This is a genomic window from Nocardia puris, assembly GCF_036051655.1.
Lineage (GTDB): Bacteria > Actinomycetota > Actinomycetes > Mycobacteriales > Mycobacteriaceae > Nocardia > Nocardia puris.
In genome coordinates this window covers 3,773,400-3,888,742 of the sequence record NZ_CP107943.1, presented here as the reverse complement: position 1 = coordinate 3,888,742, position 115,343 = coordinate 3,773,400, and the positions used below count along the sequence as shown (strand labels likewise).

Annotated in this window: 103 protein-coding genes, 1 other RNA gene and 1 pseudogene (1 of these 105 only partly in view); 42 read left to right on the top strand and 63 right to left on the bottom strand. The window is 69.8% G+C overall.

What is annotated here, in order from left to right:
• Window positions 1-1,352 carry the 3' portion of an arginine--tRNA ligase gene (argS, locus tag OHB21_RS17765; RefSeq protein ID WP_324196561.1) on the top strand. Its footprint begins 454 nt before the window's first position, so the window shows 1,352 of its 1,806 coding nt (coding positions 455-1,806); its start codon lies beyond the left edge, outside the window; its stop codon occupies window positions 1,350-1,352.
• 516 nt (window positions 1,353-1,868) lie between these two features.
• Complete coding sequence (locus tag OHB21_RS17760; RefSeq protein ID WP_170160832.1) at window positions 1,869-2,243, top strand: hypothetical protein; 375 nt, start codon at window positions 1,869-1,871, stop codon at window positions 2,241-2,243.
• A 50-nt stretch (window positions 2,244-2,293) separates the two neighbouring features.
• On the opposite strand, the pseudogene OHB21_RS17755 reads toward OHB21_RS17760, so the two are convergent.
• From OHB21_RS17755 to OHB21_RS17735, 5 genes and pseudogenes are all read right to left on the bottom strand, one after another.
• Window positions 2,294-3,071 (bottom strand): annotated as a pseudogene (locus tag OHB21_RS17755) (phosphotransferase).
• A 480-nt stretch (window positions 3,072-3,551) separates the two neighbouring features.
• A complete protein-coding gene (locus OHB21_RS17750) occupies window positions 3,552-4,088 on the bottom strand; it encodes a TetR/AcrR family transcriptional regulator (RefSeq protein ID WP_067510839.1) in 537 nt (178 codons plus the stop codon).
• Window positions 4,085-5,086 carry an alpha/beta fold hydrolase gene (locus tag OHB21_RS17745; protein ID WP_328439633.1) on the bottom strand — a complete coding sequence of 334 codons (1,002 nt, stop codon included), beginning with the start codon at window positions 5,084-5,086 and terminating at the stop codon, window positions 4,085-4,087. The genes OHB21_RS17750 and OHB21_RS17745 overlap by 4 nt, the downstream gene beginning before the upstream one ends.
• A 107-nt stretch (window positions 5,087-5,193) precedes the next feature.
• Window positions 5,194-5,628 (bottom strand): DoxX family protein, encoded by a 435-nt coding sequence (locus OHB21_RS17740; protein WP_195125971.1) that lies wholly within the window; start codon window positions 5,626-5,628, stop codon window positions 5,194-5,196.
• A gap of 107 nt (window positions 5,629-5,735) precedes the next feature.
• Window positions 5,736-6,764 (bottom strand): IS630 family transposase, encoded by a 1,029-nt coding sequence (locus OHB21_RS17735; RefSeq protein ID WP_228791546.1) that lies wholly within the window; start codon window positions 6,762-6,764, stop codon window positions 5,736-5,738.
• A 331-nt stretch (window positions 6,765-7,095) separates the two neighbouring features.
• Between OHB21_RS17735 and OHB21_RS17730 the strand changes: the two genes are divergently transcribed.
• The 8 genes from OHB21_RS17730 to OHB21_RS17695 all read left to right on the top strand — a co-directional run bounded on the left by OHB21_RS17730 (window position 7,096) and on the right by OHB21_RS17695 (window position 18,409).
• Window positions 7,096-10,824, top strand: coding sequence for a non-ribosomal peptide synthetase (locus tag OHB21_RS17730; RefSeq protein WP_067510843.1), 3,729 nt, complete (start codon window positions 7,096-7,098; stop codon window positions 10,822-10,824).
• Window positions 10,821-12,473: a fatty acyl-AMP ligase gene (locus OHB21_RS17725; protein WP_067510844.1), complete on the top strand. Its 1,653-nt coding sequence runs from the start codon at window positions 10,821-10,823 to the stop codon at window positions 12,471-12,473. The genes OHB21_RS17730 and OHB21_RS17725 overlap by 4 nt, the downstream gene beginning before the upstream one ends.
• Window positions 12,470-13,489 carry a flavin-containing monooxygenase gene (locus OHB21_RS17720; RefSeq protein ID WP_195125973.1) on the top strand — a complete coding sequence of 340 codons (1,020 nt, stop codon included), beginning with the start codon at window positions 12,470-12,472 and terminating at the stop codon, window positions 13,487-13,489. The genes OHB21_RS17725 and OHB21_RS17720 overlap by 4 nt, the downstream gene beginning before the upstream one ends.
• Complete coding sequence (locus tag OHB21_RS17715) at window positions 13,486-15,033, top strand: acyl-CoA dehydrogenase family protein (RefSeq protein WP_195125974.1); 1,548 nt, start codon at window positions 13,486-13,488, stop codon at window positions 15,031-15,033. The genes OHB21_RS17720 and OHB21_RS17715 overlap by 4 nt, the downstream gene beginning before the upstream one ends.
• The gene (locus tag OHB21_RS17710; RefSeq protein ID WP_195125975.1) at window positions 15,030-16,217 is read left to right on the top strand and encodes an acyl-CoA dehydrogenase family protein; all 1,188 of its coding nucleotides are present in this window, start codon (window positions 15,030-15,032) and stop codon (window positions 16,215-16,217) included. Before OHB21_RS17715 ends, OHB21_RS17710 begins: the two co-directional genes overlap by 4 nt.
• Entirely contained in the window at window positions 16,217-16,477 is a 261-nt protein-coding gene (locus OHB21_RS17705; RefSeq protein WP_067510848.1) for an acyl carrier protein, read from the top strand. Before OHB21_RS17710 ends, OHB21_RS17705 begins: the two co-directional genes overlap by 1 nt.
• A gap of 449 nt (window positions 16,478-16,926) precedes the next feature.
• The gene (locus OHB21_RS37745) at window positions 16,927-17,541 is read left to right on the top strand and encodes an alpha/beta hydrolase (protein WP_267465316.1); all 615 of its coding nucleotides are present in this window, start codon (window positions 16,927-16,929) and stop codon (window positions 17,539-17,541) included.
• Between the two features lie 235 nt (window positions 17,542-17,776).
• The gene (locus OHB21_RS17695; RefSeq protein ID WP_067510849.1) at window positions 17,777-18,409 is read left to right on the top strand and encodes a DUF2461 domain-containing protein; all 633 of its coding nucleotides are present in this window, start codon (window positions 17,777-17,779) and stop codon (window positions 18,407-18,409) included.
• 13 nt (window positions 18,410-18,422) lie between these two features.
• Here OHB21_RS17695 and OHB21_RS17690 read toward each other — a convergent pair whose 3' ends face one another.
• The 4 genes from OHB21_RS17690 to OHB21_RS17675 form a co-directional block, all read right to left on the bottom strand.
• Window positions 18,423-18,860, bottom strand: coding sequence for a PaaI family thioesterase (locus OHB21_RS17690; RefSeq protein WP_067510850.1), 438 nt, complete (start codon window positions 18,858-18,860; stop codon window positions 18,423-18,425).
• On the bottom strand, window positions 18,857-19,237 hold the full coding sequence (locus OHB21_RS17685) for a MerR family transcriptional regulator (RefSeq protein ID WP_067510851.1): 381 nt from the start codon (window positions 19,235-19,237) through the stop codon (window positions 18,857-18,859). Before OHB21_RS17685 ends, OHB21_RS17690 begins: the two co-directional genes overlap by 4 nt.
• A gap of 82 nt (window positions 19,238-19,319) precedes the next feature.
• The gene (locus OHB21_RS17680; protein ID WP_195125976.1) at window positions 19,320-19,952 is read right to left on the bottom strand and encodes a hypothetical protein; all 633 of its coding nucleotides are present in this window, start codon (window positions 19,950-19,952) and stop codon (window positions 19,320-19,322) included.
• A 416-nt stretch (window positions 19,953-20,368) separates the two neighbouring features.
• Window positions 20,369-20,752, bottom strand: a complete 384-nt coding sequence (locus tag OHB21_RS17675) for a hypothetical protein (protein WP_067510853.1) — start codon at window positions 20,750-20,752, stop codon at window positions 20,369-20,371.
• Between the two features lie 34 nt (window positions 20,753-20,786).
• Here OHB21_RS17675 and OHB21_RS17670 point away from each other — a divergent pair, with 34 nt between their 5' ends.
• The gene (locus OHB21_RS17670) at window positions 20,787-21,593 is read left to right on the top strand and encodes an AraC family transcriptional regulator (RefSeq protein ID WP_067510854.1); all 807 of its coding nucleotides are present in this window, start codon (window positions 20,787-20,789) and stop codon (window positions 21,591-21,593) included.
• 165 nt (window positions 21,594-21,758) lie between these two features.
• On the opposite strand, the gene gdhA is transcribed toward OHB21_RS17670, so the two are convergent.
• The 6 genes from gdhA to pgm form a co-directional block, all read right to left on the bottom strand.
• A complete protein-coding gene (gdhA, locus tag OHB21_RS17665; protein ID WP_195125977.1) occupies window positions 21,759-23,108 on the bottom strand; it encodes an NADP-specific glutamate dehydrogenase in 1,350 nt (449 codons plus the stop codon).
• 284 nt (window positions 23,109-23,392) lie between these two features.
• Window positions 23,393-23,974 (bottom strand): DUF4262 domain-containing protein, encoded by a 582-nt coding sequence (locus OHB21_RS17660; RefSeq protein ID WP_147266001.1) that lies wholly within the window; start codon window positions 23,972-23,974, stop codon window positions 23,393-23,395.
• Window positions 23,975-24,061: 87 nt separating this feature from the next.
• Window positions 24,062-24,799 carry a DsbA family protein gene (locus tag OHB21_RS17655; protein ID WP_324192270.1) on the bottom strand — a complete coding sequence of 246 codons (738 nt, stop codon included), beginning with the start codon at window positions 24,797-24,799 and terminating at the stop codon, window positions 24,062-24,064.
• A gap of 58 nt (window positions 24,800-24,857) precedes the next feature.
• Window positions 24,858-25,505: a DUF6636 domain-containing protein gene (locus tag OHB21_RS17650; protein ID WP_195125978.1), complete on the bottom strand. Its 648-nt coding sequence runs from the start codon at window positions 25,503-25,505 to the stop codon at window positions 24,858-24,860.
• Between the two features lie 451 nt (window positions 25,506-25,956).
• Window positions 25,957-27,333 carry an MFS transporter gene (locus OHB21_RS17645; RefSeq protein WP_407675223.1) on the bottom strand — a complete coding sequence of 459 codons (1,377 nt, stop codon included), beginning with the start codon at window positions 27,331-27,333 and terminating at the stop codon, window positions 25,957-25,959.
• Window positions 27,323-28,966: a phosphoglucomutase (alpha-D-glucose-1,6-bisphosphate-dependent) gene (gene pgm / locus OHB21_RS17640; RefSeq protein WP_195125979.1), complete on the bottom strand. Its 1,644-nt coding sequence runs from the start codon at window positions 28,964-28,966 to the stop codon at window positions 27,323-27,325. Before pgm ends, OHB21_RS17645 begins: the two co-directional genes overlap by 11 nt.
• 729 nt (window positions 28,967-29,695) lie before the next feature.
• Here pgm and OHB21_RS17635 point away from each other — a divergent pair.
• Window positions 29,696-30,949, top strand: coding sequence for a lipase family protein (locus OHB21_RS17635; protein WP_084537832.1), 1,254 nt, complete (start codon window positions 29,696-29,698; stop codon window positions 30,947-30,949).
• Between the two features lie 63 nt (window positions 30,950-31,012).
• Here OHB21_RS17635 and OHB21_RS17630 read toward each other — a convergent pair whose 3' ends face one another.
• Window positions 31,013-32,509, bottom strand: a complete 1,497-nt coding sequence (locus OHB21_RS17630) for an MFS transporter (protein ID WP_067510857.1) — start codon at window positions 32,507-32,509, stop codon at window positions 31,013-31,015.
• 122 nt (window positions 32,510-32,631) lie between these two features.
• Here OHB21_RS17630 and OHB21_RS17625 point away from each other — a divergent pair, with 122 nt between their 5' ends.
• Both OHB21_RS17625 and OHB21_RS17620 read left to right on the top strand, forming a co-directional pair.
• Complete coding sequence (locus OHB21_RS17625) at window positions 32,632-33,309, top strand: TetR/AcrR family transcriptional regulator (RefSeq protein ID WP_067510858.1); 678 nt, start codon at window positions 32,632-32,634, stop codon at window positions 33,307-33,309.
• A gap of 54 nt (window positions 33,310-33,363) precedes the next feature.
• Complete coding sequence (locus OHB21_RS17620) at window positions 33,364-34,659, top strand: D-arabinono-1,4-lactone oxidase (protein WP_195125980.1); 1,296 nt, start codon at window positions 33,364-33,366, stop codon at window positions 34,657-34,659.
• On the opposite strand, the gene OHB21_RS17615 is transcribed toward OHB21_RS17620, so the two are convergent.
• Window positions 34,626-35,309: a hypothetical protein gene (locus OHB21_RS17615; RefSeq protein ID WP_195125981.1), complete on the bottom strand. Its 684-nt coding sequence runs from the start codon at window positions 35,307-35,309 to the stop codon at window positions 34,626-34,628. The genes OHB21_RS17620 and OHB21_RS17615 overlap by 34 nt on opposite strands.
• A 125-nt stretch (window positions 35,310-35,434) precedes the next feature.
• Here OHB21_RS17615 and OHB21_RS17610 point away from each other — a divergent pair, with 125 nt between their 5' ends.
• The gene (locus tag OHB21_RS17610) at window positions 35,435-36,109 is read left to right on the top strand and encodes a helix-turn-helix domain-containing protein (RefSeq protein ID WP_328439615.1); all 675 of its coding nucleotides are present in this window, start codon (window positions 35,435-35,437) and stop codon (window positions 36,107-36,109) included.
• 57 nt (window positions 36,110-36,166) lie between these two features.
• Window positions 36,167-37,006 carry a hypothetical protein gene (locus tag OHB21_RS17605; RefSeq protein WP_195125983.1) on the top strand — a complete coding sequence of 280 codons (840 nt, stop codon included), beginning with the start codon at window positions 36,167-36,169 and terminating at the stop codon, window positions 37,004-37,006.
• Window positions 37,007-37,042: 36 nt separating this feature from the next.
• On the opposite strand, the gene OHB21_RS17600 is transcribed toward OHB21_RS17605, so the two are convergent.
• Window positions 37,043-37,789: an SIR2 family NAD-dependent protein deacylase gene (locus tag OHB21_RS17600; protein ID WP_195125984.1), complete on the bottom strand. Its 747-nt coding sequence runs from the start codon at window positions 37,787-37,789 to the stop codon at window positions 37,043-37,045.
• 111 nt (window positions 37,790-37,900) lie between these two features.
• Here OHB21_RS17600 and OHB21_RS17595 point away from each other — a divergent pair, with 111 nt between their 5' ends.
• The 3 genes from OHB21_RS17595 to OHB21_RS17585 all read left to right on the top strand — a co-directional run bounded on the left by OHB21_RS17595 (window position 37,901) and on the right by OHB21_RS17585 (window position 39,948).
• Window positions 37,901-38,809: an oxygenase MpaB family protein gene (locus OHB21_RS17595; protein WP_195125985.1), complete on the top strand. Its 909-nt coding sequence runs from the start codon at window positions 37,901-37,903 to the stop codon at window positions 38,807-38,809.
• A gap of 285 nt (window positions 38,810-39,094) precedes the next feature.
• The gene (locus tag OHB21_RS17590) at window positions 39,095-39,508 is read left to right on the top strand and encodes an arsenate reductase ArsC (RefSeq protein ID WP_195125986.1); all 414 of its coding nucleotides are present in this window, start codon (window positions 39,095-39,097) and stop codon (window positions 39,506-39,508) included.
• Window positions 39,509-39,555: 47 nt separating this feature from the next.
• A complete protein-coding gene (locus OHB21_RS17585; protein WP_195125987.1) occupies window positions 39,556-39,948 on the top strand; it encodes a VOC family protein in 393 nt (130 codons plus the stop codon).
• Here the strand turns inward: OHB21_RS17585 and OHB21_RS17580 are convergent.
• Complete coding sequence (locus tag OHB21_RS17580; RefSeq protein WP_324192268.1) at window positions 39,930-40,637, bottom strand: helix-turn-helix domain-containing protein; 708 nt, start codon at window positions 40,635-40,637, stop codon at window positions 39,930-39,932. The two genes, OHB21_RS17585 and OHB21_RS17580, sit on opposite strands and share 19 nt — an antisense overlap.
• Before the next feature lie 155 nt (window positions 40,638-40,792).
• On the opposite strand from OHB21_RS17580, the gene OHB21_RS17575 reads away from it, so the two are divergent.
• Complete coding sequence (locus OHB21_RS17575; RefSeq protein ID WP_067510864.1) at window positions 40,793-41,266, top strand: YiiD C-terminal domain-containing protein; 474 nt, start codon at window positions 40,793-40,795, stop codon at window positions 41,264-41,266.
• Between the two features lie 4 nt (window positions 41,267-41,270).
• Here the strand turns inward: OHB21_RS17575 and OHB21_RS17570 are convergent, their stop codons facing one another.
• A complete protein-coding gene (locus OHB21_RS17570) occupies window positions 41,271-41,756 on the bottom strand; it encodes a hypothetical protein (protein ID WP_195125988.1) in 486 nt (161 codons plus the stop codon).
• Between the two features lie 193 nt (window positions 41,757-41,949).
• Between OHB21_RS17570 and OHB21_RS17565 the strand changes: the two genes are divergently transcribed.
• Window positions 41,950-42,717 (top strand): dienelactone hydrolase family protein, encoded by a 768-nt coding sequence (locus OHB21_RS17565; RefSeq protein ID WP_067510866.1) that lies wholly within the window; start codon window positions 41,950-41,952, stop codon window positions 42,715-42,717.
• A 92-nt stretch (window positions 42,718-42,809) separates the two neighbouring features.
• Window positions 42,810-43,355: a thioredoxin family protein gene (locus tag OHB21_RS17560; RefSeq protein ID WP_067510867.1), complete on the top strand. Its 546-nt coding sequence runs from the start codon at window positions 42,810-42,812 to the stop codon at window positions 43,353-43,355.
• Window positions 43,356-43,358: 3 nt separating this feature from the next.
• Here the strand turns inward: OHB21_RS17560 and OHB21_RS17555 are convergent, their stop codons facing one another.
• Window positions 43,359-43,625 carry a hypothetical protein gene (locus tag OHB21_RS17555; RefSeq protein WP_195125989.1) on the bottom strand — a complete coding sequence of 89 codons (267 nt, stop codon included), beginning with the start codon at window positions 43,623-43,625 and terminating at the stop codon, window positions 43,359-43,361.
• Window positions 43,626-43,848: 223 nt separating this feature from the next.
• Window positions 43,849-44,991, bottom strand: coding sequence for a hypothetical protein (locus OHB21_RS17550; RefSeq protein ID WP_195125990.1), 1,143 nt, complete (start codon window positions 44,989-44,991; stop codon window positions 43,849-43,851).
• A 115-nt stretch (window positions 44,992-45,106) separates the two neighbouring features.
• Here OHB21_RS17550 and OHB21_RS17545 point away from each other — a divergent pair, with 115 nt between their 5' ends.
• The gene (locus tag OHB21_RS17545; protein ID WP_067510870.1) at window positions 45,107-46,531 is read left to right on the top strand and encodes an amidase; all 1,425 of its coding nucleotides are present in this window, start codon (window positions 45,107-45,109) and stop codon (window positions 46,529-46,531) included.
• A 123-nt stretch (window positions 46,532-46,654) separates the two neighbouring features.
• Here the strand turns inward: OHB21_RS17545 and OHB21_RS17540 are convergent, their stop codons facing one another.
• Both OHB21_RS17540 and OHB21_RS17535 read right to left on the bottom strand, forming a co-directional pair.
• A complete protein-coding gene (locus tag OHB21_RS17540) occupies window positions 46,655-47,926 on the bottom strand; it encodes a glycosyltransferase 87 family protein (protein WP_067510871.1) in 1,272 nt (423 codons plus the stop codon).
• A gap of 84 nt (window positions 47,927-48,010) precedes the next feature.
• A complete protein-coding gene (locus OHB21_RS17535; RefSeq protein ID WP_195125991.1) occupies window positions 48,011-48,892 on the bottom strand; it encodes an ADP-ribosylglycohydrolase family protein in 882 nt (293 codons plus the stop codon).
• Between the two features lie 124 nt (window positions 48,893-49,016).
• Here OHB21_RS17535 and OHB21_RS17530 point away from each other — a divergent pair, with 124 nt between their 5' ends.
• The gene (locus tag OHB21_RS17530) at window positions 49,017-49,826 is read left to right on the top strand and encodes a cyclase family protein (protein ID WP_195125992.1); all 810 of its coding nucleotides are present in this window, start codon (window positions 49,017-49,019) and stop codon (window positions 49,824-49,826) included.
• Window positions 49,827-49,903: 77 nt separating this feature from the next.
• Here OHB21_RS17530 and OHB21_RS17525 read toward each other — a convergent pair whose 3' ends face one another.
• The 7 genes from OHB21_RS17525 to ssrA all read right to left on the bottom strand — a co-directional run bounded on the left by OHB21_RS17525 (window position 49,904) and on the right by ssrA (window position 56,197).
• A complete protein-coding gene (locus OHB21_RS17525; RefSeq protein ID WP_195125993.1) occupies window positions 49,904-51,466 on the bottom strand; it encodes an FAD-binding oxidoreductase in 1,563 nt (520 codons plus the stop codon).
• 75 nt (window positions 51,467-51,541) lie between these two features.
• Complete coding sequence (locus OHB21_RS17520) at window positions 51,542-51,862, bottom strand: hypothetical protein (protein WP_067510875.1); 321 nt, start codon at window positions 51,860-51,862, stop codon at window positions 51,542-51,544.
• A gap of 144 nt (window positions 51,863-52,006) precedes the next feature.
• Window positions 52,007-52,459, bottom strand: coding sequence for an ArsR/SmtB family transcription factor (locus OHB21_RS17515; protein WP_067510876.1), 453 nt, complete (start codon window positions 52,457-52,459; stop codon window positions 52,007-52,009).
• Entirely contained in the window at window positions 52,456-53,478 is a 1,023-nt protein-coding gene (locus OHB21_RS17510) for a serine hydrolase (RefSeq protein WP_195125994.1), read from the bottom strand. Before OHB21_RS17510 ends, OHB21_RS17515 begins: the two co-directional genes overlap by 4 nt.
• 384 nt (window positions 53,479-53,862) lie before the next feature.
• Entirely contained in the window at window positions 53,863-54,930 is a 1,068-nt protein-coding gene (locus OHB21_RS17505) for an alpha/beta hydrolase (protein ID WP_198161773.1), read from the bottom strand.
• A gap of 83 nt (window positions 54,931-55,013) precedes the next feature.
• Window positions 55,014-55,145 (bottom strand): hypothetical protein, encoded by a 132-nt coding sequence (locus tag OHB21_RS17500; RefSeq protein ID WP_267465315.1) that lies wholly within the window; start codon window positions 55,143-55,145, stop codon window positions 55,014-55,016.
• A gap of 683 nt (window positions 55,146-55,828) precedes the next feature.
• Window positions 55,829-56,197: a transfer-messenger RNA gene (gene ssrA, locus OHB21_RS17495) on the bottom strand.
• Between the two features lie 574 nt (window positions 56,198-56,771).
• Between ssrA and OHB21_RS17490 the strand changes: the two genes are divergently transcribed.
• Entirely contained in the window at window positions 56,772-58,073 is a 1,302-nt protein-coding gene (locus OHB21_RS17490; RefSeq protein ID WP_195126239.1) for an ABC transporter substrate-binding protein, read from the top strand.
• Between the two features lie 38 nt (window positions 58,074-58,111).
• Window positions 58,112-59,404, top strand: a complete 1,293-nt coding sequence (locus tag OHB21_RS17485; protein WP_195126238.1) for an ABC transporter substrate-binding protein — start codon at window positions 58,112-58,114, stop codon at window positions 59,402-59,404.
• 43 nt (window positions 59,405-59,447) lie between these two features.
• Here the strand turns inward: OHB21_RS17485 and smpB are convergent, their stop codons facing one another.
• The 9 genes from smpB to OHB21_RS17440 form a co-directional block, all read right to left on the bottom strand.
• A complete protein-coding gene (gene smpB / locus OHB21_RS17480) occupies window positions 59,448-59,921 on the bottom strand; it encodes an SsrA-binding protein SmpB (protein ID WP_067510881.1) in 474 nt (157 codons plus the stop codon).
• Between the two features lie 58 nt (window positions 59,922-59,979).
• Window positions 59,980-60,210 carry a hypothetical protein gene (locus OHB21_RS17475; RefSeq protein ID WP_147266002.1) on the bottom strand — a complete coding sequence of 77 codons (231 nt, stop codon included), beginning with the start codon at window positions 60,208-60,210 and terminating at the stop codon, window positions 59,980-59,982.
• 74 nt (window positions 60,211-60,284) lie between these two features.
• Complete coding sequence (locus OHB21_RS17470) at window positions 60,285-61,358, bottom strand: metallophosphoesterase (protein WP_067510911.1); 1,074 nt, start codon at window positions 61,356-61,358, stop codon at window positions 60,285-60,287.
• A gap of 119 nt (window positions 61,359-61,477) precedes the next feature.
• Window positions 61,478-63,343 (bottom strand): DNA helicase RecQ, encoded by a 1,866-nt coding sequence (gene recQ, locus OHB21_RS17465; RefSeq protein ID WP_232331791.1) that lies wholly within the window; start codon window positions 63,341-63,343, stop codon window positions 61,478-61,480.
• 150 nt (window positions 63,344-63,493) lie between these two features.
• The gene (ftsX, locus tag OHB21_RS17460; protein ID WP_067510883.1) at window positions 63,494-64,396 is read right to left on the bottom strand and encodes a permease-like cell division protein FtsX; all 903 of its coding nucleotides are present in this window, start codon (window positions 64,394-64,396) and stop codon (window positions 63,494-63,496) included.
• Window positions 64,396-65,076 carry a cell division ATP-binding protein FtsE gene (ftsE, locus tag OHB21_RS17455; protein ID WP_228791748.1) on the bottom strand — a complete coding sequence of 227 codons (681 nt, stop codon included), beginning with the start codon at window positions 65,074-65,076 and terminating at the stop codon, window positions 64,396-64,398. The genes ftsX and ftsE overlap by 1 nt, the downstream gene beginning before the upstream one ends.
• Before the next feature lie 250 nt (window positions 65,077-65,326).
• Window positions 65,327-66,172 carry a mechanosensitive ion channel family protein gene (locus OHB21_RS17450; protein ID WP_067510886.1) on the bottom strand — a complete coding sequence of 282 codons (846 nt, stop codon included), beginning with the start codon at window positions 66,170-66,172 and terminating at the stop codon, window positions 65,327-65,329.
• Between the two features lie 48 nt (window positions 66,173-66,220).
• Complete coding sequence (prfB, locus tag OHB21_RS17445; RefSeq protein WP_067510913.1) at window positions 66,221-67,348, bottom strand: peptide chain release factor 2; 1,128 nt, start codon at window positions 67,346-67,348, stop codon at window positions 66,221-66,223.
• A 50-nt stretch (window positions 67,349-67,398) separates the two neighbouring features.
• Complete coding sequence (locus OHB21_RS17440) at window positions 67,399-68,253, bottom strand: helix-turn-helix transcriptional regulator (protein WP_067510887.1); 855 nt, start codon at window positions 68,251-68,253, stop codon at window positions 67,399-67,401.
• A 142-nt stretch (window positions 68,254-68,395) separates the two neighbouring features.
• Between OHB21_RS17440 and OHB21_RS17435 the strand changes: the two genes are divergently transcribed.
• Together OHB21_RS17435 and hisN are read left to right on the top strand one after the other, a co-directional pair.
• On the top strand, window positions 68,396-68,986 hold the full coding sequence (locus OHB21_RS17435; protein ID WP_067510888.1) for an NADPH-dependent FMN reductase: 591 nt from the start codon (window positions 68,396-68,398) through the stop codon (window positions 68,984-68,986).
• 50 nt (window positions 68,987-69,036) lie between these two features.
• Entirely contained in the window at window positions 69,037-69,825 is a 789-nt protein-coding gene (hisN, locus tag OHB21_RS17430; RefSeq protein WP_067510889.1) for a histidinol-phosphatase, read from the top strand.
• Window positions 69,826-70,108: 283 nt separating this feature from the next.
• Here the strand turns inward: hisN and OHB21_RS17425 are convergent, their stop codons facing one another.
• From OHB21_RS17425 to OHB21_RS17400, 6 genes are all read right to left on the bottom strand, one after another.
• A complete protein-coding gene (locus OHB21_RS17425) occupies window positions 70,109-71,071 on the bottom strand; it encodes an SMP-30/gluconolactonase/LRE family protein (RefSeq protein WP_195126237.1) in 963 nt (320 codons plus the stop codon).
• A gap of 243 nt (window positions 71,072-71,314) precedes the next feature.
• Window positions 71,315-71,437 carry a hypothetical protein gene (locus OHB21_RS17420; RefSeq protein WP_267466148.1) on the bottom strand — a complete coding sequence of 41 codons (123 nt, stop codon included), beginning with the start codon at window positions 71,435-71,437 and terminating at the stop codon, window positions 71,315-71,317.
• Between the two features lie 5 nt (window positions 71,438-71,442).
• Window positions 71,443-71,691, bottom strand: coding sequence for a MerR family transcriptional regulator (locus OHB21_RS17415; RefSeq protein ID WP_067510891.1), 249 nt, complete (start codon window positions 71,689-71,691; stop codon window positions 71,443-71,445).
• A 140-nt stretch (window positions 71,692-71,831) separates the two neighbouring features.
• Window positions 71,832-72,023, bottom strand: coding sequence for a hypothetical protein (locus OHB21_RS17410; RefSeq protein ID WP_157115849.1), 192 nt, complete (start codon window positions 72,021-72,023; stop codon window positions 71,832-71,834).
• Between the two features lie 248 nt (window positions 72,024-72,271).
• Window positions 72,272-73,705 (bottom strand): glycosyltransferase family 39 protein, encoded by a 1,434-nt coding sequence (locus OHB21_RS17405; protein ID WP_067510893.1) that lies wholly within the window; start codon window positions 73,703-73,705, stop codon window positions 72,272-72,274.
• A gap of 87 nt (window positions 73,706-73,792) precedes the next feature.
• Entirely contained in the window at window positions 73,793-74,074 is a 282-nt protein-coding gene (locus OHB21_RS17400) for a hypothetical protein (RefSeq protein ID WP_147266003.1), read from the bottom strand.
• Between the two features lie 292 nt (window positions 74,075-74,366).
• Between OHB21_RS17400 and OHB21_RS17395 the strand changes: the two genes are divergently transcribed.
• From OHB21_RS17395 to OHB21_RS17385, 3 genes are all read left to right on the top strand, one after another.
• Entirely contained in the window at window positions 74,367-75,758 is a 1,392-nt protein-coding gene (locus tag OHB21_RS17395) for an acyl-CoA dehydrogenase family protein (RefSeq protein ID WP_067510895.1), read from the top strand.
• Between the two features lie 34 nt (window positions 75,759-75,792).
• Window positions 75,793-77,025: an acyl-CoA dehydrogenase family protein gene (locus tag OHB21_RS17390; protein WP_195126236.1), complete on the top strand. Its 1,233-nt coding sequence runs from the start codon at window positions 75,793-75,795 to the stop codon at window positions 77,023-77,025.
• Window positions 77,026-77,395: 370 nt separating this feature from the next.
• Window positions 77,396-77,554: a hypothetical protein gene (locus OHB21_RS17385; protein WP_170160834.1), complete on the top strand. Its 159-nt coding sequence runs from the start codon at window positions 77,396-77,398 to the stop codon at window positions 77,552-77,554.
• Between the two features lie 10 nt (window positions 77,555-77,564).
• Here OHB21_RS17385 and OHB21_RS17380 read toward each other — a convergent pair whose 3' ends face one another.
• Window positions 77,565-78,842, bottom strand: coding sequence for a zinc-dependent alcohol dehydrogenase (locus OHB21_RS17380; protein WP_084537835.1), 1,278 nt, complete (start codon window positions 78,840-78,842; stop codon window positions 77,565-77,567).
• A 227-nt stretch (window positions 78,843-79,069) separates the two neighbouring features.
• Between OHB21_RS17380 and OHB21_RS17375 the strand changes: the two genes are divergently transcribed.
• From OHB21_RS17375 to OHB21_RS17340, 8 genes are all read left to right on the top strand, one after another.
• Window positions 79,070-79,705, top strand: coding sequence for a hypothetical protein (locus OHB21_RS17375; RefSeq protein WP_067510897.1), 636 nt, complete (start codon window positions 79,070-79,072; stop codon window positions 79,703-79,705).
• 280 nt (window positions 79,706-79,985) lie between these two features.
• Complete coding sequence (locus OHB21_RS17370) at window positions 79,986-81,605, top strand: acyl-CoA synthetase (protein ID WP_067510898.1); 1,620 nt, start codon at window positions 79,986-79,988, stop codon at window positions 81,603-81,605.
• A gap of 230 nt (window positions 81,606-81,835) precedes the next feature.
• Window positions 81,836-83,491 carry an acyl-CoA synthetase gene (locus OHB21_RS17365; protein WP_195126235.1) on the top strand — a complete coding sequence of 552 codons (1,656 nt, stop codon included), beginning with the start codon at window positions 81,836-81,838 and terminating at the stop codon, window positions 83,489-83,491.
• 100 nt (window positions 83,492-83,591) lie between these two features.
• Window positions 83,592-85,157 (top strand): TerD family protein, encoded by a 1,566-nt coding sequence (locus OHB21_RS17360; RefSeq protein WP_195126234.1) that lies wholly within the window; start codon window positions 83,592-83,594, stop codon window positions 85,155-85,157.
• A 52-nt stretch (window positions 85,158-85,209) separates the two neighbouring features.
• Window positions 85,210-85,773, top strand: a complete 564-nt coding sequence (locus OHB21_RS17355; RefSeq protein ID WP_233444465.1) for a hypothetical protein — start codon at window positions 85,210-85,212, stop codon at window positions 85,771-85,773.
• 361 nt (window positions 85,774-86,134) lie between these two features.
• On the top strand, window positions 86,135-87,604 hold the full coding sequence (locus OHB21_RS17350; RefSeq protein ID WP_067514864.1) for a PepSY-associated TM helix domain-containing protein: 1,470 nt from the start codon (window positions 86,135-86,137) through the stop codon (window positions 87,602-87,604).
• A gap of 101 nt (window positions 87,605-87,705) precedes the next feature.
• A complete protein-coding gene (locus OHB21_RS17345; protein WP_195126232.1) occupies window positions 87,706-88,407 on the top strand; it encodes a hypothetical protein in 702 nt (233 codons plus the stop codon).
• A gap of 142 nt (window positions 88,408-88,549) precedes the next feature.
• Entirely contained in the window at window positions 88,550-89,290 is a 741-nt protein-coding gene (locus OHB21_RS17340; RefSeq protein WP_195126231.1) for an MBL fold metallo-hydrolase, read from the top strand.
• 57 nt (window positions 89,291-89,347) lie between these two features.
• Here the strand turns inward: OHB21_RS17340 and OHB21_RS17335 are convergent, their stop codons facing one another.
• The 16 genes from OHB21_RS17335 to galK form a co-directional block, all read right to left on the bottom strand.
• The gene (locus OHB21_RS17335; RefSeq protein WP_228791722.1) at window positions 89,348-90,169 is read right to left on the bottom strand and encodes a methyltransferase domain-containing protein; all 822 of its coding nucleotides are present in this window, start codon (window positions 90,167-90,169) and stop codon (window positions 89,348-89,350) included.
• Between the two features lie 102 nt (window positions 90,170-90,271).
• The gene (locus tag OHB21_RS17330; protein ID WP_067514036.1) at window positions 90,272-91,051 is read right to left on the bottom strand and encodes an SDR family NAD(P)-dependent oxidoreductase; all 780 of its coding nucleotides are present in this window, start codon (window positions 91,049-91,051) and stop codon (window positions 90,272-90,274) included.
• A complete protein-coding gene (locus OHB21_RS17325; RefSeq protein WP_067514037.1) occupies window positions 91,048-91,992 on the bottom strand; it encodes a diacylglycerol/lipid kinase family protein in 945 nt (314 codons plus the stop codon). Before OHB21_RS17325 ends, OHB21_RS17330 begins: the two co-directional genes overlap by 4 nt.
• Entirely contained in the window at window positions 91,977-92,720 is a 744-nt protein-coding gene (locus OHB21_RS17320; protein WP_084538179.1) for an HAD family hydrolase, read from the bottom strand. The genes OHB21_RS17325 and OHB21_RS17320 overlap by 16 nt, the downstream gene beginning before the upstream one ends.
• A complete protein-coding gene (locus OHB21_RS17315; RefSeq protein WP_195126229.1) occupies window positions 92,717-94,120 on the bottom strand; it encodes a nucleotidyltransferase domain-containing protein in 1,404 nt (467 codons plus the stop codon). The genes OHB21_RS17320 and OHB21_RS17315 overlap by 4 nt, the downstream gene beginning before the upstream one ends.
• On the bottom strand, window positions 94,121-95,431 hold the full coding sequence (locus OHB21_RS17310; RefSeq protein WP_084538180.1) for an aminotransferase class I/II-fold pyridoxal phosphate-dependent enzyme: 1,311 nt from the start codon (window positions 95,429-95,431) through the stop codon (window positions 94,121-94,123). It lies immediately after the preceding gene.
• Window positions 95,428-98,166: a PEP/pyruvate-binding domain-containing protein gene (locus OHB21_RS17305; RefSeq protein WP_195126228.1), complete on the bottom strand. Its 2,739-nt coding sequence runs from the start codon at window positions 98,164-98,166 to the stop codon at window positions 95,428-95,430. Before OHB21_RS17305 ends, OHB21_RS17310 begins: the two co-directional genes overlap by 4 nt.
• Window positions 98,163-99,557, bottom strand: a complete 1,395-nt coding sequence (locus OHB21_RS17300; protein WP_195126227.1) for a cytochrome P450 — start codon at window positions 99,555-99,557, stop codon at window positions 98,163-98,165. Before OHB21_RS17300 ends, OHB21_RS17305 begins: the two co-directional genes overlap by 4 nt.
• A complete protein-coding gene (locus OHB21_RS17295) occupies window positions 99,554-101,275 on the bottom strand; it encodes a fatty acyl-AMP ligase (RefSeq protein WP_195126226.1) in 1,722 nt (573 codons plus the stop codon). The genes OHB21_RS17300 and OHB21_RS17295 overlap by 4 nt, the downstream gene beginning before the upstream one ends.
• The gene (locus tag OHB21_RS17290) at window positions 101,272-101,511 is read right to left on the bottom strand and encodes an acyl carrier protein (RefSeq protein WP_067514043.1); all 240 of its coding nucleotides are present in this window, start codon (window positions 101,509-101,511) and stop codon (window positions 101,272-101,274) included. Before OHB21_RS17290 ends, OHB21_RS17295 begins: the two co-directional genes overlap by 4 nt.
• Window positions 101,508-102,380 (bottom strand): hypothetical protein, encoded by an 873-nt coding sequence (locus tag OHB21_RS17285; RefSeq protein WP_195126225.1) that lies wholly within the window; start codon window positions 102,378-102,380, stop codon window positions 101,508-101,510. The genes OHB21_RS17290 and OHB21_RS17285 overlap by 4 nt, the downstream gene beginning before the upstream one ends.
• Window positions 102,377-108,400 (bottom strand): aminotransferase class III-fold pyridoxal phosphate-dependent enzyme, encoded by a 6,024-nt coding sequence (locus tag OHB21_RS17280; RefSeq protein ID WP_195126224.1) that lies wholly within the window; start codon window positions 108,398-108,400, stop codon window positions 102,377-102,379. The genes OHB21_RS17285 and OHB21_RS17280 overlap by 4 nt, the downstream gene beginning before the upstream one ends.
• 3 nt (window positions 108,401-108,403) lie before the next feature.
• Entirely contained in the window at window positions 108,404-108,652 is a 249-nt protein-coding gene (locus tag OHB21_RS17275) for an acyl carrier protein (protein WP_170160848.1), read from the bottom strand.
• 557 nt (window positions 108,653-109,209) lie between these two features.
• Window positions 109,210-109,473, bottom strand: coding sequence for a hypothetical protein (locus OHB21_RS17270; protein ID WP_195126223.1), 264 nt, complete (start codon window positions 109,471-109,473; stop codon window positions 109,210-109,212).
• A gap of 12 nt (window positions 109,474-109,485) precedes the next feature.
• Window positions 109,486-111,159: a sodium:solute symporter family protein gene (locus OHB21_RS17265; protein ID WP_113975405.1), complete on the bottom strand. Its 1,674-nt coding sequence runs from the start codon at window positions 111,157-111,159 to the stop codon at window positions 109,486-109,488.
• A gap of 214 nt (window positions 111,160-111,373) precedes the next feature.
• Window positions 111,374-112,519, bottom strand: a complete 1,146-nt coding sequence (galK, locus tag OHB21_RS17260; RefSeq protein ID WP_228791721.1) for a galactokinase — start codon at window positions 112,517-112,519, stop codon at window positions 111,374-111,376.
• A 137-nt stretch (window positions 112,520-112,656) separates the two neighbouring features.
• On the opposite strand from galK, the gene OHB21_RS17255 reads away from it, so the two are divergent.
• The 3 genes from OHB21_RS17255 to OHB21_RS17245 are packed head-to-tail and all read left to right on the top strand — an operon-like array spanning window position 112,657 to window position 115,339.
• Window positions 112,657-113,247, top strand: coding sequence for a pyruvoyl-dependent arginine decarboxylase (locus tag OHB21_RS17255; RefSeq protein WP_195126222.1), 591 nt, complete (start codon window positions 112,657-112,659; stop codon window positions 113,245-113,247).
• Complete coding sequence (locus OHB21_RS17250) at window positions 113,244-113,813, top strand: hypothetical protein (RefSeq protein ID WP_067514048.1); 570 nt, start codon at window positions 113,244-113,246, stop codon at window positions 113,811-113,813. Before OHB21_RS17255 ends, OHB21_RS17250 begins: the two co-directional genes overlap by 4 nt.
• A complete protein-coding gene (locus OHB21_RS17245; RefSeq protein WP_195126221.1) occupies window positions 113,813-115,339 on the top strand; it encodes a GGDEF domain-containing protein in 1,527 nt (508 codons plus the stop codon). The genes OHB21_RS17250 and OHB21_RS17245 overlap by 1 nt, the downstream gene beginning before the upstream one ends.
• Window positions 115,340-115,343: the final 4 nt, after the last annotated feature.

Here is a 115,343-nt window from a genome sequence, read left to right as displayed (position 1 = left end):
GGACCACGATCATCGGTGACAGCCTCGCCCGCGTTCTCGCCTTCCTCGGCGCGGAAGTGATTCGCGCGAATCACTTGGGTGATTGGGGAACTCAGTTCGGGATGCTCATCCAATACATCGACGAGCACCCCGAAACATCATGGCGTCAAGACGAACTCAGTGATAGCGGGACCAGCGCGGTGTCGGCTCTGGACGCGCTGTACAAGGCCGCGCGGGCGCGGTTCGACACCGACCTGGACTTCGCCGACCGTGCCCGGCGCCGCGTGGTCGCTCTGCAGTCCGGGGACGAGCGGACGGTGGCCCTGTGGAAGGAGATCGTGGCCGAATCGGAGAAAGCGTTCGCCGCGATCTACGACCGCCTCGGTGTGCTGCTCACCCCGGACGATTACGCCGGCGAGTCGTTCTACAACCCGATGCTCGCCGACACCGTCACCGAACTCCTCGACAAAGGCGTCGCCGTCGACAGTGATGGCGCGATCGTGGTTGCCTCGCAGGAAGTTACCGGCACTGGTGACACCCCCGCGGTGTTGATGGTCCGCAAGCGCGACGGTGGCTACGGCTACGACAGCACCGACCTGGCCACCATTCGCTACCGCATCACCACCCTGCACGCCGACCGGCTGCTGTACGTCACCGATTCCCGCCAAGCCCTGCACTTTCGGCTGATCTTCGAGGCGGCCCGCCGCGCAGGATGGCTCACCGACGCTGTCACCGTCGACCACGTCGCCTACGGCACCGTTCTCGGGCCCGAAGGCCGGCCCTTCAAAACCCGTGCCGGCGGCACCGTTCGACTGATGGACCTGCTCGACGACGCCGTCTCCGCTGCCCGCACCGTGGTCGCCGAGAAGAACCCCAACCTGCCCGCGGACGAACTCGACCGCATCGCCGAGCAGGCCGGTATCGGTGCGGTGAAGTACGCCGACCTGTCCACCAGCCGGATCAAGGACTACGCTTTCGACCCCGCCCGCATGACCGCCTTCATCGGCAACACCGGTGTCTACCTGCAATACGCGCACGCCCGCATCTGCTCGATCCTGCGCAAAGCCGAAGATCTCCACGGTATTTCGATCGACACGCAGATCCCACTCGACCCGGGCGAACGCGAACTCGCACTCACCCTGGACGGGTACGGAACGGTCATCGCCGAGGTATCCGCCACCCTCGAACCACACCGCTTGGCCGGCTACCTCTACGACCTCGCCCGCGCCTTCTCCGCCTTCTACGACACCTGCCCCGTCCTCACCGCCACCGAACCCATCCGCGGCAACCGCCTCGCCCTCGCTCAGTTGACCGCCCGAACCCTCGCCCACGGCCTCGAACTGCTGGGAATCGCCGCACCGGAACGGCTCTGAAACAGGAAGTACCGCAGACGAAGAGGGCGCACCACACGCTCCGACTGTCCCGGGTACATGGTGTTCACCAGCACAATCAGCCAGGTCCTGTCCGGAAAGGCGAGCATGGGTGACGATCAGCTTCCCGGTTGCTGTCGCTTTTGGGTCGTCGTTCCGAGATCGCGCGCTGACCGGTGACGCCCGAACTCACACGCTCAGAACGTCGTTCCTGGTTGCTGCACCAGCGGTTGTCGAGCCACCTGACCAGATCCAGCTTCGAGTCCTGGCGGCCTTGTATCGAGCGCAACCTCCGGCGGCTTCGCGAGGGAGTTTCCGGAGAGCCTCATCGGCGGCACCTGGAGCGTTGGGCGTCGCTGGTCAATCGGGGTGACGTGCCCGGTATTCATCGAGCACTCACCGGACTGGATCGCGAATCCATTGAGATGCGCGAGGTTTCGCCGATGGGTGGACTGCTCCCGCAATTGGAGCGCGCCGAGGTCCTGCGGGGAGCTGATGCGCCGCCACTGTGACGCCGAAGTGGACAACAACGACGAAATAGACGCCTGGGCTCACGGCACGGATACCGGTTCGGCTTCAGTCATCCAGACGATCCGCTCCGAAGGCACAGTCGATCGCAGTGCGCTCTGTCGCCCCATCCGCAGTACCACCGAAACGGGCAAGGCGCGCTTTGAGATCCGCGGTGGACACGTCCCGCGCCTGCCGGATCGGGCGGAGCTCCCCCACCGGATGCCCGTCGCGGGTGATGATGAAGTCCTGCCCCGCTTCGAGCGCGTCAATCACTCGATCGCAACTGTTCCGCAGCTCAGCCTGACTGATTGTCCTGGTCACAGAAGCCATGATGACGGCAATGCTTTCTGTCGACGCATCGACCGCGCGGAGATTCGAAAGTGAGATCGTTGATCTTCCACTAGACAAGCGATCGACGGTCCGAAGCTGCAGGGTCAAACACCTTCGATGACGCGTTCGAGCGCCGCCCGCCCTATCGGCCCCCAGTGCGGCTTACCACCGGGCAGGCCTCGATCTCCGTTGTGCCCCATGTGGATCAGGAAGAAGCTCTTCAGGGCGGCCAGGCCGCGGGCGCGGCGGATCGTCGCTTCGTCCGCTCGCGCGTAGCTGTCGAAGAAGTGGGCGGCGGTGCCCGCGGGGAGCAGCACCCAGGCGGCGGCGAGATCCTGAGCTGGGTCGCCGGCGAACATGTCGCCGAAATCGACTATGCCCGAGAGGGTTCCGTTGGAGACGACAACGTTGGCTGGATGGGGGTAGCCGTGCGGCCACAGAGGTGGGCCGGCCCACGCGGGTGCCCGACGGCGTCGTTCCAGATTGATCGGAGGGCGGCGGCGATGTCTTCGGGCGCGAAGGTCTGGACGTAGTTCTCGAAGGTGACCGTGTAGTGCCCGGGGTGGTCTCCGCGGTCCGTGGCGACCGGCGCGTCTGCGGGTGCTTCCACGTGGAGCGCTCGGAGGAATTCCGCCAGCGTCTCGGCCGCATGGCGGCCTCGGTGAATCATGCTGTGGTCGAGCGGCTCCCCGGGAATCCAGGTCATGACGGTCCAGTGCTTGGGGAAGCGATCGGAGGGTTCGCCGACTCGCACGGGGTGGGTACAGGCAGCGGCAGGCGCGGAGCCAGTACGGGGAGCCACCGCCGTTCGTGGAGCTGATGTTTCGGCGTGGAGTCCATGCGCTGCCTGCGCACGACAAGCTCGTCGCCGAGGCGCCACATCTGGTTGCCCCAGCCGCCCGCCACCTCGCGGATGGTCAGGCCCGCGAGATCCGGATGCTGGTCCGCCAAGAGGGCGCGGACGAGGCTCGCGGTGATCTGGATGTCGGTCATCCGAAGTCACTGTACCGACGCGGCAGTCCGAGTCGCGGATCAGAGACTTCTCGACGGCACGGGCTGGCGGCCGAAGTGGAACAGCGTAGGACGTTTCCGGATGGCGCTCGGACCACTGCGCTTTCGGAAGCGGACCGCGCGGAGCGACGGCGACGGCGACGGCGACGGCGACGGCGACGGCGCACCTTCCGGCATAGCGGCAGCATTCCGAATCACATTCGGCCCGAATCGATTCCGCCAGTGATCGTTCGGTCGACGGTGGTGGCCGCTAGCGCAGTTCCCTCGGAACCGACGGGCGGTGAGCGCCCCCATCAGCTCCCCCGCCCAGCCCCAAGGTGTCCGATCGCCCAGCCGGGCGCAGCCCTCCTGTCACCTCCGCGCCAACCGCAGCAAACCTGCACGCAGGTCGGCACGAGGAGCCGAAACATCCAACTCCAACAGCGCGGTCTCGGCGATCGCGGCGACCAGCAGCACGGCGACCGGCACGGGATCGGCCCAGCCGAGGGCTTCGAGGTCGGCACGCAACAACTCGGCGGCAGCGGCGTTGCGGGCGGCCACCGCGGTGTGCAGCCCGGCGTCGGTGCGGGCCTGGACGAGCAGGCCCTTGGTCGCGGGTTCGGCCAGACAGCCGTCGAGGTAGGTGGTGATGATCGCGGTCAGGCGGGCTTCGCCGGGCTCCAGACCGGCGATGGCGGTCGTCACCTGGTCGGCGAGGTCGTCGTGGAAAGCGCCGTGCAGCGCGAGCAGGTAGGCCTCGCGGCTCGGCCAGTGCTGGTAGAAGCTGCCCTTGGCCATGCCCGCCTCGGCGGTGATCGCGTTGACCGACAGTTTGCCGAGGTTCTCGGTGGCCAGCAGGTGGCGGCCCGCGCCCAGCAGTGCGCGGCGGCCGGGCTCGGCGGACCTCATGAACTCGCCTCGGCACGAGCGGCGAGGAATTCGCTGACCGCGCCGAGGAATTCGGCCGGACGCTCGGCGAATGGTTCATGCCGAGCGTCGAGCAGGGCGATCTCGGCGTGCGGGAGGGCGCGGGCGAGGCCGCGCCGGTTCAGCAGCCACGGGTTCATGGGGTCGCGGCGGCCCCAGACCGCCAGGATCGGCAGCTCGGGCAGCAGCGGACCGTCCGCGGGTAGGTCGAGCCGAGGGTCGTCGAGGCTGCGCCACAGTCGGCGATAGACCGCGAGCCGCACCGGATCACCCGGAATCCCTTTCGCCCGTTCGAGAATGGGCCGCACGCCCTCGTGACGCGCGGAACCCAAGTACATCCTGGCGCAGGGAACCACGGCCCAGCGCGCCACAGCCGGGTGCGCCATCACGCGAAACAGCGCTCTGGTCAACAGGTTCAGCGGCACGAACCCGGCCGACTGCACCAACACCAACCCCCGGATCCGGTCCCCGGCACGCTGCGCCAACCGCACGGCGGCATAGGCCCCGACACTGTTCCCGAGCACGGTGAACGATCGAAATCCGCTGTCGGACAAGGACTCCACAACCTCATACGCGACATCGGCGAGCGCATCGACGGTCAACCCATCGGCAGCCGACGACCCGCCATAACCCGGCCAATCGACAGCCGCGATCGACCAGGCCTCCCCCAACGTCGCGGCGATCGGGTCGAAATCACGGTGATCACCCGGATTCGCATGCAGCAGTAGCAATCCCGACGCATCGCCCGGCGATCTACCGCTCAGGTGCACGACCACTTCCCCGTAAGCCGTCGACACGGTGCGGGTGTCCCCAGCGATCTCCATGAGCCGACCGTACCGATGACCGACCGGTCGGTCAAGGCTCGATGCGCTGCGACTGACCCTCCCACTCAACGTTCGAGCGGGCACAACGACGCTGCCCCCGAGCCGTGACCGTCCCGGGACAGATTCACCACCGAACAAGGTGGCCGCCGACACCACACCGCAGAACATCGACCGCCGCCAACCCCGACAGCCGATCGATCCGCACACGCACGATCGGCGATCGGTGGACTGTCCACCGATCGCCGATCGTGCTTAGGAAATTCTCACCGCGAGAGCGCGTTGCGCAGGTCGGTGATCGAGGCGCGGCGCTCGTAGGCGATCCAGGCGAAGATCGCGGCGAGCACGAGGGGGAAGATCGCCATCTCGGGCAGGTCGGCGATGAATGCCTGGGAGCCGGCGGCGAGGATGGTGAGGACGGTCAGGCCGGCGGCGGCGAGGGCGCTGAGCTTGGGGACCATGAGGCCGATGCCGCCCGCGACCTCGACGACGCCGATGAAGACGAGCAGCGCCAGCGGGATGGTCATGTTCTGCGGCGGGTTCTCCATCAGCACGTGCGGGATCACGAGCTTCGGGCCGCCGGAGGCGAGGATGAAGAACAGGCCGAGCACGATCTGCAGGGTCCACAGGACGCGGTTGCGGATCTTGCCGGGGCGGGCGGTGACGTCGGTGGCGAACGGGGCGGCGGCGGTGGTGGTCATGGCTGGTCCTTCTGGTCGGGTGCGCCGGGTTGGTAGCGCGTTCAAGGGATAGGACGGGCCGCCTGCCGAGGATTCATCGCTGTGCCCGAAAGTTTTTTCCCGGCCCCCTACCGCAGGCTCGCGCAGTGCTTCCGCTCCGCGGTCGAGAACCGTTGCAGATACCCGGCGAGGGAACCGATCGCTTCGCCCGCGGCCTTCTTCCAGCCGATCGGCAGGGGATCGGATTTCCAGCGTTCGACCCACGCGCGCACGTCGCGCTCCACCGTCTCCCCGCTGCCGTGCGAGACGCAGTGCACGAGTTGGTCGGCGAGCAGGGCCATCCAGCGCTCCGCGCGGTCGAGCCAGGAGATTCCCGCCGGGGTGAAGTGCGGGCGGAAGCGCGGGTGAGCTGCCAGCCACTCCTGAACGATGGAGGTCCGGTTGGTCGCGTAGTTGTTGCACACCACGTGGACGTCGAGTTCGGCGGGCACCCGCGCGTCAACGCTGGCAAGGAATTTCGTGAACTCGACCGCTCGGCGCGTGCGGCGTGATTCGGCGAGGCGCTCGCGGTGCCCGGTGCCGAAGACGGCGACGAGGCCTGCGGTGCGACGCGGACGCTCACGGGTGCGAGGTTCCGACGACCGAGCACCGGCGAACATCCGCCCGCCCGACTCCCGGTCCGTGCACAGCACCACCGCCTTCTCCGACGCGTTGCGGTAGAGCCCGACGATATCCACGACATTGTCCAAAAATGGCGGTGCCACAGGAATCTTGAACCACCCGGCCAGATGCGGCGCGAAGCCGAAACGCCGCCAGATCCGGCCGATCGTCGATTTCGACAATCCGGTGCGCGCGGCCATCGACGCCCGGGTCCAGCGCCTCGAATCGGCCGGGACCTGCTCCAATGTCAGCGTCACCACCTGCCGAATTCGGTCCGGCGGGATGGATTTCGGGCGGCCGGAGCGCGGCTGGTCGTCGAGTCCGGCGAGTCCGCGCTCGATGAACCTTTCCCGCCATTTCGCCACCGTCGGGGCGGAAACGCCGAGCCGGGCCGCGACATGACTGTTGCGGGCGCCGGGTTCGGCACACGCGAGCACGATCCGGCACCGCAGCGCGTAGGCCTGCGTCGATGTCGCCGCCCGCGCACGGTGCAGCAAAGCGCGACGCTCGGTAGCCGTTACTGTAAGTTCGCCATTCTTCGGCCGTCCGATATGCACCATCCGCCCGAATCTTACCAATACTCAACGAACTTCGGGCGCGATCCTTTGGAACACTACCCAGTGAAGCCGGGATTTCTCTGGGCTGTTGCCCAAAACAGCGCGGTCATACAGTCGACCGCACCGCCGACCGGCCTGGTTGACCACGAGGTCCCTGAACAAAAGTCGAATTGTTTTCTGAACAAAAAGGTTTCGAGCTTTGCCCATCGCTTTACACCGTCATGCGATCAGCACCGACGCATCCTCCCTGCTCCCCTTCCCGATATCCGACATGCAGAAGCTCCTCATGGTCGGGGCCAGCGACGGCATGCAGAATTCCGTGCGGCCCCACCTGTATCTGGAGCGCGAACGGGCCGGGCTCGATGTCCGCCGCTACGAGCGCGCCGTCAACGCGACGCTGGCCCGCCACCTGGACGTATTGGTCACCGTCACAACAGATCTGGAACTCCGCCCGATCGAGGAGTTCGTGCCGCTCACCGTGGGTTACACCGACCTGACGGGAGTGGAACCCGCTGCCGCCCAACGGGAACTCGACCGTCTCCGCGACGAGATGTCGACGCGTCCGCTGCCCTTCGACCGCTGGCCGTGGCTCGAGTTCCACGCCACCCGGTACGGCGACGACCGGGTGCGCCTGCACATCAACTTCAGCAACTTCTTCCTCGATCTCTACAGCGGAGCGAGTCTGCTGCACGAGATCGACCGCCTGTACGACGATCCGGCCGCACCGCCGGCCGAGACCGGGCCCACCTTGCGCGAGGCGACGCTGGCGCTCGCGGCGGTCGAGGCCGGCCCCTTGGGCAAGCGGGCCCGCGGCTACTGGATGGACCGGCTGGACTCCCTCCCGGAACCACCGCCACTGCCGTTGGTGCACAACGACGGTCGTCACGGCGGCCTGCGCCGCAGGCAGCTGGAGCTCGGCGCGCCGGAATGGTCGACCGTCAAGACGATCGCCGGCGAACTCGGCCTCACGCCGTCGGCCGTGCTGCTCGCCGTGTACGCCGAGGTCATCGCGCAGTTCAGCGGCTCGCGGCACTTCCTGCTCACCAATCTGATGACCCGCAGGCTGATCCCGGCCACAGCACGGGTGTTCGGCAACTTCTCCTCGGTCTACCCGCTCGAGGTCGATTGGCGTGGGGAGCTCACCTTCCTGGAGCGATGTCGCGTCCTGCAACGGCAACTGCTCCGCGACTTCGCCCGCACCCACACGGGCGGTCTCGACGTATTGGAGGCGTTGAGCCGGGCCCGGTCCGCGCCGGGCAGCGCGGTCTGCCCGTTCGTCGTGGCCGCCGGACTGACGGCCGGACCGCAGGAGCGCGTCGGGTTCAGCCGGCTGGAAACCCCGCAGGCCCTGGTCGATCATCAGTTCTGGGAGCTCGACGGCGGCAGCCTGTGGGTGGTGTGGGACGTGCTCGAATCCGCCTTCCCGCCCGGGTTCCTCGACGAAATGTGCTCCGCCTACGAGAGATTGCTCCGCCGCTTCGCCTCAGAGCCCGATGCGTGGCAGGAGCCGGTCGGCACGCTGGTCGAGCCCCGCGTCCTCGATCTGCGCGACGCCGCCACACCGGTCCACCCCGCGCCGAGCGAGCTGCTCACCGACCTGCTGCCCACCTACGCGGCAGAACGTCCCGGCCACACCGCTGCGATCGGCCTCGAAAGATCCCTCACCCGTACCGAGCTACACAGTGCCGCAAAAGCATTGGCCGCACGCCTACAAAGTTCCGGTGTCGTCCCCGGCGACCTGGTGGCCGTGATCCTGCCCAAGAGTATCGAGCAGATCGTCGCCGTGCACGCGGTGCTGCTGGCGGGCGGAGCCTACGTGCCGATCGACCCGGCCTGGCCGCGCGAACGGCGCGACGCGCTGCTGTCGATCGCCGAAATCAGCTCCGCGATCACCGAATTCGAGCTACCGGGTATCCGATGTCTCTCCCCGCAGGGCGACGACACGGGAGAACCCGCGCCCGTGTCGGTCGCACAGTCCGACCTCGCCTACGTCATCTACACCTCCGGCTCGACCGGAACCCCCAAGGGCGTGGCCTTGAACCATCTGGGTCCGCTCAACACCATCGTGGATATCAAGCGGCGCTTCGGGATAACCGATGACGACATCGTCTTCGCCGTCTCGGCACTGCATTTCGATCTCTCCGTCTTCGACGTGTTCTGCGGCGCCACCCTCGTCCTGCCCGACCCCGACGACCCGACCCCGGGGAGCTGGCTGCGTCTGCTGCGCACCCACCACGTCACCGTGTGGAATTCCGCCCCGGGCCTGATGCAGCTGCTGGTCGAGGCCGCCGACGGCGTCACCCTGCCCGCCCTGCGCCTGGTCCTGCTCAGCGGTGATTGGATTCCGGTCACCCTGCCCGACCGCATCCGCCGGATCGCGCCCAACGCCGAGGTGATCAGCCTCGGCGGGGCGACCGAAGCGTCCATCTGGTCGATCTACCATCGCATCGGCGCCGTGGACCCGTCGTGGACCTCCATCCCGTACGGCCGGCCCCTGGCCAATCAACCGTGGTACATCCTCGACGAACTGGGCCTGCCCGCGCCGACCTGGACGACCGGTGAACTCCACATCGGCGGAATCGGCTTGGCGACGGGATATCTCGGCGATCCGGACAAGACCGACGCGGCCTTCGTGCGGCATCGCGAGACCGGTGAAAGGATCTACCGCACCGGCGATCTCGGCCGCTACCTGCCGGGCGGCGAGATCGAATTGATCGGGCGCGCCGACCAGCAGGTGAAGATCCAGGGCTGGCGGATCGAGCCGGGCGAGATCGAACACGCGCTGCTCGCCGAGGCAGGCGTCCGCGACGCCGCGGTGCTCGCCTGCGACAGCCCCACCGGCAAGCGCCTGATCGGGTATGTGACACCGGACGACCTGGACGTCACCGCCCTCCGCACCGCGCTGGCCGAACGGCTGCCCGCGCCCCTGGTGCCCGCGGACCTGATCGCCTTGGACCGGCTCCCGGTGACGGGCAACGGCAAACTGGATCGGCGCGCTCTGCTCGCGCTGCGCCCGGACCCCGCGGTCACCACCCGAGAGCCCGTTGCCCCGCGTACTCCGAGGGAAGCCGCGCTGTTCGCGATCTGGGCCTCGGTGCTCGGGATCGACGCGTTCGGCGTCGAGGACGACTTCTTCGACCTCGGCGGTCATTCGTTCGCGGCGCTCCAGGTCGTCACCCGAATCAGGCAGCAGCTCGGCGTCGACGCGGCGCTGGGCACGTTGCTGACCGCCCGCACCATCGCGGCGCTCGCCGAGGGGCTGGCCCGGCCCGATTCCGCACTGGTCACCCTCGATAGCCACGGGACGCGGACGCCGTGCTTCTTCGTCCACCCCGCCGGCGGCACCGTCTTCGCCTACCGCGACCTGGCGGCCCGGCTGGATCGGCCGTGCCACGCCTTCCAGGTGGTGGCACCGCTGCCCGCGACGGTGGCGGAATTCGCCGCGCGCTATCGCGCCGAACTGCGGCGGGTCCAGCCGCACGGCCCGTACGTCGTCGGGGGCTGGTCGTCCGGCGCCGCGATCGCGCTGGAACTCGCGGCCGAGCTGGAACGCGAGGGCGAGCACGTCGAACAGCTCGTCATCTTCGATGCGCCCGCACCGGCGACGATGCCCGCTCCCGACCACGCCACCCTGCGGGCCTGGTTCGCCGAGGACCTCGGCGGCACCGATCCCGGCGGCGATCTCGACCACCTGTTTGCGGTGTTCTCGCGGGTGGTCCTCGCCGCGCGCACCTACCCGGGCCGGCCGGTGCGGGCCCCGATCCGGCTGCTGCGCGCCGTCGACGGCCGGGTGAGCGAGTTCGACGGCTACCCGGACGTCGAGGGCTCCTGGGGCTGGGATCGCTTCGCCCGCAACGGAGTCGAGGTTATCGCGGCGCGCGGCACGCACCTGACGATGTTCGATCACGGCGCCGCGCTCGCCGCGATTCTCGACGAGGAAGCGCCGGAACCGATGCACCAGCGAAACCGAAACGCCCACACGGAAAGTCACCTCGGATGATCAGCGACCTTCGCGCACTCGCCCGCACCCACGGTGACCGCGAGGCCGTCCTCGTCCTGCCCGACCGCGGCGACGAACTCGACCGAATCACCTACGGCGCACTGGATCTGGACGCCCGCCGGATCGCCGCGGCGTTGCAGCGGCGACTGGAACCAGGCGCAAGGGTCGTGCTCGCCTACCCCACCGGAATCGAATTCGTGCGCGCGTTTCTCGGCTGCCTGTACGCCGGGGTGGTGCCGGTCCCCGCGCCGTTGCCGCTCTCGCCGCGCAGCGGCAAGCAGCTGACGCGGTTGCGGGGGATCATCGCTTCCTGCCGGGCCGCGCTGATTCTCGCTCCCGACGGCTACACCGAATTGCTCAGTGAGACAGGCATTCCGGCGTCGACAGCTCCGCGCGGACGGGCCGAGGACTGGACGCCGCGTGCGGAACGCCCGGAGGAGATCGCCTTTCTCCAGTTCACCTCGGGCTCGGTCGGTGACCCGCGCGGCGTCGTCGTCACCTACGGTGCGCTCGCGGCCAATACCGATCTGATCCATCGGCACTACGCGTTGCCGGATGGTTTCCACGTCGGCAGCTGGCTGCCCCTGTATCACGATATGGGCCTGATCGGCGCGGTGCTACTGCCCCTGCGTTTCGGTGGACGGGCGACCCTCCTGTCCCCCACCGCCTTCCTGCTCGACCCGTATCGCTGGCTGCACATGATCGACGTGCACGACGTATTCATCAGTCCGGCACCGAATTTCGCGTACGACCTGTGCGTCCGGCGGATCCCGGCGAGCAAGGCGGCCGGACTGGATCTCTCCCGGTGGCGGGCCGCGCTGAACGGCGCCGAACCGGTGCGCGCCGCGACGCTGGCGGCGTTCGCCGACTGCTTCGCCGCGGCGGGGTTCCGGCCCGAGTCGTTCAGCCCCTGCTACGGCATGGCGGAGGTGGGCCTGTTCGTCACCGGCACGCCGAACGACGAGCCCCCGGTGGTGTCGCGCATCAGCGCCGAAGCGCTCGAGCAAGGTGCGTTCGTCCCGGATGCCGCCGGGGTGCCGATGGTCAGCTCCGGCCCGGTGCCCGACCACTACCGGCTGACGATCGCCGATCCCGGCACCGGCGAGCCGGTGGACGAGGGGCGCGTCGGCGAGATCCGGCTGTCCGGTCCCAGTGTGGCACCGGGCTACTGGGGGCAACCGGTCTTCGGACCGGAACTGCGCACCGGTGATCTCGGCACCGTCCACGACGGTCAGCTGTATCTGACCGGCAGGCTCAAGGAACTCATCATCATCCGCGGGCGAAACTTCTACCCGCAGGATCTGGAATACCTGCTGGGCCAAGTGGATTCGAGCTTCGAGGGCGGACTGGCCGCCGCGTTCTCGGTACCGGCCCAGGACGAGGAGCACATTGTCGTGGTGCAGGAGGTCCGGACCGATCACGGCGATCTCGACGGACTGGCGCTGAAGGCCAAGGCGGCGCTCGCCGAGCTGGCGACGGTGACGATCGCCGGGGTCTGCCTGGTCCCGCCCGGCGCGATCCGGCGCAGCACCAGCGGCAAGATCCGGCGACTGCACATGCGCAAGCTGTTCCGTGACAACACCTTGAATGCCACGCACGAGGAGCTGGACCCGGTGCTGCGCCGTACCTACCGAAAGGCCCCGTCGTGAACGACTTACCGAAGACCGTCGACACCGTGATCGTCGGCGCGGGGAAAGCGGGGCTGGCGACCGCCTACCACTTGCAAAGGGCGGGAGCGGATTTCGTCGTACTGGACGCGGCGGATCAGCTCGGCGAGCCCTGGCGGACCCGGTGGGACTCGATGACGTTGTTCACCTCGGCGCGCTTCTCCGCCCTGCCGGGGGCCGCCTTTCCGGGCGACCCGCACCGCTACCCGCACAAAGACGAGGTCGCCGATTATCTGGAGCAGTACGCGGATCGCTTCCGGCTGCCGGTGCTGCTCGGCCGGCGCGTGGATTCCCTGCGGAAGGTGGACGGCGAGTTCCTGCTGTCCCTCGGCGGGGAGACGTGCGCGGCCCGCAAAGTCGTCGTGGCCACCGGTGCGTTCCAGCAGCCCTGGGTGCCGCCGGTCGCGGCCGAACTCGACCACGGGATCGTCGCGCTGCACTCGCACGAGTACCGCAATCCCGGACAGGTCCGGCCGGGAACGGTGCTGGTGGTCGGCGGCGGCAACTCCGGCACCCAGATCGCCGACGAACTGTCGGCCACCCATCGGGTCGTGCTCAGTCGCGGCGCGCCCCTGCCTTCGATACCGCAGCAGGTTCTGGGCCGGGACGTGTGGACCTTTCTCCGGCCGCTGCTGCGCTTGCCGGTCGTCGGTCCCCTGCGCAAACCGGATCCGGTGATCGGGGCGCCGGACGATCTGCTGTCGCGGGTGCAGCCCGTCGGCCGGATCGAGTCGGTGGACGGCGCCGCGCTCGTGACCGCCGACGGCACCCGCATCGAACCGGACACGGTCATCTGGGCGACCGGCTATCGCGACGATTGGAGCTGGTTCGACCGGTCGCTGCTGGGCGAGGACGGCAAGCCCGCGCACGTCGCCGGGATCGGCGCGGTGCCGGGCCTGTATTTCGTCGGGTTGTACCGGTTGCGCAGCCGCGGGTCGGCGCTGCTCGGATTCGGCGGGCGCGACGCGGCCCGCATCGCCGAGGCGGTGCTGCGGTGATCGCGGAACTGGAGAAACGGCTCACCGATCCCGAGGGTCCGTTCGCGCCCGAGCGCGTGTTGCGAGGGGATCGCGACGAGTTGCTACCCCGCGAGGCGTGCCGGGCGCTGTACGACGCGGGCCTGCATCTCGCGTGCGTGCCGCGCCGGTACGGCGGCACGCTGGACGACTATTTCCGGACGGTGCAGGGCATCCGGCTGGTCGCGCGGCGCGATCTCAGCGTCGCGGTGGCGCACGGGCAGATCATGCTCGGCACCGCCCCGATCTGGGTGGCGGGCACCGACGACCAGGCCACACGGGTGGCCGCCGAGATCGCGGCGGGCGCGGTGATCTCGTTCGGCCTCACCGAGCGCGAGCACGGCAGCGACGTCCTCGCCAACGACGCCCACGCCGTCCGCGCCGACGGCGGCTGGCGACTGTCCGGGGAGAAGTGGCCGATCAACTACGCCACGCACGGCGACCTGATCTGCGTCTTCGCCCGCACCGAAAGCGAACCCGGCCCGCGCGCGTTCAGCCTGTTCCTGGTGGACAAGCGCGAACTGCCGCACTCCCAGATTCGGTACTTGCCCAAGACACACACCTTCGGGCTGCGAGGCGCCGACATCAGCGGCGTCGAGTTCACCGAAGCGCTTCTCCCCGAGCACGCCCTGGTCGGCCGTCCGGGCGACGGTGCCGCCATCGCGTTGAAGTCGCTGCAAATGACCCGGGTCGGCTGCGCGGGGCTGTCGCTCGGCGCGGCCGATCACGCCGTCCGGCTCGCGGTCGCCGCCACGGGCACCGCCGACCACGAACGGCGGCTGCTCGGCAGGGCCGTCGCCGGCGTGCTCACGGCCGAGGCGGTGGCCGCGCTCGGGGCCCGCTGCTTCCACACACTGCCCGGCGAGATGAGCGTGGTGTCGGCGGTCGTGAAGAGTTTCGTGCCCGGTGTGGCCGACGAGGTGGTGCGCCTGGCCGGCGCGCTGCTCGGCTCGGACGCCGTGCGCGACGCGAGCAGCGCCTACGCCAAACTCGAACGCGATCACCGCATCGTGGAGATCTTCGACGGCAGCACCTACGTCAACCGCACCGTGCTGATCAACCACTTCCCGATGCTGTCGCGCGCGTGGCGGCGCGGCACCGGCGACGAATCCGCGGTGCGGCTCGCGGCCCGGCTCGACGCCCCGGTGCCACCGTTCGATGCCCGGCGGCTCGGGCTGCTGGCTACGGCGGGCGCGAGCGTCGTGACGACGGTGCGCGAGCACCCTGTGCTGTCGCAGCTGGCCGAGGAACTGCACCGCGACCTCGCCTCGTGGCGCCCGGCGATGCGGGATGTGCCGCCCGAAGGATTCGAGCTGGCGCGGCGCTACGAACAGCTCTTCGCGGCGGCGGCGTGCGTGCATGTCCACCGCGCCAACGGTTTATCCGATGGGTGGCTGGAGGCGACGATGGCCTATCTGTTCGCCCCCGCCGACGCGGACGCGGTGTATCTGCGGCTCGCCGACGAAGTGCTCGCCGGTGCCGTACCCGGACCCGATTCGATCGATCCGACGGGGTGGGGACTGTGACGCCCGGTTTCGCCGCGACGTACGAGCGGCGCGTCGGCGACCCGTGGACGGGTCCGCTGAGCTATCCCCATACGGTCTCGAAAGATGAACAGGCTGAAGGCTTTCGGCACGGCACCGACATTCTGCGCGAGCTGTCGCTCGCGGCGGAGTTCGTGCCGAGATCGCTCGGCGGGCGAGGCGACGACCTCACCGCCGCCATGTCGGCGTTGCGGGCGGTCGCCCGGCACGAACCCGGCTTGGCGTTCGGCTACGGCGCGACTCGACTGGCGGCGGCCCGCACGGTGCTGCGCGCGGACGGGGAACACCACCGGCAGTCCGTTGTCGAGCGTCTGCTGGCGGACGGGCGGGTGGGGTATGCGGGCCCGGGAGCGGTGCTGCGCGTCGATGACTGGCCGGGACTTCCTGACGTGGTGCGTGATCGGGATCTCTTACGAGTCAACGGGATTCGCCGAGCGCTCGCCGCCGAGGACACCGATCTGGTCATCACCTCGGTGATGGTGCGCGAGCCCGACGGAACCGTGACGCCGCGCCAGATCGTGACCACCACGCCCACCGTACGGGCCGCGCGGCCGATGGTCGGGCTACGCACTTCTGCCCCTTGCGATCTCGTCTTCGAGGACCAGATCGGGTCCGGCGAGGAACTACTGGACATCGACCCACCCGGCAACGGCGCGATCCCGCTCGCCGACGAGGTGGGGATCGTCCTGGCCGGCGCGGCGGTCGGCATCCTCGACACCGGGTTGCGGGTGACGCTGCGCCACGTGTCCCAGCGACGCCTGTACGGCGCGACGGCGGCCGACATCCCCACCGTCCGTGCGATTCTCGCCGACGCCTACGCCGATCTCCTGTGGTGCGACGAGTACGTCCACACCGCGCTGCGGGCGCCGGATCGCCACGCCGCGGCGGCCTGCCGCCACGTCCCCGCCGTGCTGACGCGAGCCATGCACCGGCTCTCGACCGTCCTCGGGTCGGCGTTCTACATCCGGGAGGGCGAGAGCGCGGTGTTCCAGAAACTCCTGCGCGACCTGCGCACCGCGTTCGCCACCCGCGCCGCACCTGAGACGGAACCCGTTGCCGTGGAACGGAATTCCGGCATGTCGCGCGACGATCTGTTCGACGACCTGCGCACCCACCACGCCGAGGACCGCACCCTGGACCTCGAGCACCGACCGAGAGGCACCTGATGGACGACACCCTGTTCACCGAACGACGCGACTGGCTCCGCGCGAAAGTCGCCTACTACGTCGAACGCGAGCCCGAGGAGATCGGCTTCGACACCCCGCTCACCGCGTACGGATTGAACTCCGTCTTCGCCCTGACCATCGCCGCCGACATCGAGGACGAACTCGGCATCACCGTCGAACCGGAGGTGATGTGGGAGCACCCGACCATCAACGCCCTCACCCCCGCGCTGCTCGCCGGACAGAAGACGCCGACGACCTGAGCGTTAGGGGCCTGCGCCGGTCCGTGCTCTTCGGTATGTCGCGAAGAGACCTGACGGGAGGCATGTGGGGTGACCGGGGTGGCACGATCGAGCAACGCACGGAGTATCAAGGGGCATCTGCGGCAGGTGATCACGGGGTAGTGACCGTGCTGGTAGCCCTGTCGGCGAGCCTGGCGGCAGCCTCGGCCGCACCGCCGCGCGCACCGGTATTGCCTGCTCCGGCAGGTGGATTCGAGGAGGTGTTCGTACCGTCGAGCATGGCGCCGATCAAGGTCCAGGTGCAGTGGGCGGCGCGGGGGCGGCAACGCGGCGCTGTACGTGCTGGACTGGCTGCGGGCGCCGCACGACCACAGCCAGTGGACCAGCGAGACCGACGCTCTGCGCCAGTTCGCGGGTGAGGACGTCACGCTGGTGTTCCCGGTCGGCGGCCGTTCCAGCTTCTACGCCGATTGGTACCGGCCCGGCCACACCAACGGTCAGCGGTCACCTACGAATGGGAGACCTTCCGGACCAGGGAGCTGCCCGAATTCCTCGCCGGCCATGGCGTTTCGCGCACCCGCAACGCCATCGTCGGCGCCTCGATGGGCGGCAATGCCGCGCTGGTGCTGACCGCCCGCCACCGCGATCAGTTCGTGTTCGCCGGATCGTTCTCCGGTTTCGTCAACCCGACGTTCCCGCTGTGGAGCGAAGCGATGCGGGCCACCATGTGGGACGAAGGGCAGTTCACCCCCGACGATATGTGGGGACCGCCCGGCGACCCGGCGTGGAGGCGCAACGACGCCACCGTCCAGCTCGAACGCCTGCGCGGGCTGCCGATCTACGTCAGCAGCGGCAACGGCGTCCCCGGGCCGCCCGATCTGCCCCAGGGCGTGGGCCACACGATCAACGGCAAGGGGCTGGAGGTTGTCACGATGATCGCGGCGCAGATCTTCCGCGACCGCGCCGCGGCGCTCGGCGGCCCCGCCCGCGTCGACATCGTGAACGGCACCCACACCTGGCCGTACCGGCAGCGCGCGCTGGCCGCGGCGCGTCCGATGATCCTGGACGCGCTCGGCGTCGGCTGAGCTACTGGCGGTCGGTGGTTCCGGCGGACGATCCCGGAACATGCGTGCCGGGCGTCCCCGGCGTTCGCGATTCCCGCCGCGCCGACGGCGAGAACGGCGGCGGCGAGCATGGTGAAGACGAGGCGTGCTGCCATGGCGATCCTCCGATCGTGGCCTCCAGCGTGCGGCGCGGGAAGCGACGTGTCATGACCGGACAAGCCACGGGTGTGCCGGGGACGCGTCCTATCGTCTACCCATGGTTCGATTCGGAGGCTTCCCGTTCGCCGGCCTGGATTTCTACGAGGATCTGGAGGCGGACAACTCCAAGACGTTCTGGGCCGCGCACAAGCAGACCTACGAGGAGTCGGTGCGGGCGCCGATGGCGGCGCTGGCCGAGGAGCTGGAGGGCGATTTCGGGAGCGCGAAGCTGTTCCGACCCTACCGGGACGTGCGCTTCTCGAAGGACAAGTCCCCGTACAAGACCCATCAGGGCGCCGTGGCCGGTGTCGCGCCGGGTGTCGGCTGGTACGTGCAGGTCAGCGCCGCGGGGTTGTTCGTGGCCGGCGGGTTCTACAGCGGGTCGCCGGAGCAGCTGGCCCGGCTGCGCACCACCATCGACGACGAGGTGCGCGGAGCGCAACTGGCCGCGATCCTCGACGGACTCACCGCGCGGGGGTACGAGATCGGCGGGGACCGGTTGAAGACCAAGCCGAAGGGCTTCGCCGCCGACCACCCGCGTATCGATCTGCTCCGCCACAAGACCCTGCACGCGCACCGCGACTTCGGAGCGCCCGACTGGTTGGCGACGCCGCGCGCCGCCACCGAGATCCGCGCGTCCTGGGAGGCGCTGCGGCCGCTGGTCGAATGGTTCGGGGCGGTGGTGGGGTGAGGTTCGGCGGCGTTCACCTGCCGACCCGGGCGGTCAGGTCAATATTGCGGGCGGTCCCCAGCCAGGTGGCGCACAGGCGCTCACCCTCCTCCCCCACCGCGTACGCGTCGGCCGCGCAGACGGTGAGGGTGCGGCCCGCGTCGACCACCCGGCCCGCCACGCGCAGGTGGGTGCCCTCCGCGGGCGCCACGAGTTTGATGGTGCCGTCGACGGTCGCGTTGATCCATCCGGGCGGCAACAGCGTGCCCGCCGCGCCGACGGCGGCGAAGTCGGCCGCCGCGAACACCGCCGCCGCTTGCAGCCGTCCGGGGCTGAAGGTGAGCGCTTCGGCGATCGGGACGCGCAGCTCCACGCGGCCGCGTTCGACGACGTCGAATTCGACGCCGAGCGTGCGGGCCATGGGCATCGCCAGGACGGCGTCGCGGACGAGAGTGAGTTCGGGGTCGATCACGGTTGCTCCTCGGTGCGGTGGGCACGCGGCCTGCGATCCTCGAACCAGGCGATGTGCTCGATCAAGCGGTCACGCAGCGCGCGCTGTTCGGCGAGCTGGGCTTCGACGTCGGCGAGACGGGCGTGCAGGTGCGCGACCATCTCGTCGATCGTGACCGTGCCCGCCCGGTAGCGGGGCATGAGCGCGGCGATGGTGTCGAGGTCGAAGCCCATATCGCGCGCCATCGACACGAAAATCGTTTCCCGTACCGAGGATTCGTCGAACTCGCGGACCTCGCCGCGCCCGGTGCGGTGGGAGCGGATGAGTCCGGCCGACTCCCACCGGCGCAGCCGATGCACGGAGACGCCCGTGCGGTGGGCGAGCTGCGAAACGCGCATGGCCAGCAGGCTAGCGACCTTCGCACTGTGCGAGGCAAGACCCGGGGGACGGATTCTCCCGCCGGAGTTCAGTGTCGACCGGTCAGCAGATCAGGTCGACGATCGCGTTCGGGGCGAAGGACACGTGGACGTGGTCGTAGTGATTGGCGGTGGCACTGCCGCGGTCCTCCATGTAGGACCAGCCGTTGCCGTCGTTGTAGCGCTGCTGCCAGATCACGTAGGTCACGCCGAAGCGTTCCTTGTTGGCGAGCACGAACTCGGCGATGGCGTTGCCCTGGGCGGTGTCGGAGGTCATGAAGTCCAGTGCCAGCCCGGCGCCGTGGTCGTCGTTGCCCCGGCCGACAGCTCCGCCGATATCGGACACGGCGAATGTCTTCCCGATGAAGTGCCCCACCTGCGCGACGTGGGGCCGGGTGGCGGCCAGCACCGTCGAGCACGGGGTGTGCTGCTTGGCGACCTTCTCCACCAACTGCGACTGATCTACCGCGGCCACCGGCACGGGGCCGGGCGGCGGAGCGGCCTGTGGCTCGGTGGTCGGGGACGGGGCCGCGTCGGCGGCGACCGCGGGTGCCGCACCGACCGCGGCGGTGTTCTGCGGATCCTCGGCGGGTCTCATCATCATCACGAGGAGGGCGAGAACCGTCGCCGCGATCGTGCCCACGGCGAACAGAGCGACCCTCGGCGTCGAGGACTGCTTACGATGTTGACCAGGCATTTTCGGCAACCACCGGCTTACTGTCGGGAGTGATAACAGCAAGATTACGAAACGGTCGCGCGAATGTCACGTCGAACGTGATCCCGGGCGCGCCGCCCGGAGGCTGCCGGGCGGCCGCTCCGGACCCGCGCCCATGTGCCCATACCGCTCGCGACGCGCGGCACACCCGCGCCGGACATAGCGAGATCGGCCCGACGACTTCCCGACGAGTCGGCCGTGCGGCGAGCTCGGCATAATCCGGCCGAGACGGCAGGCCGGTCGCCGCCGAGCGGTGACACCCTCGGCGCGCTCGAGCGGCGACAATGACGACCGGCGGGGTCGGCCACACGTGTGGTCGGCATCGACGAGGGTTCGCGCGGCCTCTCGCGTCGAGTGGCGGCACCCGGTCGAAGACGCGTGCTCATACGGCGAACCATTCACCTGCCGAGAACCAGCAGGCAGCCCGCGCCCACAAGCGCCGCGAGCGCACCCACGTCGACCCGCGCCACGCGACGGGTCTTCGCGTTCAGTGCGGCGGTGCCGATCACGGCGGTCAGGGCGAGAAAGGAGCTGACGCTGACGACTCCGGCGGTGAGCGCGGCGACCCGGACCGGTGGGACGAGCGCGCCCGTGATCAGGGCGGCGCCGGTCGAGGCGAGCAGGACGGCACGGTGGCGCAACAGGAGCTCGAGATCCGGATTCGCGACGTCCGTGCCGTAGACGGAGGCCGCCCGGCCGGGCGCGAACGCGACCACACCGGGCGCCACATGCACCAGGCCGACCCCCAGCATCAGCGTTGCGGCGGCGACTTCCGCGACCATGCGATTCCTCCCTCATCTCGGCTGTGGTGCAAGCATGGCGAGTATGGGTGGACCGCCGCTTCCGGAAACATGTCACGCCCCGGCGACGGTGTGGCTGGGGGCCGGGCACGCCGCGTATCGCGGGCCGTCGCTGCGGCTCGGCACGCACTCCGGGTCGGTGCTGTGTCTCGCCGTCGGCATCGACGGCGAGTTCACCGTGCGGGCGGAAGCGATCGGCGAACGCGCCGTGCGCAGTCTGCTCGTCCCGCCGCGCACACCGCATCGCCTCGTCGCGGACACCCGAATGCTGTTCTGCTATCTCGATCCCGGCTCACCGCGAGCCGCCTCGATCCGCACTCGGATGCGCACGCGCACAGGGGAATTCGGCATCTACCACGTCCACGAAGACGCGATACTCGACCTCGCGAACGACGCCGAGTTCGATCCGGCCGCATTGCTCGACCTCGCGTGCGGCGCGAGCGGCCGGATGGACCCGCGCATCGCCACCGCGACGGCGATCCTGTGCGCGAACCCGGCGCTCGCCCTGTCCGCCGACCAGCTGGCCGCCGCCGTCCACCTCTCGAAATCCCGCTTCTTGCACCTGTTCTCCGCGCAGGCGGGCACGACGTTCCGGCGCTATCGACTGTGGGCGCGAATGCTCGCGGCGGGCCGCGCCATCGCGGCGGGCACCGACCTCACCACGGCCGCCACCCAGGCCGGGTTCGCCAGCCCGTCCCACTTCAGCGACACGTTCCGCGCCATGTTCGGCTTGACCGCGACGGATCTGCTCGCCGTCGCCCCGCGGATCATCTGCGAGGAAGAACCGGGGGAAAACTGCTCTCCGGCAGTCACTTCCACATAGGGCTGGTTCGCGCTGCTCACCGAACTCTGCGAATGATCTTGTGACGCCGGCGCCGAAGAAGCACCACCGCGACGCCGAAGGCGGGGTTGGTGGTGGGGATCGTCCACGGTCGTACCGCGCTCGGCCGAGGTCGTCACCGCACGTCCCCGAAGCGGTGAGAGCGATTCAGATGAGCCCGAGGGCGAGCATGGCGTCGGCGACTTTGGTGAAGCCGGCGATGTTCGCGCCCGCGACGTAGTCGCCCGGGGTGCCGTATTCTTCGGCGGTTTCCAGGCAGCGGTCGTGGATGGAGCGCATGATTTCGGCGAGGCGTTCTTCGGTGTGTTCGAAGGACCAGGAGTCGCGGGAGGCGTTCTGTTGCATTTCCAGCGCGCTGGTGGCGACGCCGCCGGCGTTGACGGCTTTACCGGGGGCGAAACGGACGCCCGCGCCGCGCAGGACGCGGATCGCGTCGGGGGTGGTGGGCATGTTGGCGCCTTCGGCGACGATCGAACAACCGTTGGCGACAAGGCGTTTCGCGGAGTCGACGTCGAGTTCGTTCTGCGTCGCGCAGGGTAGGGCGATCTCGCCCCGCACCTGCCAGACCGCGCCATCGGAGACGAATCGCGCTGTGGCGCCGCGCCGTTCGGCGTAATCGGAGACGCGCCCACGGTGCCCGTTCTTGACTTCCTTCAGGAGGTCGAGGTCGATGCCCGTGCTGTCGACGACATATCCGCTGGAGTCCGAGCAGGTGATCACGCGCCCGCCGAGCTGGTGCACTTTCTCGATCGCATATAGCGCGACATTGCCCGAACCGGAGACCAGCACCTGCTTGCCCTCGAAGGAATCCCCTGCGGCGCACAGCATTTCGTCCACGAAGAACACCGTGCCGTAGCCGGTGGCCTCGGTGCGCACCTGAGATCCGCCCCAGGTCAAGCCCTTTCCGGTGACCACGCCGGACTCGTACCGGTTGGTGATCCGCTTGTACTGGCCGAACAGGTAGCCGATCTCCCGCTGCCCCACCCCCGTGTCACCGGCGGGCACGTCGGTGTGTTCGCCCAAATGCCGGAACAATTCGGTCATGAAGGACTGACAGAACCGCATCACCTCCGCCTCCGACCGCCCCTTGGGATCGAAGTCGGAGCCGCCCTTCCCGCCGCCGATCGGCAGGCCCGACAGCGAGTTCTTGAAGATCTGTTCGAAGCCGAGGAATTTCACGATCCCGAGGTACACCGACGGATGGAAGCGCAGCCCACCCTTGTAAGGACCGAGAGCGGAGTTGAATTCGACCCGGAATCCGCGATTGAGCTGGACGCGGCCTGCGTCGTCGGTCCACGGCACCCGGAAGATGATCTGGCGTTCCGGCTCGCACAGCCGCCGGATCACCTCGGCATCGGCGTATTCCGGATGCTTGGCGACCACCGGCCCGAGGCTCTCCAGCACTTCGCGCACCGCCTGGTGGAACTCCAGCTCCCCGGGATTGCGGCGGGTGACTTCGTCCAGCACGGGGACCAGGCTCTCATCCAGCTCGGGCACGAACACTCTCCATTCGACTCGCGGGATCGCGAACACTACTTCCATTCGGACGCTACTCCGCGCGCCCGGCCGCCCGGCCACCACCACGGGCGAGCACGGTCACACCGCCGAGCGCGGCCCCGGCTCACCGAGCCGGAGCAGCACCGGATCGCCTTTTCGCCACGGTGGGCGGCGGTGTTCGGCTGGATAGCATTCCGCGGCAGGGGACATTCGCCCACTATCCGCCCCGGCGCAGCCCCCTCATCCCCGCTTTCCCGGCTGGAGAGTAAGGGGACCAACCCGGTTCAATCGTTCTCTCGGCTCCACTCCACCCACTCCGCGTGGTAATCCGCCCACACACCCTTCGGGTGCTCCTCCGGCGGCGTCAACAGTTGCGGCTGTCGACCGGCCAGACTCGGGTCGAAGTCGGGGTCGCCCGGGAAGAGGTGGGAGCGGTCGGGCCAGACGCAGTGCAGGATCGACCAGTCGGGGGTGTCGCGGTAGAAGCGGAGGGCGGCGCCGAAGAAGGTGCGGTGCCAGGAGTCGGCGATCGGGCGCAGGGTGACGCGGTAGTCGCCGGCCAGGACGTCGGCGAGGAGTTGGCCGGGTTCGAGGCGGGCGCCCGCGGCGACCTGGTCGCCGACGAGTTCGAGCAGGGTGACGCACTCCTGGGTGGGCAGGCCGAACAGGGCGACCTCGGGGACGCGGTAGCTGTGCCAGAGGCCGACGGTGAACGCCCAGCTACCGGCGCCGTCGTCCTCGGGGATCCCGAGCACGGCCCAGCCACGCCTGCCGACCTTGGCGACCAAACGCTGGTCGGCGGGGCGCATTTCGGCGCGGTCGCCGTAGTCGTGACAGATCACGCACCGACAATCCGAGTGTGTCACGGCGGCGAGGCTACTTCACTTCGCGAACGGTCACCAACGCTGTCCCCCGTTTTCCCGATCGGCGGGACTACTTCCCGGTGGAAGCGATCAGTTCGACGCCTCCACGACCCACTCGTGGTTGTTCACATCGACCTTGGTGTCCCCGTCGAACACGGCCGGTGTCGCGGCGCGCCCGTCCATGCGCGCGGTCAGGGCCTCCAGCGCGGCTTCGGCGTGGGTCTTGGCGGCGTCGAGCTTGGTACCGGTGGTGATGCAGGAGATGACGGCGTCGGGGGCGCCCGAGTCGGCGGCGAGCGTGGCGAGGTCCTGGTTGGTCAGGTCCGAACCGCCTTCGGAGGGCTGCTTGTCGCCGAACAGTGCCTCGTGGAACTTCGAGTAGACCGGGCCGTCACCGGCCTCGGCGACGCATTCGTTCGCGGCGATGGCGCGGGTCGAGTAGTCCTTGCTGCCCGACTTGGCGTCCAGGAAGTTGACGTAGCGGTAGCGCACGGCGAGGGCGCCCTCGTCCATCTTCTGCGCGATCTCCTGGCCGTAGACGGTCTCGAGCGTGCCGCAGGCCGGGCACAGCGGGTCCTCGTAGATCTCGAGGGTGTTGCGCGCATCGGGCTTGCCGAGCAGCACCGCGCCGTCGGCCTCGAGCACCGCGACCACGCCCGCGTCGCGCACCGGGCCGTAGCCGTCGTTGCGGACGGACTGGTCGTCCCGAGTCCAGCGGAAAGCCAGGACCACGAGCAACACGATCAGCACCAGCGCGACCGCGCCGAGCGCGTAGGTGGTGTTATTGGACATCGGCCGCGGGGTGTAGTTCGAACGCGATTGGCTCACGTGTCCACTGTGCCGTACGCCGCCCGCCCGGGGTGCGCCGGGCGGGCGGTGCGGCGGGTCAGAAGAGCGCTTGGTGATCGGCGGCGATGACGAACCCGGTGTCGCGACCGCTGTCGCACCGCACACCGTCGGGCAACGACGTGCAGCTGTAGCCGCGCACCATGATGGATTCGCCGTACGGGAGGATCTTGCCGCCCGCGGCCGTGCCGTCCTGCGGGATGCCGACGAAGATGCCCTGATTCAGGCACAGGAACTCCGAGGTGGGGCCGCTCACATGGGCCGCGACCGCCCGGTCGGGGGCGGGGGTGCAGCCGGGCAGCTCGGGCGGGATGACGGTGGCGTCGCGCAGCTGGCAGCCGACGCCGAAGTTGTCGTCCAGCAGGAAGCCGCACTTGATGTTTCCGGTCGGCGACTGGAAGTAGAAGTGATCGCCGATCTGGTACTCGCGGGCGTCGACGGGGCCGGTGCCGACGGGTGGGTAGGTGGTCGGCGCGGCCGTGTCGTCGGCGGGGGGCGCCTGCGTGACTGGACTCGTCTGTGCACTCGGGCTCGGCGCGGGCGAGCCCGCAGTGGCGGCGGGTTCGCCCGTCGTGGGCACGCTCACCGGAGCGGTCGTCGGCGCGGCCGTGGAATCGTCGCCGCCGCAGCCCGTCGCGCCGAACACCACCGCCGCGACCGCGACCGCCACGAGGAATTTCGCACTCATTTCGTCTCCTGCTCCGTTTTCCGCCCCGACGAATTCGTTGCTGCCCGTAAGTCGGAAGGATCGAGGGGTTCGTTACCGGCCGGCCCGGAATTCCACGGGCCGCGTGGGTATTTCACAATGCCCGGTACGGAAGGACGAAAACCGCTGGTTACCACGCGGTCACGAATCGGGTACGCGCCGATGGGAAACGCGCGGCACGGGCGGAATCGAAACGCGAAGGCGCGCCGACAGTCGAAAATCCGCGCGGCGGAGCGGAATCGCGTGCCCCCGATTTCCGGGGCACGACAGAATGCCGACACCGCACGACAATCCGCGCACCGGTGGGGCCCTCATACGCCGACCGGCACAGGGCGCGAGCCATGTTCGATCCCGCGCGACAAACCGCTGACCCGCAGCGCGACCTGGAGTCCCCCGTCCAGATGGGGTTGACGGGTCCACCACTCCGACCCCGTCACCCGACGGTCGACGCGCCGCCTTTGCCGAGTCCGGTCGGCCCGTCCACCACGTCGTCGCCGGAAACCCGATGACCCGCACCGTTCTCGCGCTCCCCGACCGCACCCCGGTGATCCACCACCCCGCCCGCGACGCCGAGATTCGCCTCCGCACCACCACTCGCGTCGCCGAGGTCCGGAACCTCCGCTGCCGCCTGCCGCGGCAACGTCTCCCCCACCACCGCCCACGCCAGCGCGGCCAACGCGAGCAGCCCACCGGTGGCAGCCAGCGCCACACCGTACGACGTCTCCTCGGCCAACGCGCCCACCGCGATCGGCCCCAGCACCGCGCCCAGATCGGCCGACATCTGGAACCCCGCCAGCACCGGCCCGCCGCGCGCCTTCGGCCCCAAAATGTCGGCCACCGCCGCCTGTTGCGCGGGCGTCATCATCCCCGACCCGAGCCCCGCCACGACCGACGTGATCAGTACCCACGTCATATCCGGCGCGTATCCCAGCCCGGCGGTGCCCACCGCGCACACCAGTGTCCCGACGATCAGGAACGGCTTGCGTCCCCACCGATCCGACAGCCGTCCGGAGAGGAACAGCACCGCGACGTTGCCCGCCGCGAACGCCGTGAGCGCCACGCCCGCCATCCCCGGCGGCTGCGACAGCACTTCCACCACGAGCAGCGGCACCAACGCCATCCGCACGCCGAACACCGCGGCACCGTTGGCGAAGTTCGACCACAGCACCGCGCGATAGGCGGGCCGGGCCAGCGCCTCGCGGAACGACATCAGGCGCAATTCGCCGCTCACCTCGGGTGCGGCCAGCACCGATCGGCGCAGGCTCAGGTGCACGGCCAGGCTCACCGCGAGCAGCGCGGCCGCGTAGATCAGGAACGGCGCCCGCAGTCCGAGCCCGGCCAGCGCACCGCCCACCAGCGGACCGCTCACCGACCCGACCAGGAAGCTGGTGGACCACAGTCCCGAGACCCGCCCGCGCTGTTCGGGCGGCGAGATCCGGATGACCAGCGCCAGCGACGACACCGTGAACATGGTCGAGCCGATCCCGCCGACCGACCGCAACACCAGCAACTGCCAATAGGTCTGCGCGAACGCGCTCGCGCCCGTCGACACCGCGACGATCACCAGACCGCCGAGATACACCCAGCGCTCGCCCAGCCGTTGCACCAACCGACCGCTCATGGGCGCGAACAACAACCGCATGAGCGCGAACGCGCTGACGATCGCGGACGCGGCGGCGACGCCCACCCCGAAGCTGCGGGCGAACTGCGGGAGCACGGGCGCGACGAGCCCGAATCCAATGGCGATGATGAACGCGGCCCCGACCATCACCCAGATCTCGGCGGGCAGGGCCTTGGTTCTAGCGGTCACCGGACAGCGCCTTGCCCACCATCTCCTCGGCGGCGGCCTGCACCTGCGCCAGGTGCTCGGGGCCGTGGAACGACTCCGCGTAGATCTTGTACTTGTCCTCGGTGCCCGAGGGGCGCGCGGCGAACCACGCGTTCTCGGTGGTGACCTTGACGCCGCCCAGCGGGGCGCCGTTGCCCCGTGCGCGGGTGAGCACGGCGGTGACCGGCTCGCCCGCGACTTCGCGTGTGGTGATCATGTCCGAGGACAACTTCGCCAACCGGGCTTTCTGTTCCGGGGTGGCGGCGGCGTCGATGCGCTCGTAGGCGGGCGCGCCGTAGCGGCGCTCGAGTTCCACGTAGCGCGCCGACGGCGTCTGACCGGTGACGGCGGCGATCTCGGCGGCGAGCAGGGCCAGCAGCAGACCGTCCTTGTCGGTGGTCCACACGGTGCCGTCCATCCGCAGGAACGACGCGCCCGCGCTCTCCTCACCGCCGAAAGCCAGGCTGCCGCTGAACAATCCGGGCACGAACCATTTGAAGCCGACCGGTACCTCGTGCACGTCGCGGCCGAGCACGCTCACCACGCGGTCGATCATGGACGAGGTCACCACGGTCTTGCCGATCTTGGTGAGCGCGTCCCAGCCCATGCGGTTGGCGACCAGGTATTCGATCGCGACGGCCAGGAAGTGGTTGGGGTTCATCAGCCCGCCGTCGGGGGTGACGATGCCGTGGCGGTCGGCGTCGGCGTCGTTGCCGGTGGAGATGTCGTAGTCGTCCTTGATCGCGACCAGCGCGGCCATCGCGTAGCGCGAGGACGGGTCCATCCGGATCTTGCCGTCGCCGTCGAGCGTCATGAACCGCCAGGTGGGATCCACGAACGGGTTGACGACCTCGAGTTCGAGGTCGTAGCGCTGGCCGATCTCCTCCCAGTAGTCGACGCTCGCGCCGCCCATCGGGTCGGCGCCCAGGCGGATGCCCGCGCCGCGAATCGCGTCCAGGTTCAACACGTTCGGCAGGTCGGCGATGTAGTGGTCGAGGTAGTCGTAACGTTCCACGCTCGCGGTGAGCGCGTGCTGCAAGGTGGTGCGCTTGACCTCGGCGAGGCCGCCGCGCAGCAGTTCGTTGGCGCGCGCGGCGATGGCGTCGGTGGCGACCGTGTCGGCCGGGCCGCCGTGCGGCGGGTTGTATTTGAAACCGCCGTCGCGCGGCGGGTTGTGCGAGGGGGTGACCACGATGCCGTCGGCCTGGTGGCGCGCGCCGTTGCGGTTGTGGCGCAGCACGGCGTGGCTCAGCGCGGGCGTGGGGGTGTAGCGGTCGCGCGAATCGATCACGGCCGTCACGTCGTTGGCGGCGAGCACCTCGAGCGCGGTGGTCCACGCGGGCTCGGAGAGGGCGTGGGTGTCGCGGGCCAGATAGACGGGCCCGGTGATGCCGCGGGTGGCGCGATACTCCACGATCGCCTGGGTGATGGCCAGGATGTGCGCCTCGTTGAAGGCGGTGTCGAGGCTGGAACCGCGGTGGCCGGAGGTGCCGAACGCCACCTGCTGGGCCTGGTCGCCCGGGTCCGGGATGCGGCTGTAGTACGCGGTGACCAGGTGCGCGATGTCCTCCAGGTCGCTGGCGCGCGCGGGACGCCCGGCTCGATCATGGGCCACGCTCGGGTCTCCCTTCCGTGTCGGCTGCGACCGGCTCGTCATCAAGATCATGCCGGTCCGCCCGGCACCGCCGAACCGACAATGATAACGGCCGAACTCCCCAGCGGCAGCGGAGAATTTGACCGGCGTACCACGCGCGGCCGGACGGCGGCCGGGGTGCGAGGAGCACACGTCCGCCCGGCCCGGCTCAGGCCCGGAGGCGGTAGCGCGGCGTCACCACGCAGGGCCCCGGGGCAGGCGGAATCCAACACCGCTGACCCCCTTCCGTCGTGCCGTCCAAGTCGTCCACCGCGTCACCGACGCGCCGTTCACCGTGCACCGCGCCGCGCCGGGCGACGCCGCCACCGTGCACGGGGCGGCCGGGGGCCTCGGCCGCGACACCCGATCCGTGCAGTCTACGAAGCTCGGGGCCGCAGGTCGAAAACCCGGGGAACCCGGCCGCACCGCAGCGACACAGCAGTCTGTTGGCTACCCACGCGAGAGCCCTCGGAATCCTCCGATTTTCCCCGGCGCGACGGCGGCGAGTTCACCGGCGGCAATCGTATCGGTAGCGGCCCGGTGGCGGGTGGGCGGGGACGTGGGCCCGGAATCACGTCGTCCATCGACACCAGGCGGTCCACCGACCGAGGACGCGCGAAAGTCATGCCGAACCGCGAACGTCCCCGTATCGAACTGAGGGGTGAGGACTCCGTTCGTTCGACCCCCTACCCCCTCAGTTCTGGAGCGACGATGGTGGCACGACTGGCAATACCGCGCACGACCCTGACGGCAACGGGTCGGTCCGAGCAACCTTTCGGCATCGGATCGCTCCTGCGCGTGGCGCTGGCGGCGGCCGCGGCCGCGGCAACCTGTCTGGGTTTCGCCGCGCCTGCCGCCGCGGTCCCGATCTACCCCGTCCCCTCCGCCGACGCCTTCTTCGCGACGCCGGGCGATCTGAACGCGGCCCGCCCCGGCGACGTGCTGCGCAGCCGGACGGTCGCCGCGCCCGGCTTCCCCGGAGCGACGGTGTGGCAGTTGCTGTTCCGCTCGACGAACTCGGCGGACCAGCCGATCGCGGCGGTCACCACGCTGCTGGTGCCGCCCGGCGGCGGGAACAACCGGCCGCTGGTCTCGTACCAGCCGTTCGTCAATTCGCTGGGCACGCACTGCGCGCCGTCGCAGACCCTGTTCAACGGCGGACTCCAGGAGGCGCCCGCGTTGAATCTGCTGCTGGCGCGGGGCTGGGCGGTCGCGGTGCCCGATCATCTCGGTCCGAACAGCGCCTACGGAGCGGCGCGACTCGGCGGACGTATCACCCTCGACGGCATCCGCGCGGCGCAGCGGTTCGCACCCGCCGGACTCGGCGGCAGCCCGGTCGGCATGGCCGGGTACTCGGGCGGCGGGATGGCGACCGGCTTCGCGGCGGCGATGGCGCCCGAGTACGCGCCGGAACTGAACATTGTCGGGGCCGCGCAGGGCGGTGTCCCCGTCAATATCGGCAAGCTCGCCCTCGAGGTGGGGAGTACGCCGAGTCCGCTGTTCGGGCTCGGTTTCGCCGCCGCGATCGGTCTGGAGCGCGAGTACCCCGGTCGGATCGATATGGCGCGCAACCTGAATCCCGCCGGCCGGGCGCTGCGGGACCGCATCGCCAACGCCTGCACCACCGAGATCATCGACGCGGGCGCGAACCGCAGCTTCTCCGATGTGTTCACCGGGGCACTCGACGCCGATCCGGTGACGGTGCGCGTCCTGCACGAGAACAGCCTCGAGATCTACCCCGGTGTGCCGCGGGTGCCGGTGTACCAGTGGCACGGCCAGTCCGACCAGGTGAATCCGTGGCTGGTGCGCGATCTCGCCGGACGCTATTGCGCGGCGGGTACACCGGTGCTGCTCGACCTGCTGCCCGGCGCCGATCACGGCACGGCGATCGCGCAGGGGTCACCGCGGGCGTTCACCTATCTGGCCGACCGATTCGCGGGGGCCACGCCACCGAGCAACTGCTGACGGAAACGACTGCGCCCGCGTCGGTTGAAGCCGGCCCGGGCGCAGTCGTTTTCCGTGTGCGGCTCAGTGCGCCAGCACCGGCTCACCCTCGGCGGGCGCGGGCGCGGTGTTCGGCATGAGCACCGCCGCCAGCACGGCGCCGGCCACGAAGATCGCGGTGGCCCACCAGAAGCTGGTGGTGTAGCTCTCGATCTGGGCCTGCGCGGCGGCCAGCGGGCCGGGCTGCGCGGTGGACAGGTAGTCCGTGGCGGCCGAGGCGGCGATCGTGCTCAGCAGCGCGGTGCCGATGGAACCGCCGACCTGCTGGCTGGTGTTGATCATGGCCGAGGCCACACCCGCGTCCTCGTGATGGACGCCGGCGGTCGCGCCCTGGAACGCGGTCGCCATCGCGCCACCGAGGCCGAGGCCCATCAGCACCAGAGCGGGCAGGATGTGGGTGGCGTAGCCGGTGTCCAGGCCGATTTGGGTCAGCCAGGCCATACCGCCCGCGGCGATCAGGAAGCCCGCGGTCACGACCACTTTCGGGCCCACCTTGGGCAGCAGGAACGAGGGCGTGGTGGTGGACGAGACGATCATCGCCGCCACCATCGGCAGGAACGCGACGCCGGTCATGATCGGCGAGTACCCGAGGCTCAGCTGCATGTAGTAGGTGAGGAACAGGAAGATCGCGAACATCCCGATGCCCATCACGAACACGGTCATGTAGGAGCCGGAGCGGGTGCGGTCCAACAGGATTCGCATCGGCAGCAGCGGGTGCGCGACCCGGGTCTCCAGCCAGACGAACACCGCGAGCAGCGCGGCGCCGCCGAACAGGAAGGCCAGGGTGACGCCGTTGCTCCAGCCGTCGGTCTCGGCGTGCGCGAAACCGTAGACGATGCCGAACAGCGCCGCGGTCACCACGACGGTGCCGGGGATGTCGAGCTTGGGGCGCTCGGTGGCGACGTGCTTGGCCAGCAGCAGCACCGCGCCGACCAGCGCGACGGCGGCGAAGATCAGGTTGACGAACATCACCCAGCGCCAGTTGGCCCACTCGGTGAGCGCGCCGCCGAGCAGCAGGCCGATCGCGCCGCCGGTGCCCGCGACGGCGCCGAAGATGCCGAACGCCTTGGCCCGCTCACCGGGCTCGGTGAAGGTGACGGTGAGCAGCGAGAGCGCGGCGGGCGCGAGCAGCGCGCCGAACACACCCTGGCCCACGCGGGCGGCGACGAGGACTTCGAAGTTCGGCGCCGCGCCGCCGATGGCGGAGGCCACCGCGAAGCCGACCAGGCCGACGATGAAGGTGTTGCGGCGGCCGAAGAGGTCGCTGAGGCGGCCGCCGAGCAGCAGCAGACTGCCGAAGGCCAGGGCGTATCCGGTGATCACCCACTGGCGATCGGCGTCGCCGAACCCGAGGTCGAGCTGGGCGGCGGGCAGGGCGATGTTCACGACGGTGGCGTCGAGCACCACCATCAGCTGGGCGACGCCGAGGACGGCGAGCACCCACCAGCGCAGGGCGTGCGAGCCGCGGCGGCCCGACGGTGACTTGTCGAGGTCGGTCCCTCGATCGATCGCGGTGGTCATAGGTCCCCTCGGACTGAGTCGTAGAAATCGATGCGGAGGAATTGCCTCCGCTTACCGATGAAGCTATCACGTTAACGGAGGGATGTCCTCCGCTTAATCCCGATCGTTGGTAACATGGGGGTGTGAATCACGCCACGGCCCCCTCTCCACCCAGGCGCCTGCGTGCCGATGCCGCGCGAAACCAGCAGCGCATCGTCGCCGCCGCGCGCGAACTCTTCGCCGACCACGGACTCGAGATCACCCTCGACGACGTGGCCGAACGTGCCGGCGTCGGCGTCGGTACGGTCTACCGCCGCTTCGCGAACAAAACCGAACTGATCGCGGAGGTGTTCGAGCAGCACCTGGGCGATCTGCTGGTCGCCGCGCAGGAGGCGGCGCGGCACGAGGACCCGTGGCTGGGACTGGTCGAATTCTTCGAGTACGCGTGCGGGCACTTGGCCGCCAATCGCGGCTTCGGCGAGGTGATGCTCGAATTGCAGCAGGATCCAGAACGATTCGTCGCGCTGCGCGACCGCATCAAACCCGCCGTCGCCGAGGTCATCGACCGGGCGCGCGAGGCGGGCGCGCTGCAGCCCGACATCGAGTCGTCGGACTTCTTCGCCATGATCCACATGCTCGACGCGCTCACCGAGTTCACCAATCCGGTCAACCCGGGCACCTGGCGGCGCTACGTCGCGGTAATGCTCAACGGCGTGCGCTCCGACTCCGTCCCGCGCATGCCCCTGACGGTGCCGCCGCTCACCGATGACGAAGTGGAGCGCGCGAAGGCCCACGCCTGCGCGAGCCACCGCCGCCGGTAATCGAAAGCACCCTGCGGGTAGCGCGGGTCACACCCATGTCCTAAAGTTGGACACATGACCAAATGGGTGAACTGGGCGGGAGATCAATCCTGTACCCCGGCGGCCATCGCGACGCCGGGCAGCCCGGACGAACTCGCCGAACTCCTCACCGGCGCGGCCGACCGCGGCCAGAGCGTGCGCGTCGCGGGCGCGGGACACTCCTTCACCGACGCCGTCCTCACCGACGGACTACTGGTGAGCATGGCGAAGATGAACCGCATCCTCGCCGTCGACGCCGCCTCGGGACTGGTGCGCGTCCAGGGCGGGATCACCCTCAACGCCGCGAGCAACGCGCTGCACGCCGCCGGACTGGCCTTCCCCAACCTCGGCGATATCGACGTGCAGACCGTCGCGGGCGCGACCGCCACCGGCACCCACGGCACCGGCGCGACGCTCCAGAACATCTCCGCCGCACTGCATTCGGTGGAACTCATGACCGCCGAGGGCCGGCTCGTCGAACTCGACGCCGACACCGATCCCGACGGCTGGCGGGCGGCGCGGGTCAGCGTCGGCGCGCTCGGCGTGGTGACGGCCGTGACCTTGCGGCTGGTGCCCTCGTTCGTGCTGGAGGGCATCGAGCGACCGGTTCCGGTCGAGGACGTGCTCGCCGATCTGGACGCCTACGTCGACGGCAACGAGCACTTCGAGTTCTACATGTTCGCGCACAGCCCGCTGGCGATGACCAAGCGCAACAACCGGGTCGAGGAGGTCGAGCAGCCGCGCGGCAAGGCGCTGGACTGGTTCAACGACGTCCTCATGTCGAATCACGCGTTCGACGCGCTGTGCCGGGTGGCCAAGTGGCAGTCGGCGTCGATCCCGCTCATCCACCGTTTCGCCGCGCACGCGGGCAGCTACCGCCGCCAGGTGGACCGCTCGTATCGGGTCTTCGCCTCCCCCAGGCTCTTCCGTTTCACCGAGATGGAATACGCCATCCCGCGCGCCCATTCGGCCGACGCCATCCGCGAGATCAAAGAGGTCTCCGCGCGTTTCGCGACGCCGATGCCGATCGAGGTGCGCTGGGTGGCCCCCGACGACGCCTTCCTCTCCCCCGCCGGCGGCCGCGACACCTGCTACATCGCCGTCCACCAGTACCGCGGCATGGAGTGGGAGCCGTACTTCCGCGCCTGCGAAGAGGTGTTCGACCGCTACGAAGGCCGCCCCCACTGGGGCAAACGCCACTTCCAGACCGCCGAAACCCTCCGCCCCCGCTACCCCGGCTGGGACCACTTCACCGCCGTCCGCCGCCGCCTCGACCCCAAGGGCCTGTTCACCAACCCCTACCTCGACCGAGTCCTCGACCCGATCGGCTGAGGGGACACGGGACGCAGGGCTTTGATCTCCTCGATCTTCTGCTGCGACATCATGATCCCCTGCGAGAAGGTCTCCACCCGCGTGCGGGAAACCAAGGCGACGGTGAAGGTCGCGCAGACACCGGTATCGGTCCACAGCAAACCCGAGAGCTCTTTGGGTTTGCGCCCGTGGATCTCCACGACCGCAGCACCGCGCTGCCATTGGTCGGCAGCTTCGCCGGAGACAGGCCGGTAGTCGTACCGGAAGTCGAGTTCGCCGACCCGATCACTGTCGATGGTCAGCGACGATGATCTCGACACCGCCCGGATCGTCTCGATCATCATGACGACACGAACCCTGCTCGAGGACTGCTCCACGGCCACCACCAGATCCCTGGTCTCCCCGACCTCGACGCCGGCCGAACTGCGGCGTTCGGTAAGGGTGCCGACCCACGTCCCACCGAGCCATGGCTTGCCGGCGAAACGGTCGATGGGCGGCCAGCGCCAAGCCCGCGTGTCGTACAGCCAGTAGACGCCGATCGCCACGAACGGAAGCGTGAACGCGCTCCGGACGACAAGGTCGGGCAGGTCGATGTCGTACACCAACAGCAAGGCGTAGACGACGCCCACCATCAAGTAGGCGGTGACTTTGACGAGACGCTTGTTGGGCATGGCTCCCCAGCTTCGGATGACGTGGACGGTGGGTGACGCGTGTGACACTCATCGCCCCACCACAGCTGCGGGGCCTCCAGCCGTCCCCCTCGGCAGGTAGTCGTATCGTAGCCGAGAACAGGAAAATGGTTCCACAATGGGGTGGCTACCCTTTCCCGATCATCGATGCCGTTTGGCTAAAACACCTGCTAGCGTCCGCACCGAATTCGTCGCATCCTGACACGCCGGGTGGCATAGTGTTCCGCATGGGTGGCCAGGACAAATGGAAACACCTCGCCGCACAGGTCATTGCCCGCAGGCAGGAACTGGGCATGAGTACCAGGCAAGTGCTCGCCGACCACACCGGCTTGAACTATCGGGTACTGGGGGACCTGGAGCGCGGAACGAGGGGGGTGTCAGCGGGCACGCTCGCGATCGTCGAGCAAGCTCTCGGCTGGATGCCAGGAAGCGCACGACGAGTACTCGAGGGCGGGGAACCGGTCACTACCGACCGACTGGTCACCGCGGTGAGCGCCGCGGTCGACAAAACGTCGGGATCGCCCGCGACGCAAGGCGCGACAGCCATCCGGGGTCTCAGCGAAGCGTACGGAATCGCCGCCGAATTGACCGAGCGTGGCGATGCCACCACCGGCAACAGGCTGCTCCAGGCGTTGGCACGGATCGGACGCGGAATGCTCCTGTACTCCGACGATCTCCGAGGCCCGGACGGCGCATTGGCCGACGGCGATCAGATCCGCCGACAGACCCTTCCACCCGAACGGTGGCCGGACCCGGACCAGCCCGGGTCGCCCTCCTGTTGAACGTGCGCGCCCGCGGACGGCGCAGCATGTCGGACCCCGCGTGTAAGTTATGAAAACGTGATCATCCTTGGGTTGGTCCCGGCGATCCTGCTGGCTGTCGCGCTGCGGCGCGCGCGCTCGTGGGGTGAGCCGATGACCCGTCGCCTCACGATCGCCCTCACAGCGCTGGCGGTCGCCTCGGGCTGCACCGTCTGCGCGGTCACCGACGTCGCCGAGACGCTCGGCGCCCGCCATTTCGGGCTGGGCGGCCTTCCGGAGTTCATCAGCCATGTGGCGGCGCTCATCGCCTGCGGGGCAATGCTCGAGTGGAGCATGGTCTCCGCGCGGCACGAGCCACGACTGCCCGTGTTCCGCGTGGTGACGGCGACAGCCGTGGCACTGCTCGTCCTCCTGTACGCGGTCACAGGACTTTCCGCACCCGGAGGTCCGGGCATTCTCGCGGCGGGGACGCTGTCCTCACGCGCGTACGCCCTCGTGTACGCGGGCACGATCGCCTGGGCCGCGGCGCACCTCGCGTACCTCATGGTCGACGCGATCCGCAGGCGCACCGGCGGCAAGATCGTCTGTGCCGCACTGGGGTTCGCGAGTGCCGCGGCCATCGTGTACAGCGTCGGCGTGGTGGGCTTCGGTATGATCCCGACATCGCCCGAGATGATCATCCGGTGGACCTGGCTCACCGCGGGTCCTTCACTCCTCGGCTTCGCGGTCGCGGGCGCGGTCGGCTGGTTCCCCGGCCACAAAGGCAGCCAGAGCGAACACACCGATCCTGACGCTCCCCGGCCCGGCGACGACGACCCGCGCTTCGATCGCGTCTTCGATCTGCGGCACATCGAAGTGGCGACCGGCACGGACCGCCCCGCAGTCCCACCGCGCAGGGGCGCCGCACGCTTCGCATAGTCCGCGCTTCCGGGTACGGCCGCGCGCTGAGCGCGGTCAGCTCGACAGGATCTCCTGGACCAGGCGGGGGACGGCGGTGCCGATGGGTTCGCGGATCACTTCGGTGGCGAGGGTGTCGTAGGGGGTGGGTTCGGCGTTGACGATGACGAGGTCGGCGCCGGAGCGGACGGCGATCAAGCAGAGTGAGGCCGCGGGTTCGACCTGCAAGGACGTGCCGATGGCGAGGAACAGGTCGCTGGTCTCGGCGGTGAGGGCGGCTTTGGTGAGGCTGCGGCGGTCCAGTTGCTGGCCGAACATGATGGTGGCGGCCTTGAGGATGCCGCCGCAGGCCGGGCAGGGCGGATCGGGTTCGCCCGCCGCGACCCGCTCCAGCGTCTCGGCCATGGTCGCCGCGAAATCGCACTCCACGCAGACCACGTCGAACATGTTGCCGTGGATCTCGATGACCCGCCCGTCCGGGAACCCCGCCCGCTGGTGCAGGCGGTCGATGTTCTGGGTCACCACGGTGACCGCGCGCCCGGCCTGATTCAGCTCGACCAGCGCCCGGTGCGCGGCGTTGGGCACCGCCTGCCAGGCCGGGTTGTCGCGCCGCGCGAGCCAAGAGCGCTGCCGCAGTTCGGGATCGGAGACGTAGGCGTCGTAGGTCGACAGCAACTCGGCGATCGGGTCCTTCGTCCATACGCCGCGCGGCCCGCGGAAATCCGGGATACCGGAGTCGGTGGAGATGCCCGCGCCGGTGAGGACGCCGATCCGGCCGGGTCGGGTGCGCCAATCCGTCGTCATGAATCCCAGCCTAGGGGTGGCGCACCGGCCGCCACCCTGCCAAGATGATGAGAAGATGTTAGCTTAATCATCTCATCGTATTGCACCGTGCGACGATCAAAGGAGATCGCCATGACCGCGTCCGTCGCCGTGGACCTCACGCCGCGGAACCAGCCGCCCCGCCGCCCGATCGCACCCGGTACCCGGATGTGGGACGAAACGGGGCTCGTCACGTTCTCGCTCACCGCGGGATCGGCGTTCCTGCTCCAGACGATGGAACCCACCATCGCCGCCGTCGTCGACGAACACTCGACCTTCCGCACCGACCCGATGGGGCGCGCGCTGCGCAGCCTGGCCTCGGTGATGATGTGGATCTACGGCGGCGAGGAGGCCCTGGCCGAGGCCGACCGCCTGCGCGCCATGCACGCCTCGCTCAACACCACCGACGCCGAGGGCGTGCGCCACAAGGCGCTCAGCGCCGGTCCGTGGGCCTGGGTCCTGCACACCGGCACCTACGCCTTCACCGAGAACGCGAAGTACTTCGCCCGCCGCCCGCTCACCTACGCCGAGAAGGAGGCGTACTACCAGGAGACGTTGCAGCTGCTGCGCAACTTCTCCGTCGCGCCGAAGGAAGTGCCCGCCGATTTCGCGGCCTTCGAGACGTACTTCGCCGATATGGTCGCCAACCACTTGCAGGAGACCTCGACCGCGCACGACTACCTGCGAGTGATCCGCTCCGTCGCCCCGCCGAAGCAACTGCCGCGGGTGTTCGCGCCGCTGTGGCGAGCGCTCGTCGCGCCCGTGGGCCGGTTGCAGTACTTCGTCACAGTGGGCACCACCCCCGAACCGGCCCGCCGCAAACTCGGCCTCACCTGGACCGAATCCGACGAACGCAAGCTGCGCGCTTTCGGCTGGATCATCGCGCGCACCGTCCCCTTGTTGCCGGAGCGGTTGCGCTACTTCCCGATCGCCTACGAGGCACGCAAGCTCGAACGCGACCGCGCCCGCCTGCGCAAGGTGATGGACCTGCGCCCCATTTAGTAAGAGCCCCAAGCACTCTCGGACCGGCGGTCGAGTTTCTCGACCGACCGGTCCGTTCGCATGTGCGCGGAAATTTTCACCACGGCAACTCCTTTCGCAGCGCGACGCCCCTAGCTGCGCAAACATCCGGCGACCGGGCGCGGAACCGGGAGTGGCGAGCACCGGACACGCCCCCGTCCGCAGCGCGCCCCCGCGCGTATCCCTTACGCTACGACAGCGTTTCGACCCGGTCTGGGCGAAACGGGCACCGCACGACCGAAGTACCAGCCACCGAAAGGCGTCCCGATGGCCCACAAACCCAGCGTGCTGTTCGCCTCCGCGTGCGACGCGGGCCGTTCACAGATGGCCGCCGGGTTCCTCACCGAGCTCGCCGGTGACCGCATCGACGTCCGGTCCGCGGGCGTCACGCCCGCCGAGCGCCCCAACCCCGTCGTGGTGGCGGCGATGGCCGAGGTCGGGATCGATATCGCCGGGCGCATCCCGCGCAAACTCACCGACGAGGCGGTCGGCGTCTCCGATGTGGTGGTCACCATGGGCTGCGGCGACGCGTGCCCGTTCTTCCCCGGCATCAGCTATCGCGACTGGGTACTGCCCGATCCGGCGGACGAGACGATCGAGGTGGTGCGCACGATCCGTGACCGGATCCGCATCCTGGTCGAGAACCTCATCGGCGAGCTGGTCCCCACCCGCACGCACTGACCGATTTCTTCAAGACCGGCCCGCCGCGGCCGCCTTACGCTGCCGCTATGACACCGCGACTCGACTTCATCGGCATCGTCGTCTCCGACATGGCCGCCACCCTCGACTTCTACCGCCGCCTCGGCCTCACCTTCCCCGAGGGCGCGCACACCCAGCCGCACGTCGAGGCGGAACTGACCGGCGGCTTCCGGCTCGCGTTCGACACCGAGGAGACCATCCGCGCCTTCATGCCGGACTGGCGCGCTCCCGGCGATTCCGGCCGCATGGGCTTGGCCTTCCGCTGCGCCGACCCGGCCGAGGTGGACGCGAAATACGCCGAGCTGGAAGCGGCCGGCTATCACGGCGAGAACAAGCCCTGGGACGCGCCGTGGGGCCAGCGCTACGCCTCGGTGCTCGATCCCGACGGCAACGGCGTCGACCTCTACGCGCCGCTGGGCTGACCGCCGAGCCACTCGCCCAGCGTCATCCCGGAGAACTCCCGCATGTCCCGCGCGAGGTGCGCCTGATCGGCGTAACCCGTGCGGGCCGCGGCCTCGGCGGCGGGCGTTCCGGCCCAGGCGGCCGCCAGCGCGCGCTGCAACCGCAGGATGCGGGCGAGGGTCTTCGGCCCATAGCCGAAGGCGTCCAACGCGCGCCGATGCAGGGTGCGCGCGCCGATGCCGACCGCATCCGCGCTGGCGGCGACCGAACTCCCCGCCGCGAGGGCGCGCACCACACCGGTCAGAGCCCGGTCGGGCGGATCGGTGCGCGCGGCACGGCGCAGCGCGATCGCTTCCACCGCGGCGGCCCGGTCGGCGGATTCCCCGACGCGGCCGGCCAATGCGCGCACGGTGGCGGCGGGGAACAGGTCGGCGAGATCGACGCGCCGGTCCCGCAATTCGTGCGCGGGCACGCCGAGCAGCGCGGGCGCGGCACCGGGAAAGAACCGGATGCCCGCGTAGTGCCCACCGCCCGCTGGGAGATACGCGGCCGTGTCGGGCCCCGCGACGAGCAGCGTGCCGTCGCACCAGATCAGATCCATGCAGCCGTCGGGCAACACCGGACGCGCGCCGCCGACTCCCGAACGCGTCCACAGGACCGCGCCGGGCAACCGCGACGGCCGCTCGCGGTAGTCTGTCACCTCGACCACGACCCGAGCCTACCTGCGGTTACCGACACCGTGATTGCGCCGGAGCCGGGACCTTCCTAATCTGATGTCACCCGCCCTCAGCCGAGGCGGGCCGGTGTATCGGGGACGGCGCGGTCCGCGCCCGCCGCGCCGGATCGAGCGCGAAAGGACTCCCGATGACCGAGCACGCCGCCGAGGACGCCCCGCCCTTCACCGACATCGTCAACGGCGCTCTGGAATTCACCGTCCCGGCCGCCGCGAAGATGGGGGTACGTGCGCTCGACGTGCGGCGCGGTTATGCCGCGACCACGGTTCCGGTGGAGGGCAACGGCAATCATTTCGGGGTGATCTACGCCGGTGTGCAGTTCACCGTCGCCGAGGTGCTGGGCGGCGCGATCGCCGTGGCCACCTTCGACAATTCGGCGTACTTCCCGCTGGTGAAGGGGTTCGAGATCAAATTCGTGGGCATGGCGCGGTCCGAGCTGCGCGCCGAGGCGACCCTGTCGGAGGAGGAGATCGCGCGGATCGAGGCGGAGGCGGCCGAGCGCGGCAAAGCCGATTTCACGCTCGAGGCCGTGGTCACCGACGCCGAAGGCAAGACGGTCGCGGTGACGAAGGGGCTGTACCAGCTACGCGCGCACGGGAAGTAGCGCGTCAGCCGGGCAGCACGCCGCGCGGCACCACCAGCACGTAGCGCAGGGCGGCGTCGGTGACCGCGTTGTCGGCATCGGCGCACCCGACGGTCACCTCCGCGCCGGGCGGGGAGGAGAACGTCCACAGCGTGATCCACCGCTTGCCGCCGATCTCCTCCTGTTTGCGCGGTTCCTCCGACCGCAGATCCTCATTGCGTCCGGTGCCGTCGGTTACCGTGCAGCGCACGGCGGAGGCGGCGTCACCCCATTCGGCGGGCGCGTTGATATCCAGTACCGCGTCCGCGGGCACGGGCACATTCACGCTCTCGCCCAACGGAATTCGCACGGCACCGGGAATATCGACGGGTTCGGACGCGGGTGCGGCCTCCGACGCCGTGGCGCTCGTCGAGACCGGAGTGGTGGCGGCCTCCTCGGTCCCGTTGTCGTCGGAGCAGCCCGTCATCGTGGCGACCAGCAGCGCGGGCGCCGCCATCCAGCTCAGTTTCACGGTTCGACCTCTCTTCACCCGGCGCGGGACGCCGGGCCAGTCAGCGGAGAACAGTCAACGAAAAACCTTCCCGATGCTCTGCACAGTACCCGGACGGTAATTGCGCAATTGGGCGGCAAATAGCGTGTGTCGCCGCCGAATCGAACGGCTGACTAGGATTTCCGTGACCGGCTGCCACTCTCCGAGGATTTCGATGCCCCACGCCGTCACTTTTCGCACGCTCGACGTCCCGGCGCTCGACGGCGCCGCCGACGCCTACCTCGCCCGGCCCGACGACGGCACGGCGCACCCCGGCGTGCTGCTGATCATGGACGCGTTCGGCCTGCGGCCGCGGCTAGGCGAGATGGCCGAGGAGATCGCCGCCCGGGGGTACACGGTGCTGGCGCCGAACGTCTTCTACCGCACCGGCCGCGCGCCGGTGCTGCCCATGCCCGATCCGGCGGTCGAGGGTGCGCACGCCGCGTTCTTCGCCGCGCTCGGCCCGGCGCGCGAGGCGCTCACCCCGGACCGGGCGATCGGGGACATCGGCCGCTATCTGGACTGGCTGGACGCGTCGGAGTTCGTGGCGCCGGGACCGCTCGCCGTGACGGGCTACTGCATGGGCGGACGGCTCGCGTTGCGCGCGGCCGCGGAGTTCGGCGACCGGATCGCCGCGGCGGCGAGCTTCCACGGCGGCCGCCTCGCCGCCGAGGACAGGCCCGACAGTCCGCATCACGCGGCCGACCGGATCAGCGCGGAACTGTTCATCGCGCACGCGGACGCCGACCAGTCCATGCCGCCGGAACAGATCGCCCGCCTCGACCGCGCCCTGGAGGACGCGGGCGTGCGCCACACCTCGGTGGTGTACGAGGGGGCGCGGCACGGATTCACGATGAGCGACATCCCGCCCTACGACGAGGCGGCCGCGCGCAGGCATTTCACCGATCTGTTCGCCCTGCTGGACCGGGCGCTGTCCGGGTAGACGAGCTGGTCGTTACGTCATACCGATCCGAGCGATCCCGGAAACACCGGCCGCGCATCCCGTTAATCTCGAACGATCGGACGGAGGCAGGAATGGCACTGGAATCCCTCATGATCCCGCTCGGCACGCCGGCGCCGGAGTTCGCGCTACCCGATCTGGACGGCCGCGTCCACCGGCGCGCCGACTACGCGGACGGCCCCGGCCTGCTCGTGATCTTCGCGTGCAACCACTGCCCGTACGTGAAGCACGTGGAAGCCGAACTCGGTGCGGTGGTGCGGGATTCGGACATCCCCACCTTCGCGATCTGCTCGAACGACGCGACCGCCTACCCCGACGACGGGCCGGAAGGTCTTCGCGCGCAAACGAAACGGGCCGACTGGACCTTCCCGTACCTGATCGACGCGTCCCAGGAGGTCGGCCGCGCGTTCGGCGCCGCCTGCACGCCCGACTTCTTCCTCTACGGCTCGGGACTCACACTGGCCTACCGGGGCGCGTTCGACGAATCCACCCCGGGCAACGGCAAACCGGTCACCGGCGGCGAGCTGCGCGCCGCCCTGGCCGCCGTGCGCGCGGGCGCGGCCGTGCCGGAACCCCACCGGCCGAGCATGGGCTGCTCGATCAAGTGGCGGGACGGCTGAGCGTCAGACGCCGACGACCGCGTTCATGATGGTGCCCGCGCTGGTGGCCACGACGCCGCCGAGCATGGCGCCCGCGACCATCTTGGGCGATTGCAGGCCGCCGCCCGACCACTTCTCCCAGGCGAAGCGCCCGCCCGCGAAGGTGATGGCGGCGATGCCGGAGAGCAGCACGAACCAGGTCAGATAGCGGACCATCTGCATGATCTTGTCCGAGATCGGCGGGGCCTCCGGGGTCGGATTACCGACCTGGGCCAGAACTGCGCCGTACATATCCTGTGCCGTAGCGAGAATCGTGCTCACAGCCGTACCCCTCTTCAGCTATCGCGACAGTTCGAGAACGCCGTAGCAGATCGTACCCCTTACCGGCCGGAAACATTGCGGGCCAGCGGGATTCATCAAACAAAACGACCGGTCGGAAATCGAGAAAAGCGGCCATTCCGGACGAGCATCGGCACCCCGCGCACAACGGCTCCGGCCGTTCGGGCCGCCGCGCTCACCGACATCCGGGCGCGACGAAATCCGACGCCGCGCCGACCTCGGTGCGCGGGTGATACTCGCCCATCGCCGCCGCCGGATCGTCCGCGTCCGCCCGCTGAATCGAATGGTAGAAGTCGTTCGCGGGCAACATGTTCCGCAGGATGAGCAGGGTGGCGAAGCGGGTGGTCGGCAACCACGCCACCCCGCATTCCGCCGTCGCGTGCGCCGGGCGGTCGGCCGGGTCGGAGACCACCACGGTGAAGTACCCGTCCGCATCCACCGGCACCTCGTCGTCGACCACGCAGGCCGACACCCGGGTGCTGAACAACTCGTTCGAGCACAGCGACCAATACCGCACCTCCCCCGCGCCCATCCGCGATTCCCCGCCGACCGTGGCGGGCGTGGCGGGGGCCTTCGCCCGCACCACCGCCACCTCCCCGGCGCGCGGCGCGACACGCGACGTCAGGTACTGGTTGTCCGGATTGGCGAACAACCCGTTTCCGCTGGTCTTGGACCAGGTTCGCCCCTCGCGACCGGGCAGGTCCGGACCGCTGGGCAGGTGCACCGTGCCGGGATCGGCGGGACTCGCCGCGGGTGGGCAGGCGGGCAGCGTGCGCGATCCTTGCGCACCGTTGACCGTGATCTCGGGCAGCGGTTCGCCACCGAGCGCGTCACGTCCCGCGTCCGGGCGGTACACGCGGTAGATCAGCACGGCCAGGGCCGGATCCGCGTACAAGGTGTTGGGTTCGGGCCGCTCCGGACGCGGACCGGGCAGCACGCGCACGGTGTACGAGCGGTCGGTGGCGGTGCGATCGGCGCCCGGAAGGAAGGGATTGACGCTGCCCGGGTCCGGCGCGATGCGCAGGTCGTCGAGCCCGTCGAACGTCTGCGCACCGCGATAGCTGGTGAACGAGATGTAGCGGCCGTGCGGGAACCGCCCGCGCAAGGTGACACCCTCCGGCGGCAGCGCGGGGACGGCGGCCACCCAGTAGTTGGCGAACGTGTCGGGCAGCGCGACGTTGAGGGTGTCGGCCCCGACCCGCCCGCTCCACCCGCACTCCGACAGCGGTGCCGCCTGCGCGGACGTCATCGGCAGCACGCCCAGCGTCACGAAGGTCAACACGGCGAGCGCGCGGCGCAGCGCGGAAGAGGCGATCACGCACCGAGTATCGCCGATCGATCGGGGGTGCGCGCCCTTGACACCATCCGGCGGGGCGGCATGTAATCAGGACCCCTTGTCAGGCGTCCACTTCGGGCGCGGGAGAGGAGCGCGCATGACCTCGCACGGCGACCGGCCCCGGTTCACCGGGGTGATCGGCCAGGCCGACGCCGTGCGCGAGGGCTTGATCTCGGCGCGCGAACTCACCGAGCAGACCCTCGCCCGCATCGAGCGAATCCAGCCGCGCCTCAACGCCTTCACCACGGTCCTCGGCGAGGAGGCGCTCGCCGAGGCCGACGCGCGCGACGCCGCGGACGCTCCGCTGGGCCCACTGCACGGCGTCCCGATCGCGATCAAGGACGAGGCCGACGTGGCGGGCGCGCGCACCACCTACGGCGGCGCGGCCGTCACCACGCCGGCCGCCGCGGACTCCGAGATCGTGCGGCGGCTGCGGGCGGCGGGCGCGATCATCGTCGGCAAGACCGCGATGCCCGAGTTCGGCGCCTGGCCCTACACCGAATCCGCCGCGCACGGCTACACCCGCAACCCGTGGGACCCCACGCGCGGCACCGGCGGCTCCAGCGGTGGTTCGGCGGCCGCGGTCGCCTCGGGCGCGGTGGCCGCGGCGACCGGTGGCGACGGCGGCGGCTCCTTGCGCATCCCGGCGGCGAGCTGCGGCCTCTTCGCGGTCAAACCCCAGCGCGGGCGCGTGAGTACGGCGCCGCACCGCGATCTGTGGCGCGCGCTCGGCGTGCTGGGCGTGCTCACCCGGTCGGTGGCCGATAGCGCGCTGCTCCTCGACGTGATCAGCGGCAACCAGCAGACCGACCGCTGGCGGCCCGCACCACCCGCCACGCCGTTCGCGGACGCCCCCGAATCCGGCCCGCTGCGCATCGCGGTGTCCGTGCGGCCCGCCGTCCGGTTCGTCCGGCCCGATCCGGAATGCGTGTCGGCCGTGCACTCGATCGCCGACACGCTCGCCGGCCTCGGCCACCACGTCGAGGAGTTCGAGCTCCCCTATCCCGAGGCCGCCCCCGCGTTCCTGCCGCAATTCGTCGGCGGGCTCGCGGAGGAAGCCGCGCGTGTGGACCGGCCCGACCTGCTCGAGCGGCGCACCCGTCGTATCGCGACGGCGGCTCGACTGTTCACCCCGGAGCGGGTGCTGCGCGCGGCCGAGGCGCGGGGCGACCGCATCGCGGAGCGCGTCAACACCGTGTTCGACCGGTTCGACCTCGTCCTCACCCCGGTGCTGCCCACGCTGGCGCCGACGCTCGGCAAGCTCGACGGCGCGGGCGTACTGCGCGCCGCCCTTCGCGGCCTGCCGTTCACCGCGTACACGGCGATGTGGAATCTGTGCGGCAATCCGGCGGCGGCGGTGCCCGCGGGCTGGTCGCGCGACGGTCTTCCGCTGAGCGTGCAGCTCGTCGGCCGCCCCGGTGACGAACTCGGAATCCTGGGCGTCGCACGGCAACTCGAAACGGCGCGGCCGTGGGCGGACCGTTGGCCGGACGAATCAGTCATTTCCGGCGCGCCGCACTGATTCTCAGGCGACTCTCAGACAACAACGGGTGCGCGGCTCAGGTAGACGCCGTTGAATCCAGGGTGGCTGCCCCGCCCGGTTCCCTCTACATCGGGCGGTAGGCAGCGCCAAATCCCTTGGCCGTCAGTGCGGCACCAGCTCCGCGCGCTCGGGCACGCTGACCTTCTCGACAGCGGTCGAGCGCCGCGCCGTCACCAGGTACGCCACCACCAGCAGCACGCTCAACCACACGTAGGTGTTGCCGATGAAGTGCTGCCACGGCGTCCACAGCGACTCCTTGTCCTCACCGCTCGGCAGCCAGTTCTGCGGCCCGTAGACGAACACCGCCGCCGTCGCCGTGGCCACCGTGAGCCAGACCAGCGCCGTGCGCCACGGCATCCGCACCGCGTAACCGACCATCGCGAACAGCGCGGGCGCGATCCAGATCCAGTGGTGCGACCACGAGATCGGCGAAACCAGCAGCGTGAACACCGCGTTGATGGACAGCGCCAGCGCGGGCAGGTGCTGCGCCTGGCGCATCGCGGCCACCACCAGCACCAGCAACGCCGCGCCGGCCGCCAGCCAGATCAGGGTGAACGCGGGCTCGGGCACCCGCAATCGCGCCAGCACCGCCTGGATGGACTGATTGGTGTGGAAGGCCGAGCCGCTGAGCCCGTCCACGTTGAGGCCGCCGAACCAGTACTTCATCGACATGCTCGGCAGCACGGCGAAACTCAGGCCCGTCGCGACCGCCCCGGTGACGGCGGCCGTCGCCGCGGCCTTGTAGTCCTTGCGCACCAGGAAGTAGAGAACGAACGCGGCGGGCGTGAGCTTGATGGCCGCCGCGATGCCGACCAGCATGCCGCGCCGCCACTTCGGTTTCTCGGTGAGGCAGTCGGCCGCCACCAACGCCATCAGCAGCAGGTTGACCTGCCCGAAGTCCAGCGTGGAGCGGGTCGGTTCGAGCAGCATCGCCAGCGGTGCGGCGCACGCGGTGGCGAACAGCGCGGTGCGGCGCACGTTCTCCTCCGGCCAGACGCGGCGCGCCACCAGGTAGAGCGTGAGCGTCAGCGCGGCGGTCGAGGTGATGAAGAAGGCGAACGCGGCGACATCCCACGGCAGCAGCGCGAACGGCGCCAGCACCAGCGCGGCGAACGGCGGATAGATGAAGGGCAGTCCGATGCCCAGCGTGGTCTGCGGGAGCTGGCCGTACATATCGCCGCCGTGGCGCAGCGTCTCCACCCCGAGCCGATAGACCTGCAGGTCGATGAAACCGCCGCTGATCTCCTTGAACGGCCACAGCGGGGTCCGTAGACAGACGGTGGTGAAGACGACGAGCAGCGCGGGCACGAGCCACACCACGCGCTGCATGCGGCGGCTCGACGACTTCGGCACATCACGGACGGAACTACTCATCCGCGGCGACTATACCGATCGAGTCGCCCGCGTTCGAACCACAGGCGGAAGATCGGCGCAGATCAGCACGTTGCCTAGCGATTGCTAGGCGCCGGTCAGGCGCACTCCGGACCAGTCGGGCAGCTCTTCGCAAGAGGCCCGCCACGCGGCGGGCACCAGCGACTCGCCGAGGATGCCGCCGACGATCGCGCAGGTGGTGTCGACGTCGCCGCCCACGCTCGCGGTGACCCAGTTCGCGGTCGCGAAGTCGAGGTGGTGCGCGGCCACCCACAGGCAGAACGGGACGGTGTCGGGCGCCGACACGTCGCGTCCGTTCCCGAGGGCCGCGGCGGCCGCTTCGGGGTCTCCCGCCAACGCGCGCGCCGCCAGGATGCCCTCGTGCACCGCGCCCGCCGGCGTGCGTGCGGCGACCGCATCCAGGAACTCGGGTCCGCGCAGCTCGGGTTCGGTCGCACGCAGGGCGGTGGCGAGGCCGACCGCGACGGCGCCCGCCACGCCTTCCGGATGCGCGTGCGTCACCTCCGCCGACGCCGCCGATTCGGCGACTACCCGGTCGAGATCGTCGGCGAAGTACGCCCCGATCGGCGCCACCCGCATGGCCGCGCCGTTGCCCCAGGACCCCTGCCCGCCGAACGCGTCGGTGGCCAGCGTCCGCCAGTTCCCGCCTTCCTGGCGGATGAGCCGCAGCATCCGGTTGACGCCCGGCCCGTATCCGCGATCGAAGTCGTGGCGCTCGGCGAACGACGCGGCCAGCGCGTCCTGCTCGATCGTGCCGAGCCGCGCCAGCACCGTGACGACCGAGCACGCCATCTCGGTGTCGTCGGTCCACGGCCACACCGGCGGCGGGAGGGTCCGCTCCCGCAGCGCGGGGAGATTGGCGGGAACGAAGAAGTTGGCGCCGAACGCGTCGCCCACGGCAAGGCCGCGGAGGGACGCGACGGCGCGGGCGAGGCGGTCGGTGGTCATGGTCGCGATTCTGCCGGGAGGTGTCGGATTTCGCCATGAGCCGACGTGGTCGCGCGATCACCGGGCTGCGGAGTCCCGGAAAGGTATTGTCGCAGCGCACTGTTCCACCCACGGGAGGCATGACATGTGCGCACCGAGAATCGTTCAGGTCGCCCACGAGCGGGCGCGGCCGAATCGGCGGGCCGTGCTCGCGGCGGCGGGGGTGGCGGCGCTGGCCGCGACAGTCGCGCCCGCGCGGGCGGTCCCGACGGCCACAGGGGTCGTGGATCTCACGCACACGCTGCATCCCGGGTTGCCGACGTGGCCGGGCAGTCCGCCGTTCACGTCGATTCCGGTGTCGTGGCACGCGATCAGCGGGTTCGACCAGAACGCGCTGGCGTACTGGGAGCATTCCGGCACGCACGTCGACGCGCCCGTGCACCGCATCCCGGGCGGGGCGACGGTCGACGCGCTGCCCGTCGCGGATCTCGTCGCGCCGCTGGTGGTCATCGATATCAGCGCGAAGGCCGAGACCGACGCCGACGCCGCGCTCACCGTCGACGACATCGACCGCTGGGAGGACGAGCACGGCCGCGTTCCCGACCGCGCGCTGGTCACCCTGTACTCCGGCTGGGAGCGCCGCCTCGCCGACCCGGCCGCCTTCCTCAACCTGCGCGACGGCGTCCCGCACGCACCCGGCATCGACCCGGCGGCGGCGGAACACCTTGTCGCCCATCGGAATGTGGTCGGCGTGGGCGTCGACACGCTCAGTCTCGACACCGGACGCAGCCGCGACTACGGCGCCCACACCACCATCCTCGGCGCGGGCCGCTACGGGGTGGAGATGCTGGCCAACCTCGCCGCCGTGCCGCCGTCGGGTGCGACCGTGGTGGTGGGGGCGCCGAAACATGCGGGCGGCACGGGTGGTCCGTGCCGCGTGCTGGCGCTGGTGTGACCTGATATCGCGGACGCCGTCCCGGACGAATCCGCAACCGCCCGGCTTCTCGGTGGAGCGGGCGAACAGCGGCTCGCTCAGCCGGGCCGGCCGATCGACAGCGCGTGCCGGAAGACTCCTCGTGGGTCCCAGGTCTCTTTGGCGCGCAACAACTTCGGATAGTTGTCGCCGTAGTAGAAGTGGTGCCACGGCAGGCCGGACCGGTTCCACCGGGGGTCCGCCAGATCGGGGTCCGGGTAGTTGATGTAGCTGCCGCCGTTGCGCTCGTTCGGCACGGGAACCCCGCCCGTCTCGGCGTAGACATCGCTGTAAAGCTCACGCGCCCAAGCGATATGGCGCTCATCGCCCTCGGGCAACCGCCACGCCGTGTGGATGAGCATCTTCATGAAGGAGTCCCGCACGGGCATGGCGGTGGCGTCGGGCGCGACGGCGTTGATCGCGCCGCCGAACGGCAGGAACTCCAATTCGGTCTCGCCCAGCACCGACAGGTCCGTGATGTGGCGGTAGAAGGTACGCAGCTGGCCCTCGGTGTAGGCGCGGCGCAGATAGCCCGTCTTCACCTTCACGCGCGGCGGCAGCGGCGCCTTCGCGTAGTAGACCTGGGACACCGTGTCGGCGTAGGAGGTTGTGGTGATGGGCTGGGTGACCGGCAGCGCGTCGACACCGTCCAGCACGGCCGCGACGAACTCGTCGTAGCGGGTGCGGGCATCCGGTGCGTCGGCGTCGAGCAGTATCAGCAGTTGCGCGAAACCGGTGCCCGTGGTTCGAAAGCTCAGCGGCGCATACAAACCCGCAAACCTGTTGCCGGGTGCGCTGTACCGCTCGAAGAAGGCGATGTAGTTGCCGAGCAACCGCACGAACGCTGATTCGCTCAGCGCGGGGACGACCAAGCGCGAATGCATCACGAGGCCGGGCGGTTTGGGCAAGGCCGTCGCGGGGTGGGCACCGTCCGAATCCGGCGAGCGGAACAGGAACCGCGTCACCACACCGAAATTGCCGCCACCCCCGCCGGTGTGCGCCCACCACAGGTCGGCGTGCGGGCCGTCCTTCGTCGCCAAGACGATGCGAGGTTCGCCGTCGGCGCCGACGATGACCACCTCCACTCCGTACAGGTAGTCGGCCACCAACCCGAATCGCCGTGACAGCGGGCCGTATCCGCCGCCGGGCACATGCCCGCCCATCCCCACCCCGAGGCAGATCCCGGCGGGCAAAGTCACTCCCCAACGATGCAGCGCCTCGTACACGCCCTTCAATTCGGCTCCGGCGTCCACGGAGAACGCGCGGTGCTCGGCGTCCCACCGCACCCCGTTCAGTTGGCCGAGGTCGATGATCGACCGCGTTCCAGCGTTGTCGACGAAATCCTCGAAGCAGTGCCCACCGGACCGAACCGCGAACCCCTTCCCCGTCGACAGCGCTCGCGCCAACGCCTCCCGCACTTGCTCCCCGGCGCTCGGCAGGAACACATTGTCCGGCCGCACCCCGTAGCGCCGGTTGTAGCCCCGCAACACCAGCGGCAGGTATTCCGACTCCCCCGCCCCAACGACTCTCAACCCCTCGGCCCGCGCGACCGGCATCCCGGCGATCGCCGCCGCACCACCCAGCGCCGACACACCGATGAACCGCCGACGCGTAACTCCCATGTGATTCCCTCGAATTGGCTGACGCAAAACAGGGTCACCGTAGCCGGATGCGCGCGGCCGGCCAAGCTTATGGCGTCATCCGCGCGTGAGCTGTCGAACCGCCACCGCACCGGCGGCGACGCCGATGATCAGGAACGCGCCGGCCATGATCATCGATGTCTGCCGCTTCTCGGCACGGGTGTGACCACGGTAGGGCCCCACCGACTCGTCGGACGGGCGCACCAATTCCTCGCCGGGATCGGTGTCCAGGAGGCAGATGTCCTGTTCGCCCATCACCTCACCACCGCATCGATCGGCGGTGAACATCACGTAGGCCGCCGCGAGGAACAGGAACACCATGAGCGCGAGCGGCACCACCACGGCGGAACGCCAGACGTCGCGCCAGCCGAACCACATGAATCCGATTGTCCCAGCGCGGTGCTCGTCCGTCAGCCCGCAAGAACTGGTGTCCCCGGCCGAATCCAGCGGCGCTGTCGAGACCGGTGCGATGCGGGCGAGGCCGGGTGGTGGCACCGCGGAGCGAATCGGAGAAAACTACCGCTACCGCAGGACTTCGGCGATATCGGCGGCGGCGGTCATGATGATCAGCAGCGGCACGAGCTTCTGAGCCGGGATCCGGTACGCCCCACGCCCGTGCTGTTCGACGATCTTGGCCGAACTCAGCGCCCGCACATGGTGGTACAGCTGCCCCTGCGAGGTGAGCCCCACGGCCTCGGCCAGCTCCGCGCCGGTGTGCGGGCCGTCGAGCAGCACCTCGACCAGCGCCCTGCGCACCGGATGACCGAGGGCCGCAAGCACATCCACGCGCGCCTGGGCGGGCAGGTCCACGACGGCGGCGGCGCTGTAGCGGATGGTCCAGTCCACCGGTCCGCCGAAATCGACGCTGCCGCCGTACTCCACGAAACCGCGTTCGGCCGGGGCGGTCTCGGGCCGTCCCTCCAACGCCTCGATCCGCGCCTCCAGTTCGGCCAGTTTGGCCGCCACATCGGTCATACGACGCAGGCTAGCCGCCGGAACATCTCCGGCTCCATCATGGCCCGGACCAGCACCCCCTGTTCACTGAGCGTCGTGACAGCCTCGGCCCAGGTCTCGACGGGCATGCGGCGATTCAGCAGGACCGCCGTCGCGACCGTACCGTCGGCACCGCGCAGGTAGATCGCGTCGGCGAGCACGCCGGGCAATGCGCCTCCCTTGAATCCGATCGCCTCGTAGCCGGGGGGCGCGGGCTGCCATTCCAGGTGCGCGCGGGCGATATCCACGCCCGAACCGAAGCTGCCGTCCGCGATCGAGCGGTGCATGTCGGACAGCTGCCGCGCCGACGCCGTCCCGGTCGTCTCGGCCCATTCGGACTGAATCTCCAACGGGGGCAATGCTTTCGACTGGACCGAGGCGCGATATCCGGGATCGTTCGCGTAGCGCCGCGCCGTCTCCCATTCGTCGCCACCGGGCTCGATCAACCGGATGAGTTCGCCGAGCTTGCTGGAGGGCCGGTAGTCGTCCCAGCCGCCGGCCGCCGCGGCCTCGATCAGCGCCCGGTCGCCGAGCCGGTCGCGCAGGTAGTCGGGCACCGCGTTATCGCTCTCCTGGACCATCGCGCTCACCATCTGGTCCAGGGTGACCGAGTCTCCACCGAGCCGGGCGCGAGCTTGCTCGTGCGCACCCCCATCCGTGCCGGGGAGATACCACCGCTCCCACTCCGCGACCGGCACCACCTCGCCTTGATCGAGGTCCCCCACCGCGACGGCCCGCGCGTAAGCGGCCAGCGCGACCACCTTCGTCGCCGACGCCACCGGCTGCTGCTCCTGCGCCCGTCGCGCGAGCACCTGCCCCTGCCCGTCGTCCACCAGGACCGAAATGTTCTGCGGCTCAGCGTGAATGCGCCCGAGCCAGCCGTCCGACGACGTGACGCCCGCCGGCGGAACCGGCCCGCACCCTTCCGCCTCGGACTCCGCCCCGGAACATCCCGCCACCAACGGCACCAGCACCGCGGCCGCGATCATCGCCCTCCGCATCAACCAACCTCCAAAATTCCGGAATTACGAAACTACGGATATCGGCGACTGTACCGGATGGATCGACCGAATCGCACACCTCGGTGAACACGAATCGACAGTTGGCGCCGACAAGGCGAGCCGACGGCGAGCCTCTTGTCCGATCCGGAGACGATGTCGGGCAAGGGATGGTGGCTGATGACCCCGCCCACGCACCGCCACGTCGAGCGCGTGCGGTCTGCCTTCCGGTTCGGCAGGGCTCGGCAGCGGCTCGTCCGGGCTGCCCAGCGGTTCGTCCGGTCGGTGAGCCGCGCCGGCACGCCGCACCAACCCGGTTGCGGGTTGGTGCGGCGTGCCCGGCGTTGCGCGGCGCCGCACACTCGAATCACATTGTGAGACAGGCTTTCACAGCCGCGCGGCGAGTCCGTCCCGCAGCGCGTGCGCGGCATCGAGGGTCGCCACGTACGGCCGGCTGCCGACGCCCAGGAAGTTCAGGTAGCCGTGCGGCAGGTCGGTGAAGCGGCGGTGGCTCACCGGAATGCCCGCGGCCGAGAGCTTTTCGGCGTAGGCGTCGCCTTCGTCGCGGAGCGGGTCGAAACCCGCCGTCGCCACGTACGCGGGCGCGACACCGGTGACATCGCCGAACAGCGGTGACAACCGGGGATCGGTCAGGTCGACGCCCTGCGGCACGTAATTGGCGGTGGCCCAACGGGTGTGCTCTCTCGTGAGGAAGAATCCCTCGGCGAACAAGCTCCGGGAGCGATGCTCGCCGGTCTGATCCGTGGTCGGGTAGATCAGCAGCTGGAACGCCGGAGCCGGTCCGGGCCCCTGCGCGGTGTGCTGCGCGACGACGGCCGCCAGATTCCCGCCGGCACTGTCACCGCCGACGGCGATGCGCGCCGGATCCGCCCCGAGATCGGACGCTTTCGCGATCGCGTAGCCGAACGCGGCCACCGCATCTTCGACGGCAGCCGGGAACGGATTCTCGGGAGCGAGCCGGTACTCCACCGAGAGCACCCGCACACCCGCGTGTACAGCCAGGAAACGCGCGACAGGGTCATGGCTCTTGCGCGATCCGACGCAGAACCCACCCCCGTGATAGAAGACGAGCAAGCCCGCGTCCTCGGGCAACCCCGGCGGCGCGTACAGCGTCGCCGGAACATCGTGATCGCCCACCGGGATCACGAACTCACTCGTCTCCACCGGCCCGGCCAGCTCCCCACCGGTCACCGCCGCGTTCTCATCGGCGTTCACCCGCGACCGCGCGAGCGGTTCCCCGAGCACCCGCACCCCCGACAGCCGCTGTAACCGCGTGACGAGCTGCACGTCGAGATCGTGCTCCTGCCCATCGATCCGCGCCGGCGGCCCCGCCAACACCCGCCGCACCCGCTCCGGAAGTCTCAACGCCCCACCCACCGTCACCGTCTTGACCGGCACCGGCATGTTCCCAAGCAACGCAGCTCGAACGTCCATCCGCCGACCCTACTGCCCGGTACGCACCGAGGGTAGAGAACTCCGGTCAGAGCCTCCGGCACGCCCCGGTCGCGCGGCGATAATCATTCGGCGAGACCGGCGGCTTGCAGCCCGGGAACGACCGAGACCGCATCGGCCAGCGAATCGGTTCGCACGCTGTGGTGAGCGGCCTGCGCCGCCAGCGCCGACGCGTTCAGCGCGACGGCGAACCCCACGCCCGATTCATCACAAATCGATCACCGAGCAACAATCAAGTTTCGATTGCATTCGAAATGAGCCTCACGAATCGACTACCTACCCCGGCAGCAACACCGAGCCGGTCGGCACCCACACCCGAAACAGACGCACCGGGCCAGGACAGTATCGAGTGTCCGGCAGGCACAGAAGATCACCCGGGAGGCCCGGCGTGTGAAGTGACACCAGGTCGGCGAACCGGAGCCTCACAGTCCCGATCACACGAACACAGGTAGCCCACGTCTCATCACATGGCCGGACCCGTGAAAGCCGCACTCGAGCCGACCGCACCCCGGTGTTGACAGCGCGCCTATGTCGGGGCGGCACCGGCGTCGCGCAACCAGTCGCGCAAGGAGGCCCGGGACGCGACAGTAGATGCGCGAGCCGGCGTGCGCGCCTGCACCGCGCACGCCACTGGACAACCAGACCTGGGGGCGAGTCCGGGGGCACAGCATTGACGTAGGCAAATCCGAAACGGGGCCTGGGAGGACGGCACCGAGTAGGCACACCGGAAGTAGGGGGTCGGAGGCGCGGCATTGGGTAGGCACACCCCAAGCGGGGTCCGGGGGCGAAGCCCGCCGGGTGGGGTGTGGGGGCTGCGCCCCCACACAACACGCGGAACCCACAAAGAAGGCGAGCGCTCTGCGCGAGCACTCGCCTCCGTTGGTGGAGCTGCCGGGAATCGAACCCGGGTCCTCCGCCGTGTCTTCAGGACTTCTCCGTGTGCAGTTCGCTGTGTCTCTGCTCGGATCTCTCGGTCACGCGAACAAGCCGAGATGACGATCCCAGTCGCTGTTTGATGTCCCGTCCGACTCCGCGACCGAGGCGGACGGTGAGCCCTCTAGCTGATGCCGGCACCGGGACCGAGGGCGTATCCCGGGCCGACAGAGACGCTGTCGCTTAGGCAGCGAGAGCGTACTCGCGCTGATGAGAATCGGCGCTTAATTGGTTGCAACGACGCTTACGGTGGTCTCTTGCCTGCACCGACACGCTTCCCCTGAATCAACGTACGCAGTCGAAACCGTTCAGCCCCGTACGTACCCGCACCTTGCGGGCCAGTAATGTTAACACTACACCGGCACCGGATCATTCCCATTTTCCACCGCGATGTTCGCGCTGGTCAGGGGAAGAATCGAAGATCGCGGACAGGTCGCCCGGGCGACCGGCATCTGGGACCTACTCGCAGCGACCGTGACGGGGAGCCTTCCCCACGGACACCAGGGCACCGCACCATCTCGCCGGCGAACACCAGCGCACCCACGGTCCGCAACCCCTGAGCACACCCTCCACCGCCCACCTCACCCACAAACCCCGGTCCGCACGCCCCGGAACGGGAAACTCGCACGGCACCCCAACCCCACACCGGTACGACGCAGTACATCACCCCGAACCATCCCAACCGGAACCTTCTGCCCCCGTTGGCGATTCGCGACAACAGCGCACAGATACCGCACCACGAATAACTGAAACGAATACGCTCCGAATCACCTGCCGGCGAAACCGCGGCAAACCGCGGATTCCACCCTCGTCCCGAGTTACCGACAGGTACTGTTCCTGTTCGGCCGTACCGGAATTCGGATCATCCGGCGGCCTGACAGGGAGCGAAAATGGGCAGCACAGACAGGCGGCATCGCCGTCTGTTCCACTCCGCGGCGATACCGGTCCTGCTCGGACTGATCTTGACCGCGGCGTGTTCCACTCCGGTGGACACCACCGGACCCGGCGTCACGGACGCGCCGTGCCCGGAGGCAATCGACGAGAACAACGGGTGCGTCTACCTGGGCGTTCTGTCCGATCTCGGCGACGGACCGTTCGCCGCGCTCGGCACCGCCATGCAGGACGGGCAGCGGGCGTTCTGGACGGAGGTCAACAAGGCGGGCGGCATCGGCGGGTACGAGATCGACGTATCGACCTACGCCAGGGACACCGCCTTCGACCCGCACCGCCACCTCACCGAACTGCGGGCGATCGAACCGCACGTGCTCGCGCTGGCGATGAGCCTGGGCACGGCGCAGACTTTGTCGGTGCTGCGAGAGATGGACGATGCCGACATGGTGACCGCGGCGGGCACCATGTGGTCGGGGTGGGAGTACCCCGAATCCGATATGAATCTCGTGCTGGACAGCGGATATTCGTACTGCACCGAGGCGATCATGGGCCTGGACTGGTTCGCCGAGCACCAGTACCGCCCCCGCACGCTCGCCGTCATCGCCTTCCGCGGGAACTACGGCGGCGACTACGCGGGCGGCGCGATCCACTGGGCGGTGCACAATCACGCGATCGTCACCGCGCGCATCGACACCGGGCCGAACACCGAGGTCGGCAACCAGGACCGCCCGGTCGCCGAGATCATGGCCAATCCACCCGACCTGGTGATGCTGGCCACCGGCCCCGCCGAGACCGCCGAGATCGTCGGCAAGCTGGTCGCCGCGGGCTATCAGGGCAGGTTCCTGGGTTCGGCGCCCACCTGGAACGGCGCGCTGCTGAAAACACCGGCGGCGCAGGCGATCTCGGAGTTGTACAACTACACCTCGCCGGTCGAGGGCTGGAACGGGCAGAGCGTCGGCGCGCAACGCGCGAGGGCCGCGGCCCTGTCGGAGCCCACGAACTGGGGTTACAGCCTGGGCTGGGCGGTGTCGTACACGATGCGGGCGCTGCTCGAGCGCGCCGTGGAGGCCGGGCCGTTGAGCCGCCGGAGCATGCGCCGCGCGCAGGACGCGCTGACCGTCGACTTCGAAGGCATGGCGCCGCCGCACACCTACGGATCGGGACCGGACTACGCCGCGCAACGCGCCACCATCGGCGCGCCCGACGCGACGGCCGCGCTGGGCTCGCGCGACGTGGCCACCCACTACGCCGGGCCGACCCTGCCGCAGCTCACCCTGCACGGTCCGTGCGCTCGGCTCTGAGTCGCCCTCCGATCGAAATAGCAACGAGGAGAAGAACTTTGGCAGCATCTCGCCGCTCGCTGAGGCGCGGCGCAACAGCCCTGATCGCGGCGAGCCTGGCCCTGGCGGGCTGTTCGACCTCGACGCCAGAGTCGGTGCCGGGCGTCACCGCCGAGCCGTGTCCGGCGGCGATCGACCCCGACAAGGGCTGCGTCTACCTCGGCGTACTGTCCGACCTGGTCGACGGGCCGTTCTCGCCGCTCGGCAAGGCTGTCCAGGACGGGCAGGCCGCGTTCTGGAACGCGGTCAACAAGGCGGGCGGCATCGGCGGCTACGAGATCGACGTCACCACCTACGCCAGGGACACCTTCTACGATCCGCACCGGCACGGCGAGCAGTTCCGCGATATCGAACCGCACGTGCTCGCGCTGGCGATGAGCCTCGGCACCGCGCAGACGCTGTCGGTGCTGCCGGAGATGGACGCCGCCGACGTCGTCACGGGAGCGGGCACGCTGTGGTCGGGCTGGCAGTATCGCGAGACCGATCGGAACCTGGTGCTCGACTCCAGCTACTCCTACTGCACCGAGGCGATACTTGGGCTGGACTGGTTCGCGCAGAACAAGACCAACCCCGGCAAGCTCGCGGTGATCGCCTTCCGCGGCAACTACGGCGGCGACTACGCCAACGGCGCGCTGCGGTGGGCCTCGGACAACGGCGCGGTGGTCACCGCCCGCGTCGACACCGGACCCAACGCCGAGGTCGGCAACCAGGACGGGCCGGTCGCCGAGATCATGGCCGACCCGCCCGACGTGGTGCTGCTGGCGACCGGTCCCGCCGAGACCGCCGAGATCGTGGCCAAACTCGTCGCGCGCGGCTATGAGGGCCGGTTCCTCGGCTCGACGCCGACCTGGAACGGCGCGCTGCTGAAGACGGCGGTCGGGCCGAGCCTGGCCGAGCTGTACAACTACACCTCACCGTACGATCTGTGGGACGGCGCCAGCGAGGGCGCGCGCAACGCCAGGGCCGCGGCCCCGCAGGTGCCCGCGAACTGGGGTTACAACCTCGGCTACGCGGTGTCGTTCCCGATGAAGGCGCTGCTCACCAGGGCGTCGAGCATGGGGATGCTCACCAGGAAGGGGCTGCGCGAGGCGCTGGACGGACTGTCCGTCGACTCCGAAGGCATGACCGCCGTGCACAACTACGGTGCGGACGGACCGGATTTCGCGGCGCAGCGCGCCTTCATCGGCGCGCCCGACGCGAGCTCACCGCTCGGATCACGCACCGTCACCGCGGATTACCACGGGCCCACGCTGGACCGCATCACCCTGCACGGTCCGTGTGTGAGTCATTGACCGGCACCGGCTTTCGCGCACCGGGCGCGAAAGCCGGTGCGGCTCAGCGCATGCCCTTGACGCGGCGGCCGATCTCGCGGGTGACCTCGCGCTCGGCCGTGCGGCGGGCCAGATCCTGCCGCTTGTCGTAGTCCTGCTTACCGCGGGCCAGCGCCAGTTCCACCTTGACCTTGCCGTCGGAGAAGTACATCGACAGCGGCACCAGCGTCTGGTTGCCCTCGCGCGATTTGCCGACCAGGCGCTCGATCTCGCGCTTGTGCAGCAGCAGTTTGCGCACGCGACGCGGCGAGTGGTTGGTCCAGGTACCGTGGCTGAACTCGGGGATGTGCAACCCGCGCAGCCACACCTCGCCGTTGTCCACCGTGGCGAACGCGTCCACCAGGGATGCCTTGCCCTCGCGCAGGCTCTTCACTTCGGTGCCCACCAGCGCGATCCCGGCCTCGTAGGTGTCCAGGATCGTGTAGTTGTGCCGCGCCCGGCGGTTGGTCGCGATGACCTTGCGCCCCTTCTCCTTCATAACGATCCACTCTAAGTGACGCGGCAACCGGATTATTCCGTGCGTCGGCCGCGCCGGATCAACCCCCGGGGCGCAGCGCGACGTACAGGCTGAGCAGGGCGATGAACACCGTCACCAGCAGGACGGTCGACAGGCGCGGCCTGCCCAGGTGGGCCGGGGTGCGGCGCCTGCCGAGCCACACCGAATCCACCGCCGGGTCGAGCCGGCCGCGGGGCAGCACGGGGTCCGGTGGGTCGGGCTGTGTGCCGTCCATCGTCTCGATCTCGTCCCCGTCGTCCCCTGCAGCCATGCCTGCACGGTAACCGCGAAAACCGCGCGCGGCGCCGCCCGTGACCGGGGTGTTGTGATTCGGTGACGTACCGGTCAGGCGAGCCTGCGGCGGAAGACCTCCGTGCCCGGGCCGCCCGCCGGGTCTACGGTGACCACGCCCAGGTCCATCGCCGAGGCCGTGAGATCGAGCGTCATGAAGCCGAGCTGGTCGTAGTTCTCGTAGAGCGCGGGGACGGCGGCGCCGCCGCTGCGCTTGCCGCCGACGGTCTTGGCGGCCGCGCCGGAGATGAGCTGGCGGGTGCCCTTGCTCTCGATCGTGGGCTCGAGCACCTGGAGCGAATGGTCGTGGCCGGAGAGGATGAGGTGGCACCGGCCGACCACGTGGTCTTCGAAGAACTGCTTGGCGTGCACGCCGTTGATCGGCGGGATCGGGATGCCGTCGTACTCCCCGGCGCTGCCGTGCGGACCGTTATTGAGGTACGGGTGGTGGGTGCAGGCGATCTTCCACGGCGCGGGCGACTCGGCGAGCGCGCGGTCGAGCCAGGCGCGCTGTTCGTTCATGTACTGGCCGTCGACCGCCCAGTAAGGCACGAGCAGCGGGGGCAGGTACGCGGCCAGCGGGTTGAGATCGAGCACGAAGAACTCGACCACCGGCTGTTCCTGCGGCACCCGCACCGAGTAGTAGCGGCTCGGCATCCACCACCGCCGCGAGACGGCGTGGTAGGCCACCTCGTGATCGCCGCGCAGCAGCCAGCCGCCGTCGCCGGGCCACACCGAGCTGGTGTCGTGGTTGCCCAGCACCATCGCCCAGGGGAAGTCCAGTCCGGTGTTGGGATCCTCGAACTTGGTGCGGAACTGTTCGTCGTCGACGCCGTCGGGGCCGCTCTCGTAGATGTTGTCGCCGAGCCCGAGCGCCAGCGTGAACGGCTGGCTCGTGTGCAGGGCGCGGGCCGCGTCGGCGACCGCCCATTGCGCCGGTTTGCCGGTGCCCGCGTCACCGGTGACGAGCACCCGCACGTTCCGGCCGCCCGGCAGGCCGAACTTCTCGACGCCCTCCCGCACGGGTACCGCCTGTGCCGGGGTGAGCCCGAGCAGCGTCGCACCCGCCGCGACGGCCGCCGCCCCCGTCAGCAGATCCCTGCGCCCGATACCGTGCGCGCCGCTCATCGCCACCTCCATGTCATTCGATCAGCACAGTCCCGCACCATACTGGACCATTGACCAGTTGGTAGTCGATCCGCGGAATGGACAGTTCACAGCCTGTACATCGGCCGGTCGAGCACCGGTCATCCGGCGCCGAGCACCTCGAGCACCTGCTCGCCGTACTTCGCCAGCTTGTTCTCCCCGACCCCGCCGACCGACGCCAGCGCGGCCATATCGGCGGGTTTGCGCGCGGCGATCTCGCGCAAGGTGGCGTCGTGGAAGATGACGTAGGCGGGCACGCCCTGCTCCTTGGCCTGCGCCGCGCGCCATTCGCGCAGTTTCTCGAACACCGGCACGTCGGCGGCGGCCAGATCGGCGGGCGCGGCCTTGGCGGACCGCGCGGACCTGGCCGGTTTGGCCGCGCGCTCCGGCTCCCGGCGCAACCGCACCTGCCTGCCGTCGAACAGCACCTCCTGGCTGGCCTCGGTCAGGGTGAGCACGCCGTACTCGCCGTGTACCGCGAGCATGCCCTGCGCGAGCAGCTGACGGACCACCCCGCGCCACTCGTTCTCCCGCAGGTCGGTGCCGATGCCGAACACCTTGAGCTCGTCGTGGCCGTGCTGGAGCACCTTCGGATTGCGCTTGCCGAGCAGGATGTCGATCACCTGGCCCGCGCCGAACCGCTGGCCGCGTTCGCGCTCCAGCCGCAGCACCGCGGAGAGCAGCTTCTGCGCGGCGACGGTGCCGTCCCAGGATTCGGGCGGATTCAGGCAGGTGTCGCAGTTGCCGCAGGGCAGACCGGGTTCGCCGAAGTAGGCCAGCAGCTGGGTGCGGCGGCAGCTCACGGTCTCGCACAGCGCGAGCATGGCGTCCAGGTGCAGCTGCAACTGGCGGCGGTGCGCGGCGTCGCCCTCCGAGGAGTCGATCATCTTGCGCTGTTGCACCACGTCGTTGAGCCCGTAGACCATCCACGCGGTGGACGGCAGCCCGTCGCGTCCCGCGCGGCCGGTCTCCTGGTAGTAGCCCTCGACCGACTTCGGCAGGTCCAGGTGCGCGACGAACCGCACGTCGGGCTTGTCGATCCCCATGCCGAACGCGATGGTGGCGACCACCACGAGCCCGTCCTCGCGCAGGAACCGCGCCTGGTTCGTGGCGCGGGTCCGGTTATCCAAGCCCGCGTGGTAGGGCACCGCGCCGATGCCGTTCTCGTTGAGGAACGCGGCGGTCTTCTCCACCGAGTTGCGCGACAGGCAGTACACGATGCCCGCGTCACCGGCGTGCTCGGTGCGGATGAACTCGAGCAGCTGGTGGTCGGGACGGTTCTTCGGCTCGATCCGGTACTGGATGTTGGGCCGGTCGAAACTGGAGACGAACCGGCGCGCCCCACCCAGATCGAGCCGCTGCACGATCTCCTCGCGCGTCTTCTCGGTGGCGGTCGCGGTGAGCGCGATACGCGGCACGTCGGGCCAGCGCTCGTGCAGCATCGACAGCTCGAGATAGTGCGGCCGGAAGTCGTGGCCCCACTGCGAGACGCAGTGCGCCTCGTCGATGGCGAACAGCGCGATCTCGCCGCGGTCGAGCAGATCGGCCGTGGCCTGCACCCGCAACCGCTCCGGGGCGAGGTAGAGCAGGTCGAGCTCGCCGGCCAGAAACTGCGCCTCCACGGTGCGGCGCTCGTCGGGGAACTGCGTCGAGTTGAGGAACCCGGCGCGCACGCCCAGCGCGCTGAGCGCGTCGACCTGGTCCTGCATGAGCGCGATGAGCGGCGAGACGACCACGCCGACGCCGGGCCGCACCAGCGCGGGCACCTGGTAGCACAGCGATTTACCGCCGCCGGTGGGCATGAGCACCAGCGCGTCACCGCCCGACACCACGTGGTCGACGATGGCGGCCTGGTCGCCGCGGAAGCTGTCGTACCCGAAGACGCGGCGTAGAACCTCTTGCGCCGCACCGGTTTCGGTACGTACGGGGGCGGACGGATCGGCCTGGATCGCGGCGTCTGGAGTCACGGGGCCCATCCTACGAGCGCACCCCGACGCTCACCCGGCGCTCGCGCATCACCGTCCTGGGCGAACGCCGGAGTTGTCCACATGGGGATGAACGACTTCCACCCGCGCACGCGGAGTTCCCTCGGACATAGGTACGCACGCGCGCGGCGTTCACTCGCGCACGTAATAGCGCAGCGTCGCGTACGCGGCCACCGCGGCGACCACCACGCCGACCGGGGCGATGGTCAGCGCCACCACCGCGATGTCGTCGCCGGTGATGCGCGGGAACACATTGCTGTCGAACAGCGGCCCGAGCGCCCGGTCGATGACCAGCGGACGCGCGATGAGCAGGCCCGCGATCGCCAGCAACGAGCCCGCCACGGCCGCGACCACCGCCTCCAGCAGGAACGGCAGCTGTGTGTACCAGCGCGTGGCGCCGACCAGCCGCATGATGCCCACCTCGGTGCGCCGGGTGAACGCCGCGATCTGCATCATGTTCGCGATCAGCAGCAGCGCCGCCAGCGCCATCACCGTGGCCAGGCCGAACGCCGCGTTGCGCAACCCGTCGAACAGGCGCAGCAGCCGGTCCACGAACTCTTGGTCGTTGGCCACGGTCCGCACGCCCTCGCGCAGCGCGAACGTCTCGTAGATGTGCTCGTACTGGTCGCCGTCGGTCATCTTGACCCGCATGGACGCGGGCAGCGGCGTCTCGGAGATGTACTGCACCATCTCCGGCTGATCCTCGAACAGCGTCTTGGCCTCCTCCAGCGCGGCGGCGCGGTTGAGGAACTGCACACTCTCCACACCGGAGGTGTTCTTCATGTCCGCCAGCAGCGATTTGCAGGGCTCGGCCGCGCAATCCGGATCGTTGTCGGAGATGTTCTCGTCGAGGTAGAAGCGCACCTCGAGCCGTCCGGTGAAGTACTGCTCGGTCTTGTCGGCCATGCGCACCGACAGCAGACCGCCGCCGAGCATGGCCAGCGACACCGCGGTGGTGAGGATCATCGCGATCGTCATGGTCAAGTTGCGGCGCAGGCCGGTGCCGACCTCGTTCGCCAGGAAGCTGCCGCGCATCAGCGATCCACCCCGTACACGCCGGTCGCCTCGTCGCGCACCATGCGGCCGTGATCGAGTTCGATCACCCGCCTGCGCATCGCGTCGACGATGTGGTTGTCGTGGGTGGCCATCAGCACCGTGGTACCGGTGCGGTTGATCCGCTCCAGCAGCATCATGATGTCTCCGCTGGTGTCGGGGTCGAGGTTGCCGGTGGGTTCGTCGGCGAGCAGCACCAGCGGCCGGTTGACGAACGCGCGCGCGATCGCGACTCGCTGCTGTTCACCGCCGGAGAGCTCGCCCGGCAGCCGGTCGGCCTTGCCGCCGAGCCCGACCATGTCGAGGACCTCGGGCACCGTGCGGTCGATCATCTCGCGGCGTTTGCCGATCACCTCCAGCGCGAACGCGACGTTCTGCTGGACCGTCTTCTGCTGGAGCAGGCGGAAGTCCTGGAACACACAGCCGATGCGCTGACGCAGCTTGGGCACCTTGCGACCGGGCAGTCGGTCGACCCGGAAGTCGGCGACCCGGATCTCGCCCGTGGTGGGCGTCTCCTCCTTGAGGAGCAGGCGCATGAAGGTCGACTTCCCGGAACCGGACGGTCCGATGATGAAGACGAACTCGCCCTTGTCCACATCGACGGTGATGTTGTCCAGCGCGGGTCGCGTCGAGGTCTTGTACGACTTGCTGACGTTCCGCATGGTGATCACGGCAAGCCAGTGTAAGGGGGCCGCCGCGCGCCGCCGCGCCGACCGGGCCGGTGCGAGCCCTTCAGCGATCCGTCAGTTACCGGCAGGAGCCTGCGGTTCGCCGCTCGGCGGCGCCGAATCCACCGGCGCGGGCACGGTATTCACGACCGGCCTGATCGCCGGGGGCGCCGGAGTTTCCGGCTTGACGAACAAGTAGAGCACGAATGTCCCGACCCAGATCAGGCCGAGGACCGCGGTCGATCTACGTGGTTTCACTGATACCTTCCCTGCGCAGAGCCGCCGCCACGCGCACCCGCAGTTCGCGCCCGACCTCGAACTGCTTGCCCGGCAACGTTCTGGCAACCATTCGTATGTTCATCTGGTCCATGGTGAGATCGTCCACACCCATCACGGTGGGCTCGTCGAGCAGCAGCGGCTCGAGCTTGCGGTCGCGATAGGCCTCCGCGCCCACCTTGTGCAGGATCTCGTTCACCTTCGTGATGTCGGCGGTGGCCGCCACCGGCACGTCGATCGCGGCGCGCGCCCAGTCCTTGGACAGGTTGCTCACCTTCACGATCTGCCCGTTCGGCACGGTGATCACCTCGCCGTCGGCGTTGCGCAGCGTGGTGATCCGCAGCGTGACGTCCTCGACGGTACCTTCGGCGATCTCCGCCGATCCGGTCACCGAGATGCGCACCACATCACCGAAGCCGTACTGGCGCTCGGTGATGAGGAAGAACCCGGCCAGGATGTCCTGCACAATGCGCTGCGCGCCGAAACCGAGCGCGGCGCCCAGCACCGCGGCGGGCGCGACCAGGCCCGTGACCTGGAAGCCGAGCCGCTGCAGCACCTCCATGCCGACCAGCACGTAGACGATCGTCAGCACCACCCAGGTGATCACCTGGGCCAGGGCGTGCCGGTGTTTGGCCGCCTCGGTGCGCACCAGCGCGTCGCTGCTGCGGAAGCCGGCGTCGATCTTCGACGTCACCCGGTCGCGCACGAAAGTGGCGAACCGGCTGAACAGCACGGCCCCCAGCACCAACAGCACGATCTCGAGGCCGTTGGAGCGCAGCCAGGCGGTGGGTTCGGCGGCGGCGAGCACGGTCATCGCACCCACCACCGTATCGGACGATCCTCGAAACGCACGCCAGACAGGTTACAGCGCAACCTGATTCGCCTGCTCGCGCATGCGCCAGCGGATTCCGGACTCGATGAACGCGTCGATGTCGCCGTCGAGCACCGCGGTCGGGTTGTTGACCTCGTAGTTCGTGCGCAGGTCCTTGACCATCTGGTAGGGGTGCAGCACGTAGGAGCGCATCTGGTTGCCCCAGGAGGCGCCCTCGTTGGTCTTGAGCGCGTCCATCTGGGCGCGCTCCTCCTGGCGCTTGCGCTCGAGCAGTTTGGCCTGCAGCACCCGCATCGCCGAGATCTTGTTCTGCAGCTGCGACTTCTCGTTCTGACAGGTCACCACGATGCCGGTGGGGATGTGGGTGATGCGCACCGCGGAGTCGGTGGTGTTGACGCTCTGGCCACCCGGGCCCGAGGAGCGGTACACGTCGACGCGGATCTCGGTCTCGGGGACCTCGATGTGGTCGGTGGTCTCCACCACGGGCAGCACCTCGACCTCGGCGAACGAGGTCTGGCGGCGGCCCTGGTTGTCGAACGGGCTGATGCGCACCAGGCGGTGGGTGCCCATCTCGACCGAGAGCGTGCCGTAGGCGTAGGGCGTCTTGACCGCGAAGGTGGCGCTCTTGATGCCCGCCTCCTCGGCGTAGGAGATGTCGTAGACCTCGGTCGGGTAGCCGTGCCGGTCGGCCCAGCGGATGTACATGCGCATCAGCTTCTCGGCCCAGTCGGCCGCGTCCACGCCGCCCGCGCCGGAGCGGATGTTGACCAGCGCCTCGCGCTTGTCGTACTCGCCCGAGAGCAGGGTGCGGACCTCCATGGCCTCCACGTCGGCGTGCAGGGACGCGCGCTCGGCGTCGGCCTCGGCGAGGGCGGCCTCGCGGGCCTCGCCCTCCTCGCCCTCGGCCAGTTCGTAGAGGACCGGCAGGTCGTCGAGCCGCTGGCGCAGCTCCTCGGCGCGGCGCAGTTCGCCCTGCGCGTGCGAGAGCTCGCTGGTCACCTGCTGGGCGTGCTCCTGGTCGTTCCACAGGTCGGGATCGGCCGCCTGGTGCTCGAGTTCATCGATGCGGCGGCGCAGTTCCTCGATGTCGAGGACCGACTCGACCGTCTTGAGCGTGGTGTCGAGTTCGGCGAGATCAGCGGAAACGTCAGGATGCACGATCTCCAAGGTTACCGGTCCCGCCGTCGACCACGAAACAGCGCGCGGGCTCAGCCCGAGACCGCGCGCAGTCCGCCGGGCCTGCGGCCGGTCAGCGCGTCGAGCGCGGCGGCCGTGGCGGCATCGGCGGGCAGGTGGACGACGATCTGCTGGTCGTCGTCGGCGGAGAGGTCGAGTTTCTCGTAGGCCAGGCGCAGCGGGCCCGCCTCGGGGTGCGCCAGCCGCGTGACGCCGGTGGCCGCGGGCAGGCTGGGCACGGTCTCCACCCGGCGGGTGAACTCGGCGCCCGCCACGACGGTGAGATGGTCGGCGAGCACCGCGACGGCGGGGTCGGCGCGGAACGGGCCTTGCTTTATGGTGGCGACCCACTCGTCGGCCACGTGGTCCCAGTCCGGGTAGAGGGCGCGGGCCCTCGGGTCGGTGAAGACGTAGAGGGGGAAGCTGGCGGGGTCGTCGTCGAGCAGGCCGGTCGGACCCATCAAGCGGTGGTAGCCCTCGGTGCAGGCCAGCACTTCGCCGACCCGGTTCACGACCGCCGCGGGCGCGGGATCCAGTTGCTGCAGCACCGCGCGCACGGTGACGCGCACCTCGCGGTTCGGGGCGACTCCCCCGGTGCAGCTGAATCCGGGATCGGCGCCTTTGGTGAGCCGATACAGGTGAACGCGCTCGACGGGGGTGAGGCGGAGAGCGTCACCGAGTGCCGAAAGAACCGAAGGCGAGGGATGACGATCACGCCCCTGTTCCAACCGGGTGAGGTATTCGACGCTCACGCCGGCGAGTGTGGCGAGTTCGGAGCGACGTAATCCGGGAGTGCGGCGGCGCGGGCCCGCGGGCAGGCCGACCAGCGCGGGCGGCACCGCTTCACGTCTGCTGCGCAGGAACAGACCCAGCTCGTTCTCGCTCACCCTTCGACCGTACAAGCGGTTGCGCGCGCGAGGGTGTCCCTGCCACTACCACCCTCCACGCGGCCTCCCCGGCATGGCCGACCGGCGACAGAGTTGATCTCGGCGGCGCTCGTGCCGCCGGAGACCAGCAGGAGGGAACACCATGTCGTCATTGAAACTCGCGGTGATCATCGGCAGCGTCCGGGAGGGGCGCTTCGCGCCGACGGTCGCCGCCTGGTTCGCCGACCAGGCCGCCGCGCACGGCGGATTCGAGGTCGACGTGATCGACCTCGCCGAGGCCGATCTGCCGCTCGCGCTGCCCGCGGTGCCGCCCGCGCTGGAGCCTGACCCGCCGCGCCCGGCCGGGATGCTCGACCTCACCGCCCGGCTGGCCGCGGCCGACGCGTTCGTCGTCGTCACTCCCGACTACAACCGCAGCTACCCGGCCGCGCTGAAATCGGCCATCGACTGGCACTTCACCCAGTGGCAGGGCAAGGCGATCGGCTTCGTCGGCTACAGCGGGGCCAGCGGCGGACTGCTCGCCATCGAGCACCTGCGCCAGGTGTTCGGCGAACTCGACGCGCACACGGTGCGAGAATACGTCGCGTTCCCGCGCTACTACCTGCTGTTCGACGACGAGGGAAAGCTGCGCGAGCCCGACGAGCCGGTGGCCGCCGCGGCGGTCATGCTGGACCGGTTGCATTGGTGGAGCACGGCGCTGGCGGCGGCGCGGGGTGCGCGCGTGGGGGTCTGAGCGGACAGCCGTCTGCCCGTCCTCGCTCACGGGCGCTAGGGTTTGCGATCGTGGCTGCTCACTCCTCCGATCTCGAACTCGCGCTGCGGCTGGCCGACGAGGCCGATGCGATCACCAAGGCGCGGTTCGGCGCGCTGGACCTGAAGGTGGACGCGAAGCCGGACCTCACGCCGGTGTCCGACGCCGATCTCGCCGTGGAGCGGGAGCTGCGGCGGGTGCTGGGCGCCGAACGTCCCGGTGACGCGGTGCTGGGCGAGGAGTTCGGGGGTGACGCGGAGTTCACCGGCCGCCAGTGGGTGATCGACCCGATCGACGGCACCAAGAACTTCGTGCGCGGCGTGCCGATCTGGGCCAGCCTCATCGCCCTGCTGGAGGACGGCGTGCCGGTGGTGGGTGTGGTGAGCGCGCCTGCGCTGGCGCGGCGCTGGTGGGCGGCCACCGGTTCCGGCGCCTGGTCGAGCTTCCATCCCGGTGCGCCCCAGCCGATCTCGGTGTCGGCGGTGCCGGACCTGGGGTCGGCGAGCCTGGCGTTCTCCAGCTTGTCCGGGTGGCGCGAGCGCGGCCTGCGCGAGAACTTCCTCGCGCTCACCGACGAGGTGTGGCGGGTGCGCGGCTACGGCGACTTCTTCAGCTACTGTCTGCTCGCCGAGGGCGCCCTGGACATCGCGACCGAACCCGAAGTGTCGCTGTGGGATCTGGCCGCGCTCGACGTCCTCGTCCGCGAAGCGGGCGGCACCTTCACCTCCCTGTCCGGCGAGCCCGGCCCGCACGGTGGCGACGCCGTCGCCACCAACGGCCTGCTCCACGACACGGTCCTCGCCCGCCTCGGCGCGGACTGACGGGCGGCCGACCGGGGGCCAACCGCGCCCAGGCAGCCACAAACTCCGCGAACCGTGATCCGATCTCGCGCATCCCACTGCTGCCCGGCCACGCAGTGACACGTCCTCCGGGTACGGGTGCCACCCGCGCCGCAGTGCAATTCACCACGCGCCCGAACCCGGACCCGACTCCGGATGCCGACTCGGCCGCGGTCGCGCCCGAGCTCGCACACTCCAGGCGAATTCGGCGGCATGGCCGAGGCGTACACGGCAGACTACGCCGCCACCCGCCCGGGCCGAGCCTCTACCGGCGCCGTTCGTCGGCCGGGGTCAGATCGATGCCCGCCGGTGGGGTCAGGCGGCGCAAGGTGCCGTCCATGCTGGTGACGTACAGCGCCCACCCCGTGCCGTCGCGGTCGATGCGGACCGAGGTTGCGCCGTCGGGCGGGTTGCGGGTGGGACCGGGTTTGATCAGGCCGGAGATGATCGCGCAGGCCGCGCCCGTGGCCGTGTCCACCTGGAACACCGCGCCGTGCAGGTGGTCGGCGACGAAGAGGGTGCCGTCGCTGGTCGCCTCCATGTCGTCGAACATGCCCAGCGTGCGTGGGGCGCCGGCGATGACGGTGTGCTCGCCCGGGGCGTCGAGCGGGATGCGGTAGATCCGCATGGTGAGGTCGTCGGCGAAGATCGATCGGCCGTCGGGGGCGAGGGCGATGCCGTTGCTGAGCGGCAGCGCCGACCACGTCTCGGTGTACTCGCCGGTCGACGGGCGATAGCGGGAGATGCCGGTGGGCGTCCCGCGCACGCCGATGGTGGTGAACAGCAGGTCGCCGTCGGGGAGCAGCAGGAGCCCGTTCGGACCGTTGAGCCCGGTCAGCAGCACCTCCACCGCACCGGTATCGATGTCGTAGCGCTGGAGCGTGCCCGGCGCCTCGGCCAAGCCGTCACCGGTGAGAAAGTACACCGATCGTCCCGAAACACGCACGCCCGCAGGGTGATCGAGCCCTGTGACCAGCTTGTGGAACTGTCCGTCGGCGTCCACGTGGGCCAGGTAGCCGTCGAGGAGGCCCGTGACATAGAAGCCGCCCGCGCCGTCGCTGTCGAGGTTCTCCAGGTTGCCGACGCCCTCGACCACCGTCTCCGAGGTCCACCCGTCCGAGCACGTCGCGGGCTCGAAAACCGCACCCGCCGTGGGCGTTCCGCACAGCACGGCCGTCGCCGCGACCACGGCGACGCCGAACCGCTTGCTCCCCATCCCTTTACGCATACGCACAAAGCTAACAGCGCCGGGCCGGGTCCCGGAGTCGGCCGGGAGGTATCCGGGACTCGGAGCGCTGCGCGGCAAGACGGAGTAGACGCCGATACCGGATTTCGCCGACAGCGCGGCCGATGACGATCGAGTCCGGGCGGTATCGGAGTGACGGGCGCGCTCTCCTGTGCGACCGCGTCACGAAGGAGGTCATCGAGACGGCCCGCGATACCGCGCGCCAACACGCCGGAGGGGCACCGCCTACGCCTGTACCACCTGCCCAGCGAGGTAGTCGCGGATCGCGTCGCGCTGCGCGCCGAGCCGGTCCCGCTGCGCGACCAGCTCCGCGATCCGCTCCTCGGTCTCGGCGTGGCGCCGCTCCACCAGCGCTAGCGCCTCCTCGCAGGAGACACCCACCGCCCGGGATCGAGCGGGCACGGCATCAGCCCGCGGATGTCGTCGGTCGACCGTCCCGCGGCGAGCAGTTCGCGGATGCGCGAGACGAGGTCGACCGCGCCGGGATCATAGGTGCGATAACCCTTCCCGTCGCGGCCCGGCCGCAACAGTCCCTGCTCCTCGTAATAGCGCAGCAGGCGCGCGGGCACCCCGCTGGCGCGCGACAACTCCCCGATCAGCATATGACTCCGATCACACATCGTTGGCCTTCACCTCCAGGCGTAGGGCCATGCCAAGGCGACCACTGACCGCCCCTATGGCGTTCGGCACAATATGCCGAGCAATACGCCGAAGGCGTTGGCTTTCACACCCATGTCAAGCCCTAACTTCGGCCCATGGCAGAGATACCCTTGCGCACCTCGGTGACCGGCTCCGGTCCCGGCATCGTCCTGGCCCACGGGGCGGGCGGCACCATCGACACCAACGCGCGCTGGCCGCCGCGATCCCCGGTGCGGAGTACACCGAGATCGAGGCGGGACACGTCCTCGTGGCCGAGCAGCCGGACCGATGGCACGAGACGGTGCTGGACTTCCTGGCCCGCCACGGGCTGTAGGGCCTTGGCCGACCTGCTGTCCTCGATCGGCGTGCAAGTCTTCGGCCGCGATGCCTACGAGGGCGTGACTGCACCGGAGTCACAGTCGGCTCTTCCGTGGTTCGGATCACCCCTGGCCGCGTTGTCGTCGTCGCCGAGACAACCCCGGCTCCCCCGCCTTGCCAGACGATCCGAACCACGGCTGCTCCGGCCGGACTCCGAGACAGCCCCTACCCGAGCCGGCGGACCTCCGGCCAGAGCTGCGACCACGGCGCGCGGGTGCCGCGGCAGACGAACAGCGGCGCGCCCTGTTCGTCGTTGTCGATGCCGAGCCCGTTGTCGAGGTGACCGGCCGGTTCGATACTCGCGCACAATGATTCGAGCCGGTCGCGGTCGATCCCGACGGTGATCAGCTCGGCGGTGTCGGGCGGCGGCCCCCACCACCAGTACGAGTTGTGCCCGGAGTGCGGTGTCGGCAGATCGTATGGCGCACCGTATCTTTCGATCGCACCCGCTTCCCCGTAGTTGTCGGTGAGCACGGCGACATCGGGGCCGAGTCCCGCACGCACCGCGCCGATCTGACGCACGAATTCGGGCCATCCGACGGTCTCCCCGGCGTCGTAATTGACCGCGAGCACCGGTGTCTCGGGCAGCGATTCGACCGGGAACACCGGAAGGAACAGCAGCGCCGAACCGACCGCGTTCACCGCGACCACGGCACCCACTCCCGCCCACCGAATCCGATGCCCGTCGAGCACCCGCGCGAGCCCGACCGCACCGGCCGCCAACAGAATCGGATACATCCCGCCCAGGTAGTAGGCCTTGCCCCCGGCGAACAGGAACACCACGAGCAGCACGACATAGGTCACGACGAAAGCGCGATAGCGCACTCCCCGCCACAACCACCACAGCCCATAGATCCACAGGGGTACCAGCAACGGACCCATCAGCCCGAATTGCAGCAGCACAAACATCACCGGGGAGTCCGAGGTCCCCGACGAGCCGCCCGCGATTGCGCGGCTCAACTCCCACTGCGGCCAACCATTGCGCGCCTGCCACACCAGATACGGCAGCCAAAGCAACCCAGCCACCCCGACGGCGACCGGAAAATACTTGCTCGCGAACACCTTTCGCGGTCCCACCACGGCCAACGACACCGCCAGCACCCCTACCGGCGCGACCAGCAGAAACTTGTTCAACAGGCCGATCCCCACCACCGCACCGATCGCCGGCCATAGATATCCCGGCGTCGCCCCCTCGCGCAGCAACCGCAACACCAACACCGTCAGCACCGACCACACCGCGAGTTCGAACCCCGCCGTGCTCAACATATGCCCGACGCCCTGCACCATCGCGGCACTCGCCACCGCACCGGCCGCCAGCGCCTGCGCGCCTCGCCCGCCGCCGAGTTCGCGCGCCATCAACCCCGCGCAGATCACCACGACGACCGCCGCCAGCACCGCGGGCATCCGCAGCAACACCAGCGAATCGGCATCGATCGCCGACATCGCCCGCGCCACCGCCGGGGTCAGCGGCGGCTGATCGGCGTATCCCCAGGACAGGTGACGGCCCGCCGCGAGGAAATACAGCTCGTCCCGGTGGTAGCCGTACCTATTGGAGAAGGCGACCAGAACGACGGCGAGCACCCCCGCGACCCAATACATGCCGTCACCATCGCATACGGCCACTCACCCTGCTGGATGCTTCGCCCCGGGGGTGGGGGCGCGCGTCACGCGCACGCCCCCAGTCGGTCAGCGTCCCGAACCGGTGCCCGAGCCCGAGGCCGAACCGGAACCGCCGGAGCCGGAGGACGACCCCGAGGGGAACCCGAACTCACCGGAACCGAGGTCGATGCCGAAGCCGCCCTCACCCGACCCGAAGTCGAGCACCGGTGCGCCCGAACCGAAGTCGAGCACCGGACCGCCGGGATCCACGTCGACGGGTATCAACGGCAAACCGGGCGCCGCGGCGGCGGGCGCGGCCCCCAGCCCCACCACCGCCGCGATTCCCGCCATACAAACAAGGCGTTTCATGAACAAGACCTCCATCCAGGGGGCAGACAACGTGCCGACACGGTAGCGAACCCCGACACTTTGTGAAGTAGATTCGTTTCACTATTTGGCAATCGTGACTCTTCACCAGAAAAACGGCCCGCGACCGGGGTTGCGCAACGAAAATCCCACCCATCCGGCCCGCGCGGCAGTCAAGCGGCAGCATCGAGACCGTAGACCCCTCGACTGTCTTCTTACTCTGGAGTAAGATAGCCTTACTCAGGAGTAAGATAGCTGGGGCCAGACCTCACCCACCCACCCGAGAAAACAGGTGATGATGAGCACTCGAGACAGCGCAACGAAGCGACGTCAAGACACGTCCGCCGTCGGCCTCTCCCAGCCCAAGCGGGACTGGATGGGCGCCGCGATGCGGGTCATGACGACTCTCACCGGGTCGGAGCTCGCCGAGAAGTACAACCTGCGCAAGCCGATCGAGCGAGTCACCTACGAGAGCACCAAGACCGGTTTCCGCACCCTCGGCGCGGCCACCCGCGCGTTCAACAAGGTCGCGGGCGGCGGCCAGCCGAAGCGGCTCGCGGACAACGAGTCCAAGGGCAAGGACCTCTTCGACATCACGCCGTCGGACGAACAGCAGATGATCGTCGAGACGGTGAAGGAGTTCGCCGCCGAGATCCTGCGCCCGGCCGCCTACGAGGCCGACAACTCCGCCAAGGCCCCGCGCGATCTGCTCGAGCGCGCCGCCGAACTGGGCATCACGCTCATCAACGTGCCCGAGGAGCTCGAGGGCGCGGCCTCCGAGCGCGGTGCGGTGACCAACTCCATGGTCGCCGAGGCGCTCGCGCACGGCGATATGGGCCTGGCGCTGCCGATCCTGGCGCCCAGCGGTGTCGCGGTGGCGCTGTCGCAGTGGGGCACCGACGCGCAGCAGCAGACCTACCTGCCCGCCTTCACCGGCGAGAACGTGCCGCAGGCGTCCGTGGTGATCAGCGAGCCGCGCGCCCTGTTCGACCCGTTCGCCCTGCGGACCAAGGCCACCCGCTCCCCCAGCGGCTACCGCCTCAACGGCGTGAAGAGCCTGGTCCCCGCCGCGGCCGACGCCGAACTGTTCCTGATCGCCGCCGAACTCGACGGCCGCCCGGCGCTGTTCATCGTGCCGTCGGACAGCAAGGGCCTGGTGGTGGAGGCCGACCCGAGCATGGGTCTGCGCGCCGCGGGCCTGGGCCGCCTGGTACTCGAGGACGTCGCGGTGCCCACCGACGCGATCCTGGGCGAGGGCGACGCCAAGTCCCGCGCCGAGGACTACGCCGACGCGGTGCGCCTGGCGCGCCTGGGCTGGGCCTCGCTCGCCGCGGGCACCGGCCAGGCCGTGCTCGACTACGTCATCCCTTACGTCAACGAGCGCGAGGCGTTCGGCGAGCCCATCTCGCACCGCCAGGCGGTGGCGTTCATGGTCGCCAATATCGCCATCGAGCTCGACGGCCTGCGCCTGGTGACGCTGCGCGGCGCCTCCCGCGCCGAGCAGGGCCTGTCCTTCGCCCGCGAGGCGGCGCTGGCCCGCAAGCTGGCCACCGACAAGGGCATGCAGATCGGCCTGGACGGCGTGCAGCTGCTGGGCGGACACGGCTTCACCAAGGAACACCCGGTCGAGCGCTGGTACCGCGATCTGCGTGCCATCGGCGTCGCCGAGGGTGTCGTGCTCATCTGACCGGCCCGTTCCTTACTCCAGGAGAGACCTGAACATGATCAACCTCGAACTCCCCAAGAAGCTGCGGGCCAGCGCCAACCAGGCCCACCAGGTCGCCGCGGAGATCTTCCGCCCGATCTCGCGCAAGTACGACCTCGCCGAGCACGCCTACCCGGTCGAGCTGGACACCATGGCCGCCATGGTGGAGGGTCTGGCCGACTCCGGCACCCAGAAGATCGGCGGCGCCGCGGGCGGCCGCGAGGACGGCGGCGAGAAGAAGGACCCGCACGCCACCGAGCTGCTCGGCAACACCAACGGCGGCAACATGTCCGCGCTGCTGAACGCGCTCGAGACCTCGTGGGGCGACGTCGGCCTGATGCTGTCGATCCCCTACCAGGGCCTCGGCAACGCCGCCATCGCGGCCGTCGCCACCGACGAGCAGCTCGAGCGCTTCGGCAAGGTGTGGGCCTCGATGGCCATCACCGAGCCGTCGTTCGGCTCCGACTCCGCGGCCGTCACCACCACCGCCGTGCTGGACGGCGACGAGTGGGTCCTCAACGGCGAGAAGATCTTCGTCACCGCGGGCGAGCGCTCCACCCACGTCGTGGTGTGGGCCAGCGTCGACCGCAGCCTGGGCCGCGCGGCGATCAAGTCCTTCGTCGTGCCGCGCGACGCTCCCGGCCTGTCGGTGGCGCGCCTCGAGCACAAGCTCGGCATCAAGGCGTCCGACACCGCCGTGCTGCTGCTGCAGGACTGCCGCATCCCGAAGGACAACATCCTCGGCAGCCCGGAAGTCAACGTGGAGAAGGGTTTCGCGGGGGTCATGCAGACCTTCGACAACACCCGTCCGCTGGTCGCGGCGATGGCCGTCGGCGTCGCGCGGGCCGCACTCGAGGAGCTGCGCGCCATCCTCACCGACGCGGGCATCGAGATCTCCTACGACACCCCGGCGATCAACCAGCACGCCGCCGCCGCCGAATTCCTGCGGCTGGAGGCCGATTACGAGGCGTCCTACCTGCTGTCGCTGCGCGCGGCGTGGATGGCCGACAACAAGAAGCCCAACTCGCTCGAGGCGTCGATGTCGAAGGCGAAGGCGGGCCGCACCGGCACCGACGTCACCCTCAAGGCCGTCGAACTGGCCGGCACCATCGGCTACTCGCAGCGCACCCTGCTGGAGAAGTGGGGCCGCGACTCGAAGATCCTCGACATCTTCGAAGGCACCCAGCAGATCCAGCAGCTCATCGTGGCCCGGCGCGTCCTCGGCAAGACCAGCGCCGAGCTGAAGTGAGCTGATAAACTCGGATCCGTCACGCAAGTGATGCCGGGAGGTGAAGCGCCGCGCGAACGACGCTCCACCGGTGGGACTAGCTAGCCCGCACGACTCGGCGGACCACTATGAGCGCCCCGGCGACCACGGCAGCACAGGTCAAGATGATGCCGTAGTCGACCGGGGCTTTGCTCTTCTTCCGGCGATGTTTCGCCATCCCCCACCACCTCCTCTCTGGGCGCGGTGTGTGGACCGAGTCCACCGCCCCTCGACAGGAGGTGCGACGACCATACGTCATGGCGGCGACCGGTTTCTTTGCCCCGCACCGTGTTCCGTGCGTGGCCGGCGACGACGCCGGGCGCCTCGTGGGCGACGTGGTTATCGTGGGGATATGGGCATCATGGGTGAGCTCTTCCCCGGGAAGAAGCTGAACAACGAGGAGAGCGGGGACAGCAACGGCCAGGAGGAGCGCCCGCGGCTGGAACTGGATCTCGACTCGGGCGTGGTGCGGTTGTCACCGCGGGGTGCGAGCACCGAACAGGGCGAGTAGCGCCGGCGATTCACTCGACGAGGATCGTCTTGGTCGCCTCGCCGCGCACATGATCGGTGATGTGGCGGTCGGCGCGGTCGAACGCGCCGAGGTGGGTGGTCACGTCCTGCGGGGCCAGGCGCCCGTCGCGCATGAGATCGAGGACGGCGGGGATGTGGGCGCGGGCGTGCGACCGGGCCAGCTCGAGGGTGATATTGCGCCCGTACATGAGCGCGGTGGGGATCCGGCTGATCCGGTGCAGCGACGCCAGCGACAGGCACACACCGTCGGGCGCCGTCTGCCGGACCGCCATGTTCAGGCCCGCCGAGACCCCGCTCGTATCCACCACCAGGGCGGCCCGCCCGATACTCCTGCGGCCCTCGAGCTGGTGCGCGTGCAGACCCAGCGCCTCGGCGTGCCGGCGGACGTGCGGGCGCCGGTCCACCAGGTGCACGGTGCGGGCACCCAGCGCACGGGCGACGAGCCCCGCGTACAGCGCCACGCTGGCGCTGAACGGCGGCCTGCGCGCCACATCGGCGAAGACCACCACCTGGGCGTCGGCGTCGCGCGCGAGCAACTCCGGTAGGCGCGGCGCGATCGCCCGGTACCCGTCGGTGACGTTGTCGGCCACCGACGCCGCGGCCGCCGGATCGATCCCGTCGGGTAGCGGCACCAGCATCGCGTCGGCGAAGGGCACGGCGAGCAGATCCGAGAAGGTACCGCCCCAGTGCCCGCCCGTGAGCCCGAACCCGAACATGGAAATAGGCGGCACACCAACGCAATTCGCGGTGAGTCCGGACGTACACGGCCCGCACGTTCCGCAATTGATCTGGAACGGGACGACGACCCGGTCACCGGGACGAACGGTGGTGACCTCCTCGCCGATCTCCACCACCTCCGCGACGCACTCGTGCCCGAAGTGCATCGGCAGCGGGAACGGCGTGCGCCCCAGCGCCATCGGCCGGTCCAGATCGCAGGTCGCCGCGGCGATCGGATGCACAAGGGCCGCACCGGGTCCCGGCAGCCGCGGCCGGGCGACGTCACGCCAGCGCAACCGCCCGCCGGGACTCGCGACGAGCGCCCGCATGGTGCCGCGCGATCGGTCCCCGCGCTCGGCCACGGCGCCGCGCAACCGCCGGAACCGTTCGCGCGCCGAATGTTCCAGCATGATCCGCGCGGCGGGTATCGCCGAGCCGGAGGTCGCCACGGCCGCGAGGTGCCCCGGCCAGCCGCGCGGCCGATGCCGGTTGCCCTCCGGAATACCGCAGACGCGGGCCGCGGGCGTGATCGTCTCGGACTCCACCGTCATCGCCGTCCACCCTTTCCGGGGTCGTGGCCGAACGTTCTACTACAGACTGTAGTTGACAATCGGGGGCGCGGGGGCGGAAATCGCCCGAATCTCGAATTCGCGGCTCCCCCCGGGATTGCCACAGGTTGTCCCGGCGATCGGCTATGGTCCCGGGTGGCATGTCCGCGTCGATTCAGCGGACGAATTCAGCAAGGGCAGTACCAAGGATTCTCTGAGGAGCATTGGTTATGCGTGGTCTGAGCTTCATACGTCATCTCACCGCGGTCGCGGCCGCGTCGGCACTGTTCGCGGGGGTGTTCAGCGGCAGCGCGACGGCCGAGCCCGCCGCGCTGGACTGGGTGTCGGCTGTGCAGCAGCTGCGCGTGGCCGCCGAGGGCAACCCCGACGCGGAGGCGGCCGTCGATCGTTTGCTGGCCGAGCCCGAGCGGCTGGCCGAGGCGGGCGAAATCGCCCTGCCCGCACAGCCTTTCCAGGTTCCGGCCAACTCCGATATCGGCCGCGGCCAGGGCCCCGGCGTGTACGGGTCGGGCATCGCGCTGGGCATCGACGGGTTCCGCTTCGGCTTCTTCGGCGGCCCCGGCACCATCTCGCCGAACCAGACCGGCGCCAAGCTCGAGGTCGTGTGGCTGAACCTGGCCAACGGCCGCAGCGGCACCGACCTGCTCATCGAGCACCAGGACATCCCGGTCGACACCACCATCCGCACCCGGGTCCTCGACACCGGCGCGGGCCCGGTGGTGGCGGCGGTCTACGGCTCGCTGTGGCACCGCTGGTCGGTCCCGGTCAGCGACGATCACCCGGACGGCTTCCAGTACCAGCTGGGCACCATCTCGTTCCCCTCGCTGGGCGCCGTCTACAACTGACCGAGACCGTGCTGCGGAGCACCTCCGCGCACGGCTCCGTATCACCGGGAGAGCTAGGGTTGGCACTGCGTGCCAACCCTAGCTCTTCGCATCACGCCGTCATCGACGCAGGTCCGGCGACCATTACCGCGTCCGGCGCGGCCGCGACGCCCACAGTCGACTGTCCGGTTTGTCGTCTTTACCTGTGATGACGCACACGTTCACTGCTACGGTAAGCATCCACACAAGATAGAGATCGCGGGTCGTCCGGCTGCGCGACAGTTCAGTGGAGGTGTTGTAGGTGACGCGTGTGCTGGAAACCCTGAAGGCGTTGGGGGTGTTGCGGTCCCGCGGAGTCAGCGATCCCAAGGCCCCGCTGGAGACGCTGAAGACCATGAAGGAGACCCGGATCTACGGCCCGCACGCGGCCCTGGTCCGGCACTCGGCCCGTATCGCGCCCGATCAGGCCGCCCTGGCCGACGAGCGCGGCGAACTCACCTACCGCGAACTCGACGAGCAGTCCACCGCCGTCGCGCGCGGCCTGCAGGCGGCCGGCATCACCGAGGGACAGGTCATCGCCGTCCTCGCCCGTGACCACCGCGGCCTCATCATGTCCAAGATCGCCGCGGGCAAGCTGGGCGTGCGCATCGCGCTGATGAACACCGGTTTCGCCAAGCCGCAGTTCGCCGAGGTCTGCGCTCGCGAGAATGTCACCGCCGTCCTGCATGACAGCGAGTTCCTGGACCTGCTCGACGCGCTGCCCGCCGATCTGCCGCGCTTCCTGACCTGGGTGGACGAAGGCACCGCACTCCCCGAGGGCGCGCAGACCTTCGACGACCTGATCGCGGCCAACAGCACCGAACCGCTGCCCGCGCCCAGCAAGCCCGGCGGCTTCATCATCCTCACCAGCGGCACCACCGGCCTGCCCAAGGGCGCGCCGCGCACCAAGGTCACGCCGATGGCCACCGCCCAGTTCGTGGACCGGGTGCCGTTCCCGCGCCGCGGCGCCATGGTGATCGTGTCCCCGATCTTCCACAGCACCGGCCTGGGCACCTGGCTGGTCGGCACCGTGCTGACCAACAAGATCGTCATGCGCCGCCGCTTCGACGCCGAGGCCACGCTGAAGATGATCAGCGACCACAAGGCCGAGATGCTGGTCGCGGTGCCCACCATGCTGCACCGCATGACCGAGCTGCCGCCCGAGGTGCGCGCCAAGTACGACCTGTCCTCGCTGCGGGTGATCCTGCTGGCGGGTTCGGCGCTGGCGCCGGAACTGTGCATCAAGGCCACCGAGGCGTTCGGCCCGGTGCTGTACAACCTGTACGGCTCCACCGAGGTCGCCATCGCCTCCATCGGCACGCCGGAAGAATTGGCCATCGCGCCGGGCACCGTCGGCCGCCCGCCCATCACCTGCGACGTACGTCTCTACGACGACAACGACCAGCTGGTGGAGGGCAAGAACGTCACCGGCCGCATCTTCGTGCGCAGCGGCGCGCCGTTCGAGGGCTACACCGACGGCAGGAACAAGCAGATCATCGACGGCTACATGTCGAGCGGCGATGTGGGCCACTTCAACGACGAAGGCCTGCTCATGGTGGACGGCCGCGATGACGACATGATCGTCTCCGGCGGCGAGAACGTCTTCCCGCAAGAGGTGGAGAACCTGCTGCTCGAGCGCGACGACGTGTTCGACGCCGCCGTCATCGGCGTGGACGACGTGGAATTCGGCAAGCGCCTGCGCGCGTTCATAGTCCCCGAGCCGGGCCACAACCCGGACGGCGAGGAGATCAAGAGCTACGTCAAGAACAACCTCGCCCGCTACAAGGTGCCGCGTGAGGTGATCTTCCTCGACGACCTGCCACGCAACCCGACCGGCAAGCTGCTGCGCCGGGTGCTCGTGGAGTACGACGTCACCGCCTGACCGGGTCAGGCCCTCCAGGAGGCAGCGCAGCGTCACCACGTAGGGCCCCTGGTCAGGCACGATTCGATACCGCCTGACATCCCGGACCTCACCGCCCCGAATCGGGGCGGTGAGAGACAGGACACATCGAGTGACAGTTGCTTGCTATTGTCAGCAGCAGCACTGGATCTCGAAGTTGCGGTCCACACCACCCCCGTCTCGGTGCGTGGATCGCGGAAGGTTGTTCCCTGATGTCTTTGTCCCTTCCCGGGCTGGGTGGCCCCGTGCGCAAGGCCGGCGAGCTGGCCCAGAGCGTGCGCGTCATGACCAAGCGGGGCCTGTTCAACCCGCTGCGGCCCGATCACGCGGCCCGGTCGGCCGTCAACGTCCTCAAGTTCGGTCCGTTCGCCGGCGTCGTCATGCACGCCGCGCAGACCAGGCCGCACGCCGCCGCCATCGTCGACGAACGCGGTGAGCTGACCTACGGGCAGCTCGACGAGCAGTCCAACGCGTTCGCGCGCGGCCTGCGCGCCCAGCGCGTCGCGCCGGGCGACGTGGTCGCCCTGCTGGCGCGCGACCACCGCGGCATGGTGCTGAGCATGCTGGCCGCGGGCAAGCTCGGCGTGCGGGTGGTGCTGATGAACACCGGTTTCGCCAAACCCCAGTTCGCCGATGTGGCCGCACGCGAGAAGGTCAAGGTCGTCCTGCACGACAGCGAGTTCCTCGACCTGATGAACGCCATCCCCGCCGAGATCCCCCGCGTGCTCACGTGGGTGGACGACAAGGACGGCGCCGACCCGTCGATCCCGACGGTGGAGTCGCTCTCGGCCGGTCGCGCCACCGATCCGCTGCCCGCCCCGGCCAAGCCGGGCGGCATGGTCATCCTGACCAGCGGCACCACCGGCACCCCGAAGGGCGCGCCGCGCGACCGGGTGAGCCCCTTCGCCTCCGCGCAGTTCCTCGACCGGGTCCCGCTGCCCAACGGCGGCACCATGGTGATGGCCGCGCCGATCTTCCACGGCACCGGCCTGTCCCAGTTCACGCTCGGGCTCGCGCTGGGCAACCGGGTGATCTTCCAGCAGCGCCGCTTCAACCCGGAGCAGACACTGGCGAATATCCAACGCTACAAAGCGGATTCGCTGGTCGTGGTGCCGACGATGTTGCAGCGCATCCTGGATCTGGACGAGCGGGTGCTCGATTCCTATGACGTGAGCACCATCAAGGTGATCTTCGCGGCGGGCTCGGCGATCCCGCCCGACGTGGTGACCCGCACCCTGGACCGGTTCAACGACAGCCTCTACAACCTGTACGGGTCCACCGAGTGCGCGGTGATGACCGTCGCGACTCCGGCCGACATGCGCAAGTCCCCCACCACGGCCGGCCGCCCGCCGGTGGGCATCCGCATCGTCCTGCTCGACGAGAACCGCAAGCCGATCACCGAGCCGAACGTCACCGGAACCATCTTCGTGGACAACGGTTTCGCCTTCGGCGGGTACACCGACGGCCGCAACAAGGAGATCGTCGACGGCATGATGTCCAGCGGCGACGTGGGACATTTCGACGCCGACGGCCTGCTCTACATCGACGGCCGCGACGACGACATGATCGTCTCCGGCGGCGAGAACGTCTTCCCGCTCGAGGTGGAGAACCTGATCGCCGGGCGCGAGGACGTGTTCGAGGCCGCGGTGGTCGGCGTGGACGACCGCGAGTTCGGCAAGCGCCTGCGCGCGTTCGTGGTGCCCGGCCCGGAATCCGCGCGCGACGCGCAGGAGATCAAGGACTACGTCAAGGCGAACCTGGCGCGCTACAAGGTGCCGCGCGAGGTGGTCTTCCTGGACGAGTTGCCCCGCAACGCCACCGGCAAACTGCTGCGCAAGCCGCTGGTGGAGATGGAGATCGAGGCCTGACCTGCCGCGACGCCGTGCGGCCCGCACCACGTGAGCCGCACGGCGGGCACCCGGCGTACTAGGCTGTCGCCCGAGAGGCAGTTCGAGTGACAGGGGACCGATGTCCAGCGTGATCGGCAAAGGTGGAAACGTCACTCTCGGCGGGGGCAGGCTGCACGTCGCGGCGACACCCGCGGGCATCGATCTCACCGTGCTGTGCCTGCGCGAGGACGGCAAGGTGGGCGGCGACGAGGACTTCGTCTTCTACAACCAGCCCACCTCCCCCGACGGCGCCGTGCGACTGGCCGAAGGCGCGGTGAGCATCGACCTGCCGCGCGTCGCGGGCAGCACCGACCGGCTGGTGGTGTCGGCCTCGGTCGACAACGGCGTGTTCGGCGGCATCCCGCTGGCGGTGCGCATCACCGAAGACGGTGGGCTCGCGCACGATCTGCCGATCACCGGGCTCACCTCGGAGACCACCGTGATCCTCGCCGAGGTGTACCGGCGGTCGAACACGTGGAAGCTGCGCAACGTCGGTCAGGGGTACGCGGCCGGGCTGGCCGGGCTCGCGACCGATTTCGGCATCGCCGTGGACGAGGAACCCGCTGCCGCGCACCAGGTTCCGGTTCCCCCGCCACCTGCCACGCCTTACGCCGCGCAGTCCCACCCGCAGGGCGGAGCCCCTCCCCAGCAGTTCGGCGCGCCCTATCCGCCCGCCGCACCCGTGCCGCCGCACCCGGTTCCGCCGTCGCAGTACGGTGCGCCGAATCCGGGATCGCCGGCGCCCCAGCACCTTCCGCCCAACACCGCGTACCCGGCGCCGCCGAACGCCACCCACCAGGTGCCGCCTCACGCCGCTCACCATGGGTCGCCCGCTCCCGGATCGCCGCTGCCGCACCAGGTTCGGCCCGGTGCGATGGACCCGATCGAGATTCCGTCGAGCCCGCCGCCACCGGCGTTCTTCCCGCCGTACCCGGGCTCGGCGCAACAGACGGCGCCGCAACAGGATCCGGCTCCGCCGCCGACGCCACCGCCACCACTCGGCCCGTTGAAGTCCGGCGTGAACTTCGCCAAAGGCGCTGTCACGCTGATGAAGAACGCGCCGCCGGTGCTGCTGGAGAAGACGCCGGTGATCCGCCTTCGAGTGGCCTGGGAGAGCGGCACCGACTACGAGGCGTACGCGCTGGTAGTGCTGACCAGCGGTGATGTGGTGCACGTCGCCACCTTCGACGCCAAGGGCACCCCCGCCAATCCCCGTTTCCGGGACCTGGTGCGCCACCTGGGTGACCGCGGGCGCGGCGACGTGACGCGCGGCGGCGGGCGCGCCGAGGAGATCATCGAGATCGGGTTCGCGCCCGAGATCGCGGCCGTCATCCCGGTGGCGTACTCGGCCATCAATAACGGCACCGGATCGTTCCACAAGTACAAGGTGACGCTGTCCATCGAGAACGGCGGCGACCAGGTGGTCATCCCCGCCGACCAGGCCAAGAAGTCCAGCTGGATCTTCACCTGCGTGCCCGGCATCATCTACAACCGGCCGGAGGGCGTGCTCATCGAACGGCTCGAGTACTACAGCAGGCGGTTCTCCGAACACCGTCCCGCGGCCGTGCTGCACCCCGACGGGCGGGTCGAGGTGCGGATGGACAAGGGCCCGGTGAACGAGTTCAAGGCCGATCGCACCCGGTAGCGGGCGCTCGGGCCGGTCGGGGGTGGTGATCGCCTCGGGCTATCATCAGCGGGTGAGTATCGAGTTCGGCCGGTCCGCTGCGGGACGTCGCAGCGCCGTCGCGCGGTTGCGCGGCGGGTCGGCCGGAGCGATCTCGGGAACCGCCGCCATCGCCGCGCACGGCTGGGCCTCCGGCGGCGCCGCCCCCGACAGCACCACCCTCGCGCTGCTGACCGCGGCGTCCGCCGTCGTCGGCGCGCTGGTGGCCGGGCTCGCGCCGCTGCGCGACACCGCGGCCGGACTCGTGGCCGCGCTCGTCGGCGGGCAACTGCTCGGGCACGTGGCGATGGGCATCGGTTCCGGGCACCTGCATCACGGCGACGCTCAACTCACGCCGCAGATGCTCACGGCCCACGTGCTCGCCGCCCTCGCCGCGGCGGTCGTCATTCGCGGTGCCGAAGCGGCCTATCGGATCGCCACCGCGGTGCTCGCGCGCGTGCTTCCGGTGCGCCATCGCGCGCCGACGATCCCCGACCCGGCGCCGTTGCGGACCGCGCACCGCGACCGGGTCGTGCTGCGGATTCTCGCGGCGGAGACGCTGCGCACCCGGGGTCCGCCGGTCGCGGTCGTCGTCTGATTCCTTTCACCCGGTGCGCGAATGTGTTCGCGTGTCGTTGATGTGTGCCGAGATGGGTTGCGGTGTCCTCGTTTACGCGGGTGTCGCGTCGTTGGTCGGCGATCCACCGACCGTGCGAGCGTGTCCGAATGCGCTTCGCGCCCACGCGGACCCGGCCGACCGCTGAACGGTGATGCGCCGGGCCCACACGGCTTCCACGACGGTCGGCTCGACCATCGGTGTGCCCCGCCGAGACATCGATCGCGGTGTCATGGGCGAGGTCGCCGAAGGGCATTCCCACCCGCCACGCCGAACGCACACCGACGTCGCCGTATCGCGCGCCAGCACCGGGTGTTCTCCGAACCTCCGAAACGAAAAGACCGTGAGCACAACAGAAACGATCACCCCGGACGCCGGCACGTCGGCGTCACCACCCGAACCCGCCCGTCGCGGGCCGGGCCGCAACGGCGTGCAGGCGCTCGCCATGCGGCTGCATTTCTACGCGGGCGTCTTCGTGGCGCCGTTCATTCTCATCGCGGCCGTCACGGGCGCGCTGTACGCCCTGTCCCCCACGCTGGAATCCTTCGTCTCGCGCGACCTGCTGACGGTCACGCCCGGCGAGGCCACCCGGCCGCTGTCCGAACAGGTCGCGGCCGCCGTCGCCACGCGGCCCGATCTGGCGCTGGCCGCGGTCTCCCCCGCGCCCGGCGCCGAGGACACCACGCGGGTGATGTTCACCGATCCCACGCTCGGCGCTTCCGAGCGGCGCGCGGTGTTCGTCGACCCCTACACCGCGCAGCCGGTGGGCGAGTCCGTCGTGTACGGCAGTTCCGGTGCGCTGCCGATGCGCACCTGGATCGACCGCCTGCACCGCGACCTGCACCTGGGCGAGCCCGGCCGGCTCTACGCCGAACTCGCCGCGTCCTGGTTGTGGATCATCGCCCTGGCCGGTCTGGTGCTGTGGTGGCGGCGGGTGCGATCCCGGCGGGCGAAGAACTCCGTGGGGCGGCTGTTCGTCCCGGATCGCACCAAGGGCGGCCGTCTGCGGAATGTGAACTGGCACGGCGCGATCGGCGCGTGGGTGCTGCCGCTGGCGCTGCTGCTGTCGGTGACCGGCATGACCTGGTCCACCTACGCGGGCGCGAACATCGGCGACCTGCGAAAGCAGATGAGCTGGACCACGCCCGCCGTGGACGCCACCCTGCCCGGCGCGGCCGCACCCGCCCCGTCGAGCGGTGGCGACCACCATCACGGTGGCGATCACTCGCCCGCACCGGCGCCCGCCGATCAGAACGACCGTGTCGCGCAACTGGATCGGGTGCTCGAGGCGTCGCGCGCGGCCGGGATCGACGAGGCCGTCGAAATCGCCGTTCCCGCAACGCCGGACGCCGCGTTCACGGTGAAAGAGCGTCGTATGCCGGGCATTCTGACCATCGACGCGGTCGCGGTGGACGGACGCAGCGGCTCCCTCACCGACCGGCTGCCGTACGCGGAGTGGCCGCTGATGGCCAAGCTCACCAACTGGGGCATCCAGTTCCACATGGGCCTGATGTTCGGGCTGGCGAACCAATTGCTGCTGTTCGCGGCCATGGTCGGGCTGATCGTGATGATCGTGCTCGGCTACCGCATGTGGTGGCAGCGCCGTCCTGCGCGCGCGACCGGGCTGCGGCCGGGCCGTGCCCCGCGACGCGGCGCGCTGCGCGCCACCACGCCGTGGATCGTGGTGCCGCTGCTCGGGGCGGCGCTGGTGGTCGGGTGGTTCGTCCCGCTGGTCGGGCTGAGCCTGCTCGCCTTCCTCGCCCTCGACGTGCTCCTCGGCGCGATCGGTAAGTTCCGCACGGCGAACCGGTAGTCCCCTGCGCGTGTGACAACGGCCTGCCCCGGACACGGCCGTCGTCCCGCCGTGCGCTCCCCCGGTTCGAACCTCTACTGACACAAGGAATTCCAAGCACAATGAAGAGCACGAAGCTCGCCCTCGCCACCATCCTCACCACGGCCGCCCTGGCCGCCACCACAGGCACGAGCGCCGCCTCGCCCGATGTGGGGGTGATCAATTTTTCGGCGTCGGCTACCGAGACGTCGTCGATCATCTCGATTGATGCGGGGTCGTTGGTGGTCGAGGATCAGGTGGTGAAGATCAAGGCCACCGATGGGTCGGTGGTGGCGGGGATGCCGTTGTCGTTGCGGATCGATGAGTTCGAGTTCCCCATCGCCGCCGAGATCGCGGGCCGGACGGTGACCATGACTCCGCAGGTGTCGCTGGACACCGCGGTCTACAAGCCGGTCGCGTTGCCGTTCGAGGACAAGGCCCCCTGGAAATCGGAGTACGAGCGTGAACAGGCCGCGTGGTCGCGTATGACCTCGACCATCAGTTTGGGTGCCAGTATCGCGACCCTGGTCGGTGGTATCGGTGGCGCGGCCGTCGGGTGTGTGCTCGGCGGGGTCCTGGGCGGCACCGTGGTCGGTGGCACGATCGTCGGGTTGTTGGGTCCGTTCATCCCCGCCGCCCTGGCCGGGTGTGCCGCGGGTGCGGTGATCGCGGGACCGTTGGGTGCGGTCGCGGGTCAGATCTTCATCACCGCCCCCGTCGCGATCGCCGCGGCGGTGCAGTACTTCACCACCATCAACGCCCCCTTCAACCCACCCACCAAATAGACACCGGACGTCCCACCCACACCGGGCGGGACGGTCCTCTCCCTAACACTTTTCGACAACCTGGCCGGACACGGGCACGGCCAGGTTGTCGGGCTCCGTGGGGCCGTGGAGTGGGTCGGGGTTGGTGCGGGAGGATGGGGGGATGAAGATCGAGCAGGTTTCTGATTCGGTGTATGTGGTGGCGGGGACCAATGTGAATTGGGCGCTGGTCAGTGATGGGGCGGGGGTCACGGTGGTGGACGCCGGGTATCCGTGTGATGCGGGTGCGGTGGTGGAGTCGGTGCGACAGATCGGGCATTCGGTCGGGGATGTGGCGGGGGTGCTGTTGACCCACGCGCATCTCGATCACATCGGCGGGATTCCCACGCTGGTCGAACAGGCGGGCGCGCCGGTCTACACCGGTGATGAAGAGGTGCGCCACGCCAAACGTGAATACCTGCAACAGATCACGCCGCTGCAGATGGTGCAGCAGCTGACCACGGTGCGCGGTGTGCGCTGGGTGACGCGGACCGTGCGCGCGGTCGTCGGCAATATCGGTATGAGCGTGCCTTCGGCCGAGCCCGCCACCCCCTCGGCGCTGGAATCACTACCCGGCGGCTTCGTCGCCATCCCGACGCCGGGCCACACCGACGGCCACACCGCCTACTTCATGCCGTCGGAAGGGGCGCTCTTCTCCGGCGACGCCCTGGTCACCGGCCACCCGCTGGTCACCGGGACCGGACCGCAGCTGCTGCCGAAGGTGTTCAACCACAACGAATCCGGTGCGGAGACCAGCCTCGCCGCCCTCGCGATCGAGGACGCGAAAGTCCTGGTGCCCGGCCACGGTACGGCGGTGCGCGGCGACATCGCGACCCTCATCGCGGAGTCCCGCCGCGAGCGGTGACACAACCGCTGCACAGCCCCGCGCCGGCCCGGCATCCAGCGGATCGCCCGGCAGCGTCTACGTCCGCGCCCACCCCTGCGCCCGGTCGGACAGGTTCCACCACGAAACGAACCGGCTGTCTTCGGTTTCCAGCCGCCACCGCGCGTCCAAGGCGTCGAAGAAGGCGTCATCACCGGTCTTCCCGCCCCGCGCCTCACCGATGTACAGCACCCTCCGACCGCCCGCGGCCTCGAAGCGGGTGAGCGCGTCCGAAGCCATGGTGCCGCCCCACCCGGGCGGCCAGCACAGGAACAGCACGGCGTCCGCACTGCCCTCGCGGAGCCGTTCTTCGAACGCGTCCACACCGTGCACCTCGTGCCACACGTCGCGCTGACCCGCGGCATCCGGAAACGACACGTTGGCGACCCGGCCGGGCGGTTCGGAGTCATACGCACGAACCGCGACTCCGGCCCGATGCAGCTGCGCCGCCCAATACCCCCGCCCCGCACCGAGTTCGAGCACACTACGACCGGCGCAGAACTCGGCCGCCCACGCGACAGTCTCGGGCGACGGCACGGCGTAGGCATAGCTCGCTTGCAGAATCGTCTGCGCGTACCCGAGCCGCGCACTCCCCGCCGCGCGCCCACCGTCCACCACCCGCCGCCCCTCCCGCTCCGACACGGAACTCGCGACGATGTCCCAGTACGGATTCGCACTCACCCCACCGGTCATGAAGTGCACGAACCGCAGATCGAACGCCGCGTCCGCCCCCTCGTCCCCCGTACCCGGCAACGCGACACCCAGATAGTCGGCCACCTTCGGAAACCGAGCCCGCAACCCCACCTCATCCCCGAGCAGCGCCACCAACTCCGCCCGCCGCTCGACCGTCAACTCCACCATGCGCACGATTCTGACCGGCCGCGGACGCTCACACCGCCCGTTCGACGGATCAGGACCGTCAACCGATATCCGGCCGGACAATCCACAGCTCGGCACCCCCACTCACACCCCGTAGTACGACTTCACCAACCGTTCGTACACCCACCCCGGGACGAACCTTCTGGTCCAGAAGGAGGTTCGGACGTCGCGGCCGCAGAGGTAGGTTTGGCGGGGTTTGGGGGTGGAGAGGATGGTGTGGAGGCGGCGGGCTACGGCTTCGGGGGTTTGGCCCGCCTCGAGGTAGCCGGTGACTCGGGAGAGGACCGAGGCGCGGGTGGTGTCGTAGGCGGGGATGGGGTTGGTGGCGTGCGGGGAGTTGGCGATGATGGGGGTGACGGTCCAGCCGGGGGCCAGGACCGAGACGTGGATGCCGAAGGGCGCCACTTCCATTCGGGTCGCCTCGCCGAGCCGTTCCACCGCGCCCTTGGTGGCCGAGTACCAGCCGCCGTAGGGTTCGGCGATCGCGCCGGCGCCGGAGCTGACGACGACGATGCGCCCGGAGCGCTGGGCGCGCATGATGGGCAGCACGGCGCGCAGGACGCGGTGGGTGCCGAGCACGTTGGTGTCCACGATGGCGGCGGCCTCGTCGGGATCGGTCTCCTCCACGGAGCCGACCACACCGTGGGCGGCGAAGGTGACGGCGGCGTCGATCCGGCCGTGCCGTTCGTGCATCTGCTTCACCCAGAAGTCGACGGCCTCGGTGTCGCGCACGTCGACGGTGGCGATCCCGTCGGCGGCCACCTTGTCGCACCCCTCCACCTGGTAACCGAGCCCGGCGAGATGGGTCATGGCCGCCGCGCCCATACCGTTCGCGGCGCCGGTGATCAGGACGACTTTTCTCATGCCGCACACACTTTCAGCGCTCGGGGCAGCACCTCGAGGCGCGCCGACTTCACCATCGTGATCTCTCCGTCCAGTTCCAGCGGCGTGACTTCGGCGGGCCGCAGCTCCACCGCCGACGCCCGCTCGCACACCGTGCGCGGCCGCCCGGTGAACTGGCCCCGGTACAGCGCGGCGATCAGCCCGACGGTCTGCCACCGCCCGGCCCGCTCCCAGATGTTCACGTCGAACATGCCGTCGGTGCGGGTGACCGGGGTGTCGTAGCGCATCCCGCCCGCGAAGTGCACGCTCTTGAGCACGCCGACGTTGGTGACCGGCGCGGCGTAGGTCCAGTTGTCCCCGCTGACGCGGATGTCCAGCGGCCGGTGCGTGACGATATTGCGCAGCGCGGTCGCGATGATGGCCGCCTCCACGTTGCGGCCCTTCAGCCACCCCACGAGTCCGGTGGCGTGATTGAACGAATGATTGCCCGCCGCAACGAGTCCCACGCTCGCGTTCAGCAGGAAGTACCGCACGGCGGTGCTGCCGTCGGACAGCGTCAGCGTCGCCTTGCCGATATCGACCGGCTCCGCGCTCGCGGCGTCCACCCGGACGGGAACACCGTTGATCCGGGATTCCTCGGCGACGGGCTTGTGAAAGTCGTTGGAACTGCCGAGCCCGACCGCGCCCAGCGCCACGTTCTCGGCGCCGGCCCGGGGGCGATCCGTCGCGGGGTCCATCAACGCGTTGAGCACCAGGTGCACCATGCCGTCACCCCCGGCGGCTGCGATCACCGGCGGCGCACCGGCGTCCACGGCGGTGCGCACGAGTTTGACGGCTTGGTCGGCGTCGGCGGGCATTTCCACGTTCACATCCGAATACCGGTGCCGTAGTGCGGATTCCACCGGCTCCCAGCGCGAGAGACCGGCCCCCGCGTTCGCGTGCGGATTCAGGACGACAAGCATGGTTCCTCCTCGATGCCCAGCCAGCGGTGCAGGGCGGGCCACGGCCCGGTCTCGACCAGCCCGGTGCGGGCGCAGTCCGTGGGGATGTCCTTCGGGTCCACACCGACCAGGAACACCGGGATTCCGATCAGCGCGGCGGGCGCGTCGTTCACCGGATCGTTGCCGACCATCACGCAGTCGCGAGCGGTGGCGCCGAGCCGATCCAGCAGCCCGGTGTAGAACTCGGTGCGCGGTTTGGAGCGGGTCATGTTCTCGCCGCTCGTCCGCATCGCGAAGACGGCGGGATCGTAACCACCCCAGCGCAACCGGGCCAGCACGGTGCTGTCGGGCCACATCGGGTTGGTGGCCACCACCTGCGTCACACCGGTCTCCGCGAGCCGCGTCACCGTGTCACGAGCGGCGGGCAACGGCGGGAAGCAGAACCGCAACCGGGGGAATCCTTCGTCGGCCAGCACCCGGAATCGTTGCGCCGCTTCGGGTTCAGTGAGCCCGGTGCGTTCGGCGAGCAGCCGCACCATCAGCGCGGTGTTCGTCAGCTCGCCGTCGTTCGCCCGCGCCTGCCCGACCACGCCCGACAGCACACGCAGAAACCGGTGCGGCGCCACGAGATCGCGGAACACGTAGGCCGCCACGGCGGGCATCGCCACCTTGAACGGCAGGCGGCGCAGCCCGACCAAGGTGCCGTCCAGATCCCACAGCACCGTCCGATAGCCGCGCTCCGGGCTCATTCCTGACTGTCCATCACCGCTTGCAGATCCGCGCGGGTGAGCCCCAGCTCGGCGGCGAAATCCTCGATGGTCTTGTGCTCGCGCGCGCCGCCCACGCCGACCCGCCCGGCCAGCTCCGTGCCGTAGGCGGCGCCGAGGTCGACCACGGTCTTGGCCAGCGCCGCCGGGAACAGCCAGCGCCCCAGGTCCCGCTGGAACACGCGGGTCAGGCGGTAGGGCGCGGACACCCGGGCGCCCAGGGCCGAGAGCCGGGAGGGCTCGCGCAGCGAACTCATGCGCTCGGCCTCGTCGGCGGGCACCACCAGCAGGTTCGACCACAGCGTGCCGAAGCTGGCCAGCTTCTCGCGCGGCGCGCCGGTCATGTTGAACTCGGTGTAGGCCTTCTCGATCCGCGAGGTGTGCGTGGAGCGGCTGCGCAGCAGAGCGTGGATGTCGGCGGTCTTACGGGCGGTGTCGTAGCGGGTGAACCGGTCCACGCGCGGCGCGATCCGGCTCACCACCCGCGCGAATTCCGGGATCGGCACCAGCCGGTCGGCGAGCGAAAGGGCGTGGTACATCAGCCGTTCGGTGCCCGCCTTCTCGATCTCGGCGAGCAGCAGCTCGTAGTCGAGCTCGCCCGCGGCGTAGCGCGCCAGGTTCCAGATGTCGGCGAGTTCGCGCACACCGGTCTTGTAGTAGGGCAGGTGGACGCCGAGGTGGTGCAGGTTGTCGGTGTGCGACATGGCCCACGCGGGCACGCCGTGGAAGTCGATGCGCCGCACGCGATCCCAGATAGCGTCGTAGTCGATCGGGTACCCGGCGAGCGGGGTGATGAGTCCCCAGTGCGTGCCGACGACGAGCGCGCCGTCGCGCGAGACGAACGAGGGCAGGTGGTGGGAGCGCTTGGCCCGTGCCTTGGGCGCCTTGCCCAGCAGCTCGGTGGTCGCGAAAAGGCCCAGCTCCCGGTAGATCTCTATGGCGGCCTCGACCTGATCGAATTCGATGAGGATGTCCAGGTCGTTCATCCGCTTGTAGCGCGGGTCGCGGTAGATCTCGGTGGAGAACAGCATCCCCTTGAGCACCACGCACCGGATGCCCGCCTCGTCGAACCGCTTCACCAGTTCCAGCGCGCCGCGCAGCCGGCGTTCGTTGGCGTCGGCGATGCGCTCGGTGACGGCCGCGAAACCCTCCCGCACCGGCTCCGGCACCGCGTCGAACAACCCTTCGCGCTCGAGGCGGCGCTGCACCAGCGGCACGGTCGCGTTGACCTTCGCCAGCTCGAGCACCTCGGACCAGTCCCCGATGCCCCCGGCCGCCTCGGCCAGTGCCGCGCGCTCGGCCTCGGTCGGCTCGGCCAGCGCGGCGTGCACCAGCAGCCGTTCGGCCGGGGAACCGCCCGCGGCGATGGTGAATCCGGTCATCTATCGCACCCGGCCTTCCTGTTCGGGATGGAAACCGAAGCGGCGCGCGACGGTCGAGATCTTGTCCAGCGCGAAGTCGAGCTGCGCGCGCGTCAGCGTCGCCATCATCGACACCCGCAGCCGCTGCAATTCGCGCGGCACGGCGGGGAATTCGACGCCGTTGACGAACACGCCCTCGGCGTGCAGGGCCGACACCACCTCGCGCACGGCCAGCCGTGCGGGCACCGGGATCGGCAGGATCGCGGTCTCCGGGTTCACGTCGAAGCCGATGCGCCGCAGCTCCGACACGAAATACCGCACGTTCTCGTGCAATTGGGTGATGCGCTGCGGATTGGCCTCGATGAACTCGATCCCCGCCAGCACCGACGCCAGCACGGCGGGCGAAAGCGAGGCGGAGAACATGTAGGAGCGGGCGAAGAACCGCAGCGTGTCCACCATGTCGCGGGACCCGGCGACGAAGCCGCCGGTGGTGGCGAACACCTTCGAGAACGTGCCCATCGAAACCTCTACGGGCACACCGCCGAAGTGCTCGGCCGTGCCGTGTCCCTTGGCGCCGAGCACGCCGGTGCCGTGCGCGTCGTCCACCGCCAGCCACGCGCCGAACGAATCGCACAGCGCCCGCAGCTGGGGCAGCGGCGCGATATCGCCGTCCATCGAGTACACGCCCTCGACGGCGACCACGATGTTCGCCCCGGGACTGCGCCAGCGCACCTGCATGAGGCGGTGGCGCAGGTGGTCGAGATCGTTGTGCCGGAACGCCATCGAGCGCACCCGGCCGAGCTGGATGCCGTCGTAGAGGCTGGCGTGGTTCTGCTCGTCGTAGACGAGGATGTCGCCCTTGCGCATCAGCCCCGTCACCCAGCCGACGTTCGCCGCGTAGCCGGAGGAGAACAGCAGCGCGGACTCGCAGCCCTTGGACGCGGCCAGCCGCTCCTCCAGCCGAGTGTGCAGGGTGGTGGTGCCGTTGAGCAACGGCGGTCCGCCGCAACCGATTCCGTATTCCCGCACGGCCGCGACCGCGGCCTCCATGATCTCCGGTTCGCTGCCGAGCCCGAGATAGTTGTTGGAGCCGAGCATGATCAGGTCGCGCACCTCACCACCCGGATCGCGCACCTGGACGACCGGCCCCGCGGGCCCGGCGATCTCGCGCAGCACGAACCCGGTCTCCCTGGAATGGGTGACCCAGGGCCGGAATTCGGCGAAGCGCTGGTCGAAGGTGCCCGCGGTCGGGTCGAGATAGTGCTCGAGGCTGAAGTTCTCGCCGTGCACCGGTTCGGGCGGCGCCTCGGGCGCGGTGTCCATGCTCGTCATACGTCTTCCACCTCCGAGGAACGGACGCGCTCCGCGAGCGTGACGGTGCCCGCTTTGCCGTCGATGACCACTTCCGCGCCGTCGGCGATGAGGCGGGTGGCGTCGGCCACGCCGACGACCGTCGGGATGCCGAGTTCGCGGCCGATGATGGCGGTGTGCGAGAGCACGCTGCCCTTCTCGCTGACCAGTCCACCGGCCGCGACCATGAGGAACACCCAGCCGGGATCGGTGGTCGAGGCCACCAGGATCTGCCCGTCCACCGCGACCGTCGGGTCCGGTTCGGTCAGCACCAGCGCGGGGGCACGCACGCGGCCCGGCGCGCAGCCGACGCCGCTCAGCACACCGGTGGCGTCGCCGGGCAGCGACGGCCCGGTGCGGGCGAGTTCGGGGTCTTCGAAGTGTGCCGCCGCGATGCCGGTGGTGACGACGCGCGAGGGCAGGTCCTCCGCGCGCCACCGCTCGTGGTCCCGCTTGCGCAGGGCGACGGTGCGGGCGGCGTCGGTGTCGACGGCGGTGCCGCGGGTGAGCGCGGCGATCTCCTCGTAGGTGAGCCAGAAGATGTCGCGCGGGTCGTCCAGCACCCCCGCCTCGTGCAGTTGCCTGCCGTACTCGCGGAACAGCCGCTTGATCAGGCCGAACGAGCGGCTGCGGCCCAGCCGCATGTTCTCGCGCTGCTTGACGTGTTCGCGCGCCAGACGCAGCGCGATTCGGAACGCCAGCCGCGGCGCGACGGCCTCGCGGAACAGCTCACCGGCCGTGCTCTCGGCCTCGGCGCGGATGAGCTTCTCCCTGGCCTCCATGGCCGCGATGTCCTGGCCGCCGCGCACGTAGTTGCGCAGCATGGGCACCAGCAGTTCGGGGCGCTCGCCGAGCGGGTCGGTCTCGAGTTTGAGTTCGTCGAGGGTGCGGTCGCCGAAGAGCGCGATGTGGCGCAGGCAGGCGGCGCGGAAGCGGTCGAACCGGGGCTCGGCCAGCGTGCGCCACACCTGGGCCGCGTCGTCGGAACCCTCGAACAGCGCGCGCAACGCGTCGTCCTCGCGCACGGCGGCGGCCAGCTCCAGTGCCGAGCGCACGGGGTCGACGCTGTCGACGCCCTCCTCACCGCAGAACAGTTCGTTACGCAACGTCGCGGCCTGCGCCTCGGAAAGCCCTTGGCGTTCCAGCAGAATGCCGACCAGGTGGAACATCTGCTGGGCCAGGAAGTCGTTGAAGATCTGCACCGAGTAGGCGGGGATCAGATCGCTGATGCACCGCTCCATCCAACACAGCAGTTCTTCCGGTTCCCTTGCGCGCGAGGGGTTCTCCGGGTTGAGGCGGTAGTCGAGATCCGCGGTGAAGGCCGACAGCTCGGTGAAGAAGCGCCGCAGCCGCTTCGGCAGTCGCAGCCACCCGATGAGCACGATCGCGACGACGCGGATCCGCAGCAGATACGTCTTCAGCTTGGCCAGGCCGCGTTCGGGCGGGGCCGGACGGCGGTACCGGTTCTCGATATTGAGCGCCGCCTCCCACCCCGCGATGGCGAACTCCATACCCGGGATCTGGAGAAACAGCCGGTACCAGTTGCTGATGTTGTAGTAGATGCGCCCGTGCACCGTGCCGACCAGGTAGGGGTACAGGCTCGACGCGTTGCGCGCCACGATCGCGCCGGTCGCGCCGAAATCGCGGTGGCAGGCGCGGAACACCTGCTCGTAGGCCAGCCGCAACACCGAGAAGGTCAGCGGGCTGGACAGTCCCGGATACGACTCCGCGACATTGACGTTGTCGAAGATGGTTTCGCGATCTCCGGTCGCGGTCACGGGACGCGCCTGCAGCAGGTACAGCACGCCCGCGTCGTCGTAGGCCCACTCCACGTCCTGGGGCGCGCCGTAGAGTTCGGCGAGATCGGCGGCGACGGAGGTCAATTCGAGCACCTGCGCGTCGGTGAGCGCGGAATCCGCCACGGCCTCGGGCAGTTCCCGGACGACGGTGCCGCCCTGCGAATCCGATTCCACGCGATGCCGTTTCGCCGTCACGGTACGTGCCCGCACGGCACGCGCGGCCACGTCCACGAAGTACGTGTCGCATTCGACGGTGCCCGAGACGACGCCCTCGCCCAGGCCCAGCCCGGCCGAGACCACGGCCTCGTTCTCGTCACCGGTCTGCGGGTTGCAGCTGAACACCACACCGGCCACGGCGCTGTCCACCAGCACCTGCACCAGCACGGCGCAGTCGATGGCGCCGTTGTCCAGGCCCCGGTGCGCGCGGTAGAACAGCGAACGCTCGGAGTAGGCCGAGGCCAAGCACTCGAGCACCGCGTGCTCCACCTCGGCGGGCGCCACGTTGAGCAGCGTATCGAGCTGTCCGGCAAAGGAATCCGATGCCGAATCCTCGCCGCTCACCGACGAGCGCACGGCCAGGCGCACGTCCGGGCCGAACGCGGCCACGGCGGCGGACAGGTCGGTGCCGATATCGGCGGGCACGGTCAGTGCGGTGACGAGCTTGCGCACGGTGTCCGACACCGCGCGCAGCGAGAGCGGATCGGTGTGGTCGAGTCCGGTCAGCGCCTCGGCGATCGGCTCGGCCACCGCACCCAGGATACGGTGGCAGGCGTCGGCGGTGAGCACGGCGAACGGCGGTACGCGGTGGCCGGCCGCCAGCAGCCGGCCCAGGTTGGCCGCCTTGGCTCCCACCTGCGCCTGTGTCACCCGCCCGAGCGCGGCCGCGGGCAGCACCGCATCGGTCGTGGCGTTGTTCACAGGACCTCCAGCTGGGGTTCGGGTGCGACGGCGGCGCGGCGGCGCAGGCGCACCACGACGGGATCGGGCGTGTTGGAGATCTCCGGGTTCTCCCTGACCCGCATGCCGTTGACGAGTTCCAGGTCGTAGCGCGAGAGCAGCAGCGCCAGCCCGACCCGCACCTCCACCAGCGCCATGTGCTGGCCGACGCACAGGTGCGCGCCCCAGCCGAACGGGAAGTACCGGAATGTCGGTCGCGCCCTGGTGTTCTCGCGGGTGAATCGGTCCGGATCGAAGGTGAGCGGCGAATCCCAGAACTGCGGCAGCCGGTGGTTGACGAATGGGCTGATCACCACGATCGCACCGGGTTCGAGGTCGAAGCGGTCGAAACTGTCCGCCTCCAAGGCGGTTCGGCTGAACGCCCAAGCGGGCGGGTGAAGGCGCATCGCCTCGTCGGCTGCCCGGCTGACGTAGTCGAGTTTCGGTGCGGCGTCGGCGATCGCGGTCGCGTAGTCGTCGGCTCCCGCGAGCGCGGCGTCGACCTCGGCCTGGGCCGCGGCGAGAACCGCCGGGTTCCTGCCCAATTCGTAGAGGGTCCAAGCCAGCGCGCCGCCGGTGGTCTCGTGTCCGGCCAGCAGGAAGGTCAGCACCTCGTGGCGCAACTGCTCCTCGTCCATGGCGTGCCCGGCGTCGTCGCGCGCCGCGAGCAACCGGCCGAGCAGCGATTTCGCCTCCGCGTCGCCCCCGTCGCGGCGATGTCCGGCGATCACGTCGTCCACCACGCGGTGCAAGCGCGAAAGCACGCTGCGGAACCGCCGGTTGGCGGGTGTGGGCACTTCCGGCGGGATCTGCACGGGCGCGGCCATATGCCGCATCACCCACGAAACACCCTCGCGCACATCGTCTTCGATCTGGGGCAGCACATCGTCGATATCGGCGCCCATCACCGCGCGGCACACCACGTCGGCGGCGAAACCCATCAGCTCCGGCACGATGTCGAAGGCCTCGCCGCTGTCGGCCAGCCGGTCGAGACGATCCAGCATCCGCTCGCCGCAGGCCACCATCTGCGGCACTTCCGACTCCACGTGCCGGCGGCCGAACGCGGGTTTGATCAACGCGCGCTGCCGTTTCCACAGCTCGCCGCCGCTGGTGAGCAGGCCGGGGCCGAGCAGGTAGTTCAGGCTGCGGTAGCTGATGCCCTTCTCGTACTTGGTGGCGTGCGTGACGAGCACCTGGTTGATGTGCTCGGGATCGACCAGCAGGTGCACGTGCTGGTTGGCCATCCGCAGCCGCACACTACCGCCGTAGGCGACGGCCTGGTCGTAGAACAGGGTGAGCGGGTCGGACCGGTACTGGTTGTACCAGCCGAGCGGGTGGCGGCTGGACGGCCCGTCCAGCTTGCGAGCGGTCACCGCGCGCTCCCCGCGCCTGCCAGCTCGGCGTCGGAGAGGAAGCGCCTGCGCGCCTCGGCCCGTTGCACTTTACCGCTGGTGGTCTTCGGAATACTGCGCGGCGCCACCACGTGCACGTCGGCGGGCAGCACGCCGGTGGCCTTGCTGACCGCAACCCGCACCGCGCGGCGCAGCGCGTCGTGTTCGCTGTCGTCGGTGGAGCTTTCGACAATCAGGTGCAGATCTTCGGACAGGCCGGATTCGTCGGCCAGGCCCACGGCGGCGACGCCGCCGAGCCGCACACCCGGCACCGCTTCGGCCGCGAGCTCGAAGTCGGTCGGCACGTAGTTCGCGCCGCGGATGATGATCAGATCCTTCTCACGACCGGTGACGCGCAGCCGTCCGTCGCGCAGGTAGCCGATGTCGCCGGTGTCCCACCAGCCGTCGACCCAGGCCTCCGCCGTGGCCTCGGGCAGCCGGAAGTAGCCGGGTGTGGTGGACGGGCCGCGGAACTGGATGCGCCCGATGCGGTTCTCCCCCAGCGGGTTTCCTTGTGCATCGGCGATGCGCACTTCGGTGCCGGGTACCGGAGGGCCGCAGTCCACGACGCGCACGGCGTCGGCGTCACCGTCCTGCGCGTCCGTCACGATGCCGTCCTCGGCCATCGCGGCGCGCGACACGATGTCGTAGGCGACGGGGCGTGTCGGCTGCGAAACCGTCACCGCGAGTGAGGCTTCCGCCATGCCGTAGCAGGGCACCAGCGCGTCGCCGGGCAGGCCCCACGCGGTGAAGCGGTCCACGAAACCCTGCACGGTGGGCGCGTGGATGGGCTCCGCACCGCAGAACAGGAACCGCCAGCTGGACAGGTCCACGCCGTCGAGTTCCTCGTCGGTGACGCGGGCGGCGGTGTAGCCGAACGCGAAATTCGGTGCGGCGGTGATGGTCCCGCGGTAGCGGCTGACGTTGCGCAGCCAGTCGCCCGGCCTGCGCAGGAACCGGCTGGGCGGCATGAGCGCCGCGTCGCGGCCACAGAAGACCGAGGTGAGGAAGCCGCCGATCAGGCCCATGTCGTGGTGCAGCGGCAGCCAGCTGACCCAGCTGTCGCCTTCGCCGATGGCCGCGACGCGCGCGATCTGCTCGCAGTTGGCGGCCAGATTGCCGTGGCTGATCCGCACACCCTTGGGCGTGCCCGTCGAGCCCGAGGTGGCCTGGATGAACACGGTGTCGCCGGGTTCGGGCAGCCGGGGGGCACGGGTCGGGGCGGACGGGTCGAGCGCGAGCGCGTGCAGCGCTTCACCGCTGATGGTGGCGATGTGCTCGGGCAGCGTCGCGATGTCCAGCGACATCGGCGTGCCCACCACGGCCGCGGGCTCCAGGTAGTCCGCCAGGCGGGCGAGTTTCTCCCCGAAGATGTCGGCCGAACCGAAACCGCCGGGCGTCGCGACCGCCGTCGGCACCGCACCCACCAGGAGCGCGCCGAAGAACGCCGTGGCGAATTCCGGTGCGGTGGGCAGGCACAGGAGCACGCGGTCGCCGGGGCCGACACCCAGATCGGCCAGTCCCGCAGCGGTTTTCGTCGCCGCGACGGCCAGGTCCTCGTGCCGCCAGATGGTTTCGTCGCCTTCGGCCTGATCGGCCCGCTCGGGGATGAAGACGGTGCGCGGACCGTCGGCGCCGCGCTCGGCGGCGGCGAGCAGCGCGTGCACGATGCTGGCGTGGCGGGGACGGAACTCGCTCACGCGGCACCTCGCACGTGCGCGACGATCTCGCCGACCGTGTTGAGCCGAGCCGCGACGTCCTCGGGGATGTCGACGCCGAACTCCTGCTCCAGCTGGATGGTGAGTTCGATGGCGGTGGGCGAGTCCAGGCCGTAGTCGACCAGCGGTGTGCCGGGCTCCAGATCACCGGCGGGCACCCACAGCACCTCGCCGACGATGGTGCGCACCTTGGCTTCGATATCGGTCGTCGTACTCATCCGAAAAGCTTTCCTTCCGTGACGCAATCCCGCACCGAGCGCTCCAGATCGGCACCGTCGCCGGTGTCGATCCGATGGAACGTGACGTGCGGGAATGCTTCGGCCAGCGTGCGCTGCACGCGCAGGTAGCCCTCGCGCAGCGCGGTGAGGTGCTGGGCCGTCTCGTGCGCCTCGCGCGGCGCCGAACCCGAGCGCTCCACGCAGCGCGCGGCCGCCTGCTCGGGCGGGGCGTCCAGCCACAGCACCGCGTCGGGCAGGGTGGTGCGGAACCGGTGGCCGAACGCGGCGACCGCCTGGGCGGTGTCGCGGCCCACCAGATCGGCGACCTCGTCCAGCACCGACCAGAGGTCGGGCGAGGCGCCCAGACGCGCGGCCTCGGCGCGGTGCCAGGCGCGGATATCGGCGAACGTGCCGGGCGCGTGGCGCTCCAGCACCGCCTCGATCTCCGCTTCCTTCACCGACGCACGCCACTGCGGCCGCGCCAGTTGCGTGTACAGCGGGCCGTAGACCAGCAGCTCGACCAGCGGGTGCCGCTCGAACACCAGCACCTCGGGCGCGAAAGTGTCCAGGAAGTGCCGCTCCACCGGCCCGAACAGGGTCATCTGGAGGTACATGGCGACGGCCTTCATCTCCAGGCCGCCGACCTCGTCGCACCCCACGCTGAACGCCTTGAGCTGACGGGACAGGTCCGCGCACGGCACGTCCCTGGTGTTGTGGAAGTCCGGGCACGTCATGGACGCGAACGCGGTGGGCACGGCCGCGCCGCTCGCGCCGGAACGGTCGCTGTCCGGCGCGAGTTCGCGCAGCCGCGCCATGATGGACGACTTGCCCGCGCCGTCGATGCCGACGACGGCCACCCGGCGGGTCATCGGTCGTCCTCCCGCAGCCGCTCCAGCATGGCCTTGGTGATGTCGGCCTGCGGCTGGGTGCCGTCCAGGCGCACCCAGGCGAACTCGGCCGCCAGGTCCTCCAGCGCGGCGTGGCTGCGCTCCTGGAAGTCCAGGAATACCTGTTCGTCGCCGTACCCGGACTCGTAGTCGCTGCGCAATTGCTTGCGGCCCAGCGCGTCCTGCGGGCTGACGGTGAGGTAGAAGGTGCGGTCGGGCTCGGGGAAGCCGGCCGCGAGCTTGCGCAGCACCTGCGGGTCGCCGCCGTGAGCGACCTCGGTGGCGTAGTACTTGTACCAGTACGCGTTGGCGAGCACGGTGTCCGCACCGCGGTCGGCGGCCAGGTCGAACGAGAGCTGCATGGCGTGGAACAGGAAGTGCGCGCGCGACAGCGGCGAGAGCACCTTCAGGTACGCGTAGACCTCGCTCGGGTTGCCGAACGGCAGCTTGCTCGACACCTTCGGGTCCAGGAACGCGTCCCAGATGGTTACGGCGGCGACGCTGTGCCCCTGCGCCTCGAATTCCGCGGCCAGCCGCGCGATCTGCGTGGTCTTGCCCGACCCGTCGCCACCGGCGATACAGATGAGGCGTTTGCGTGCGATCAGTGATTCATCCCTTCCACGGGCCGCCGGACGCGTCGCCGCGGGGCGGATCTCGGTAGCCGACGTCCCCACCCCGACGTCCTTCGCACGCGCACCGGATTCCGGGCGCGCGATTTGACCGTCCCCCGCGACGGTCCCGTCTCCGGACGGGTCTTCTTCTTGTGCGGCAATGACTTCCATGGAGCTGTCCGGTGCACGGCCGGTGTCCGACGAGGCTGCCACGCGCTCGGCGACGGACTCGTCCGCCGCGCGCGTCTCCGATCCGGCCTGCGAAGTATCGGCGTTCGGCACCGATTCCCCTGCGGCACCGTCGGTTTCCCCGGACTCCAGCACGGTGATCACACCGGTCCCGCCGTCCACACGGATGCGCTGTCCCGAGCGGATCGCCGCCGTCGCGCCCGCGACGTTCAGCACCGCCGGGATGCCGTACTCGCGGCCGATCACCGCCGCGTGCGAGAGCATGCCGCCGACCTCGGTGACCACGGCCGACACCAGGCCCAGTGCCGGGGTCCAGCCCGGATCGGTGAAGCGGGTGACGAGGATGTCGCCGTCGCGCAGGCGGTCGATCTCCGACAGCGAGGTGATGACGCGCGCGGTGCCCTCGGCGATGCCCGGACTGCATCCCAGACCGGTCAGATCGCCGTCACTCGGCGCGGCGCCCTGTGCCTCGCTCACGCCGCCGCCCAGCTCGTGCGGCGGGACGAGATCGCGGTAGCCCGCGTACATCGCACCGCGATAACGGATTTCGGGCGCCAGTTCGGCGATGGTGACGCGGCCGCCGACCAGATCGGCGAGTTCGTGGATGGTCAACAGGAACACGTCGTCGGCGCGGTCCAGGGTGCCCGCCGCGGCCAGGCGCGCACCGGCCTCCACCACGTACGCCCGCACGATGGCGTAGCAGCGCTGCGAGAACTCCCGCATCCGCTCCCGCGCGATCAGGTAGTTGCGCATCCGCTCCACCTGGCGGTCCAGGCCGCGCGCGTACCGCACCCGCGTCCCGGCCTTGGCGCGCACACGGTCGCGCAGCGCCGCCAGTGCGGTCTCGTAGCGGTGACGCTGCTCGACCAGCGTGACGTCGGGATCGGCGGGCGGGGCGCCGCGTTCGAGCATCGGCGCGATCATGTCGCGCACGCGCTTCGGGTCCTCCGACCAGCGCGGGCAGGTCAGGTCGAGTTCGGCGTCGGCGTGAAATCCCTGGTCCGCCAGGAACTCCGCGAGCGCGGCGTCCCATTCGGCGCTGTCCAGACCGTGTTCGCGCCCCACCCGGTGCAGCGCCACGATGCCGCGCTGCAACTGCATGTGGCTGATGTCGGCGAGACCGCCCATCAGGTCGAGCACGGGCGTGCTGCCGCCGGTCGCCGCGTCGACCTTGTCGATGAGCTGCTTCACGTCGGACTGGACGCTGGAGTTGTAGTAGATCGTGGTGAAGTACGAGCGCTCGGTGTCGGCGTGGAAGGTGAGCAGGCACTCCTCCAGTTCCGTAGCGAACGTCGCGTCGTCGGCCTCCCGCACGCGGGCCGCGCGTTCGCGCCACCGCGCGTACTCGGCGGGCCAGCGCCCGGCGAATTCCTCGACCCGGCGCAGTTGTTCGCCGTATCCGCTCTGCACGGCGAGCGCCGCGGGCAGGGCGCGCGCGATGGTGGCGGGGGTGGTCGGGGTGTGGATCGGCCCGGCCTCGCCGTAGTTGTTGAGCACGCCCAGGTCGTCGTCGAAATGCCGTTCGTCCCAACCGGGAATGTGCCGGAAGCACGACTTGACCGCCTGCACGTTCCAGTAGGCGCGGCCGTAGTACATGGCCATCCAGTCGGGCTCGGTGCCCTTGGCGAGCAGCTTCAGCCCGCGGAAGAAGCGCTGCATCGAGTACTGGAAGGCGTTGTCGTACAGCGAGTACATCAGCGGCGTGCAGACGCGCGCGGAGACGCCGCCGTCGCGCAGATCGGCGTCGGAGAACTGGCCGATATCGGTGCGCCAGGTGATCGCGGTGATGGCGCGCGACTGCAACAGCCACAGCGTGCCGTCGGCGTCCAGCGCCCACTCGATGTCCTGCGGGCGGTGCCGGAAGGCCTGCACCGAGAGCAACAGCTCGGCCAGTTCGGTGAGCGCGCCCGGGGCGAGCGTCACGTCTTCGCCGCCCGAATCACGGTCCAGCACAACGCCGTCGCGCAATCGCAGCGAGTACCTGGTGGGCGTCACGTGGCCCGACACCAGACGTTCACCGAGCCCGTGGCAGCACTCCACCAGCGCGTTGTCCTCTATGCCGGTCAGCGGGTCGATGCTGAAGCCGACACCGGCGACCTCGGCCGCGACCATCCGCTGCACCAGCACCGCGACCGTCGCCTTCGCCTCCGCGAAACCGCTGCGCGACAAGTAGGTTCGCACCCGCTCGTTGTGCGCCGACTCGCGGCACTCCGCGATGCGGGCGCGCAGATCCGCCACATCGGTGATGTCCAGATAGGATTCGTACTGGCCGGCGAAGCTCGCGTCGTCGAGGTCTTCGAGCACGCCGCTGGAGCGCGCCGCCACCGGGAAGCCGCCGAGCCGTCCGACCCAGGCGGACAGGTCGTCGTCGCTCACCGCGTCGAGGTCCAGCGCGGCGGGCACCACGAACCCGGGCGGCACGTGGAAGCCGCCCGCGATCAGCTCGTGCAGGGTGCCCGCTTTGCCGCCCGCGCGGTCGGTGTCGAAGTTCTCGGCGCCCAGGAACATCGGGGCGTCGGTGGTCGATCGGATGTCGGTCATGACGGGTCCTCCAGAAGCCGGCCGCACCGGGCGCACGTCGTGCCGGTCGGCCAGTGCGCGGGCAGCGCGCACGCCGGACACCGACAGCGCGCCGTAGGACGGGCTGTCGGTGCGTGGTTCGAAGCCGAGCAGGATGGATTCGGCCAGGCAGGCGTAGACGACGCCGGGCGCGAGGCCGAGTTCGGGCAGGTCCGGGGTCTGCTCGAGCGGCAGAGCCATGCGGCCGCCGGAGACCAGGGTGACATTGGGCAGCTCGCCCGCCGCCGCGGTCACATCGCCGGGCACGGCCAGATCGCACACCACGACGGGCCCGGCGCCGGCCAGCAGGTCGGCGGTGATCGGTGGCTCGGCCGCGTTGGTCGCGGTGACCACCACGGCGCAGTCGCGCAGCGCCGCCATGTCCTCGCTCACCTCCACGGTGCCCGGCAGCGTGGCGGCCACCCGGCGCAGCCGCGACCCGGAGCCGGGACGCCCCACCAGAACCACGGAATCCGCGTCGGGAGCGAGCAATTCGGCCATGACGGCGCCGATATTGCCGAGGGCGCCCAGCACTCCGACGCGCCGCGCTCCCGGGCGCAGCTTCGCCAGCTCGGCCCGCACCACGTCGTGCGCGCAGGCCGCGGTGAGCGAGTTCCCCGATGTCACAGTGACGTTGTCCTCCACGACCTCGCGGGCCGCGTCGGTGACGATGGAGGTGTAGCCGCCCAGGCCGATCACGCTCGCGCCCAGGCCCACCGCGTGATCCACGGCCGCGAGCACGAGATCGCGCAGCCAGGCGCGCTGCCCGCCGCGCTGACTCTCGGCGATCTGCGCCGCCGTCACCGGCACCGCGATCACCACCACCTCGACCTGCGCACCGGAGGGCGAGTCGACCACCCGCCTGGTGAGTTCGAACGGATCCGCGACACCGCGCAGCCGCTCGAACAGGTGGATGAACCGCTCGTCGGACCAGTCGTCGAGTTCCGGTGCGAGCCTGCGCAAGTCGGCCGATTCGGGCAGGTTCGCCAGGAAGGCCACGCGGCGCGGCGCACCCCACGCGGGCGGCGGCTCCGACACCGACCGTTGTGGGCGCGGCGCGCGCTGCGGCGCGGGCGCCTGCGTGCCGACCGGTCCGGTGAGGTGCGCGAGCAGGCGGGTGTAATCGCGGGCGTGCAGGATCTTGGCGACTTCGTCGAAAGCCGTGATCAGCCGGTCGATTTCGTCGGCGCCGAGCCCGACCGAAGGCTGGACGCGCAGCGTCGTCGGCGCGGACAGCGTGGGCAGCACGCGAATCCGGTGGTGGTGCAACAGGTATCCGGCCACGAGATAACCGAGCATGTCCGGCGCGCAGAGTTCACGCAGCAGCGCGGAATCCGGGTCGACCGGCGCCATTTCGATGCCGTGGATCAGTCCGCGTCCGCGCACTTCGGCGATCACGCCGGGCCATCGCGCGGCCAGTCCGGCCAGCCGATCCGCCAAACACGTTCCGGTGTCCTGGATTCGGGGCAGGTTGTCCCGCATGAGGTCCAGCGCGACGTGCGCCAGCTCGGCGGACAGGTCGTCGTCGGCGAAGGTCGAGGTGTGATAGCGGCCGAAGTCCGAGATCGCCCGGCCCGCGTCCACGAGTAGCGCCGAGATCTTGGCCAGTCCGCCGCCGAGCGACTTGGACAGCAGGTAGTAGTCGGCGCGCACGCCGGACGGTTCGGCGGCGAGAAACGTTCCGGTGCGGCCCATTCCGGACTGGATCTCGTCGAACACCAGCGCCGCGCCGTGCCGGTCGGCCAGCTCGCGCAGGGCGCGCAACGTCTCGGCGGGGACCAGGCGGACACCGCCCTCCCCCTGCACCGGCTCGGCGAACACCGCCGCCACCGGCGAAATCTCCTGATACGTCCGCAGCGGACGCCCGTCACGGTCGACGCTGATGCGACACAGCCGAAGCATCTCGGCGTCGAGCGCGCCGAGGATCTCGGCGGGCTCCCAGGTGCGCAGCCGGTGCCTGCGCGGCCCGGCGACGATGAGGTCGGCCGGGGTGTCGGCCTGTTCGGTGAGCGCGAAGGCACCCGCCGTCTTGCCGTGGAAGGCGCCGGCGAGCGAGACGAAAAGCGGCCCGCGCGAACGCAATTCCGCCACGTCACGCAGGGCGTCGGTGAGTGTGTCGGCGACGGAGCGGGTGTCGTCGTCCGTCGTGGGTTCGGGGCGCATCCCGTCGATCCCGTCGCGACGGGCCCGCCGCAGATCACGGCGCAGCTCCTCCTCCAGCCGGGTGAGCGTCCGCGCGTGCACGACCGCCGCATGCCGGATGGCGCCCTCGACCGCGTCCGCGCCCGTGGACCCGAAGGTCACCACGTAGCGGCCGCCGGTGGTTTCACCGACCAGCTCCGAGAGCCGGCGGGCCAGCGCCGCCGGACCCGGCCGGATGCTGCCCTGCGCCACGAACGGCATCTGCCGGTTGAGACCGGCCGTGGCCACCCGTACCAGCTCAGGGTGGTTGTGGCCGAACAGGGCCGAACCGAAGCCTCCGACGAAATCCAGGACCCGCGTGCCGTCGGCCGTGATCAGCTCGTCGCCCACGGCGCCGGTGTAGACCACATCCAGATTGCTCGCGCGTAGCAGAGCGGCCAGGCCGGGGCGGTGATATCCGGCGTAATCAGCGAAAAGCCGGCCCGAATCGGGCGCGATCACCGGCTACGCCCCGATCCTCGCGGGCCCGGTCTTATCGGCCACGTAGTCGATCACATTCCGCGCCGTGTGCATCGTCGCCGCTTCCTCGTCGCTGATCTCGATGCCGAATTCGCGCTCGATTTCGATGACGAGTTCGGCCGAGCGCACGGAATCGAGTCCGTAGTCCAACAGCGGGGTGTCGATATCGATGTCGGGCACCCGCAAGCCGTGCCGGAACAGCGCACACACCCGGTTGCCAACATCCGAATCCACAGCCACTTACCCTCCGATTTCCGCTGGACCGGCGCGACGACGCGCCCGGCGTTTATCCGACCGCACAAGCCTCAGCGGCGAGAGCCGTGCGTTTTCACAGGACTACAGGAGGCGCCGGATGCACGCAATACGACAGGATCGGGGGCCGGTTCACCCCGGGGCGGTTAGCTATTTTTCAGCTATCTAAGCAGTGTCAGATTCGATTCGTCGCGTAGCACGAGATACTTCGGAACGCATTGCTCCCCGGCGACAAATCCGTGAAGTGGTTGAAAAATCCAATAATTCGAGCCAGGGCCCGGAATTCCCGAAATGGCCCGGATCACGCCTGTTCACCCCCCATTCACCGCAGCGTCCGGCGATTTCCAGCCGACCGGTAGGTACGTTATTGGCCCGCCGATTGCCAGCGGCCGCGCGGCACGCCGAGACGGACCCCGGCGGCCCGCAAACGATTTCGCCCGTGATGAAGTGTGACGACTTTCATCGCAATCGTTAGTGACGGCATCCGAAACCGGACGCGGTCCGGTACTCGAATCCCGCATCACTCGAAGAATCAACCATCACAATCCGGACGAATCGCCGGACTCGCGCTTCTCGTCGTCCGAACGGGCGGGCGGTTCGGTCGGCACCACCGGCCGCAGCAGCACCCAGGCGAAGAACGCCACCGACACGGCGCCCATGCCCAGCCCCGCCCAGATGTTGACGTTGATGCCGCCGGTCTTGGCCTCCTCGGCGGCGGTGTCGTGCACGAGCCCGGTGATGACCAGGACCACGGCGTAGAGGCCGAGCAGGGCGCCGACGATGGTGCGGATGTCGAAGAGCATCGGTGAACTTCCTTATCCGACAATGATGTTCAGGGCGATGACCAGCACGAGCGCGATCCCGGCGAGCAGCACCGGCCGCTGGTACCAGGGCAGGGTGGCCGCGTCCGGATCGGTGCGCACGGACTTCGGCGTCTCGGAGTAGACGAGGCCGACCAACTCGGCGGCGGGCTTGGGCTGGGTCACCTGGGTGACCACGACGCTCACCACGATGTCGACCACGAACGCGACGCCCGCCGCCACGAAACTCGCGCCCTGCCCGGACAACTGGAACACCTCGAGCTCGTGCAGGATGAACACCAGCACGGCCGAACCGGTTCCGGCCACCAGGCCCATCCACCCCGCGGTCGGCGTCATCCGTTTCCAGAACATGCCGAGGATGAACGTGGCGAACAGCGGCGCATTGAAGAAGCTGAACAGCGTTTGCAGGTAGTCCATCATGTTGCTGAAGTTGCCCGCGATGAACGCCGTGAAGATCGCGGCCACCGTCGCGCCGACCGTGGCCAGGCGGCCGATCCGCAGGTAGTAGCCGTCGGGCTTGTCCTTGACCACGTACTGCTGCCACAGGTCGAAGCTGAAGACCGTGTTGAACGCCGAGATGTTCGCGGCCATACCGGCCATGAACGCGGCCAGCAGACCCGCGAGGCCGATGCCCAGCAACCCGTTCGGCAACACGTCCTTCATCAGGTACAGCAACGCTTGGTTGTAGGTGACATCACCGCTGTAGTCCGGGTCGGCCGTGACCGCCTGCTTGTACTCGGCCATCTCCGGCACCAGCACCGCGCTGATCATGCCCGGGATCACCACGATCAGCGGGATGAACATCTTCGGGTAGGCGCCGATGATCGGCGTGCGCCGCGCGGCGGAGATGGAGTGCGTGGCCATGGCGCGCTGGACCTCGACGAAGTTCGTCGTCCAGTAGCCGAAGGAGAGCACGAAGCCGAGACCGAACACGATGCCCAGCACCGAGAGGAAGTTGTTGGCGAACCCGCTCAGCTCGTTGCCCGGCCAGGATTCCAGCTGCGCGGCGCCGCCGGGCGAGGCGGTCACCTTGTCGCGCAGGCCGTCCCAGCCGCCGACCTTGTGCAGGCCCACCAGCGTGAGCGGCAGCAGCGCCGCAACGATGACGAAGAACTGGAGCACCTCGTTGTAGATCGCCGCCGACAGGCCGCCGAGGGTGATGTAGGAGAGCACGATCACCGCGGCCACCACCACCGACACCCACAGCGGCCAGCCCAGCAGTACGTTGAGGATGGTGCCGAGCAGGTAGAGGTTCACGCCCGCGATGAGGATCTGCGCGACGGCGAAACTCAGCGCGTTCACCAGGTGCGCGCCGGTGCCGAAACGCCTGCGCATGAATTCCGGCACCGAACGGACCTTGGAGCCGTAGTAGAACGGCATCATGACCACGCCGAGGAACAGCATGGCCGGGATCGCGCCGATCCAGAAGTAGTGGAAGGTCGGGAAGCCGTACTCGGCGCCGTTGGCGGACATGCCCATGATCTCGACGGCGCCGAGGTTGGCGGAGATGAACGCCAGGCCGGTCACCCAGGCGGGCAGCGACCGCCCGGACAGGAAGAAGTCGATGCTCGACGAGACCCGGCGTTTGGCCAGCAGGCCGATGCCGAGCACGAAGACGAAATAGACCGCTACCAGCGCGTAGTCGACGGGGTCCGCGTCCAGGCGCAGGCCGGACTGGGCGAGTGGCTGTCCCGCGGCGTGGTGCAGGGAGTGGAGCAGGGGTGAATCGGCAAGCGGCACAGCGTCGTCCCTCCTGGCGATGGCAACCGGGTGTCGGGCTCGAGGTCCAGCTCTCGGTATCTACTGTGCGTGATTGTGCCGCACCGGCGCGGCACAATCGCGGATATGACCTGGACGGTCGCTCAGCGCGTCTCGCGTGCGCTCAGGGTTCGCGGTGCGCGCCCGCCGCGGGCGTCACCGCGAAGACGCGCGGCCTGAGGAAACCGCGCCGGGCGAACTCTTCTCGCACCGCACCCGCCACCGCGTCGGCGTCTTCGCTGTCGACCAGGGCGATCGCACTACCGCCGAAACCGCCGCCGACCATGCGCGCGCCGTGCGCTCCGGCCTCGGCCGCCGCCGCGACGGCGACGTCCAAGGCGGTGGTCGAGACCTCGAAATCGTCGCGCAGCGAGGCGTGCCCGTCGAGCAGGATCGGACCGATGCCGCGCGGGTCGGCGCCCGCGCGCAACAGCGCCGCGACCTCCTGGACGCGCGCGTTCTCGGTGACCACGTGCCGCGCCCGCCTGCGCAGCAGCAGGTCCTCGAGCCGGACGACCGCGTCGGCGTCCACGTCGCGCAGCGCGGGCACCGCCAAGGCCGTCGCGGCCGCTTCGCATTCCGCGCGCCGCCGCGCGTAACCGCCGTCCACGAGGGCGTGCGGACGGCCGGTGTCGAGCACGAGGAGATCCAGTCCGGCGGCGGCCAAGTCGAACGGAATCTGTTCGTAGCCACCGGTTCCCGCGTGGAACTCGCGCACGTCCAGCAGCAGCGCGTGCCCCGGCGTGCACAGCACGGCGGCCGACTGGTCGAGCACGCCGGTGGGCGCGCCCGCATAGTCGTTCTCGGCGGCGCGAGCCAGGTCGATCAGCGCGCGGTCGGAGACCTCCGGGGCGAACAGGTCGCGCACCGCTATCGCCACCGAACACGACAGCGCCGCCGAACTGGACAGGCCCGCGCCGATCGGCACCGCGCCGTCGAGCACCAGGGACACCCCGGTGATCCGGTGTCCGCGCCCGGCGAACGCGGCGACCACACCCAGCGGATACCGCGCCCAGGAAGGCAGTTCGGCGCGCACCCGCGCGAGGTCGCCGAGCGCCACGTCCACCGATTCGCCGGGCCGCTGGCGTGATTCGACGCGTACCCGGCCGGTGCCGTCCGGCTCGGCGGCACAGCGTGTGACCAGCGGCAACGCGATGGGGAGCGCGAAACCGTCGTTATAGTCGGTGTGTTCACCGATGATGTTGACCCGCCCCGGGGCCACCCACGTCCGCATCGCCACCTCGCTCGTCACGCCGCCCTGCTCGCTCATGCGCCACACGCTACGAGACACGCCGCGCCGCGACGGCCATTCGCCCACTGTGCGTGCGCGATTCACGTTCGTGCCGCAGAGTCGAATTCGAAGCAATCGCGGCCTGCAAATTGGGCCGCCGTTCTCCGGAGGGCACTATGATTCACACGACCCTACGCAGCGGCCTGCTCGGGCTGCAGTGGATCGATCGACTACTTCCGCCCCTCGGCAGGCCGGAGCGTGACGACCGGCGTTCGCACGGGGCACCACTGACGATCGAGATCGGCGCCGCGACGGGGGTGGGTGCGACAGCGCTGTCCGCCTTCGACGCGGCACTGCGTGAGCTGGGAGTGGGTGATGCGAACTTGATCCGCCTTTCGTCGGTGATCCCGCCGCGCGCCACCCTGGAACGCACCGCCCGGATCCGCAAACCGATTCCGTGGGGCGACCGGCTGCACTGCGTCTACGCCGCACACCACGCCGAGGGCCCCGGCCGCACCGCCGCCGCCGGTATCGGCTGGGCGCTGCGCGAAGATCGCTCCGGCGCAGGGCTTTTCGTGGAGCACGAGGCCGCCACCGCCGCCGAGGTGGAACGGATGATCCGCGCCAGCCTGGCCGATATGACCGCCGCGCGACCGCATCGCTTCGGGCCCGTGCACCTGTCGGTCACCCAGGCCGAGAGCACCGGCGACCCGGTGTGCGCGCTGGTGCTCGCCGCCTACGACACCGCCGGGTGGGGTGCGCGATGAGCGAGCTGCACGTGACGGTCGAGACGGCCATCCCCGAGGACCGCATCGAGGGCTTCCACCGCCTCTACGAGGAGGCGTTCGGCCCGCTGCGCGCCAAGGCGGTCGCCCGCCAGGTGCTGCACCGCGACGAGTTCCGCGAGGAGATGGTCGACCCGCGCGTGCACAAGCACGTGGCCCGCACCGCCGACGGCGAACCGATCGGGCTCACCACGCTGACCAGGCACCTCGAGACCGTGCCGTGGATCAGCCCCGAGTACTTCGCGGCCCGCTACCCCGAGCACGCCGCGCGCGGCGCGATCTACTACGCGGGATTCACCCTTGTCGCACCAAGTGCCCGACAGGGGGCGGCATTCCATGCCATGATCGAATCGGTGGTCCGGGTACTGGTATCGGAACGCGCCGCGGTCGGCTGGGACATCTGTTCGTACAACAACACTCAGCTCTCGTTCGCCGACGGCATCCGGTCGGTGCTCGACGAGCACACGAACGTCGAAGTCGCGGTGGAGGATTCACAGACGTACTACGCCGCGCGGTTCACCGGGGACGGAGCGACCGAGGGGGGCTGATGACACCGGGTGCCGAGCAGCAGAACCACAGCCGACCGTTCCACGGAAACCTCTGGTGCGCAGCGCTTCTCGGGGGGTGGACGGCGCTGATCGCGCTCCCGCTCGCGGTGGGTTCGCGCACGCTGGCACTGCTGACCATGCTGGTGGTGGTCGTGGGGGCGCTGGGCATGATCGGATTCGGCCTGCGGCGGCACCGCCCGCCCCGGCCGATGCCCTGGTATCTGCTGTCCATCTCGGCGGTGCTGTTCGCGGCGGGCGCCTCGCTGCGCGACCACTCCGGCTTCGCGCTGGGCCCGCTCGACGACGTGTTCACCCTCACCGGCTACTTCGGCATCGGCGTGGCCGCCTGGCTCTGGCTGCGCCCGCGCCAGGCCGAGCACTGTTTCGATCTGCTGCTCGACTCCGCGCTGATCGGGCTCGGCGCGCTGCTCGCCTCCTGGACCTTCCTCATCTCGCCCATCCTGCACGCGCGGCCGGGCGGTGGCGCCGCCGTGATCGCCGCGTCCTACCCGATCCTGGACGCGCTGCTGCTCACGCTCGTCGCGCATTCGATCGCCACCTCCACCCGCTCGGAGACCTCGCTGCGGCTGCTGCACCTGGCCATGATCGCCGTGCTCATCGGCGATCTCGGCTACAGCATGCAGGCCGCGGGCTCGGCGCGGTTCGACCACGAAGTGCTCATGACGCCGCTGCTGATCGGGTACGCCGCGCTGGGCATCGCCGCGCTGCACCCCACCATGGCCGGGCTGGGCGCGCCGCGGCGCATCCACCCGCATCGGTCGCGCCGGCGGGCCAGCTTCATCGCGGTGGTGCTGATCGTCGCGTCCTTGGTGCCGGTGGTGGGATCGAGCCTGGGCGCCGTGGACCGGGTGGTGGTGTCCTCGCTGTTCGCGCTGCTGCTGGTCGGCGTGCTGGTGCGCAGCGAGCGCGCCGTCCAGCGCAGCACCCGCAGCGAGCGGCGCGCCCAGTACCAGGCCGACCACGACATGCTCACCGGGCTGCTGAACCGGTCGGCGCTGCTGCGGGCGCTGGACCGCGACGACCCGCACTGGCGCGACCAGCCGCTGTGCCTGATGTTCATCGACCTGGACGGCTTCAAGATGGTCAACGACAGCTACGGCCACGCCGTCGGCGACGAACTCATCGCCAACGCCGCCTCCCGCATCCGGCGCGTGGTGCGCCGCGACGACGCCGTCGCCCGCTACGGCGGCGACGAGTTCGTGGTGCTCGCGCCGCTGGACCGCGCCCAGGCCGCCGTGACGGCCGAACGACTACTCGGCGCCTTCGTCCGGCCGTTCGAACTGAGCGCGGGCGAAGTGCCGATCACCGCCAGCGTCGGGCTCGCGTGCGTGGGCCGCGAGGACACCGGCGCGACCGTCTACGACCTGTTGCGCGACGCCGATTCGGCGATGTACCACGCCAAGGAGTACGCGCTCGGCTACGCCTTCCACGACGATCTGCGCGCCGCGCGCCGCGCCGTCACCGAACCCGGCAGGCGGGCCTGGCCCTCCAGCACCGCGGTCTGAGCGC

Excerpts from the sequence above, each read along its gene's own strand:
- OHB21_RS17750 (WP_067510839.1), bottom strand. The coding sequence starts at position 4,088 with ATGAGGTCCGCCGAGCCCGGCCGCCGCGCACTGCTGGGCGCGGGCCGC.
- OHB21_RS17740 (WP_195125971.1), bottom strand. The coding sequence starts at position 5,628 with ATGACCACCACCGCCGCCGCCCCGTTCGCCACCGACGTCACCGCCCGC.
- OHB21_RS17730 (WP_067510843.1), top strand. The coding sequence starts at position 7,096 with ATGCAGAAGCTCCTCATGGTCGGGGCCAGCGACGGCATGCAGAATTCC.
- OHB21_RS17725 (WP_067510844.1), top strand. The coding sequence starts at position 10,821 with ATGATCAGCGACCTTCGCGCACTCGCCCGCACCCACGGTGACCGCGAG.
- OHB21_RS17705 (WP_067510848.1), top strand. The coding sequence starts at position 16,217 with ATGGACGACACCCTGTTCACCGAACGACGCGACTGGCTCCGCGCGAAA.
- OHB21_RS17695 (WP_067510849.1), top strand. The coding sequence starts at position 17,777 with ATGGTTCGATTCGGAGGCTTCCCGTTCGCCGGCCTGGATTTCTACGAG.
- OHB21_RS17685 (WP_067510851.1), bottom strand. The coding sequence starts at position 19,237 with ATGCGCGTTTCGCAGCTCGCCCACCGCACGGGCGTCTCCGTGCATCGG.
- OHB21_RS17680 (WP_195125976.1), bottom strand. The coding sequence starts at position 19,952 with ATGCCTGGTCAACATCGTAAGCAGTCCTCGACGCCGAGGGTCGCTCTG.
- OHB21_RS17675 (WP_067510853.1), bottom strand. The coding sequence starts at position 20,752 with ATGGTCGCGGAAGTCGCCGCCGCAACGCTGATGCTGGGGGTCGGCCTG.
- OHB21_RS17670 (WP_067510854.1), top strand. The coding sequence starts at position 20,787 with ATGGCGAGTATGGGTGGACCGCCGCTTCCGGAAACATGTCACGCCCCG.
- OHB21_RS17650 (WP_195125978.1), bottom strand. The coding sequence starts at position 25,505 with ATGAGTGCGAAATTCCTCGTGGCGGTCGCGGTCGCGGCGGTGGTGTTC.
- OHB21_RS17635 (WP_084537832.1), top strand. The coding sequence starts at position 29,696 with ATGGTGGCACGACTGGCAATACCGCGCACGACCCTGACGGCAACGGGT.
- OHB21_RS17630 (WP_067510857.1), bottom strand. The coding sequence starts at position 32,509 with ATGACCACCGCGATCGATCGAGGGACCGACCTCGACAAGTCACCGTCG.
- OHB21_RS17620 (WP_195125980.1), top strand. The coding sequence starts at position 33,364 with ATGACCAAATGGGTGAACTGGGCGGGAGATCAATCCTGTACCCCGGCG.
- OHB21_RS17615 (WP_195125981.1), bottom strand. The coding sequence starts at position 35,309 with ATGCCCAACAAGCGTCTCGTCAAAGTCACCGCCTACTTGATGGTGGGC.
- OHB21_RS17610 (WP_328439615.1), top strand. The coding sequence starts at position 35,435 with ATGGTTCCACAATGGGGTGGCTACCCTTTCCCGATCATCGATGCCGTT.
- OHB21_RS17600 (WP_195125984.1), bottom strand. The coding sequence starts at position 37,789 with ATGACGACGGATTGGCGCACCCGACCCGGCCGGATCGGCGTCCTCACC.
- OHB21_RS17595 (WP_195125985.1), top strand. The coding sequence starts at position 37,901 with ATGACCGCGTCCGTCGCCGTGGACCTCACGCCGCGGAACCAGCCGCCC.
- OHB21_RS17590 (WP_195125986.1), top strand. The coding sequence starts at position 39,095 with ATGGCCCACAAACCCAGCGTGCTGTTCGCCTCCGCGTGCGACGCGGGC.
- OHB21_RS17585 (WP_195125987.1), top strand. The coding sequence starts at position 39,556 with ATGACACCGCGACTCGACTTCATCGGCATCGTCGTCTCCGACATGGCC.
- OHB21_RS17575 (WP_067510864.1), top strand. The coding sequence starts at position 40,793 with ATGACCGAGCACGCCGCCGAGGACGCCCCGCCCTTCACCGACATCGTC.
- OHB21_RS17565 (WP_067510866.1), top strand. The coding sequence starts at position 41,950 with ATGCCCCACGCCGTCACTTTTCGCACGCTCGACGTCCCGGCGCTCGAC.
- OHB21_RS17560 (WP_067510867.1), top strand. The coding sequence starts at position 42,810 with ATGGCACTGGAATCCCTCATGATCCCGCTCGGCACGCCGGCGCCGGAG.
- OHB21_RS17555 (WP_195125989.1), bottom strand. The coding sequence starts at position 43,625 with ATGTACGGCGCAGTTCTGGCCCAGGTCGGTAATCCGACCCCGGAGGCC.
- OHB21_RS17545 (WP_067510870.1), top strand. The coding sequence starts at position 45,107 with ATGACCTCGCACGGCGACCGGCCCCGGTTCACCGGGGTGATCGGCCAG.
- OHB21_RS17540 (WP_067510871.1), bottom strand. The coding sequence starts at position 47,926 with ATGAGTAGTTCCGTCCGTGATGTGCCGAAGTCGTCGAGCCGCCGCATG.
- OHB21_RS17535 (WP_195125991.1), bottom strand. The coding sequence starts at position 48,892 with ATGACCACCGACCGCCTCGCCCGCGCCGTCGCGTCCCTCCGCGGCCTT.
- OHB21_RS17530 (WP_195125992.1), top strand. The coding sequence starts at position 49,017 with ATGTGCGCACCGAGAATCGTTCAGGTCGCCCACGAGCGGGCGCGGCCG.
- OHB21_RS17525 (WP_195125993.1), bottom strand. The coding sequence starts at position 51,466 with ATGGGAGTTACGCGTCGGCGGTTCATCGGTGTGTCGGCGCTGGGTGGT.
- OHB21_RS17520 (WP_067510875.1), bottom strand. The coding sequence starts at position 51,862 with ATGTGGTTCGGCTGGCGCGACGTCTGGCGTTCCGCCGTGGTGGTGCCG.
- OHB21_RS17515 (WP_067510876.1), bottom strand. The coding sequence starts at position 52,459 with ATGACCGATGTGGCGGCCAAACTGGCCGAACTGGAGGCGCGGATCGAG.
- OHB21_RS17510 (WP_195125994.1), bottom strand. The coding sequence starts at position 53,478 with ATGCGGAGGGCGATGATCGCGGCCGCGGTGCTGGTGCCGTTGGTGGCG.
- OHB21_RS17505 (WP_198161773.1), bottom strand. The coding sequence starts at position 54,930 with ATGGACGTTCGAGCTGCGTTGCTTGGGAACATGCCGGTGCCGGTCAAG.
- OHB21_RS17490 (WP_195126239.1), top strand. The coding sequence starts at position 56,772 with ATGGGCAGCACAGACAGGCGGCATCGCCGTCTGTTCCACTCCGCGGCG.
- smpB (WP_067510881.1), bottom strand. The coding sequence starts at position 59,921 with ATGAAGGAGAAGGGGCGCAAGGTCATCGCGACCAACCGCCGGGCGCGG.
- OHB21_RS17475 (WP_147266002.1), bottom strand. The coding sequence starts at position 60,210 with ATGGCTGCAGGGGACGACGGGGACGAGATCGAGACGATGGACGGCACA.
- OHB21_RS17470 (WP_067510911.1), bottom strand. The coding sequence starts at position 61,358 with ATGAGCGGCGCGCACGGTATCGGGCGCAGGGATCTGCTGACGGGGGCG.
- ftsX (WP_067510883.1), bottom strand. The coding sequence starts at position 64,396 with ATGCGCGGCAGCTTCCTGGCGAACGAGGTCGGCACCGGCCTGCGCCGC.
- ftsE (WP_228791748.1), bottom strand. The coding sequence starts at position 65,076 with ATGCGGAACGTCAGCAAGTCGTACAAGACCTCGACGCGACCCGCGCTG.
- OHB21_RS17450 (WP_067510886.1), bottom strand. The coding sequence starts at position 66,172 with ATGACCGTGCTCGCCGCCGCCGAACCCACCGCCTGGCTGCGCTCCAAC.
- OHB21_RS17435 (WP_067510888.1), top strand. The coding sequence starts at position 68,396 with ATGTCGTCATTGAAACTCGCGGTGATCATCGGCAGCGTCCGGGAGGGG.
- OHB21_RS17425 (WP_195126237.1), bottom strand. The coding sequence starts at position 71,071 with ATGCGTAAAGGGATGGGGAGCAAGCGGTTCGGCGTCGCCGTGGTCGCG.
- OHB21_RS17415 (WP_067510891.1), bottom strand. The coding sequence starts at position 71,691 with ATGCTGATCGGGGAGTTGTCGCGCGCCAGCGGGGTGCCCGCGCGCCTG.
- OHB21_RS17405 (WP_067510893.1), bottom strand. The coding sequence starts at position 73,705 with ATGTATTGGGTCGCGGGGGTGCTCGCCGTCGTTCTGGTCGCCTTCTCC.
- OHB21_RS17400 (WP_147266003.1), bottom strand. The coding sequence starts at position 74,074 with ATGAAACGCCTTGTTTGTATGGCGGGAATCGCGGCGGTGGTGGGGCTG.
- OHB21_RS17395 (WP_067510895.1), top strand. The coding sequence starts at position 74,367 with ATGATGAGCACTCGAGACAGCGCAACGAAGCGACGTCAAGACACGTCC.
- OHB21_RS17390 (WP_195126236.1), top strand. The coding sequence starts at position 75,793 with ATGATCAACCTCGAACTCCCCAAGAAGCTGCGGGCCAGCGCCAACCAG.
- OHB21_RS17385 (WP_170160834.1), top strand. The coding sequence starts at position 77,396 with ATGGGCATCATGGGTGAGCTCTTCCCCGGGAAGAAGCTGAACAACGAG.
- OHB21_RS17380 (WP_084537835.1), bottom strand. The coding sequence starts at position 78,842 with ATGACGGTGGAGTCCGAGACGATCACGCCCGCGGCCCGCGTCTGCGGT.
- OHB21_RS17375 (WP_067510897.1), top strand. The coding sequence starts at position 79,070 with ATGCGTGGTCTGAGCTTCATACGTCATCTCACCGCGGTCGCGGCCGCG.
- OHB21_RS17365 (WP_195126235.1), top strand. The coding sequence starts at position 81,836 with ATGTCTTTGTCCCTTCCCGGGCTGGGTGGCCCCGTGCGCAAGGCCGGC.
- OHB21_RS17360 (WP_195126234.1), top strand. The coding sequence starts at position 83,592 with ATGTCCAGCGTGATCGGCAAAGGTGGAAACGTCACTCTCGGCGGGGGC.
- OHB21_RS17345 (WP_195126232.1), top strand. The coding sequence starts at position 87,706 with ATGAAGAGCACGAAGCTCGCCCTCGCCACCATCCTCACCACGGCCGCC.
- OHB21_RS17340 (WP_195126231.1), top strand. The coding sequence starts at position 88,550 with ATGAAGATCGAGCAGGTTTCTGATTCGGTGTATGTGGTGGCGGGGACC.
- OHB21_RS17335 (WP_228791722.1), bottom strand. The coding sequence starts at position 90,169 with ATGGTGGAGTTGACGGTCGAGCGGCGGGCGGAGTTGGTGGCGCTGCTC.
- OHB21_RS17330 (WP_067514036.1), bottom strand. The coding sequence starts at position 91,051 with ATGAGAAAAGTCGTCCTGATCACCGGCGCCGCGAACGGTATGGGCGCG.
- OHB21_RS17325 (WP_067514037.1), bottom strand. The coding sequence starts at position 91,992 with ATGCTTGTCGTCCTGAATCCGCACGCGAACGCGGGGGCCGGTCTCTCG.
- OHB21_RS17320 (WP_084538179.1), bottom strand. The coding sequence starts at position 92,720 with ATGAGCCCGGAGCGCGGCTATCGGACGGTGCTGTGGGATCTGGACGGC.
- OHB21_RS17315 (WP_195126229.1), bottom strand. The coding sequence starts at position 94,120 with ATGACCGGATTCACCATCGCCGCGGGCGGTTCCCCGGCCGAACGGCTG.
- OHB21_RS17310 (WP_084538180.1), bottom strand. The coding sequence starts at position 95,431 with ATGACGAGCATGGACACCGCGCCCGAGGCGCCGCCCGAACCGGTGCAC.
- OHB21_RS17290 (WP_067514043.1), bottom strand. The coding sequence starts at position 101,511 with ATGAGTACGACGACCGATATCGAAGCCAAGGTGCGCACCATCGTCGGC.
- OHB21_RS17285 (WP_195126225.1), bottom strand. The coding sequence starts at position 102,380 with ATGACCCGCCGGGTGGCCGTCGTCGGCATCGACGGCGCGGGCAAGTCG.
- OHB21_RS17270 (WP_195126223.1), bottom strand. The coding sequence starts at position 109,473 with ATGCTCTTCGACATCCGCACCATCGTCGGCGCCCTGCTCGGCCTCTAC.
- galK (WP_228791721.1), bottom strand. The coding sequence starts at position 112,519 with ATGAGCGAGCAGGGCGGCGTGACGAGCGAGGTGGCGATGCGGACGTGG.
- OHB21_RS17255 (WP_195126222.1), top strand. The coding sequence starts at position 112,657 with ATGATTCACACGACCCTACGCAGCGGCCTGCTCGGGCTGCAGTGGATC.
- OHB21_RS17250 (WP_067514048.1), top strand. The coding sequence starts at position 113,244 with ATGAGCGAGCTGCACGTGACGGTCGAGACGGCCATCCCCGAGGACCGC.
- OHB21_RS17245 (WP_195126221.1), top strand. The coding sequence starts at position 113,813 with ATGACACCGGGTGCCGAGCAGCAGAACCACAGCCGACCGTTCCACGGA.